General features: G+C 58.0%; 88 protein-coding genes (2 of these 88 cut by a window edge). 41 read left to right on the top strand and 47 right to left on the bottom strand.

Annotation, left to right across the window (positions count from 1 at the left end; translation table 11 throughout):
* The 6 genes from SIB58_RS15610 to SIB58_RS15635 form a co-directional block, all read right to left on the bottom strand.
* On the bottom strand, window positions 1–8706 hold the start of the coding sequence (locus tag SIB58_RS15610; RefSeq protein WP_414494681.1) for a hypothetical protein. It extends 18321 nt beyond the left edge of the window; only the first 8706 of its 27027 coding nucleotides appear in the window; the start codon lies at window positions 8704–8706; its stop codon lies off the left edge, out of view.
* Window positions 8707–8724: 18 nt separating this feature from the next.
* Complete coding sequence (locus SIB58_RS15615) at window positions 8725–9060, bottom strand: hypothetical protein (protein WP_156486808.1); 336 nt, start codon at window positions 9058–9060, stop codon at window positions 8725–8727.
* Between the two features lie 105 nt (window positions 9061–9165).
* Window positions 9166–10185, bottom strand: a complete 1020-nt coding sequence (locus SIB58_RS15620) for a helix-turn-helix domain-containing protein (protein ID WP_231884231.1) — start codon at window positions 10183–10185, stop codon at window positions 9166–9168.
* 369 nt (window positions 10186–10554) lie between these two features.
* A complete protein-coding gene (locus SIB58_RS15625) occupies window positions 10555–12126 on the bottom strand; it encodes a hypothetical protein (RefSeq protein WP_067327531.1) in 1572 nt (523 codons plus the stop codon).
* A gap of 9 nt (window positions 12127–12135) precedes the next feature.
* Window positions 12136–13629 carry a glycosyltransferase family 2 protein gene (locus tag SIB58_RS15630; protein WP_197461214.1) on the bottom strand — a complete coding sequence of 498 codons (1494 nt, stop codon included), beginning with the start codon at window positions 13627–13629 and terminating at the stop codon, window positions 12136–12138.
* Window positions 13630–13847: 218 nt separating this feature from the next.
* Window positions 13848–14711: a helix-turn-helix domain-containing protein gene (locus tag SIB58_RS15635; RefSeq protein ID WP_231857201.1), complete on the bottom strand. Its 864-nt coding sequence runs from the start codon at window positions 14709–14711 to the stop codon at window positions 13848–13850.
* 332 nt (window positions 14712–15043) lie between these two features.
* On the opposite strand from SIB58_RS15635, the gene SIB58_RS15640 reads away from it, so the two are divergent.
* A complete protein-coding gene (locus SIB58_RS15640; protein WP_197461213.1) occupies window positions 15044–15598 on the top strand; it encodes a hypothetical protein in 555 nt (184 codons plus the stop codon).
* 230 nt (window positions 15599–15828) lie between these two features.
* On the opposite strand, the gene dnaB is transcribed toward SIB58_RS15640, so the two are convergent.
* From dnaB to SIB58_RS15655, 3 genes are all read right to left on the bottom strand, one after another.
* Window positions 15829–17247, bottom strand: coding sequence for a replicative DNA helicase (dnaB, locus tag SIB58_RS15645; protein WP_066912113.1), 1419 nt, complete (start codon window positions 17245–17247; stop codon window positions 15829–15831).
* A gap of 75 nt (window positions 17248–17322) precedes the next feature.
* Entirely contained in the window at window positions 17323–17781 is a 459-nt protein-coding gene (rplI, locus tag SIB58_RS15650; RefSeq protein ID WP_066912110.1) for a 50S ribosomal protein L9, read from the bottom strand.
* Between the two features lie 42 nt (window positions 17782–17823).
* Entirely contained in the window at window positions 17824–18756 is a 933-nt protein-coding gene (locus SIB58_RS15655) for an acyl-CoA desaturase (RefSeq protein WP_066912107.1), read from the bottom strand.
* Between the two features lie 56 nt (window positions 18757–18812).
* Between SIB58_RS15655 and SIB58_RS15660 the strand changes: the two genes are divergently transcribed.
* On the top strand, window positions 18813–19538 hold the full coding sequence (locus SIB58_RS15660; protein WP_066912104.1) for a hypothetical protein: 726 nt from the start codon (window positions 18813–18815) through the stop codon (window positions 19536–19538).
* Here SIB58_RS15660 and SIB58_RS15665 read toward each other — a convergent pair.
* Window positions 19526–20389 (bottom strand): acyl-CoA desaturase, encoded by an 864-nt coding sequence (locus tag SIB58_RS15665; RefSeq protein WP_369813461.1) that lies wholly within the window; start codon window positions 20387–20389, stop codon window positions 19526–19528. The genes SIB58_RS15660 and SIB58_RS15665 overlap by 13 nt on opposite strands.
* Window positions 20390–20599: 210 nt before the next feature.
* Between SIB58_RS15665 and SIB58_RS15670 the strand changes: the two genes are divergently transcribed.
* From SIB58_RS15670 to SIB58_RS15685, 4 genes are all read left to right on the top strand, one after another.
* Window positions 20600–21877, top strand: coding sequence for an aminotransferase class I/II-fold pyridoxal phosphate-dependent enzyme (locus SIB58_RS15670; RefSeq protein WP_066912098.1), 1278 nt, complete (start codon window positions 20600–20602; stop codon window positions 21875–21877).
* Between the two features lie 19 nt (window positions 21878–21896).
* Entirely contained in the window at window positions 21897–22286 is a 390-nt protein-coding gene (gene gcvH, locus SIB58_RS15675; protein WP_066912095.1) for a glycine cleavage system protein GcvH, read from the top strand.
* 57 nt (window positions 22287–22343) lie between these two features.
* Entirely contained in the window at window positions 22344–25295 is a 2952-nt protein-coding gene (gene gcvP, locus SIB58_RS15680) for an aminomethyl-transferring glycine dehydrogenase (RefSeq protein WP_067327528.1), read from the top strand.
* A gap of 96 nt (window positions 25296–25391) precedes the next feature.
* Complete coding sequence (locus SIB58_RS15685) at window positions 25392–25652, top strand: hypothetical protein (RefSeq protein WP_066912088.1); 261 nt, start codon at window positions 25392–25394, stop codon at window positions 25650–25652.
* 4 nt (window positions 25653–25656) lie between these two features.
* Here SIB58_RS15685 and SIB58_RS15690 read toward each other — a convergent pair whose 3' ends face one another.
* The 12 genes from SIB58_RS15690 to SIB58_RS15745 all read right to left on the bottom strand — a co-directional run bounded on the left by SIB58_RS15690 (window position 25657) and on the right by SIB58_RS15745 (window position 39100).
* Window positions 25657–25863 (bottom strand): hypothetical protein, encoded by a 207-nt coding sequence (locus SIB58_RS15690; protein WP_066912085.1) that lies wholly within the window; start codon window positions 25861–25863, stop codon window positions 25657–25659.
* Window positions 25864–26043: 180 nt separating this feature from the next.
* The gene (locus SIB58_RS15695) at window positions 26044–26571 is read right to left on the bottom strand and encodes an NAD(P)H-dependent oxidoreductase (protein WP_066912082.1); all 528 of its coding nucleotides are present in this window, start codon (window positions 26569–26571) and stop codon (window positions 26044–26046) included.
* Between the two features lie 87 nt (window positions 26572–26658).
* Window positions 26659–28491 (bottom strand): diflavin flavoprotein, encoded by a 1833-nt coding sequence (locus tag SIB58_RS15700; protein WP_066912079.1) that lies wholly within the window; start codon window positions 28489–28491, stop codon window positions 26659–26661.
* Window positions 28491–30263 carry a diflavin flavoprotein gene (locus SIB58_RS15705; protein ID WP_066912077.1) on the bottom strand — a complete coding sequence of 591 codons (1773 nt, stop codon included), beginning with the start codon at window positions 30261–30263 and terminating at the stop codon, window positions 28491–28493. Before SIB58_RS15705 ends, SIB58_RS15700 begins: the two co-directional genes overlap by 1 nt.
* 38 nt (window positions 30264–30301) lie before the next feature.
* A complete protein-coding gene (locus SIB58_RS15710) occupies window positions 30302–31693 on the bottom strand; it encodes a TRAP transporter large permease (protein WP_066912074.1) in 1392 nt (463 codons plus the stop codon).
* A complete protein-coding gene (locus SIB58_RS15715) occupies window positions 31690–32262 on the bottom strand; it encodes a TRAP transporter small permease subunit (RefSeq protein WP_066912071.1) in 573 nt (190 codons plus the stop codon). Before SIB58_RS15715 ends, SIB58_RS15710 begins: the two co-directional genes overlap by 4 nt.
* Window positions 32259–33383 carry a TRAP transporter substrate-binding protein gene (locus SIB58_RS15720; RefSeq protein ID WP_066912069.1) on the bottom strand — a complete coding sequence of 375 codons (1125 nt, stop codon included), beginning with the start codon at window positions 33381–33383 and terminating at the stop codon, window positions 32259–32261. The genes SIB58_RS15715 and SIB58_RS15720 overlap by 4 nt, the downstream gene beginning before the upstream one ends.
* A gap of 153 nt (window positions 33384–33536) precedes the next feature.
* Window positions 33537–33950, bottom strand: coding sequence for an Hsp20/alpha crystallin family protein (locus tag SIB58_RS15725; protein ID WP_066912067.1), 414 nt, complete (start codon window positions 33948–33950; stop codon window positions 33537–33539).
* Between the two features lie 175 nt (window positions 33951–34125).
* The gene (locus SIB58_RS15730; protein ID WP_066912063.1) at window positions 34126–34584 is read right to left on the bottom strand and encodes an MEKHLA domain-containing protein; all 459 of its coding nucleotides are present in this window, start codon (window positions 34582–34584) and stop codon (window positions 34126–34128) included.
* Window positions 34577–35485, bottom strand: coding sequence for an SWIM zinc finger family protein (locus SIB58_RS15735; RefSeq protein ID WP_066912060.1), 909 nt, complete (start codon window positions 35483–35485; stop codon window positions 34577–34579). The genes SIB58_RS15730 and SIB58_RS15735 overlap by 8 nt, the downstream gene beginning before the upstream one ends.
* Before the next feature lie 4 nt (window positions 35486–35489).
* A complete protein-coding gene (locus SIB58_RS15740; protein ID WP_414494682.1) occupies window positions 35490–38690 on the bottom strand; it encodes a DEAD/DEAH box helicase in 3201 nt (1066 codons plus the stop codon).
* Window positions 38687–39100 (bottom strand): hypothetical protein, encoded by a 414-nt coding sequence (locus tag SIB58_RS15745; protein WP_066912266.1) that lies wholly within the window; start codon window positions 39098–39100, stop codon window positions 38687–38689. Before SIB58_RS15745 ends, SIB58_RS15740 begins: the two co-directional genes overlap by 4 nt.
* 35 nt (window positions 39101–39135) lie before the next feature.
* Here SIB58_RS15745 and alaS point away from each other — a divergent pair, with 35 nt between their 5' ends.
* Window positions 39136–41814, top strand: coding sequence for an alanine--tRNA ligase (alaS, locus tag SIB58_RS15750; protein WP_067326212.1), 2679 nt, complete (start codon window positions 39136–39138; stop codon window positions 41812–41814).
* A 24-nt stretch (window positions 41815–41838) separates the two neighbouring features.
* Here the strand turns inward: alaS and SIB58_RS15755 are convergent, their stop codons facing one another.
* Genes SIB58_RS15755 through SIB58_RS15770 form a run of 4 tightly spaced genes read right to left on the bottom strand, consistent with a single transcriptional unit; the run spans window position 41839 to window position 47949 of the window.
* On the bottom strand, window positions 41839–46608 hold the full coding sequence (locus SIB58_RS15755) for a DUF4114 domain-containing protein (protein WP_066912260.1): 4770 nt from the start codon (window positions 46606–46608) through the stop codon (window positions 41839–41841).
* Window positions 46609–46654: 46 nt separating this feature from the next.
* Window positions 46655–47251 (bottom strand): cyclic nucleotide-binding domain-containing protein, encoded by a 597-nt coding sequence (locus SIB58_RS15760; protein ID WP_231857208.1) that lies wholly within the window; start codon window positions 47249–47251, stop codon window positions 46655–46657.
* A 35-nt stretch (window positions 47252–47286) separates the two neighbouring features.
* Window positions 47287–47742 (bottom strand): Coq4 family protein, encoded by a 456-nt coding sequence (locus tag SIB58_RS15765; RefSeq protein WP_369813464.1) that lies wholly within the window; start codon window positions 47740–47742, stop codon window positions 47287–47289.
* A 30-nt stretch (window positions 47743–47772) separates the two neighbouring features.
* Entirely contained in the window at window positions 47773–47949 is a 177-nt protein-coding gene (locus SIB58_RS15770) for a hypothetical protein (RefSeq protein WP_369813463.1), read from the bottom strand.
* Between the two features lie 182 nt (window positions 47950–48131).
* Between SIB58_RS15770 and SIB58_RS15775 the strand changes: the two genes are divergently transcribed.
* A complete protein-coding gene (locus SIB58_RS15775; RefSeq protein ID WP_066912257.1) occupies window positions 48132–48812 on the top strand; it encodes a Crp/Fnr family transcriptional regulator in 681 nt (226 codons plus the stop codon).
* A gap of 17 nt (window positions 48813–48829) precedes the next feature.
* On the opposite strand, the gene SIB58_RS15780 is transcribed toward SIB58_RS15775, so the two are convergent.
* Window positions 48830–50530: a ShlB/FhaC/HecB family hemolysin secretion/activation protein gene (locus SIB58_RS15780; protein WP_066912255.1), complete on the bottom strand. Its 1701-nt coding sequence runs from the start codon at window positions 50528–50530 to the stop codon at window positions 48830–48832.
* 112 nt (window positions 50531–50642) lie between these two features.
* Between SIB58_RS15780 and SIB58_RS15785 the strand changes: the two genes are divergently transcribed.
* Window positions 50643–54731, top strand: a complete 4089-nt coding sequence (locus SIB58_RS15785) for a CHAT domain-containing protein (RefSeq protein WP_066912253.1) — start codon at window positions 50643–50645, stop codon at window positions 54729–54731.
* Window positions 54732–54856: 125 nt separating this feature from the next.
* Complete coding sequence (locus tag SIB58_RS15790; protein ID WP_066912250.1) at window positions 54857–55510, top strand: hypothetical protein; 654 nt, start codon at window positions 54857–54859, stop codon at window positions 55508–55510.
* Here the strand turns inward: SIB58_RS15790 and SIB58_RS15795 are convergent.
* From SIB58_RS15795 to speA, 3 genes are read right to left on the bottom strand one after another with little or no spacing between them, the layout of a single operon-like run.
* Entirely contained in the window at window positions 55491–57341 is a 1851-nt protein-coding gene (locus SIB58_RS15795; RefSeq protein WP_067326153.1) for a CHASE2 domain-containing protein, read from the bottom strand. The genes SIB58_RS15790 and SIB58_RS15795 overlap by 20 nt on opposite strands.
* Window positions 57338–58819 (bottom strand): mechanosensitive ion channel family protein, encoded by a 1482-nt coding sequence (locus tag SIB58_RS15800; RefSeq protein ID WP_066912245.1) that lies wholly within the window; start codon window positions 58817–58819, stop codon window positions 57338–57340. Before SIB58_RS15800 ends, SIB58_RS15795 begins: the two co-directional genes overlap by 4 nt.
* A 5-nt stretch (window positions 58820–58824) precedes the next feature.
* Entirely contained in the window at window positions 58825–60804 is a 1980-nt protein-coding gene (speA, locus tag SIB58_RS15805; protein WP_066912242.1) for a biosynthetic arginine decarboxylase, read from the bottom strand.
* 137 nt (window positions 60805–60941) lie between these two features.
* Here speA and ndk point away from each other — a divergent pair, with 137 nt between their 5' ends.
* Window positions 60942–61400, top strand: coding sequence for a nucleoside-diphosphate kinase (ndk, locus tag SIB58_RS15810; protein WP_066912269.1), 459 nt, complete (start codon window positions 60942–60944; stop codon window positions 61398–61400).
* Window positions 61401–61590: 190 nt separating this feature from the next.
* On the opposite strand, the gene SIB58_RS15815 is transcribed toward ndk, so the two are convergent.
* Both SIB58_RS15815 and SIB58_RS15820 read right to left on the bottom strand, forming a co-directional pair.
* Complete coding sequence (locus SIB58_RS15815) at window positions 61591–63990, bottom strand: hypothetical protein (protein WP_414494683.1); 2400 nt, start codon at window positions 63988–63990, stop codon at window positions 61591–61593.
* A 123-nt stretch (window positions 63991–64113) separates the two neighbouring features.
* A complete protein-coding gene (locus SIB58_RS15820; RefSeq protein ID WP_067326214.1) occupies window positions 64114–65190 on the bottom strand; it encodes an FAD-dependent oxidoreductase in 1077 nt (358 codons plus the stop codon).
* Between the two features lie 310 nt (window positions 65191–65500).
* Here SIB58_RS15820 and gatB point away from each other — a divergent pair, with 310 nt between their 5' ends.
* Complete coding sequence (gene gatB / locus SIB58_RS15825) at window positions 65501–66973, top strand: Asp-tRNA(Asn)/Glu-tRNA(Gln) amidotransferase subunit GatB (protein ID WP_066909297.1); 1473 nt, start codon at window positions 65501–65503, stop codon at window positions 66971–66973.
* Here the strand turns inward: gatB and SIB58_RS15830 are convergent.
* The 3 genes from SIB58_RS15830 to coaE form a co-directional block, all read right to left on the bottom strand.
* Window positions 66963–68837 carry an adenylate/guanylate cyclase domain-containing protein gene (locus SIB58_RS15830; RefSeq protein ID WP_066909294.1) on the bottom strand — a complete coding sequence of 625 codons (1875 nt, stop codon included), beginning with the start codon at window positions 68835–68837 and terminating at the stop codon, window positions 66963–66965. The genes gatB and SIB58_RS15830 overlap by 11 nt on opposite strands.
* 35 nt (window positions 68838–68872) lie before the next feature.
* A complete protein-coding gene (locus tag SIB58_RS15835) occupies window positions 68873–69592 on the bottom strand; it encodes a FecR domain-containing protein (protein ID WP_066909367.1) in 720 nt (239 codons plus the stop codon).
* Window positions 69593–69720: 128 nt separating this feature from the next.
* Window positions 69721–70377: a dephospho-CoA kinase gene (coaE, locus tag SIB58_RS15840; protein ID WP_067326159.1), complete on the bottom strand. Its 657-nt coding sequence runs from the start codon at window positions 70375–70377 to the stop codon at window positions 69721–69723.
* Window positions 70378–70481: 104 nt separating this feature from the next.
* Between coaE and argJ the strand changes: the two genes are divergently transcribed.
* The 4 genes from argJ to SIB58_RS15860 all read left to right on the top strand — a co-directional run bounded on the left by argJ (window position 70482) and on the right by SIB58_RS15860 (window position 74519).
* Window positions 70482–71717, top strand: a complete 1236-nt coding sequence (argJ, locus tag SIB58_RS15845; protein ID WP_066909364.1) for a bifunctional glutamate N-acetyltransferase/amino-acid acetyltransferase ArgJ — start codon at window positions 70482–70484, stop codon at window positions 71715–71717.
* Between the two features lie 88 nt (window positions 71718–71805).
* Window positions 71806–72471 (top strand): hypothetical protein, encoded by a 666-nt coding sequence (locus SIB58_RS15850; RefSeq protein ID WP_066909288.1) that lies wholly within the window; start codon window positions 71806–71808, stop codon window positions 72469–72471.
* A gap of 57 nt (window positions 72472–72528) precedes the next feature.
* Window positions 72529–72840, top strand: a complete 312-nt coding sequence (locus tag SIB58_RS15855; protein ID WP_067326161.1) for a hypothetical protein — start codon at window positions 72529–72531, stop codon at window positions 72838–72840.
* Window positions 72837–74519: an ABC1 kinase family protein gene (locus SIB58_RS15860; protein WP_066909282.1), complete on the top strand. Its 1683-nt coding sequence runs from the start codon at window positions 72837–72839 to the stop codon at window positions 74517–74519. Before SIB58_RS15855 ends, SIB58_RS15860 begins: the two co-directional genes overlap by 4 nt.
* A gap of 276 nt (window positions 74520–74795) precedes the next feature.
* Here the strand turns inward: SIB58_RS15860 and eno are convergent, their stop codons facing one another.
* The gene (gene eno / locus SIB58_RS15865) at window positions 74796–76088 is read right to left on the bottom strand and encodes a phosphopyruvate hydratase (protein ID WP_066909279.1); all 1293 of its coding nucleotides are present in this window, start codon (window positions 76086–76088) and stop codon (window positions 74796–74798) included.
* A gap of 145 nt (window positions 76089–76233) precedes the next feature.
* Here eno and gloA point away from each other — a divergent pair, with 145 nt between their 5' ends.
* The 8 genes from gloA (at window position 76234) to rplL (ending at window position 83059) form a co-directional block, all read left to right on the top strand.
* On the top strand, window positions 76234–76635 hold the full coding sequence (gene gloA, locus SIB58_RS15870) for a lactoylglutathione lyase (protein WP_066909276.1): 402 nt from the start codon (window positions 76234–76236) through the stop codon (window positions 76633–76635).
* A gap of 14 nt (window positions 76636–76649) precedes the next feature.
* Window positions 76650–79415 (top strand): ATP-dependent Clp protease ATP-binding subunit, encoded by a 2766-nt coding sequence (locus tag SIB58_RS15875; protein WP_066909361.1) that lies wholly within the window; start codon window positions 76650–76652, stop codon window positions 79413–79415.
* Window positions 79416–79512: 97 nt separating this feature from the next.
* Window positions 79513–79761: a preprotein translocase subunit SecE gene (gene secE / locus SIB58_RS15880; protein ID WP_066909273.1), complete on the top strand. Its 249-nt coding sequence runs from the start codon at window positions 79513–79515 to the stop codon at window positions 79759–79761.
* A gap of 61 nt (window positions 79762–79822) precedes the next feature.
* Window positions 79823–80491 (top strand): transcription termination/antitermination protein NusG, encoded by a 669-nt coding sequence (nusG, locus tag SIB58_RS15885; RefSeq protein WP_067326164.1) that lies wholly within the window; start codon window positions 79823–79825, stop codon window positions 80489–80491.
* 110 nt (window positions 80492–80601) lie between these two features.
* Window positions 80602–81027 carry a 50S ribosomal protein L11 gene (gene rplK / locus SIB58_RS15890; protein WP_066909267.1) on the top strand — a complete coding sequence of 142 codons (426 nt, stop codon included), beginning with the start codon at window positions 80602–80604 and terminating at the stop codon, window positions 81025–81027.
* A gap of 76 nt (window positions 81028–81103) precedes the next feature.
* Window positions 81104–81811, top strand: coding sequence for a 50S ribosomal protein L1 (rplA, locus tag SIB58_RS15895; RefSeq protein WP_066909264.1), 708 nt, complete (start codon window positions 81104–81106; stop codon window positions 81809–81811).
* Between the two features lie 280 nt (window positions 81812–82091).
* Complete coding sequence (rplJ, locus tag SIB58_RS15900; protein ID WP_066909261.1) at window positions 82092–82619, top strand: 50S ribosomal protein L10; 528 nt, start codon at window positions 82092–82094, stop codon at window positions 82617–82619.
* Between the two features lie 47 nt (window positions 82620–82666).
* Window positions 82667–83059 carry a 50S ribosomal protein L7/L12 gene (gene rplL / locus SIB58_RS15905; protein ID WP_066909258.1) on the top strand — a complete coding sequence of 131 codons (393 nt, stop codon included), beginning with the start codon at window positions 82667–82669 and terminating at the stop codon, window positions 83057–83059.
* A 291-nt stretch (window positions 83060–83350) separates the two neighbouring features.
* On the opposite strand, the gene SIB58_RS15910 is transcribed toward rplL, so the two are convergent.
* Complete coding sequence (locus SIB58_RS15910; protein ID WP_066909255.1) at window positions 83351–84055, bottom strand: DUF3747 domain-containing protein; 705 nt, start codon at window positions 84053–84055, stop codon at window positions 83351–83353.
* A 60-nt stretch (window positions 84056–84115) separates the two neighbouring features.
* On the opposite strand from SIB58_RS15910, the gene SIB58_RS15915 reads away from it, so the two are divergent.
* The 6 genes from SIB58_RS15915 to SIB58_RS15940 all read left to right on the top strand — a co-directional run bounded on the left by SIB58_RS15915 (window position 84116) and on the right by SIB58_RS15940 (window position 90783).
* A complete protein-coding gene (locus tag SIB58_RS15915) occupies window positions 84116–84883 on the top strand; it encodes a ribonuclease H family protein (protein WP_066909252.1) in 768 nt (255 codons plus the stop codon).
* 14 nt (window positions 84884–84897) lie between these two features.
* Window positions 84898–86076, top strand: a complete 1179-nt coding sequence (locus SIB58_RS15920) for a quinone-dependent dihydroorotate dehydrogenase (RefSeq protein ID WP_066909249.1) — start codon at window positions 84898–84900, stop codon at window positions 86074–86076.
* 47 nt (window positions 86077–86123) lie between these two features.
* Complete coding sequence (locus SIB58_RS15925; RefSeq protein WP_082823340.1) at window positions 86124–87014, top strand: hypothetical protein; 891 nt, start codon at window positions 86124–86126, stop codon at window positions 87012–87014.
* The gene (locus SIB58_RS15930; RefSeq protein ID WP_067326166.1) at window positions 87007–87705 is read left to right on the top strand and encodes a PilN domain-containing protein; all 699 of its coding nucleotides are present in this window, start codon (window positions 87007–87009) and stop codon (window positions 87703–87705) included. Before SIB58_RS15925 ends, SIB58_RS15930 begins: the two co-directional genes overlap by 8 nt.
* Entirely contained in the window at window positions 87702–88478 is a 777-nt protein-coding gene (locus SIB58_RS15935) for a hypothetical protein (RefSeq protein ID WP_066909243.1), read from the top strand. The genes SIB58_RS15930 and SIB58_RS15935 overlap by 4 nt, the downstream gene beginning before the upstream one ends.
* Before the next feature lie 88 nt (window positions 88479–88566).
* Window positions 88567–90783, top strand: coding sequence for a type II secretion system protein GspD (locus SIB58_RS15940; RefSeq protein WP_066909240.1), 2217 nt, complete (start codon window positions 88567–88569; stop codon window positions 90781–90783).
* Between the two features lie 56 nt (window positions 90784–90839).
* Here the strand turns inward: SIB58_RS15940 and SIB58_RS15945 are convergent, their stop codons facing one another.
* Window positions 90840–91676 carry a pentapeptide repeat-containing protein gene (locus SIB58_RS15945; RefSeq protein WP_082823341.1) on the bottom strand — a complete coding sequence of 279 codons (837 nt, stop codon included), beginning with the start codon at window positions 91674–91676 and terminating at the stop codon, window positions 90840–90842.
* Window positions 91677–91771: 95 nt separating this feature from the next.
* Between SIB58_RS15945 and SIB58_RS15950 the strand changes: the two genes are divergently transcribed.
* Entirely contained in the window at window positions 91772–92866 is a 1095-nt protein-coding gene (locus SIB58_RS15950; protein WP_066909352.1) for a pyridoxal phosphate-dependent aminotransferase, read from the top strand.
* 9 nt (window positions 92867–92875) lie between these two features.
* Here the strand turns inward: SIB58_RS15950 and SIB58_RS15955 are convergent, their stop codons facing one another.
* On the bottom strand, window positions 92876–93952 hold the full coding sequence (locus SIB58_RS15955) for a UDP-N-acetylglucosamine--N-acetylmuramyl-(pentapeptide) pyrophosphoryl-undecaprenol N-acetylglucosamine transferase (protein ID WP_066909237.1): 1077 nt from the start codon (window positions 93950–93952) through the stop codon (window positions 92876–92878).
* 54 nt (window positions 93953–94006) lie between these two features.
* Between SIB58_RS15955 and SIB58_RS15960 the strand changes: the two genes are divergently transcribed.
* On the top strand, window positions 94007–94756 hold the full coding sequence (locus tag SIB58_RS15960) for a hypothetical protein (RefSeq protein WP_066909234.1): 750 nt from the start codon (window positions 94007–94009) through the stop codon (window positions 94754–94756).
* On the opposite strand, the gene SIB58_RS15965 is transcribed toward SIB58_RS15960, so the two are convergent.
* Entirely contained in the window at window positions 94746–95663 is a 918-nt protein-coding gene (locus SIB58_RS15965) for an NAD(P)-dependent oxidoreductase (RefSeq protein ID WP_066909231.1), read from the bottom strand. The genes SIB58_RS15960 and SIB58_RS15965 overlap by 11 nt on opposite strands.
* A gap of 75 nt (window positions 95664–95738) precedes the next feature.
* On the opposite strand from SIB58_RS15965, the gene SIB58_RS15970 reads away from it, so the two are divergent.
* Window positions 95739–96134, top strand: a complete 396-nt coding sequence (locus tag SIB58_RS15970) for a hypothetical protein (protein ID WP_066909228.1) — start codon at window positions 95739–95741, stop codon at window positions 96132–96134.
* 29 nt (window positions 96135–96163) lie between these two features.
* On the opposite strand, the gene SIB58_RS15975 is transcribed toward SIB58_RS15970, so the two are convergent.
* Window positions 96164–97369 (bottom strand): phosphoglycerate kinase, encoded by a 1206-nt coding sequence (locus tag SIB58_RS15975; protein ID WP_066909225.1) that lies wholly within the window; start codon window positions 97367–97369, stop codon window positions 96164–96166.
* A 102-nt stretch (window positions 97370–97471) separates the two neighbouring features.
* Here SIB58_RS15975 and SIB58_RS15980 point away from each other — a divergent pair, with 102 nt between their 5' ends.
* The 3 genes from SIB58_RS15980 to SIB58_RS15990 are packed head-to-tail and all read left to right on the top strand — an operon-like array spanning window position 97472 to window position 99707.
* Complete coding sequence (locus tag SIB58_RS15980; RefSeq protein ID WP_066909222.1) at window positions 97472–97855, top strand: universal stress protein; 384 nt, start codon at window positions 97472–97474, stop codon at window positions 97853–97855.
* Entirely contained in the window at window positions 97852–98718 is an 867-nt protein-coding gene (gene ylqF, locus SIB58_RS15985; RefSeq protein ID WP_066909219.1) for a ribosome biogenesis GTPase YlqF, read from the top strand. Before SIB58_RS15980 ends, ylqF begins: the two co-directional genes overlap by 4 nt.
* Window positions 98715–99707 carry an RluA family pseudouridine synthase gene (locus tag SIB58_RS15990; RefSeq protein WP_066909216.1) on the top strand — a complete coding sequence of 331 codons (993 nt, stop codon included), beginning with the start codon at window positions 98715–98717 and terminating at the stop codon, window positions 99705–99707. The genes ylqF and SIB58_RS15990 overlap by 4 nt, the downstream gene beginning before the upstream one ends.
* A gap of 14 nt (window positions 99708–99721) precedes the next feature.
* Here SIB58_RS15990 and SIB58_RS15995 read toward each other — a convergent pair whose 3' ends face one another.
* The 5 genes from SIB58_RS15995 to SIB58_RS16015 form a co-directional block, all read right to left on the bottom strand.
* Complete coding sequence (locus SIB58_RS15995; RefSeq protein ID WP_067326169.1) at window positions 99722–101863, bottom strand: S8 family serine peptidase; 2142 nt, start codon at window positions 101861–101863, stop codon at window positions 99722–99724.
* Window positions 101864–102077: 214 nt separating this feature from the next.
* Entirely contained in the window at window positions 102078–103190 is a 1113-nt protein-coding gene (locus tag SIB58_RS16000) for a transporter substrate-binding domain-containing protein (protein WP_082823343.1), read from the bottom strand.
* A gap of 143 nt (window positions 103191–103333) precedes the next feature.
* A complete protein-coding gene (locus SIB58_RS16005) occupies window positions 103334–105091 on the bottom strand; it encodes a cellulose binding domain-containing protein (protein WP_067326172.1) in 1758 nt (585 codons plus the stop codon).
* 186 nt (window positions 105092–105277) lie between these two features.
* Window positions 105278–105856, bottom strand: coding sequence for a response regulator transcription factor (locus SIB58_RS16010; RefSeq protein WP_414494684.1), 579 nt, complete (start codon window positions 105854–105856; stop codon window positions 105278–105280).
* A gap of 121 nt (window positions 105857–105977) precedes the next feature.
* Window positions 105978–107582, bottom strand: a complete 1605-nt coding sequence (locus SIB58_RS16015) for an ABC transporter ATP-binding protein (RefSeq protein ID WP_066909349.1) — start codon at window positions 107580–107582, stop codon at window positions 105978–105980.
* Between the two features lie 57 nt (window positions 107583–107639).
* Here SIB58_RS16015 and SIB58_RS16020 point away from each other — a divergent pair, with 57 nt between their 5' ends.
* Window positions 107640–109973 carry a RelA/SpoT family protein gene (locus tag SIB58_RS16020; RefSeq protein WP_414494685.1) on the top strand — a complete coding sequence of 778 codons (2334 nt, stop codon included), beginning with the start codon at window positions 107640–107642 and terminating at the stop codon, window positions 109971–109973.
* Here the strand turns inward: SIB58_RS16020 and SIB58_RS16025 are convergent.
* Window positions 109929–110447, bottom strand: a complete 519-nt coding sequence (locus SIB58_RS16025) for a DUF2062 domain-containing protein (RefSeq protein ID WP_066909198.1) — start codon at window positions 110445–110447, stop codon at window positions 109929–109931. The genes SIB58_RS16020 and SIB58_RS16025 overlap by 45 nt on opposite strands.
* Before the next feature lie 76 nt (window positions 110448–110523).
* On the opposite strand from SIB58_RS16025, the gene mnmE reads away from it, so the two are divergent.
* From mnmE to SIB58_RS16045, 4 genes are all read left to right on the top strand, one after another.
* The gene (mnmE, locus tag SIB58_RS16030) at window positions 110524–111885 is read left to right on the top strand and encodes a tRNA uridine-5-carboxymethylaminomethyl(34) synthesis GTPase MnmE (protein WP_066909195.1); all 1362 of its coding nucleotides are present in this window, start codon (window positions 110524–110526) and stop codon (window positions 111883–111885) included.
* Between the two features lie 74 nt (window positions 111886–111959).
* Window positions 111960–112838 carry a carboxylating nicotinate-nucleotide diphosphorylase gene (gene nadC / locus SIB58_RS16035; protein ID WP_066909192.1) on the top strand — a complete coding sequence of 293 codons (879 nt, stop codon included), beginning with the start codon at window positions 111960–111962 and terminating at the stop codon, window positions 112836–112838.
* A gap of 30 nt (window positions 112839–112868) precedes the next feature.
* Window positions 112869–114662: an arginine--tRNA ligase gene (argS, locus tag SIB58_RS16040; RefSeq protein ID WP_067326177.1), complete on the top strand. Its 1794-nt coding sequence runs from the start codon at window positions 112869–112871 to the stop codon at window positions 114660–114662.
* On the top strand, window positions 114662–115343 hold the start of the coding sequence (locus SIB58_RS16045; protein WP_066909186.1) for a hypothetical protein. Its footprint extends 842 nt past the window's final position; 682 of the gene's 1524 nt are visible here — the first part of the coding sequence; it begins with the start codon at window positions 114662–114664; the stop codon falls past the right edge of the window. The genes argS and SIB58_RS16045 overlap by 1 nt, the downstream gene beginning before the upstream one ends.

A 115343-nucleotide genomic window follows, 5' to 3' on the forward strand; every position in this document is an offset into this window, starting at 1 on the left:
GTTGAGGACTGAGGCTGAGAGCGACGTATCGGAGAGGGTGACGGCTTCGTTATTGAGACCGGAGATGCCACTGGATGCGTAGGCGGTGTTCAGATCAGCGGCTGCACCGGTGAGGGTGGTGATGTTGCTGGCGTTGATGGTGGTGTCTGTTTTCCCGTCCAGGGTGTTGAGAGCAGTAGCAGCAACGGATGTGTCGGTGATGGTGATGCTCAAGTTGTGTCCGCTCTCATTGATTCCTGCCAATGTGGCCATATCTCCGTTGGAGATTGTGGCCGTCAGGCTTCGACTGCCATGCGAAATTAATCCTGAAAGAGTATTGGCTTCTGCAACAGTGATTGACCCGCTTGCTGTGAAGCTGCAATTGCTGCCTAAGCCGGAAATCGTTCCGGCAGTTTCGGCCGCATACGTTGAAATAATGCTTGCATAAGTTCCGGTTAGCCTCGTTATTCGTGCTGCATTGATCGTGACAGTCGTCAACGCATCAATGCTTAAAAGATCAGTGGTGGCAACGGTTCTATCACGTATGAAAATTGAGTAAGCATTGCCTGTGCCATTAAGGGTCAGGGCGTTGGAAACAAGCAGAGCGCTGGTTCCATTTGAGTCTGTCACTGTTGCAGTAACGACTCCCGACGTGTGGCCATTCAGTGTGTTTGCTTCTGAAGCGCGAATCCGGTTGTTAACGGTGATGGCTTCATTGCCAAGGCCTGTGATTGCGCCACTGCCTGCTGCTGTGTACGCAGTGTTGAGTGAGTTGTAGTCATCACTTGTCAGCGTATTGATGCTGCTGGCATCGATGGCGCCTGAGGTGTTGCCGTCGAGGTCATTGAGAACGGAAACAGCGAGGGTTGTGTCGTTGAGGGTGGCTGCCTCATTGCCGAGGCCAGAGATGCCGGAAGAGGCATAAGCGGTATTGAGGTCAGCTGCTGCACCTGTGAGGGTGGTGATGTTGCTGGCGTTGATGGCAACAGTTGTTTTGCCATCGAGTGTGTTGAGAGCAGCGGCAGCAACGGATGTGTCGGTGATGGCGATGGTGTAGGCGTTGCCGGTTTCGCTGAGCCCGGCGAGTGTGTCCATGTCGCCATCGGAGATGGTGGCGGTGACCACGGCGGAAGTGGCAGCTGAGAGAGTGTTGGCCTGGGAAGTGTCGGCAGTGCCACTGCTGACGTTGACGGTTTCGTCACCGAGGCCTGTGATGGAGCCGTTGTCGTATGCGGTGTAGGCGGTGATCAGATCAGCTGCGCTGCCGGAGAGCGAGGTGATGTTGGAGGCATCGATGGTGCCGGAAGTATTGCTATCGAGAGTGTTGAGAACGGAGACGGCGAGGGAAGTGTCGGAGAGTGTGGCTGCTTCATTGCCGAGGCCAGAGATGCCGGAAGAGGCGTAAGCGGTATTGAGATCAGCTGCGCTGCCGGAGAGTGAGGTGATGTTGGAGGCATCGATGGCGCCGGAAGTATTGCTATCGAGAGTGTTGAGAACGGAGACGGCGAGGGAAGTGTCGGAGAGTGTGGCTGCTTCATTGCCGAGGCCTGTGATGGAGCCGCCGCCGTAGGCGGAATAAGCGGTGATCAGGTCAGCTGCTGCACCTGTGAGGGTGGTGATGTTGCTGGCATTGATGGCAACAGTTGTTTTGCCATCGAGTGTGTTGAGAGCAGCGGCCGCAACACTGTTGTCGGTGATGGTGATGGTGTAGGCGTTACCGGTTTCAGTAAGTCCGGTGAGAGTATCCATGTCGCCATCGGAGATGGTGGCGGTGACTACACCGGACGTGTCGGCGGCGAGGGCATTGGCCTGTGCAGTGGAAGCACTGCCGCTGTTGACATTGATGGCTTCATTGCCCAGGCCATTGATGCCGCCAGAGTCATAAGCAGTGATTAGATCAGCTGCTGTACCTGAGAGGGAATTGATGGAGCCGGCATTGATGGTGCCTGAGGTGTTGCCGTCGAGGTCGTTGAGAACGGATACGGCGAGGGAAGTGTCGGAGAGTGTGGCTGCTTCATTGCCGAGGCCTGTGATGCTGGAGCCATTGGCGGTGTAGGCGGTGTTGAGGTCAGCGGCTGCACCGGTGAGAGTGTTGATGTTGCTGGCGTTGATGGCAACGGAGGTTTTGCCATCGAGAGTGTTGAGAGCAGCAGCAGCAACGCTGTTGTCGGTGATGGTAATGGCGTAGGCGTTACCGGTTTCGCTGAGACCGGCAAGGGTGGCCATGTCGCCATTGGAGATGGTGGCGGTGACCACGCCGGATGTATCGGCAGCGAGGGCATTGGCCTGTGAGGTGGAAGCAGTGCCGCTGTTGACGTTGACCGTTTCATTGCCTAGGCCGGTGATGCCACCGGAGTCGTAAGCGGTGATCAGATCAGCGGCGCTGCCGGTGAGTGTGTTGATGGAGTTGGCATTGATGGCACCTGAGGTGTGTCCATCGAGGGCGTTGAGAACGGAGGCGTTGAGAGAGGTGTCGTTGAGGGTGACGGCCTCGTTGCCGAGATTGCTGATACCTCTTGATGTGTAAGCGGTGTTGAGGTCTGCGGCTGCACCAGTGAGTGTGGTGATGTTGCTGGCATTGATGGCAACAGTGGTTTTGCCGTCCAGGGTGTTGAGCGCCGATACCGCGACCGATGCGTCGCTGATGGTGATCGAGTAAGCGTTGCCGGTTTCTGTGAGCCCGGCCAGTGTTGCGAGATCGCCATCGGAGAGTGTGGCGGTGACGACACCGGAAGTGGCAGCAGCGAGGTTGTTTGCCTGTGAGGTGCTGACAACTTCGGTGATGGAGACAGCTTCATTGTCAAGACCAGAGATGGAACCGTTGCTGTAAGCCGTGAAGGCGGTGGTCAGATCGGCATAGCTGCCTGAAAGGGTATTGATGGAGGAGGCATTGATGGCACCGGAGGTGCGTCCATCGAGGGTGTTGAGAACAGAAGCGGAGAGGCTGGTGTCGGAGAGAGTGACGGCTTCATTGCCGAGATTGCTGATGCCGCCTGATGTGTAAGCGGTGTTCAGATCAGCCGCTGCACCGGTGAGTGTGTTGATGGAGGAGGCATTGATGGTTCCTGAGGTGTGGCCATCAAGGATGTTGAGAACGGAGACGGCGAGGGAGGTATCGGAGAGGGTGATGGCCTCATTGCCAAGATTGCTGATGCCGCCTGATGTGTAAGCGGTGCTGAGATCTGCTGCTGCACCGCTGAGTGTGTTGATGGAACCAGCATTGATGGTGCCGGAAGTATTGCTATCGAGAGTGTTGAGAACAGAGACGGCGAGGGAGGTGTCGGAGAGCGTGACGGCCTCATTGCCGAGATTGCTGATGCTGCCGGATGTATATGCGGTATTGAGATCAGCGGCTGCACCGCTGAGTTTGTTAATGGAGGAGGCATTGATGGTTCCTGAGGTGTGGCCATCAAGGATGTTGAGGACGGAGACAGCGAGGCTGGTGTCGGAGAGGGTGATGGCTTGGTCGCCGAGATTGTTGATGCCGGAGGAGCCGTAGGCGGTATTGAGATCAGCGGCAGTACCTGAGAGTGTGTTGATGGAATTGGCATTGATGGTGCCTGAGGTGTTGCCGTCGAGGTCGTTGAGAACGGAGACGGCGAGGCTGGTGTCGGAAAGAGTGACGGCCTCATTGCCGAGATTGTTGATGCCGCCTGAGGTGTAGGCGGTGTTCAGATCTGCGGCCGCACCGGTGAGCGTGTTGATGGAGGAGGCATTGATGGTTCCTGAGGTGTGGCCATCAAGGATGTTGAGAACGGAGACGGCGAGGCTGGTATCGGAGAGGGTGACGGCCTCGTTGCCGAGATTGCTGATGCCGCCAGAGGCGTAAGCGGTGTTCAGATCAGCGGCTGCACCGCTGAGTGTGTTGATGGAGGAGGCATTGATGGCACCGGAGGTGCGTCCATCGAGGGCGTTAAGAACCGAGACGGCGAGGCTGGTATCGGAGAGGGTGACGGCCTCATTGCCGAGATTGCTGATGCCGCCTGAGGTGTAGGCGGTGTTCAGATCAGCGGCTGCACCGCTGAGTGTGTTGATGGAGGAGGCATTGATGGTTCCTGAGGTATGGCCATCGAGGAGGTTGAGGACGGAGACGGCGAGGCTGGTGTCGGAGAGGGTGACGGCCTCATTGCCGAGATTGTTGATGCCGCCAGATGTGTATGCGGTATTGAGATCAGCCGCTGCCCCGGTGAGTGTGTTGATGGAGGAGGCATTGATGGCACCGGAGGTGTGTCCGTCGAGGGTGTTGAGTACTGACGCTGCGAGGCTGGTGTCGCTGAGAGTGATGGCCTCATTGCCGAGATTGCTGATGCCGCCTGAGGTGTATGCGGTGTTCAGATCAGCGGCTACACCGGTGAGTGTGTTGATGGTGGAGGCATTGATGGCACCGGAGGTGTGTCCATCAAGGGCATTCAGAACGGAGACGGCGAGGGTCGTGTCGGAGAGGGTGACGGCCTCGTCGCCGAGATTGTTGATGCCGGATGAGCCGTAGGCGGTATTGAGGTCAGCAGCGGCACCGGTGAGCATGGTGATGTTGCTGGCATTGATGGCAACGGAGGTTTTGCCATCGAGCGTGTTGAGAGCTGATGCAGCAACGGATATGTCCGTGATGGTGATGGTGTAGGCGTTACCGGTTTCGCTCAGACCGGCGAGGTTTGCCATGTCGCCATCGGAGAGGGTGGCGCTGACGACAGCGGATGTGGCAGCAGCGAGGGTGTTGGCCTGGGAGGTGGACGCGCTGCCGCTGTTGACGTTGACCGCTTCATTGCCAAGGCCGGTGATGCCGCCTGATGCGTAGGCCGTGATCAGATCAGCAGCAGTGCCGGTGATCGTGTTGATGGAGTTGGCATTGATGCTGCCGGAGGTATTGCCATCGAGGGTATTGAGGACTGAGGCAGCGAGGGATGAGTCAGTGAGCGTGATCGCTTCGTTGTTCAGACCTGAGAGCCCCGATGAGGCGTAGGCGGTGTTGAGATCAGCGGCTGCGCCCGTGAGCGTGGTGATGTTGCTGGCATTGATGGCAACAGTGGTTTTGCCGTCCAGCGTGTTGAGAGCAGCGGCAGCAACGCTGTTATCGGTGATGGTGATGATGTAGGCATTACCGGTTTCACTGAGACCGGCGAGGGTGGCCATGTCGCCATCGGAGAGGGTGGCGGTGATGACACCGGAGGTGGCAGCCGAGAGCGTGTTGGCTTGCGCTGTGGTGACAGCTCCCGAGACGGAGATGACTTCATTGCCAAGACCAGAGATGGAACCGTTGCTGTTAGCCGTGAAGGCAGTATTGAGATCGGCGTAGCTGCCTGAGAGCGTGGTGACATTGCTGGCATTGATGGCAACGGAGGTTTTGCCATCGAGTGTGTTGAGAGCAGCGGCAGCAACATTGTTGTCGGTGATTGTGATGGTGTAAGCGTTGCCGGTTTCGGTGATGTCGGCGAGGGTGGCCATGTCGCCATCAGAGAGTGTGGCGGTGACAACGCCGGCGGTGAAAGCAGCGAGGGTGTTCGCTTGGGAGGTGGTGACAACTTCAGTGATGGAGACAGCTTCATTGCCAAGACCAGAGATGGAACCGTTGCTGTTAGCTGTGAAGGCGGTGGTCAGATCGGCATAGCTGCCTGAGAGCGTGGTGATGTTGCTGGCATTGATGGCAACGGAGGTTTTGCCATCGAGTGTGTTGAGATCCGCTGCGGCAACGCTTGTGTCGGTGATATTGATCGTGTAGGCGTTACCTGTTCCGGTGAGACCGGCAAGCGTGGCCATGTCGCCATCGGAGAGGGTGGCGGTGACCACGCCGGATGTGTCGGCGGCGAGGGCATTGGCCTGTGAGGTGGAGGCAGTGCCGCTGTTGATGTTGACCGTTTCATTGCCCAGGCCGGTGATGCCACCTGAGTCGTAAGCGGTGATCAGATCAGCGGCGCTGCCTGAGAGGGAATTGATGGAGCTGGCATTGATGGCACCTGAGGTGCGTCCATCGAGGATGTTGAGAACGGAGACTGCGAGGGATGTATCGGAGAGGGTGACGGCTTCATTGCCGAGATTGCTGATGCCGCCTGAGGTGTAGGCGGTGTTGAGGTCAGCAGCGCTACCGGTGAGCGTGTTGATGGAGGAGGCATTGATGGCACCGGAGGTGCGTCCATCGAGGATGTTGAGAACGGAAGCAGCGAGGCTGGTGTCGGAGAGAGTGACGGCTTCAGTGCCGAGATTGCTGATGCCGGCTGATGTGTAGGCGGTGTTCAGATCAGCCGCTGCCCCGCTGAGTGTGTTGATGGAGGAGGCGTTGATGGCACCGGAGGTGCGTCCATCCAGGGCGTTGAGAATGGTGACGGCGAGGCTGGTGTCGGAGAGGGTGACGGCCTCATTGCCGAGATTGCTGATGCCACTTGATGAGTAGGCGCTGTTGAGGTCAGCTGCAGCACCTGTCAGTGTGTTGATGTTGCTGGCGTTGATGGCAACAGTTGTTTTGCCATCGAGTGTGTTGAGAGCAGCGGCAGCAACGGATGTGTCGGTGATGGCGATGGTGTAAGCGTTGCCGGTTTCGCTGAGCCCGGCGAGTGTGGCCATGTCGCCATCGGAGATGGTGGCGGTGACGACTCCGGATGTGTCAGCAGCGAGGGCATTGGCCTGGGAGGTTGAAGCGCTGCCGCTGTTGACGTTGACCGCTTCATTGCCCAGGCCAGTAATGCCACCAGAGTCGTAGGCGGTGATCAGGTTTGATGCGCTGCCAGTGAGTGTGTTGATGTTGCTGGCATCGATGGCGCCTGATGTATTGCCATCAAGGGTGTTGAGGACAGCGACGGCGAGGCTGGTGTCGGAGAGGGTGGCAGCTTCATTACCGAGGCCGGCGATGCTGGAGCCATTGGCGGCGTAAACGGTGTTGATGTCAACTGCGGTGCCCGTGAGCGTGGTGATGTTGCTGGCATTGATGACAACGGAGGTTTTGCCGTCGAGGGCGTTGAGAGCAGCAGCAGCAACACTGTTGTCGGTGATGGTGATGGTGTAGGCGTTGCCGGTTTCGCTGAGCCCGGCAAGGGTGGCCATGTCGCCATCGGCGAGGGTGGCGGTGACCACACCGGAAGTGGCAGTAGCGAGGTTGTTGGCCTGGGCGGTGGATGCGCTGCCGCTGTTGACGTTGACCGCTTCATTACCAAGACCTGTGATTCCTCCTGATGCGTAGGCGGTAATCAGGTTTGCGGCGTTGCCTGAAAGCGTGTTGATGGAGCTGGCATTGATGCTGCCGGAGGTGTGGCCATCGAGGGTGTTGAGGACGGATGCGGCGAGGGTGGTGTCGGAAAGGGTGATGGCCTCGTTGGCCAGACCTGAGATCCCAGCAGAGGCGTAAGCGGTGTTGAGATCTGCTGCAGCACCAGAGAGAGTGTTGATGGAACTGGCATTGATGGTGCCGGAGGTGTTGCCATCGAGGGTGTTGAGAACGGAGACGGCGAGGCTGGTGTCGGAAAGAGTGACGGCTTCGTTGTTGAGACCAGAGATGGAGCCGTTGCCATTAGCGGTGTAGGCGGTGATCAGGTCAGCGGCTGCACCGGTGAGGGTGGTGATGTTGCTGGCGTTGAGGGCAACGGAGGTTTTGCCATCGAGAGTGTTGAGAGCAGCAGCAGCAACGGATGTGTCGGTGATGGTGATGGTGTAAGCGTTACCGGTTTCGGTGATGCCGGCGAGGGTGGCCATGTCGCCATCGGAGATGGTGGCGGTGACCACGCCGGATGTGTCGGCGGCGAGGGCATTGGCCTGTGAGGTGGAGGCAGTGCCGCTGTTGACATTGACGGCTTCATTGCCCAGGCCGTTGATGCCACCGGAGTCGTAAGCGGTGATCAGATCAGCGGCGCTGCCTGAGAGTGTGGTGATGTTGCTGGCGTTGATGGCAACGGAGGTTTTGCCATCGAGCGTGTTGAGAGCAGCGGCCGCAACGCTGTTGTCGGTGATGGTGATGGTGTAGGCGTTACCGGTTTCGCTGAGCCCGGCGAGGGTGGCCATGTCGCCATCGGAGATGGTGGCGGTGACGACCCCGGATGTGTCGGCGGCAAGGGCATTGGCTTGGGACGTGGAAGCACTGCCGCTGTTGACATTGACGGCTTCATTGCCTAAGCCAGTGATACCACCAGAGTCATAGACGGTGATCAGATCAGCGGCGCTGCCGGTGAGTGTGTTGATTGAGAAGGCATTGATGGCACCTGAGGTGCGTCCGTCGAGGGCGTTGAGAACGGAAGCAGCAAGAGAGGTGTCCGTGAGGGTGACGGCTTCATTACCGAGATTGCTGATGCCGCCTGATGTGTAAGCAGTATTGAGGTCAGCGGCAGTGCCAGAGAGCGTGTTGATGGAGCTGGCATTGATGGGGCCAGAGGTGCGTCCATCGAGTGTGTTGAGAACAGAGACAGCAAGGCTGGTGTCAGAGATGGTGACGGCCTCGTTGCCGAGATTGCTGATGCCTCCTGATGCATAGGCAGTGTTCAGGTCAGCGGTGCTACCGGTGAGCGTGTTGATGGAGCTGGCATTGATGGTGCCGGAGGTTTTGCCGTCCAGTGTGTTGAGAGACACAACGGCCAGGGATATGTCCTCAAGGATGTGTGCTTCATCGCCAAGCCCTGTCAGATTGGGCAAGTTGTAGAGGTAATTGATGTCTGCAAAACTGCCTTGAATTGTGCTAACAAAAGCTGCATCAAGGCTTCCGCCATTCAGGTTCCAGGTATTGATCAGATTGTTTGCCGTAACTAAAGACATGGCATCTATTCCCTCGCTTTATTTCTTCAACAGGCAAAGTGGCGGATTGCCTGGATTTTTTGAAAATAATGTTGCCCAGTCAGCGGGATATGGTTTGCGTGTGGTATCAACAAACGTTTTGGCTATAGAAATATTGGCGTGAATTAATTTTGACTCAAAACAGAAATTGGATTGATCTTTGGGAAGCGTCGAAATGTCTGCTCTAATAAATTTGGTTGTTGTAGTTGCGTCCGCAAAAAATCTTGATTCTTGTTCCAATGTTGATGTCTTCTGCTTGTTCGACATTGATTGGTTCGTCAATGTGATTGAGCTTTCGACGGCATCAGGTGCTTCAGAAGGCGTGGTGTCGGTCACGTCTGGAGCAACTCAGGAAAGTCTCAGCAAATTCTGGTAGAAAAACCATAATTTTTAAGGGCACCGTGGTCCCAAAAGTGCGGGATTTTTCCAATCCCTGACCGTTCAGGTGTCCGTCGCATCGCGGCTGCGGCTCAGCGTCTCCTGAGGTTGTTCCCCGTACTGCTGCTGGTATCGCCGTGCAAAGTGGCTGCGGCTGGCAAACCCCATAGCGGATGCGATGGCTCCGACTCCAGTCAGCCCCGGCTCACGGCGTCGGCTTGGATCGAGCAGTAGTTGGCGAATCCTGTCGATGCGGATCGATCGTTGCAGCTCAAGAGGGGTGCAGGCGAAGTGCTCTCTGGGTTCTTTAAACAGTGATGTCCGCGATTGATGCAGCTCGGCTGAGAGCTCATTCATGGATAGAGACTTGCTTCCGTTCTTTGCACACCAGTGCAGCAACTCAATCGCAGCTTGATGGCGATCCTCCCGTGTGGCGATGGGCATGGTTTGGCTGTTTTGCGCTTCAAAGCAGCGAATCACAGTGTCGATCAGCTGATCGGGTTCTTCGGGTTTCCATGTGTCCTGATCTCGTTCCACCAGACTGTTGAGTTGCTGCTGCAGGCAGCGTCGCAGTTCCACCTGCACTTCCAGCTGATTGGTGCTCTCCCAGCGCTTCAGCATCAGCGGTCCACCTCCATGCTGTGCATGGCGTTCCAGCAAGGCTTCTTTGCCGATCACCGAAGTTGCCAGTGTCGCCCGGGCAGGCACGCTGAGATCGAAATCACTCAGCGATCGTTTGTATCCCATCAAGCCTTGCCAAGGCATGGGAATTCCCTGGGCGCGATAAGGCTGATCCTCCATGGCGTCCGTCAATGGGATGGCTAGCGTGCAGGGCTTGGGCCGCCTCTTCCCGCTGAGAAACAGGTTCTGGTTGGTTTCGAGCACTTTGAAGCGGTAGCTCCCCAGCACAAAAACGCGTACTCGCCCATGCAGAGGACTCTGGCTGAGCTGAACGGCGACCAGATCGGGGGAGAGTGGGTGAAACAGATCTTGCAGTTCTGAACACGTCTGAAACCGTGCATCCAGCCGCTTCAACGAGTTTTTGTCGGAGTGCTTGATCACGGTTCCACCCTTAACGTGCACTCAGGCTCTGTGCTGATTGCATTGATTTCCGGCTGGAGGCTTTGAGCGTGGTGCGGAAGGTTCGTCGACTGAGGCGTCGAACTGTGTGCCGATCGCGCGGCAGCCAACGGGCTTGTCTTGTGCAATGCCTTGAGTCAAGCGGCCACATAGTTGCGTGCCACCTTGCTCATTGATTGTTTTGTAGATTTAGCCTGTTATGGCACAGACAATCTCTAGATTCAATTAATACTATGATGGCGATGCCTGATACTCTAATGCCATATTTTAAAAATTTGATTTTTCCTGACCTCCTTATTCTAGCGCTCATAATCCAATTAATAGCTTTGTTGTTTCCATGCTCAGGGCTATGTTTTCAGTGATGAGCATTTATTATTTCACATGATCACCGCCGAAAATAAATAAGGCTCTAATGCCGCCTTCAATTCCCTCCGATCCCTCAGGTGCAGCTACATAGTATTTGCGATAACCTAAATATAATTCAACTCGACTCGCATCATATTGCCCCAAGTGCTTTGTTAGCGCGCTCAGCCTAATGCCGTAAGTTAATTGTGGAAATACTTGGTTGAACCACCACCTGTCTTTGTTTGATGAATATGCACCTAGAAAACTGATTCCAGGACCATGCTCGAATGTTCCTTTTTCTCCCCAATAAAATCGTTGATTTGCATTGGTCATTATCGTAAAATCTTTTTTTCCAAAGGGACGCATTGTTATGGGATTTAAGCTTTTAGTGTAAGGTCCCTTGAATTCGTTTGCGACTTCCATCCATACACCCCATGGCATAGAACTAAATTTCAAGAAAGTATTCTCATTGCTTTCTAGGGGGTTTCTGCCTGTTTGTTTCGGCGTATATTTCGCAATAATTGCTTTGAACTGTTTTTTTTCTTGCTCACTGTTAAGGCCCCACCTAATTGGTACGTCGTTAGATGCAAGACCTTTAGGTACATCGCCAAAAAAGAAGTTTATTCCTGTAAGTTGTGGGAATTTTTTTAGGCTATTGAACAAAGATTTATACCACTCTATTCTGTCACCACATAATCCTGAGGTAGCTGTTTCTGCAATATGAATAGGTTTATTTGTATATTTTGCAATTGCTACATACGCTGGGGAAAACTCAGATGCAAACTGCTTTTCTTTTTTGTATCTTGACGCTGTTCCACAGCGGTTATAAGTTGATACGGTAATTCTATCTACAATATCGGCTATCTGAGGTAGATATTGATCTGCTTTCTTAAATACTCCATCGCATCCACTTCTGTTAAAATTAAAATCATATTTAATGTATTGAGCAGCTCCTGTAGAATTTATTAGTTTAATTGTGTGCTTTAGCGATTTGATGAGCGAATTTTGCGTATTCCCTTTCGCGCACATACCCCATTCATACCAGCCACCATTTCCTTCGTGAAACAATGACAATCTTATCTTTTTCTTTTTGCTTGCTATTATTTTGCCAATATTAATTAATTGCTGGTCATAGTATCCATCCAATATTAAAGAGTGAAATCCCTCTTCTTTGGCTTTTGCTTTGATATCTTCTGGATCTTGATTGTTTAGTTTAAGCAACAGTGTAACTGTTGTGTCAATTCCCGGGTCTATGTAGTTCTTGTATATCCAGTCAAGGGGTTGTTTCTTGTTTGCGCTTAGGTTGATATTGTAATGTAATACAGCATTTCTAATGCCTAATTCATTCATGTATTTTTTATGATAGCTTGAACTCCAATTAGATACCTTGTCTTGGGAAGCGTTATTGAATAAAACGCCTTTGTTAAGACCAAATGTATATTTTTTCTTGGTAGTAATATTTTTGTTGTTTGGTGCTATTTCATTTGCACCTACACCGGTACTCACACAAAACAATGAAATAATTAAAGTTAAAAGGCTAAATCTCTTAGGGCTCAAAGTTGCTAATTTTGCATCATTTTCTTTGACAAGAAAATTCATCGATCATATCTAAGTTGCATGTATGAGATTGATTTGATTTGTTACTTTTTTTGTTTCTGAAGATGTTGGTCTTACTCCAGTCCATTTTGATTCCAAATAGGTCATCATTCCCCATATTTGGGCCACCTGCATTAATATACCCAAGAGGCCCAGGATAGATATAAATGATATATATTTTGGTGTTGTCCAAATAACAGCGATTTGCCTAATTGACATTGTTAAAAACATGCTAAGTAAAGCCAAAGCAATACTCAGATACAACGGCTCTTGTCTTGTCCCTGTAATTAAAGACCATAATAGATATGGTCCAGTAATGTAAACAGTAGCAAACGCTAAAAATATATTGGACCAATATAAAAGTAAAGTAGGGTAAGCTTGAATTTTTCTTATCATCCAAGATGTATTTTGAATTGTGTAAATATTTGAAGATCTAGCCCATCTTGTTACCATTCCCCAAAATTTTTTAAAGCTCTTCGGAGACAATGTATAAACTCGTGCCGAGGGTTCCATTATTGTTAACTTTCCTGATTTTTGTACTTCAATGGTTATATATCTATCATCACCAGGATCTCTGATTCTTGAAAGATAGCCGAAGAAGCTTATTGTTTCTTCGCTCAATCTTTTGCCAAATTCTTGAGTAATATGGTTTGCGCGCACACAGTACCATCTCCCTGGAAGACAACCGACAGAGCCAAATAGGCTCAAGCATGCTTGAGATCCATAATTCCTTGCCATCTCAAATAACTGCATAACATGTTGCCAGAAATATTTGGGTTCTCGTACATATTGAGAAGTGGTAACACCACCAATATTTGGATCGTCAAAATGTTCGGTTAAGCGTATCACTAAATCGTCGTTTCCTGGAAAGGTATCATCATCTATAAAATGTATAAGTGTGTTGGTTTTGTTACTATTATTAATAATTTGTCGATCCCATGCTAAATCTATCATCCATTTTAAATTGGCTCGTTTTCTTTGCATATTGCCCGCTCCTACAAAAGCGCAGTGTTTTTGAGCTACGTTGATAGCATCATCTGAATTTTTATAAATTCCTGCGCCATCAATTACAGCGAAAATAAGAAAATTTGCATTTGCTTTGAGAAAGCAATCTTTTATTCTCTTCAAATTTTCATCTAATTCTTTAACACAAGGTGGGTTGAAAATTGTGATAAATACAAGATGCTGGTTTATCTGATGTACTAATGTTGGATCTGTTTTGATTTTTTTTATGTGATTGAAGTAAGGTGTCCATTCAAATAGCTTTTTTATAGTTGATCTGCTCGCCAGTGGTATAGTAGTTATTATTAATAGAATGATTGACGTTAGTAATGCGATGTGCTCTAGCAAATTTGATGTACCCTCTACTGCCCGGACTAAAAGAATTGTGATGATAGCGATACTAGAGGAGGAAAATGCCGCGTAAATATATTTATTAGTGGGTTTAACAGTAAACCCGGGCTGGTTGAAGTAATAGATGCCTGCAAAAATGCTACGAGGCAGCATGATTATCCAGGTATACAGGCTGAAAAGTAGAAATTGACTTGGAAGGCCTGTGTCGGCAAAGTCTCTTAAGTGGCGTGTTGCTTCCAGCAATGCATCTTCCTCAAAGGGAACACTTATGCAATTATGGAAAGGAATTCAGCTGTTGGTTGTTTCTGAGTGAGCCCGATCGTACGGGATTTTGAGGTCATTTGTATAGGCGTGTCGGTGTCGGATGCTTCTCAGGCCTTGTCTTGTTGGCTTCTGGTGAGCGTATCCAGTGGTTGTTCTCCGTACTGTTCCAAATAATGCTTGGCAAAGTGGCTACGGCTGGTGAAGCCCATTGATTCAGCGCTGTCGCCAACACCTGTAAGCCCTTGTGAGGCGCGAGACTCTGGTAACAGCAGAAGATGCCTGACGCGGTCAATACGAATGGAGCGCTGTAACTCCAGCGGTGTCCTTCCGAAATGTTCCTGGGACCCTTTGAACAATGTGGTTCGCGATTGGAATAGTTTATGGCTGAGCTCTTCAACGGTGAGCGTCTTCATCGGGTTCCTAGTGCACCAGTGCAGCAGTTCAATCGCAGTTTCATGCCGCGCTTCGCGCTTGGCGACGGGTCTTGTGCAGGTATTTGGCTGTTCAAAACATTGAATCAAGGTTTCTATCAGCTGGTCGTGTTCTTCGGGGTTCCATCCCTGTTGGCCCCGTTGAAATTGTTCGTTGAGTTGATCTCGCAAGGCTTTGTGGAGCTCAGGATGCAGTTGTAGTTGATTTGTCGCTTCCAAGCGTTTCATTGACAGTCGGTGCTTCCCTTTGTGAAGTAACTGTTCAACAAGTGCTTCTTTATCAATAACGATTGTGGCCAGCTTTGCTTCTGAAGGAATTTTTAGGTCAAAGTCTGTGAGGTGCAGGTTGTATCCCATTAAGGCGGGCCAAATTACCGGAATGCCCTGTGCACGATAATCCGACGTTCTTGCATCCTCAAGAGGAATAGCAATTGTGCAGTTCTCTGGACGGTGAGCTCCGCTTAAAAAAAGACTTTGATTTGTCTCTAAAAAATTGACGCGTAGCGTGCCGAACTTGATGACGCGAAGGCGGCCCTTCAAAGGTCCACGACTCAACTGCAGACCAGATATGTCTGGGGAGAGTGGTCGAAATAGTTTTCTCAGGCAGTGACAGCTGAGGAAAGGACTGTCAAAAATGTCCACATACCGCAATAAGTTGTAATGTAATTATGCCTTCCTTCGTCTGTGTTCCCGAACACAGAGTGGTCGCCCAGTGCTATCGATCCATCGGCTAGTCCCGAGCGTTCCGTTCAGATTTTCAAATTTCAGCCAGTCGTCCCCTTTCGTCACAATGACGATTGGACTGTTTTGACGCGCACGACTTTCGCTTTGTTTCTCTACCTGCTGCAGACCCCATCCTTGGTCTTGCACCAATGGGTGACCCAACACTCCTCAATTGGGATCAGCGCAATCAGGCCGGTTTGTCTGACATCAGCCCCACGGCCTTTCTCATTCCAGATATTGGCCCTGACTTCACCATCGGCCTGGGCTCGTCACTCGTGGTCCCGGTGGGTGAAGGAGCCCTTGATAACGGCAAGTTGTCCGTTGGGCCTGCGCTCCTGGCCTTCTTTCACCGCGGTCCTAGGGTCGTTGGAGCCCGCATGCGAAACGTGTGGTCTGTGTCTGGTGATTCAGATCGCGATGACGTCAACCGCATGGTGGTGCGGGGTCTTATCAGATATCAGCTCAATCCCGACTGGTGGTTGATCTCATCGCCAATCATCGCCGCGGATTGGACTCTTCCTGATGGCCAAGGTTGGATTGTTCCCTTGGGTGGTGGATTGGGTCGATTCTTCCAGCTGGCTGGTCAACCGATGCAGGTGTCTGTAGAGGCGTACTACAACGCGGTGAAGCTGCAGTTGGCTGGTGAAGAATTGCTGGGAGATTGGACCATCCGTACCCAGTGGCAAATCATTTTCCCCAATTGAAAAGCGTCAGCGACGATTCGAGCGCCTCAGGGTTGCCAGAAAAGTTCGGCGGCCAAAGCGACGGATTTTGTGCCGTCCCCGCGGCAGCCAGCTGGTTGTTTTGCGTAAGGCTGTCAACCATCTCGCCACATAATTGCGATGATCTTCAGGACTCAGAATCCACCGGGCTAAATAGGAGGAGCCAACACCCAGGAGTAAAATCCGGCCAATCCACATTGTGTATTTCTGGTTCAGGCCGCCAGGTTGCGGAAGCGAGTGAACTGTGGCTCGAACAGCAGCTTCACCGTGCCCACCGGGCCGTTGCGGTGCTTGGTCACGATCACTTCCGTGATTCCCCGATCGGGAGTTTCCGGGTTGTAGTACTCGTCGCGGTAGATCATCAGCACCAGATCGGCGTCCTGTTCAATCGAGCCCGATTCGCGCAGGTCACTCAGCATCGGTCGTTTGTTGGTGCGTGACTCCACGCCACGGCTGAGCTGGGACAAGGCGATCACCGGCACGTTCAGTTCACGGGCCATCCCCTTGAGAGCTCTTGTGATTCTTGAAATTTCCTGCACTCGGTTGTCAGGACTGGATCCTTCCATCAGCTGCAGGTAGTCGATCACGATCAGACCGAGTTCCTTGCCCTGTTCGGCCATCAGTCGCCTGCAGAGCGAACGCATCTCCAGCACGCCCGAGTTGGGCTTGTCGTCGATGTAGATCGGCAGCTGGCCCAGGGTGTTGATGCCCTGTCCAAGCAGCGGCCACTCCTCCTGTTGGAGACGGCCTGTGCGCAGCCGGCCCGCTTCGATGCCCACTTCCATTGAGAGCAGCCGATAGGTGAGTTGCTCCTTGCTCATCTCCAGTGAGAACACACACACCGGCAGGTCATGCAACTGAGCCACGTTCTTGGCCAGATTGAGCACGATCGATGTTTTGCCCATGGCCGGGCGTCCGGCCACGATGATTAGATCACTGCGCTGCAGGCCCTGGGTCATGGCGTCCAGGTCGTAGAAATTCACCGGAATGCCTGCCACCGAGGTGCCCAGCGAGCGGCTTTCGATTTCGTTGAAGGTGCTGGTGAGAATCTCGGCGGTGGGCGTCAAACCCTGCGATGGTTTTTCCTGACTGATGGCGAAGATGGTCTGCTCGGCCTTGTCGAGCACCTGCTCCATCGGCAGACCCTGATCGAAGCCCAGCTGGATCACTTCGTTGCCTGAGCGGATCAGCTGCCGGCGCAGATACTTATCCATCACCAGTCGTGCCACCTGCTCGATCGAGGCGGTGGAGGCCACGCGATCCACAAGCTCCACCAGCCTGCTGCTGCCTCCAACCTTCTCGAGTGCACCGGTGTCCGCCAGCCAGGCGGTCATTGCGGTGAGATCGGTGGGTTTGCCCTGGCTATGGAGCATCACTGCAGTGCGGAAGATCTCGCGATGGGCATTGAGATAAAACGCTTCCGGTTGCAGCACGTCGGCCACGCGACCGATGGCATCCGGGTCGAGCAGGATGCCGCCCAGAACCGCTTCTTCCGCCTCCAGGTTTTGCGGCGGGATCGAATCGGGCAGAGCCTCGAAGCTGGGCTCTTCACGCCTGCGACCTTGGCCGAAACCGCGGCGCTCCCCCTCGGTGGACTCGCCACCGGACTCTGACAAGGGAACGCTCACCATGGCGGCAGCCGCTCAGAAGGAATGATCACTCTGACGCACCTTGTCGGTGACATCAGAGTCAATTTTGATCCGTGTTCAGTAGCTGACCACTTCCAGGTTGATTTCAGCGGTCACTTCGCTGTGAAGCTTGACCTGAACCTTGTAGTTTCCTGTCCGATGGATGTCGGGCACGGTGATGTCACGGCGATCCACTTCTTTCTTGGTGGCCTCTTCGATCACCTCGGCCACATCACCATTGGTGACGGTGCCGAACAGGACGTCGTCCTCTCCCGTTTGCTTCTTCACCGTGAAGCGACCGATGGTGTCGAGTGCGGTGCGGAAGGCGACGGCTTCCTCCTTGAGAGCGGTCTGGCGCTCGGCTTCCTTGGCGCGACGATGCTCCACCTGCTTCATCACGGCAGGGGTCACAGGCACAGCTTTGCCGAAGGGCAGCAGGAAGTTGCGGGCATAGCCAGGGGCAACTTCCACCAGATCTCCGTCCCGGCCGAGGCTGAGGACGTCCTCATTCAGAACGACTTGTACGCGCTTGGCCATGGGAGAAGGATCCTGACGACGACGGATTAGCGATCGGTAACTTTACGACTTCACGGGCAGTCGCACTTTGGTGGCCAGGCCCAGAGCGCGCATCAGACGGATGTGCTCCCAGGTGAGATCGATTTGTCCGGGCTGCAGACCATGACGCGCCGAATGCGGGAAGGCGTGGTGATTGTTGTGCCAGCCCTCGCCGAAGGTGACGGCGGCCACCCATTTGTTATTGCGCGAATCGTCGCCGCTTTCAAAGGCCACGGTGCCCCAGCAGTGGGTGGCGGAATTCACCAGCCAGGTGACGTGGTAGACGAGCACCAGGCGCAGAGGAATCCCCCAGAGCACCAGGGCCCAGCCGCCTGCACCGGTCGCAGTGCCGATCCAGAACAGCAGGCCGGCCAGCGGAAGCTGCAGAACCAGGAACCAGTTGTTCAGCCAGCGGTAGTAGGGGTCCTTGGCCAGATCACCGGTCATGCGGGGCACCTCCTGCATCGCTGGAATCGCATTGAACATCCAGCCCATGTGGCTCCACCAGAAGCCCTTGTTGCTGTTGTGGTGATCCGCATCCGTATCGGAATACTTGTGGTGATGCCTGTGCAGTCCGGCCCAGTCGATTGGTCCGTGCTGGCAGCTCAGGGCGCCGCAGGTGGCAAAGAAATGCTCCAGCCAGAGCGGCACTCGGAACGAGCGGTGTGAGAGCAGCCTGTGATAGCCGATGGTGACGCCAAGGCAGGCGGTGACCCAATACAGCACCAGCAGGCTGGTGACGGCTTCCCAGCTCCAGAAGGCAGGAGCGAGTGCCAGCAGTCCCAGGACATGGATCACGATCATGAATCCGATCGTTACCCAGCTTTTTTCGCTCTTGGGAGCGATGCGCGTCTTGCTCTTGGGGCGCCGGTAGGGCTTGATTGCCAGCCTGGGACCACGATGCGAAACTGGTTTCCGGCTGGGTGGCGAAGGCGTTCTAATCGCGCTTGGTGCCATGACTTGATCCCGGTTGATCTCTGCACACTACACGCGATACGGATACGTATCAACCAATGGCTAAGGCAAGCGGTTCTGATCATGTGACCAAGGGTTATCGCCAGCGCCTTGAGGAAGGGCGCCAGGCGATGGCTCACCTCATTCATGTGTGGCATGAGCGCAACGGCTGGTCCCACAAGGTGTTGCCCGCCCTGGCCGATGCTCTTGACCTCGGTCGTGTGCACAACTCCCAGATCTCCAATCTCCGCAACGGCAAGCTCTCCTCTCCGGGGCCGGAGGTTTTTCTCGCACTCGGCCAGGCGAATGCAGTGCTGCATCAGGGCCTGGATCCGATCCGAGATCAGCTGGCGGAAGTTCACCCCGATCTGTTGCGGGTGTTGAGCGACAGTTCCGTGCCCCTGCTCGCAGCCCATGGTGAGCCCCTCGGTGCCGGTGAGCTGCTGGAAATCTTTGTCGGCTTAGGCCCCTTGCCGCCAGGTTTCGATTGGCGGATTGATCAAACGGAAGCAGCTGCCCTGAGTGCGGCGATCGCCGACAGTCTTTGCCGTGGGCAGGCCTGGCGACAGTGTCGCGATCAGGTGATGGAGGCCTATCCGGTCACCAAAAACCAACGCCGCGAGCGTTTTGCCGAAGTGATGGCAGGCCTCAGGGAATACAGCGCCGAGGAGCTCGATGGTGAGTTCCTCGATCTTCATGCCACGCATCTGGCTCTCGAAGGCAGCAAGGGGCAGAGCGCTGAGGCATTTCTGGCCGAATTGCGAACGGTTGCTCAGCCGGGGTAGCGGGCCTGACGCACGCGTCGGGTGAGTCCAAGCTTCTGCAGCATCCGGATGTGCATCCAAGTGATGTCGAACTCGAACCAGCGCAGTCCGTGGCGAGCACTACCTGGATGGGCGTGATGATTGTTGTGCCAACCCTCTCCGAAGGACAGAACGGCCACCCACCAGCAATTGCGTGAGAGATCCGGGCAGTCGAAATTGCGATAGCCGAAGGCGTGGGTGGCCGAGTTCACCAGCCATGTGACGTGATAGACGACAACCAGGCGCAAGGGAATGGCCCACAGCACCAGACCAACGCCTCCTCCATGCACCTGAGCAGCGTTGCCATACCAGTAAAGCGCCAGGCCGATCGGGATCTGCAGGACCAGGAACCAGCGATCAAGCCAGACGTAGAAGGGATCCTTCAGCAGGTCGCCACCGAATCGCTCTTTGTGTTCAAGAGCGGGGATTTCGTGCAGCATCCACTCGCTGTGGCTCCACCACAGCCCCCGACCTGCATCGTGGTGATCGTTGGGTTGATCAGAAAATTTGTGATGGTGACGGTGCAAGGCCACCCAGTCGATCGGTCCGCTCTGTGCGGCCAGGGTGCCCATGATCACAAGCACCCGTTCAAGCCAGCGGGGAACCTCAAAACTGCGGTGCGCCACAAGACGATGCAAGCCCAGTGTCACTCCGAGCACCGTGGCCCAGTAGAGAACGGCGAAGGCCACAACTCCCTGAATGCTCCAGAACCTTGGCAGCAGTGCAATGGTGGCCAGCACGTGCATCGCCACCATGAAGGAGGTGGTGCCACCTTTGAATTTGCGCTGTTTACGCGGCAGCCGTTCACGGGGCGCCATCACCGCTGCGCGCATACGCAATTCGCGGTTTGAAGTGGTGGCTGCCGGAGTGGTTGTAACCAAGAAGCTTCTCCTTGAACCAGTTCTGTCGCGGTCGGTACGGCTACAGCCGAGACCAAAACAGTTGGTTGGGAGTGTGAATGTAAAAGAAAACTGCAGGCTTTTTGCGGTTCTCCCGTGGCACAGGCTTCAAATCGCTATGCAGAGAGCACCGGTGCACAGGGGATGAATCTCAGTGATGCCAAGGACTTTGCCTGCAGGCAAGTGGCTGCTGTACGAGAGCGTCAGCAGCCTCTTGCCCGTCAGCGCACCGCTGCTGTGGCTGATCGACTGCAAAAGGTTCTGGCGGCCTTTAAGGCTGAACGGGTTGGGACTCAGCATTTCGCCTCCGTCAGCGGTTATGGGCACGGTGACCAGGGCCGGGAGGTGATCGACCGGGTCTTCGCTCGGGTGCTCGGCGCGGAAGCAGCGGCTGTGCGACTTCAGTTCGTGAGCGGTACTCACGCCATCGCTGCAGCCTTGTTCGGAGTGCTGCGGCCAGGCGATCGCTTGCTGTCCATCACCGGGCGTCCTTACGACACGCTCGAAGAGGTCATCGGTCTTCGTGGAGAGGGGCAAGGATCCCTCAAGGATTTCGGTATCGACTACGAAGAGCTGAAGCTCAACGAAGCCGGGGCTGTGGATGAGAAGGCCCTGGATCAGGCCCTGGCGCGGCCCCTTCGCCTGATCCTGATCCAGCGCAGCTGTGGTTACAGCTGGCGCCCATCGCTCAGCGTGCAGACCATTGGTCGGCTCTGTGCCCGCATCCACGAACGGCAGCCCGACTGCGTGTGCTTCGTGGACAACTGCTACGGAGAACTGGTTGAGGCCCAGGAGCCACCAGAGGTGGGTGCGGATCTGGTCGCAGGTTCATTGATCAAAAACCTGGGCGGAACGATCGCGCCCGCCGGTGGTTACGTCGCCGGACGCGCCGATCTGGTGGAACAAGCCTGCTGCCGTCTCACCGCACCAGGGATCGGCAGTGAAGGGGGGACTGGTTTTGGCCTGCATCGATTGTTACTGCAGGGTCTGTTTCTGGCTCCCCAGATGGTGGCCGAAGCCTTGATCGGCGCTGATCTGGTGGCCGGTGTGTTCGCTGATCTGGGGTTTCCCGTGCAGCCCGTTGCCGGCGCGTCGCGCAGTGACCTGATCCAGGCTGTGCAGCTGGGGAATCCTGAGGCCCTCAAGCTGATCTGCCGCGCCTTTCAGGCCTGTTCCCCGGTGGGCTCCTACCTCGATCCAGTGCCGGCATCGATGCCCGGCTATGCCAGTGATCTGGTGATGGCTGGTGGAACCTTTATCGATGGCAGCACCAGTGAGTTCTCCGCTGACGCGCCATTGCGGGAGCCGTTCAATCTCTACGTTCAGGGAGGCACCCATCACGCCCATGTCGAGCTGGCTCTGATCCAGGCGCTGCAAGCCCTGGCTGCGGCGGGACATCTGAATCTGGCGCACACTGACTGAGAGACGCTGTTGCGGCCCGATGGCCTTTGAATTCCCTGCCTCCTACCGCTACGCCGACAGCCATGAATACGCCTGGCAGGACGCTGATTTGATCCGTATTGGCCTGAGTGCCTATGCCGTGGATCAACTCGGCGACATCGTGTTTGTGGACCTCCCCGAGGTGGGTTCTGATCTCAGCCGTGGCAGCAGTTTCGGCACCGTTGAGTCGGTCAAGGCTGTTGAAGAGATGTATGCCCCCCTCAGTGGTGAGGTTCTGCAGCGCAATGAAGCTCTGCTGGCCAATCCCGAAGAACTCCAGAAGGATCCCCATGGTGAGGGTTGGTTGCTCGTGATCCGACCCAGCGATGTGACGCAGCTTGAGCAGTTGATGGATGCCACGACCTACTCCGCCAAGGTTGCCGCGACCTGATATCACATCGTCGACCGGCTCAAATTGCTTAAAGTCGGCGACCTCTGTTGCTGCACCATGACCCTGCTGGACCAGCGCATGGTGGAAACGGCTTCAGCGAGGAAGCTTCCGCCTTTCGCGCAGCGCCATATCGGCCCGGGATCCGCAGCCAATCAGCTGATGCTCGATCGGCTTGGTTTTGCCGATCTAGAGCGCTTTCTGCAGGCCGTGGTGCCACAAGACATTCTTGATTCAAGCCAGCCGCAGGGGCAGCTTCCCGAAGGTATCGGAGAGCAGCAAGCTCTCTCTGAACTGCGCCAGCTTGCCGGGCTGAACCGTGTGAATCGGTCGTTGATCGGTCTTGGTTACTACGGCACCGTCACGCCTGCTTTGATCCAGCGGCAGGTGCTGGAGAACCCTTCCTGGTACACGGCCTACACCCCTTATCAAGCGGAAATCGCCCAGGGACGTCTGGAGGCACTGCTCAATTTTCAGACGTTGATCAGCGAGCTGACCGGTCTGCCGATTGCCAATGCCTCACTTCTGGATGAAGCCACCGCGGCGGCGGAGGCCATGTCGATGAGCTTTAGCGTCTGCAAGCGAGTTGAAGCAACACGCTTTCTGGTTGATGCCGCCGTGCTGCCACAGACTCTGTCGGTTCTGCGCACCAGGGCCCAGCCGATCGGTGTGAAGCTCGACTTGGCGGAGCCTGATCAGTTCGTGTGGGGTGACGATGTGTTCGGAGTGCTGTTGCAGCTCCCTGGACGCTGCGGCCGGCTCTGGGACCCTCGATCCTGCATAGCCAGGGCCCACGAGCATGGCGCCTTGGTCACCGTGGCCACTGACCCTTTGGCGCAGGTGCTGCTGGAGCCGGTGGGTGCTCTCGGTGCCGATATCGCTGTGGGCAGTGCCCAGCGTTTCGGAGTGCCGATGGGTGGAGGCGGTCCCCACGCGGCGTTCTTTGCTACGCGCGATGCTTACCGCCGGCAGGTCCCCGGACGCATTGTTGGGCAGTCGAGAGATGCCGAAGGCAATGTCGCACTGCGCCTGGCATTGCAGACCCGTGAGCAACACATCCGCCGAGACAAAGCCACTAGCAATATTTGCACAGCCCAGGTTCTGCTGGCGGTGATGGCCTCGTTCTACGCCGTGCACCACGGGCCCGAAGGTCTTGAGGCGATTGCCCGACGTCTGCTCCAGCTGCGCTGTCAGCTCGACGAGGGATTGCGTTCGCTTGGACTTGCTCTTCCGCAGGGATCACGCTTCGACAGTGTTGATGTGATCTGCGCTCAGGCCCCGCGAGTGCATCAACTGGCAGCTCGAGCCGGCTTCAACCTGCGACTCCTGCCCGATGGTGCGGCGATCGAACAGGCCGAAGGATTCGGTATCAGCCTGGATGAGCTCAGCGACAGCAAAGAGGTGTATCGGCTGCTGGCACTGGTGGCGGAGGCCACCGGAGGCCAGCTGCCAGAACTGTCCGACACAGCCATGCACGATCAGGCCTTGGCGGGCTTGCCGCTGCGGTCCAGCCCCTGGCTGCAGCAACCGGTGTTTCACCATTACCGCAGTGAAACTGAGCTGCTTCGCTACATCCAGCGTTTGGTCAGCAAAGACCTCTCATTGGTGCACGGGATGATTCCTCTGGGCAGCTGCACCATGAAACTGAATGCTGCAGCGGAGCTGGCACCGGTGAGCTGGAGGGAGTTCGGGAGCATCCATCCCTTTGCTCCCGCTGACCAGCTGAAGGGCAATCAGCGCATGGCCCAGGACCTCGAGAGCTGGTTGGCTGAGCTCACCGGTTTCGCGGGCGTTTCCTTGCAGCCCAATGCTGGTTCTCAGGGCGAGTTCGCCGGTTTATTGGTGATTCGCGCCTGGCATCAGTCACGCGGTGAGGGCCATCGTGATGTCTGTCTGATTCCCACCAGTGCCCATGGCACCAACCCCGCCAGTGCCGTGATGGCTGGGATGCGTGTGGTGTCTGTGGTTTGTGATGAGCAGGGGAATGTCGATGTGGACGATTTGCGCAGCAAGCTCTCGGAGAACGCCGATTGCCTGGCGGCTCTGATGGTCACGTATCCCTCAACCCATGGGGTGTTCGAGACCCGAATCCGTGAAATCTGCAGCCTCGTTCATGACCATGGCGGTCAGGTGTATCTGGATGGCGCCAACCTCAATGCCCAGGTCGGTGTCTGCAGGCCAGGGGCGTTCGGGGCGGATGTCTGCCATCTCAATCTGCATAAGACGTTCTGCATTCCCCATGGCGGCGGTGGCCCGGGGGTGGGTCCCATCGCGGTGGGAGAGCATCTGCGGCCGTTTCTTCCCGGTCATCCACTGATGATCGGCGGCGGTGATCAGGCCATTTCAGCGGTGTCTGCAGCCCCCCTGGGCAGTGCTGGCATCCTGCCGATCAGCTGGATGTATCTGCGTTTGATGGGCCCAGCTGGCCTGCGGCAGGCCACAGCTGTGGCTTTGCTGTCAGCCAATTATCTGGCGCATCGGCTCGATGCGCACTACCCGGTGCTGTTCCGGGGAGAGGGAGGACTGGTGGCCCATGAATGCATTCTTGATCTGCGCGATCTGAGGCGTAGCGCTGGTCTTGAGGTGGATGACCTGGCGAAGCGTCTGATGGATTACGGCTTCCATGCTCCGACAGTCAGCTGGCCGGTGGCGGGCACTGTGATGGTTGAACCCACGGAAAGCGAAAGTCTTGAAGAGCTGGATCGCTTCTGCGACGCCATGATCGCGATCCGTGCAGAAGTGGCTGCGATTGAAAATGGTCTCAGCGATCGTGAGAACAATCCACTGCGCCGTGCTCCCCACACTCTGAGTGCTGTGACGGCCGATCACTGGGATCGCCCCTATTCCCGTGAACAGGCAGCATTTCCGTTGCAGGATCAGCGGCACAACAAGTTCTGGCCAGCTGTGGCCCGGATCGACAACGCCTATGGCGATCGCAATCTGATCTGCACCTGCCCCAGTGTTGAGGAGATGGCTGCGGCTCAGCCCTCTGGGTCTCAGCCAATGAGTTAAATTTTACCGAAATCGGAAATTAATCTTCGATTTTTAATTGTGCAAAGGAAACTTTGATCACACTGCACAGCATTCACCGTCGCAAAAAGGGAATCAATGAGTCGCGACACCAAAAATCAAAAACAATCCACTGAGCAAACCCCAGACTCGCTCCAGCTTCCCGACATCCCCGAATGCCTTCAGGCAGCCCTCGGTCGAGGACACACCTTGCCGATCGAAGGCACCAATGTGCTGAGGGTTCCTTTTGGAATTCGTCAGGCGAGACGTCAGCGCCCAGAGCGTCCTGAGCGCTGGGCAACTCTGGTGATCCCCATTCAGTCTCAGGGATCGCCCACGCCACCACCTCAGGCCGCCTGAGGGGTCAGGCGACTGAGATCAGGCTTGTGTCCTGCTCCAGTCGCCAGTCCAACAATGCTTTCACATCCGCCAGCGAGCAGGTCGGTGTGCGAAAGGGTAAAAGTCGCATCGGGCTTCGTTCCGGTCTGACCAGCCAACTGTTGTTCCCTTGTTTCAACAGAACAAAGCCGCGATAGCGAATCGCGTACTGAGGATCCCGGGTCATGCCCATTCGTGGAATGGAGATTGTGTACTGACCTCGCTATTTCAGTGCTCTAGATGTGGTGTGTGTGCGAAAACCCGATTCTCTTTCGAATTGGATTCCTCGGCTGTTGTTCATGTAGGGCTGTTCTTAATTCAAGGCTGTTCCTGATTCATAGGCTGTTCTTGATTGATGCGCTGATGAACTGTGTCAGAGCTCCAGTTGTGTCATCTGCATCAGGCGTTGCATCAGGTCGGCAATGCTTTCATCCTTCGCCGGCTTTGCGTAATTGCTGAGCAGCTGGCGCCCTACAACCTGAGCGCCGAGATGGGTGAGCTGGATGCGCAGTGCCACCAGCAGCTCCATCCCATTGCCACCGGAGAAGCTGGCCATGGCGATCGGCCGCCCATTGAAGAGGACCCGGAAGTCCTCTCCCTGAACAGATAGCCAGGCGATGGCGTTGGTCAGCACGGGGGGAATGGAACCGTTGTATTCCGGCGCGCAGATCACCCACCGCGGTGCTGCCATCAGTCGTTGCTGCAATGCCTGTATGCCATTCGGCATGCCTTGCTCCTTCACGCGCGGTGTGAACAGGGGAAGTTCGAGTGTGGTGAGGTCGAGCAGGTCGGCGGTGCTGCCCAGCGCTCGTGTCTGGTCCACAAAGCGTTGAGCCAGTTTGAGGTTCTCGCCGTTACTGGCGGTAATCACCAGCACATCAGCACTGTGCGCCTTGCTCATGATCTGCGTTCGCCTCAGAGGATGAATTGTGACGACTCTTTCAAGCTTGTGCGTGCCGAGTGGTCGTTGTCGTGTGGGCTGCTCTCTTTAATAATTAGCGCCGCTGCGTCGGTGGTGGACGGCTGTGGAGGCTTCCTGATCCAACACGCCGCCGTGATCAAGCTCGGCATAGATCAGCCAGTGGTCTCCGCATTCCATCCGCTGGCTCACTCGCCCTTCCAGCCAGGCGAGCGCATCGGGAAGCAGCGGTTGTTCATTCGGACTGGTCTCCAGTTCCAGACCGCTGAACCGGTCGGCACCTGGTTTAAACGGTTGCAGAAACTGTTTCATTGGTCCGCTTTCGCGTCCCTCGGCAAGCACGTTCAGCGCAAAGCGATCGCCTTTGTGCAGAAGAGCTTCCACGGCGCGGTCCTTGGCCACCGCCACCGTCAGTCCAGGAGGCGTGAAGCTGGCCTGGCTGACCCAGCTCGCCACCATGGCTCCGCTGAGTTCGCCTTTGCGGGTGGTGAGGATGCAGAGGGATCCCACCACGCGTCCAAGCGCCAGCACAGCCGGATCGCTGCGGCTTTCGCTCATGCTTCCGGCATTGCGGCGCTGGGCACGTTTTTCGGCCTGAAGCAGTTTGCGGGCGAAACGTGTGCCGGTTTCCTCCAGCTCCTTCACCATGGCGCGATCAGGGCTGAATTTGACCCGGATCGGGTCGAAGCCGAAACTGAAGCCGCCATCGCGCAGCTTTGTTTCCAGCAGATCGACAGCTTCGCCGCTCCAGCCAAAGCTGCCGAAGACTCCCACCGGCTTGCTGCGGTCACCCTCCGCCAGCAATGTTCCCAGGGCGGAGACCACCGGCGTGGGGGCGTGGCCGCCAAGCGTGGGTGAGCCGATCAGGATTCCATCCGCAGACTGGATGGCGGCAACCAGCTCCTCCGACGGTGTGAATTCGCAGTTGAGGCTGGTAACCCGGATGTCGGTGCGACTGACGCCCCTACCAAGGGCATCGGCAATCGCCGAGGTGTTGCCATAGGCACTGGCGAACAGCAGAACCACATTCAGGCTGGATTGCTGGTGACTTTCCCCCCAGCGGTGGTAATCGTTCAGCAGGCTGCGCCAGCTGGCATCGATGGCCGGACCATGGGCCGGCGCAATCGTGCGGATGCTCAGTTCCTCCAGGCGCTCCACAAGCAGGTCCACTTTGCGGGCCATCGGCGCCATCAGGCAGTCGTAGAAATGGCGACGCTCCTCTTCTGTGCTGCTCCGATTGGCCTCCGCCCAGGCGGTGGTGCAGAGATGGGCGCTGAAAAACTTGTCGCTCATCAACAGCCCGTATCGCTGTTCGAAGGCCATCAGTCCACCCGGCCAACGCGGCGTTGGTGCAGGCAGGAGCAGCAGGTTGCGCCCATGGCTCAGCGCCTGTGTCTCTTCCCGTCGAATCACTCTTAACGGCGGGAAATCAGGCAGTGGTGGTGGTTGGTCCTCTTCCACTCCCGGGGGCGAGGGCTTGCGCTGACTCCAGAGCTCTTCCAGCAGTTTGGCGCCAGGATTGGACGCAATCAGTTCAAGGCCTGCATAGATCCGGGCCAGTTCCTGAAGCAACGCCACACGGTTGGGGTTCACATGTCCCACCACAATCAGCAGGGGCTGATCCGTGGCTGGCAGAACGTTCAGCAGTGCTGGCAGGAAGACGCTGCTGTAGGCCATCCCCGGTGGATGCACCAGAACGGCGGGTTGCTCAACTCCTGCGGCATCAGCGCCTGCCTCGAACAGAAAACTGTTGGCCGTACTGCCGCGCTCCAGCGCATATTCCAGCTCGAAGCGCAGCCGCTGGGGGCTGAGCCCCCGCAGGCAGATAAGGCCTCGATCAACCGGCAGGGTGATGACCTGCCGGTCAGCGGACGCTGAGCTGGCAGCGACAGTTGTAACCATCAGTAGTGGTTGCCTGTCTTGCGGTGATGAACCGCTGTTTTCCCATCGATGTCAGCGACGTTTCCCTGCTCCACCAGCGCGTAGATAATCCAGTGATCCGGCCCTTCCATCCGCTGTTCCACCCGGCAGCTCAGATAGGCCAGCGCATCCGTGAGCACAGGACCACCCTCAGCGGCTCCATGCAGCACATTGACCCCTTCGAAGCGATCGGCTCCGGGGGGGAAACGCTTCAGAAAGTGCTGCATCAGAGGCTTGTAGCGCTCTTGCCGCAGCACGTTGATCACAAAGCTGTCGCCCACCTGCATCAGTGCTTCGATCGCCCGATCCTTGGCCACAGCAACACTCAGGCCTGGGGGGCGGAAACTGGCCTGGGCCACCCAGCTGGCCACCATCGCGCCACTGCGGCGCGCATCACCTTCGCCTTGGCTCGCCGTCACGATGTACAACCCTCCGGTGAGGCGGCCCAGCGCCTTGTCGAGGTTGGCGTCGATGCTGCGCAGCGCCTCGATCGACTTCTTGCGGGTCAGGATCTGACCGAGGTCGGTTCCTGATTCCTCGCAGCGTTGGTAATCACCGCCCTGGGGCAGCTGGCGGATGCGCAGCGGTTCAAAGGCCGGCTTCAGCCCCTGATTGCGCAGCTGCTCGGCCACAGCATCGATCGGTTCGTCATTGCCACCGAAAGCGTCGTAGACCCCAACAAGTTGTTTGGGCTGAAGAGCGGCCAGCAGGGTGCCGATCGATGCCTGCAGTTCACCATCCGGTTCCGCTGGCCAGGTGGGAACCACCACCGCCTTGGCTTCCCCGACCAGAGCGGTGAGTTCCTGCGGATCGGTGGCCCTCAGATCCACCAGCTGAACCTGTGCATCGGCTTTGCCGATGCCGTGGGCGATGGCCTGGCTGAGGCGGTCCGAGAAGCCGTATTGGCTCAGGTAGCAGACGGCTGCGTAGCTGTCGCCCTTGCTGCGTTGGCTGCTCCACTCTCTGTAGTCGTTCAACCAGTGGCTGAGGTGTTGGCGCAGCAGGGGGCCGTGCCCCACGGCGACGGTGTTGATCTCGGGCAGTGCATCCATGCGCTTCAGCGCCTGCAGCACGCTGCGGGCATTGGGGCCCATCAGGCAGTCGTAGTAGAAGCGGAAGTCCGGGGCGATGGCACCGGGGTCCGTATCGAACAACTCCTCGGAGCAGTAATGCAGTCCGAAGGCATCGCAGGTGTAGAGGATGCCGCTGCCGTGATCGAAGGAGAAGATCGTGTCGGGCCAGTGCAGGTTCGGGGCACTCAGGAACTCAAAACGATGCTGCACGCCTGTGTCGGGACTGGTGCCCAGATCCAGTTCATCGCCGGTTTTCACAGCTCGCGATTTGAAAGGGCGGTGCACCTGATCCTTCAGAAACTGGATCGCTACCTTGGAACCCACGATCTCGATGTCTGGATTGAGGTCGATCAGATCGCCGATCAGTCCGGAATGATCCGGTTCGGTGTGACTCACGATCAGATGATCGATCGCCATCGGATCGATCTGCTCCTTGAGCAATGGCACCCAGGTGTCGCGGAACTTGGCGTGGCTGGTGTCGATCAGGGCGTTGCGTTCGCCGCGCACCAGGAATGCGTTGTAGGTGGTGCCGTTGCGTAGCCCAAATTCAATATCGAATCGGCTGCGTTCCCAGTCGAGGGAACGGATGGTGGTGCTGTCAGCCGCGATCGGCTCGCACTGCAATGTGAGTCGGGGGGTCACAGCAGTGGAGTTCGTGCTGTTCAGGCTCGCCGTGACCATGACTGAATCGCGCGTTGTAACCAACTTTACGAAGATCTTCAGGTCATCGGACCCGGGCTGAGGGCTCCGGCGACACGAGGCAACCAGTCCACCAGACCTGGTACCGCGATGATCAAGGCCAGGACTGCAACCTGCAGGCCGACAAACGGCAGTGCGCCCCGATAGATGTCGCGCGTGCTGACTTCATCGGGTGCCACGCCGCGCAGATAGAACAGCGCAAAGCCGAACGGCGGTGTGAGGAAGGAGGTCTGCAGATTGGCGCCGATCATCACGCCAAACCACACCAGAGCTTCGGGACCCAGCAGCTGCCGGGCGGCGGGAAGCAGCAGCGGAACTGCGATGAACGCGATTTCGAAGAAATCGATGAAGAAGCCCAGCAGGAAGATGATCAGCATGCTGAACACCAGGAAACCCACTCGCCCTCCCGGCAGGTTGAGCAGCAGATCGGAAATCAGCTGATCGCCGCCCACACCGCGGAACACCAGGCTGAACGCGGTGGATCCCATCAGGATGGCCATCACCATGGCCGTGGTGCGCATGGTGCTCTCACAGACATTCGAGAGTTGCTGACGGCTGAAACCGCCATTGATGCCTGCCAGCACCATGGCGCCGACCGCGCCAATCACGCCCGCTTCCGTGGGTGTCGCAATGCCGAAGAAGATGCTGCCGAGCACCGCAACGATCAGAGCGATCGGTGGCAGCACCGATTGCACCAACTGCAGAGGATGACCGGAGCCGGTGAGCTCGGGCTTCAGTTCGGGGGCCAGTTCCGGCTTGAGCGAACTGATCACCAGCACGTAGATGGCGAACACCGTCGACATCAGCAGGCCTGGAACCAGCGCCCCGATGAAGAGATCGCCGACTGAAATACCGAGCTGATCGCCCAGCACCACCAGAACAATGCTGGGGGGGATGATCTGACCGAGGGTGCCAGAAGCCACAATCACCCCTGTGGCCAGGCTCTTGTCGTATCCCGCCCGCAGCATGGCGGGCAGGGAGATCAACCCCATGGTGGTGACGGTCGCTGCCACCACACCGGTTGTCGCTGCCAGAAGCGAACCCACCAGGACAACGGCCAGCGCCAGGCCGCCACGCAGACGCCCCAGCAGCCTGCCCATGGTTTCCAGAAGGCGTTCAGCGATGCCGGAACTCTCCAGCATCGAACCCATGAACACAAAAGCGGGGATGGCCAGCAGGGTGAAGTTGGCCATGATCCCCAGGATTCGCTGGGGGAGAGCGGTGACGAACTGTGGTTCGATCTCACCGCTGAGCATGCCCAGCAGGGCGAAGATCACCCCGATACCACCAAGACAGAACGCGACGGGAAACCCGCTCAGTAACGCCACGATCAGCGCCAGAAACATCCCTGGAGCCAGCACCGTGGAGGGGTCGAAGCTGATCACCCAGCCGAGGGCTTCGATTTCGATCACAGCGTGGTGCCTCCCTCCTGGCGCTGCTCTTCGGCAGCCTGGGCGGCCTCGGGGTGAGCGAGTGCCAGCCGCAGGCGCAGCGCTTCGGCGATTCCCTGCAGCCCGAGCAACAGAAAGCCCAGGGGAATCAACGATTTCACCCAGGTGCGTGGCAGCCCGCCCGGGTCGGGGGACATCTCGGCGATGCTCCAGGAGCGCAGCGCGGGTGCAATCGAGATCGCCATCACCCCGAAGGCGAAGGGCAGCAGCAGCAGCAGGATGCTGTTCAGCTCCTGACGGTTGCGACGGCGGGGTGACCAGCGGCTCTGCAGCACATCCACACGCACATGGCCCTGTTTCTGCAGGGTCCAGCCGAGGCCGAGCAGGAAGATCAGATCGAACAGATACCACTGGGCCTCGATCAGACCGTTGGAGCTGAGATTGATGCCGATGGCTGAACCGAGATAGCGGCCGACAACGTTCCAGATTCCGATGGCCAGCATCAGCAGCACGGACCAGCGCGCCAGCCAGGCCGCTGCGGCATTGATGCGATCCAACAGGCGCACCACACCGGAGAGAGGTTCGCTCATCCTTCACCTCCCTCGGCGCTGGTGTTGAACTTCACCAGCGGCAGTTCATTAATGCGATTCCAGTTCAGGGTTTCCTTCTGGAACAGACGCCAGCGCTCCAGTAAATCTCGGAAGCCGGCATCGCCAGCTGCAAGATCCGCGAACAGGACGCTGGTGGCTTCCTTGGCTGCTTCGAGGATGTCGTTGCCGTAGGCCTCAAGTTTGATTCCCTGTCGCCTGAGTCTCAGCAGCGCCTCACTGTTGCGCTGTTCGTATTTGCTGAGCATGCCCAGATTGGCCTGATAACAAGCCGTGCTGAACATGGCCTGATACTCCTCAGGAAGTTTGTCCCAGGCACTGCGGTTCACCAGCGCGGTCAGGCTCGGCCCAGGTTCCCACCAGCCTGGGTAGTAGTAGTACTTCGCTGCTTTGGGGAGGCCGAGCTTCTCGTCGTCGTAGGGGCCGGTGAACTCTGCGGCGTCAATGGCTCCCCGTTCCAGTGCCAGATAGATCTCGCCACCTGGCAAGACCTGAACGTTCACCCCAAGGCTGGCCATCACTTTGCCTCCCAGTCCTGGGATGCGCATCTTCAGGCCTTTCAGGGACCCGAGATTGTCGACAGGTCGTTTGAACCAGCCGCCAAGTTGACCGCCCGTATTTCCGGCAGGGAAGCTCTTGGCGCCGAAATCGGCGAACAAGGCGTCCATCGCCTCATTGCCGCCTCCCTGATAAAGCCAGGCATTCTGTTGCTGGGCGGTGAGCCCGAAAGGCACGGCGGTGCCAAAGGCGAACGCGGGATTCTTGCCCACGTAGTAGTAGCTGGCTGTATGGCCGCATTCCACGGAGCCAGCTTGAACCGCATCCAGCACTTCGAGCCCGGGAACGATTTCACCGGCGGCAAATGGTTCGATCGTGAACCCTCCGCCACTCATCGCCTTCACCTGTTCGCAGATGGTTTCGGCACCTCCGTAGATGGTGTCGAGTGAGACCGGCCAGCTTGTCGCCATCCGCCAGCGCACCTGGGGAAGGCCACTGCCGCGACCGGTTTCAGCACGACGAATCGTGCAGGCGCTCAGTGCTCCGGCTCCGGCTGCAGCGGCGAGCGCTTGCCCACTGGTCCGGAGCAGCTGCCGACGTTGCATGACGTGCTCCTGCTTTGGTCGCCGATGAGACGACGCTGATCCAGGGAAGGCTATCGATCAGTCTCTGCCTGACCCTGTTTTCGCAATCAAAAAAAGCCCCCTGCCTTGGCAGGGGGCTGAATCGTTCTCTTGATCCTGGTGCTGACTTGGGTCTCAGTTTTCCACCTTCACCGACACGGTGGTGCGGTTGTCCGTTTTGGGAGCCTCGATCGTGAGGATGCCATCGCGGTAGCTGGCCCGCAGTGCATCGCGGTCAAGGGAATGGGCGAAGCGAAAGCTGCGGCTCCAGTTGCCGTAGCGAAACTCGCTGAGCAGGGTGTTGTCTGTCGACGCTTCGGCCTCATCGGCTGCATTGGCCTGAGGATTCAGACGCTCAGCGCTGACGCTGAGACTGCGATCGCTGGCTTTCACGTCGATGCTGTCGTGAGTCACGCCAGGCAGTTCCAGGCGAATGGAGTAGTGATCTTCGGTTTCGTGAATTTCGGCGGCTGGTACACGCTCGACTTGTGAAAGCTGTTGGTCGAGACGCTCGAACAGATCAAATGGTGATTGACGCAGGGTGATCATGGGTAACTCCTGAAGAGTGATGTTGATGGGGTGTTGGCATCACCCACATCGCCAATATGTGCGGTTTGATTGACTCTTAGTAGGGGGACAACCGCCCGATTCTGTTCGGTCTAGACCACCGGGTTCGGTTGTTGCGAAAGGGCAGTCGCAACAACCGAACATCAACGCATGTCACTTACAGCCAGCGCCAACTTGAGAATGCTGCCGCTTGGCCACAGTTGCGGCCTTGGTCATCCCAGAAGGTCCAGATTCTTGCGTTGTTGATCATGAATCGTTGCCCTGTTCGTGACACTCTTACGCCGCTATAACCTTCGAAAGCGTCCTGTTGCTGCGCCCGTTGCAGGGCGGAAGCTCGTTGCTCGCGAGCTCCTTCCTCCGCCGTGCAACGGGAGGGCATGCCGATCATCTCCTGCCAAGATCGCTCCCAAAGGCGCAGAGCGGTGGCATTGGCATAAATCAGGAGGGGATCAGGGCTGTTGTCGTGAGCGAGAACGGCCATCTCGCTGCTGAACAGTTCCTTGGCTGGGTCGCCACAGGTCAGCAGTGGCCGCTTGAAGGCCCGTTGGTGAGACAGCATCAGCCTGCTGATCAGGCGCTGGGATGCCGGCGTCTGCCAGGGCGCTGATTCAGCCACCGGCTGCCATCGCTTCCAGCATGGCCCGCTGTGCCAGGGCCTGACCCTGATCGCGCAGGTGCTGAAGGAAGCGAGGTCTTGATTCTGGGAAGCGTGGCTCTTCTGCCAGGGGAAGATCACCTGCCGCATCAAGGCCTGTGTCTCCTTCCATTGCGGGGGTGATCACCACCAGATCACCGTCGAGGTTGGCCTCATAACGCCACCAGAGCGTGGGGTCCAGGACCGCTGGATGCGGCGGCTTGATGGTGTCGTCCGGGTTTGACCCGCCGCCATCCGCGGATGGCGTTGATTTGCTCGCAGCCTTTGCCTGTTCAGCCCTGGCCTGCAGGGCCTTGAGCCGATGTTCTGCGAGGTTTTCCAGCAGTTTCGTGCGCGTGCGCCCCCTCAGCTGAAACAGCACGAACGGGTCTTCACTGAAGCGTTCTCCCATGAGGAAGTACACCGCACTGATGTGCTTGCAGGGATTGGCCTTGTCCGGACAGCTGCATTCACTGCGCACCTCCTGCAGCTTGAAGGGGAAGAGCCGTCGGCCACTGGCCGCAAAGGCACGTTCGATGTCTGCCGGCATGATTCCGGCCAGAAGCTGTGCCGACCAGCGGGCTTTTTGTGTGAGTGCTTCCAGCACGAAGCCCCAGTCCTCATCGCTCAGCACATCCAGCCAGAGCTTCACTTTGTAAGGGTCTTCATCGGTTCCCTGAACACGGGCATGAACCCGTCGCCCCTCGAAGCGAATTGAAGTCACATGTCCTTCACGGGCGTAGGTCCAGGCCCGTTCCAGGCGTTTTTTGAAGCGGTAGGAGTTGATCAGCTCCATCCACTGTTCAACCCACCAAGGTTGTTGCCCGAGCCCCTCGTCACTCAGTGAGGTGTTGATGCCGCTGCTGTTAGGGGTGATGGTCATTGCGTCAGGAGGGATTGTCTTCCAGGCTCACCAACTCCTTGAGCTGGCCCATTTCGAGTCCTCCGAGCCATTCCTCGCCGGAGCCCACGATGTCTTCCGCCAGTCTGGACTTCTCGCGGATCATCCGATCAATTTTCTCTTCCACAGAACCGCTGGTGATGAACTTGTGCACCATCACGCGGTTGTTTTGTCCGATGCGATAAGCCCTGTCTGTGGCTTGGTTCTCCACCGCCGGGTTCCACCAGCGATCGATGTGGAACACATGGCTGGCACGGGTGAGATTGAGGCCCACGCCACCGGCCTTGAGTGAGAGCAGGAACAGCTGTGGTCCGCGGGGATCTTCCTGAAAACGATCGACCATGGCCTGCCGCTCAGTCTTGCTGGTGCTACCGCTGAGGAAGGGCACCTCGCTGCGCCAGCGGCGTTGCAGATATTCCCTCAGCAACGTTCCCCATTCCGCGAACTGGGTGAACAGCAGAGCGCGGTCGCCGGCCTCGATCACTTCTTCGAGAATCTGTTCGAGCCTTTGAAGCTTCGCGGAACGCTGTAAGAAATCCTCGCTTGCCTCCTTTTCCTTGAGAGCAAGGGCGGGATGGTTGCAGATCTGTTTCAGGCGGGTCAGCAGTCCCAGCACCTGTCCATGGCGTTTACCCCTCGGAGCGCGGGCGATGGCGTCGAGGGTGTCCTCGACGGTCTTGGCATAGAGCGACTTCTGTTCCTTGCTCAGACCAACCCATTCGCTCAGTTCCACCTTCTCCGGCAGATCAGAGATGATTGCCTTGTCGGTCTTCAAACGCCTCAGGATGAACGGTCCCACACGCGATTTGAGGTCACGCAAAGACGACATGTCGCCATAGCGTTCGATCGGCATTCGATAGCGCTGGCGGAAGAATTCCTCCTCGCCCAGAACCCTTGGGTTGAGGAAATCCATCAGTGCCCACAATTCACTCACCCTGTTCTCCACGGGCGTGCCGGTGAGGGCGATGCGAAAGCGGGTGCCCTTGCGGGTGCGGGCCAGATCGCGTGTGGCCTGGCTCTGCTTGGCCGAGGGGTTCTTGATGGCCTGAGCTTCATCGATCACCGTTCCCTGCCAGTCGAAGCTCTCCAGCAGATCGATGTCCCGCTGCACCAGTCCGTAACTGGTGAGCACGAGGTCGACATCCTTTAAAGCCTTTTTGAGAGCGGCCAGAGTCGTGGGCCGTCTGGGACCGTAGTGCTCATGCACGTTGAGCTCAGGCGTGAAAGCTGCGGCCTCCCGTTTCCAGTTGGTCAGCACCGATGTGGGTGCCACCAGCAGCACGGGCTTCTTCAGTTCCTGTTCCACCTTGAGGTGTTGCAGGAAGGCCAGCAGTTGGATCGTTTTGCCCAGTCCCATGTCATCGGCCAGACAGGCACCCTGGTCAAAACGGTGCAGGAAGGCGAGCCAGCCCAGCCCACGTTCCTGATACGGCCGTAATTGTCCACAGAATCCTTCGGGTGCCGGCAGTGGATCGGGTGATTTCTGCTGGTGGTACTGCTCAAGGACCGCCTGAAGCCGGGGGCCGGCATCGAAGGCGTGCACGGGTAGACGCATCAGCGTGTCGCCCTCGGTTGCAGTCAGCCGCAGGGCGTCATCCAGACTGAGCTCGGGATTGGCGCTGCAGAAGCGTTCAGCGTTCTTGAGGTCATTGGGGCGCAGTTCAATCCAGGCTCCCTTGTGACGCACCAGCGGGCTGCGTTTGCCACTCAGGCGTTCCAGTTCGCGCAGGGTGAGCGTGACGCCACCGATCATCAGCTCCCAGCTCCAGTCGAGGCTCTCACCCAGGGTGAAGCCTCGGGAACGCTCGGGCAGTTCCGCCTTGATCGCCAGTCCCAGTCGGCTAGCCAGTCCGCCTGAAAGGCTGGGTGGTAGATCGACGCCAACACCCACATCGCGAAGCTGGCGTGCTGCAGTGCGCACGAGCACGAAGGCTTCGGCAGGGGTGAGCTGCATCGCTTCCGGTGTTGCGCTCTCGAGGCCTCGCTCGATCGGTGCGAACACCGTTAAGGCCCGGCCCATGCCTTCCAGGAGCACTTCGCTCGGATGCTCCACGGGAATCTCTCCCAGCTGAAGACCCCGGGGGCCTGCAGCCCAGGCGGCACTCGCCGGCAGCTTCAGTGTGGGATCCGACTCGGCCTGCAGGAAGAAGCGCAAGGGCCAGAGATCTTCACCCTCCGCCGGCGTGGCCAGTTCGAGGCAAGCTCGTGCTGGAGCGACATTGCCTGCCACACCCTCTCGCCAGTGGTGGCTGGCGGTGGCCAGACGCTCGGCGTCTTCATCATTGAGATTGATGACGCCGGTTTCAGAACTGAGAGCGTCTTCCCAGGCGCAGAGCAGTGGGTCAAGGCCTTCCTGAGCAGGGTCGAAGCCTTTGCGCAGTTGCGCATCCAGCAGATCCTCCAGCAGGGTGGCCACGCGCAGCCGGCCGCTGCGGGGTCGACAGCAGGCCACGGGATTGGCGGCTCGCATCGCTTCAGGTCGCAGCCTGGTCATGCGGTTGCTGCGTCGGCCTGTCGGTTCGCGCCAGGGCAGGGCGCAGGTGGCAACCAGGGGGAGTCCCGCCGCCAGGTCCTCGAGCCGGCGCCGGTCTTCCTCGCGATTAAGCAGCGGCACCCAGCGAGCTCGGTGGGGGTAGCCCTCGCCCTTGCTCAGCTCCACCTGGGGTAGCCAGCGGCCTCGCGCCACCAGGCTCAGGGCCCAGCGCTGCATGTGGCTCCACCAGCGCAGCTCATCCGCCAGATCCGGATGACGACCTGAAAGAGGCAGCTTGGCCAGCCATTCAGTGGCGGCCATGGGTTCGATGGCCAACCCCTGCACCTGCCAGGGCCACCATTCGGTGGTTTTGGGAATGGGTTCCCCGGCCTGCAGTGGCAGACCGCACCACGGTGGGTCGTCCTCGGAGGATGCCTCTGCCGTCGCTGAGCGCTTGCGTTTCGGTTTAACGCTGCGACTGGGCAGGGTGAGGCAGGCCGTTGCATCGATGATTCCGCCGGGCAGCATGTCGCGTTCCGTGAGCCAGGCGCGCAGATCCTCGGTGCTGAGGGTGAAGGGGTGAATCGCGGGGGTCGCGCCCGGTCCCATCGGCTCGGCCACACGCCAGGTGTCAGCCCACACGAGCAGAGCAGCTCGACCGGAGCTGCTGGGGGTACGAATGGCCGGAAGCCAGGTGGCGTGCAGCAGGCTCATGGCCGCGACGCAGACAACATGCGTTGGGTTCCGTGAAGCAGGAGCGAGCAGCCGATCAACGGCAACCACCCCATAACGAGATCCTGCATTAATGATGCCAGGGAATCAGCATCTGCCCAAGGGGGTGGCAGGCACATTCCCAAACTGCGTATTCCGCAGACGGCTCCCACCAGTCCAGCCTGCAGGTGGGAGTCCTCCGGATCCACACGCTCAAGGTGGAAGGCCAGTAGTCCGTAAAACAGGCCGCAGCCTGTGGATCGCACCGCCTGATCAACCCCGAAGGGCAGGCTGAGCAGCCCCGCCGCCAATCCGGCGACCAGGGCCCAGCTCAGGGAGCGCAGCCTCAACACTGCGCGACTCTGCTCGGAGGTGCTGTCGGCCAACGTCGGTGGCAGCTCAAAGGCGATCATGGCTGCAGGACCTGCTGTTCAAGCCCGAACCCGCCATGGCTGTTGCACGATCGTCGCGAAACGAGGCAGCTGCTCCCCGCACCGGTGCGGAGATCCGCGAAGCGTTCCTGGCTTTCTATGAGCAGCGTGGTCACAGGCGTATGGCCAGTGCCTCACTCGTGCCTGAGGATCCCACGGTTCTGCTCACAATCGCGGGAATGTTGCCGTTCAAGCCGATCTTTCTCGGTCAGCAGCAACGGCCTGCCCCCTGTGCGACCAGCAGTCAGAAGTGCATTCGCACCAACGACATCGAGAACGTGGGTCGCACTGCCCGGCACCACACCTTCTTCGAAATGCTGGGCAACTTCTCTTTTGGGGATTACTTCAAGCAGCAGGCGATTGAGTGGGCCTGGGAGTTGAGCACCGTCATCTACGGCTTGGATCCCAAGAATCTGGTGGTGAGCGTCTTCCGGGAAGACGATGAAGCCGAGCAGATCTGGCGTGATGTTGTCGGCGTCAATCCGAAGCGCATCATCCGCATGGATGAAGCCGATAACTTCTGGGCCTCAGGCCCAACAGGACCCTGTGGTCCTTGCTCGGAGATTTATTACGACTTCAAGCCCGAACTCGGCGATGAAGGAATCGACCTTGAAGACGACGACCGTTTCATCGAGTTTTACAACCTGGTGTTCATGCAGTCGAATCGTGATGCGGAGGGCACACTCACACCGCTGGCGAATCGCAACATCGATACGGGGATGGGGCTTGAGCGTATGGCTCAGATCCTGCAGAAGGTTCCCAATAACTACGAAACCGATCTGATTTTTCCGCTGATTGAATCGGCAGCCGATCTGGCTGGTGTCGACTACCACCAGCTCGACGACAAGGGCAAGACTTCGCTCAAGGTGATCGGCGACCACAGCCGCGCTGTGACGCAGTTGATCAGCGATGGCGTCACGGCCAGCAATCTGGGCCGCGGCTACATCCTGCGCCGGTTGCTGCGTCGCGTGGTCCGCCATGGCCGTCTGCTGGGGATCGACAAGCCGTTTCTCAAGACCATGGGTGAGGCGGCCATTGCGCTGATGCAGGCGGTGCATCCTCAGTTGGTGGAGCGCAAGGAAGTGATCCTGGCGGAGCTGCAACGTGAGGAAGCCCGATTCCTGGAGACCTTGGAACGGGGAGAGAAACTGCTGGCGGATGTGCTGGCCGCTCAGCCGAAGCAGATCAGCGGTGCCCAGGCCTTCGAGCTCTATGACACCTATGGATTTCCGCTGGAGCTCACGCAGGAAATTGCCGAAGAGCATGGTCTCACCGTTGATCTGGCCGGTTTTGAAGTGGCGATGGAGCAACAGCGTCAGCGTGCCAAAGCTGCTGCCGTGAGCATCGACCTCACACTCCAGGACGCCATTGATCAGGTGGCCTCAGGGATCGATGGAACCGATTTTCGTGGTTACGAGCAGCTGGAGCACAGCAGCAGTGTGCAGGCTCTTGTGGTGAATGGGGACCCCGCCCAACAAGCCGTTGCCGGTGATTCCGTGCAGGTGGTGCTTGATACCACTCCCTTCTATGGCGAGGGGGGCGGCCAGGTGGGGGATCGCGGCACGCTGGCAGGTGAAGGTCATGACGGCGATGGCCTGATTGTCAGCGTGGAATCCGTGAGTCGAAACCGCAGCGTTTTCGTGCACAGCGGCAGGGTTGAGCGGGGAATACTGGCGGTCGGCGATGTGGTGCAGGGTCGTGTGGATCGCAGCTGCCGACGCCGTGCCCAGGCCAATCACACCGCCACCCATCTGTTGCAATCGGCGTTGAAACAGGTGGTGGATTCAGGCATCGGTCAGGCCGGATCACTGGTGAACTTCGATCGCTTGCGTTTCGACTTTCATTGCCCGAGGGCTGTGAGCTCGGATGAACTGGAGCGTATTGAGGTTCTGATCAACAGCTGGATCGCTGATGCCCATGAGCTTCAGGTTCAGGAAATGGCGATTGATCAGGCCAAGGCAGCCGGAGCGGTGGCCATGTTCGGTGAGAAATATGCCGATGTGGTGCGTGTTGTCGACGTGCCTGGTGTGTCGATGGAACTTTGCGGTGGTACCCATGTGGCCAACACCGCTGAGATCGGTCTGTTCAAGATTGTCAGCGAAAGTGGAGTGGCGGCTGGCATCCGTCGCATCGAAGCTGTAGCGGGCCCAGCCGTGCTCGCTTACCTCAACGAACGCGACGCTGTGGTGAAGCAGCTGGGAGAGCGCTTCAAGGCACAGCCCGGCGAGATTGTGGAGCGCGTGAGTGCACTCCAGGACGAGCTGAAGACCACGAGTAAAGCTCTTCAATCTGTTCAGGCGGAGTTGGCGGTGGCCAAATCAGCGGCTCTGGCTTCCAAGGCGGTTGCTGTTGGTGAGTTTCAGCTGCTGGTTGAGCGTCTTGATGGTGTGGATGGCAGCGGTCTGCAAGGTGCTGCCCAGAACCTCAGCGATCAACTGGGTGAGGGTGCAGCAGTGGTGATCGGTGGCCTGCCGGACCCTGCCGATCAGGGCAAGGTGATTCTGGTGGCAGCCTTCGGCAAAGCTGTGGTGGCCAACGGACAGCAGGCGGGCAAGTTCATCGGCGCGATTGCCAAGCGCTGCGGCGGCGGCGGCGGTGGTCGTCCGAATCTGGCTCAGGCCGGTGGAAGGGATGGAGCCGCTCTGGATGGAGCCCTGGATGAGGCTCGCGAGCAGCTCAGTGCAGCCCTGGGCTGAGTTTCTGTTCTGACCGAGATGTTGTCAGGCCTGATTGTTAAGGCTGAAATTCAATTTCACGATTAGATCGTTGAAGTCTGGGTTGTTGTTATCCAGTCCTTCGAAGCCGATCAGATTGCTGCCCAGCATCCGGATGTGATTGGTGCCGTTGGGATTGGCATCCGCGAATGCGAAATAGTCAATCACTCCCGCAAGCTGATGATTTGTTAGTCGTAAGACCGGTGCGAGCAGTGATTGTTCCTGAACAATGGCTTCGCTTGTGCTGGTGATGCCATTCTCAGTCGTGAGATCTTTGAGTGCTGTCACGGTATTCGCCTCATGAAGAGCGGCAGCTTGGTAGCCGTCGTCTCCTGGTTGCAGGATCTGGCCGCTGAGCGGGTCATGAACGGCGCCGTTTGTGTCGAGCACGCGATAGAAGCTCACCTGTGAGGAAAAAGCTGCCTCCCTGCTCACTTCAATTGATGCATCAACGATCATGTCTCGGCTCAAGCCAGTGAAATCCAGCAAGGGAGCGATGGTTTGCTGCTGGCCGATCAATGCATCCAGGTCACCAGTGCTGTGGCTGAGCTCCAGGTCGACGATGAGTCCACTGCTGGATTGAATTCTTGCTGTGCTGTCATCCAAGAGCTTCGGCTCAAGAAGATTCAGGCGTGGGTCATCCAGATCGTTCAATTCGCTGAGATCGGCTCCCTCGACTTCAAAGAACCGCACTTGCTGGTAGTCGACCATTGAGAGCTGTTGCTTGAAATCATCGTCTTTCAACAGGGTTTGATCGCCCTGCAGGAGATTGGAGAACAGGATCTGGGAGCGTTGTTGCAGCTCCTCGAGATCACTGAGAGATGCAAGATCGGTTGGCTCACCATCGTTGAAGATCACCATCCCGAAGCTGTTGACGTTGTTCGCCTGGCTTTGGAGTGAAGCGCTCAATTGCAGGGGGATGTCCGTGTTTTGCAGAACCCCATCGCGGCGAGCTCTGGTCGTGACCTGTACGGCCTCCTTCTTGTCGCCGGCACTGAATATTGGGGTTAAATCGATGTCTCCAAGGCCCTGTCCTGCAAAGATTTTGGACATGTCTGCAGCGATGGCCTGCTCAAGACGGATGCTGCTGGATGCGGGGTCGGCATCGGTGGTCTGGTTGTCGCGCATGGCGAGATAGACCCAGTCGGCACGGCCATCGTGATCGAGGTCGTAGAGCCGTGCTCCTTCGCGACTCAGGGGGTCGTAATTGAGGTCGTACCACTCCCAGGAATCGAGCTGGTCTTCGTCGAGAATCGTCAGGATTTCTTGTGGGTCTCCCGGAGCGGGTTGATCGCGTAATACATCGAGTTCGAAGCCGATGCCGATGCTTGGCAAGGCAGTGTTCTGCAACCTGAGATCCATCTGCAGGCCACGGCTGGGCATGCCTGACAGCTCGATGTTGCTGTTGCGACTGAGGACTCCGGCAGTTGTATTGTCGAGAAAATATGCCCCGTGCATAGTCAGCGGGCTGATTAACTTTAGGTCAGAATCTATCAAGGTGTAATCACTGTTTTCACTGAGTTTGTTGGCGAGATTGCTGTTGTCTTTGAGTAGCTGGTTGATATCAATCTCAGGCCAGAATCCAGAGCCTCCGTTGAGACTGATGGTGTTGATGCTGGCTGCTGATCCGTCAGCTAACTCGATGCTGTAGCGTAAACTTGTATCAGGTTGAAGATTGAGATAATCGTTGGCAGTGATTGTAAGGATTTGCTGTGAGACATCTTTGGGCAGTGCGAGCGGAATTAAGATGCTGTCTGGATTGATATCGTCTATATCTGATTGATAGATACCAGATAAGAGGTTTGTGATTTGCTCCAATTGCCAGGATGCTGGAGAAAGGTTGTTGAAGCGCGCTGATGCCTCCTGGGAGAGGTCATTCTCGAATATCCGCATCTCTGCCTCATAGTCGCTGAGTCGCTTGAGATAACGTCGCCATTGGCTGACATCATGTAGAGTGAGTTCAAGGTCGACAGAATTGTCGATACTGTTGATTAGATTTCTATCGATCTGAAAAACTAGGGAGTCGTTTTTCAGATTTCCTCTTTTGTCGTATGCTGCATCGTCGAGAAGTTGAAGTCCTACCTCGCTCGTCGTCAGTTTGGTTTTAGAGTCTGCTGGTTTGCCCAGATGATCAGAAAAGCTGTAGATCCAGCTCCCCTTCCCCATTGTTCCTGCGATAAGAAGATCGTCTTCCGGAATGTATTTAGTCATACTCACGTGTGCACCAGGGCTGTTCAAGCTGCTGTTGTTGGCCTCGCTTTTGTTCAGCTGCCATGGCATGGCTTGAAACGTTCCTGGGCTGCCGCTTGTGGGATCCAGCTCCGTGATCCATTGCCCTTGAAGTCCTCCGAGCACAAGCTGGTCTGGTCGTTGCTGATTTCCTGGAATGAAAACAACGGATTGCAGGCCATAGGTGTCTTGCTGAGATCCTGCGATGCCGAGATCGCTCAGGCTGATACGGCTGGGTATTCCGCTTGGCCCTGTTTTCCAGCAAAGAAATTGTTGAATGTTGGTTATGGGTTGTTTGCGTTGAAAGCGAACTGATGTTCCTCCCTCGATCCAGTAAACGGTATCGTCTGATTCCTTATTGCCAGCCGGTTTGTGGGCAATATCGGTGATGATTTCTGCATCAACAGAATAAAACTCTTTGAGCTCATATTCGTCTGCATCGTTGCTACGCGTGCGTCCTAAAATTTGTGTTGAACCAACGCGCTCTTTTGTGATCTGGTCAATTTTGTGGGTGGCAATGTACAAGCTGTCGACGTGATGCTCTCCTGGAGAACCTTGATTATCAATGGCTGTTGGCAGCCATTCAATTTCATCACTCAGGTCAAGATCAGAAATGAGTTTTTTGAAAGTCCATGTGTTGTTTCCTATATCGACTGTCTCGTAAATGTTCTGGCTTCCCGTCATTACGATGCTGTCAGAATTATAAGGATTGGCTTCAAAGGGAAGAATAAAATTGTCGGCTTCATGATAAACCGGCTCGCCACTTTCTGACCATGGTTTTGGTCTTTGCGTTTTGTCTGTTGTTTCAAGTTGAAAGAATGTGGGATTGTATTTGACGATGTCTCCGCTGTCATTAAGGCTGAATTTTGTCAAGAATCCTGCATCGCTGGCATAGTACCTTTGAGAAGACAGGAAAATATCTTGTAGGGCTGTTTGAGGATTGCTTCGTGCAATCGCGATCTCTCCATCGCCGGACCAGTAATTTGTAAATGTCTTGTCGCCATATTGTCCGAAGGAAGCGGCGTTGTCCTGAAAGGAAGAGATCACGGTGTTACTCACCGGATCCCAGTCGCTCATCATTACCTCGAAGCTGTTGAGCCCTGTAGTTGATAAACTGCGCCACCAGAAATCTGGATCAAGTTGTGCCTCTTTTGATTTGGACAATTGAAGCGCCCAGATGCCACCGTCATCAGTCTGGATCGCAAATTGTTTGCCATCTTGGTCAATGAAGACCACGCTGCGGCTGTCGGCGTGGGGCTGCCCTCTATCGACAACGAACTGGGCGTTGGCAGCATCGTCCTGCAGGTCCTCAAGGCGTGGTCCGTAAAGTGGTGTCCAGTTTTGTTGGTTGGATTCGGTACCAAAGTCGACCTGTAAGAGGCCGCCTGCGAAGTTCAGTGATGGAGCAAAGCTTGAATTTGCAAAATGGTTGCCGCCGGAGACGACGCTTGTTCCGACAGGATTGAAAGGATTTGATTGTAGTGAAAAGTTTTTTGTTGCTTGGCTGGTTCCAATTTCCTTGCCGTTGAATTCCTCGTAACGATAGTCTAATAGTTGAAAGGTATTTGGGTCGATCTCTAAGCGATCAATCCGGCTGATTTGTCCTGATTTTGAAGAGCCCAAAAATGCAACAACATTTCCGTTTACTGGATTCGGGTGGATGGCTAGACGTTGAATTTGGTGAAATCCTTTTTGATCCCTGTTTTCTAGAAGATCGGCTACGAGCGCTTCGTCACCTTGAAGATTGATCCACTCAATGCCGTTGTGACTGAGTTGGAGTTCCGCGCCCTGGTCGGGAGAGAAGTTAGTGCCTTCCTCTTTGAAACCCCAGGATCGACTGCGCATGAAAAGTTCATCACCATCCAGCTCAACAGCGCCCAAGCGAAAATCACTGGGTGTTCTTTGATCATTTTGTAGGTGGAACGAGTTGTGTATTTCTTGCTGGAGATCATCGCCCTCCAAAAATGTTGAGTTAATGCTCAGGCTGGCGTTAAAGGGTCCTTTTCGACTAGTGGGGTCGCTTTTGAAGCTTGTAATCAGGTTGTGGCCGCTCCACTGCAAACCACTGACCAGCTTCTGATCAAGTCTGTTCAGCAAGTCTGTATCCATCGGGATCCAGCGAATGTCCCCACCTGGCAGGATTTCACCCACCTGGAGACCTACGCCAGGCGTGTTGATGCCGCCGTAGTTGGAGGTGTCGCCGCGTCCAACGGCGAGATAACGCCCATCAGCGGAGATCGCGAGGTGGCCAATGGATTGCGAGCCTACGTAGCCGCTGCCTGGCATCGAAACCCATCGCCAGGTGGTGTCCGATTCCAGGGGGTTACCACTGAGGTCGACTTCACGGACATACACACCGCCGTTCACACTTCCGGCGTAAATCAGCGTGTTTCCGCTTTGCGGGTCTGGCAGTACGGCCAGGCCATTGGTTGCTCCGGCTGCCAGCGTTTGCCCTGTTTTGTATGAAACCCCAAGACGCCCCTGGTAGCCGTCACGCGTGACGTCCAGTCCTACAGGAAGCCAAACGTTCGGGGTGATCGACGTCATTGGGTTGTTTTGACTGAGCCTCGTTTAGGACTGATCAGTCGCTCTGTCAGTTCTTCAGCTGTTGATGGATGTACTGCAATTGTCGACTGGCCTTGGCAATGCAGAATTTGACACCACCCAACTCTGTTGTGGTTTGTTTGAGGTGGTCCTGTGCATCGTCGTGTACGGCTTCGATCCCGTTCAGCAGCATGGCGATGACCTGATTGCCGCGGCGGCAGCGTTCACTGACAAGTGACAGCATCTCCACGACGAGGTCAGTATCAAACAACATGGCCTGTAGCAGTGCTTGGCCCGGAATGGCCAGCAGTTCTGCAGGTCCTCCCACCACACGGAAATCGGCGTAGTGCTTGCCATTGGCGAAGAATCCAACTTCGCCAAGTAATTCCACGGCCTCCACTTCGGCCAGAGTGTGGATCTGATCGCCGTGATGGACATCAACCGCGACATGGCCCTGGGTCAGCAACATTAATGTCTCCACGGAGTCGCCTTGATGGAACAGCACGTCTCCTTCATTTGCGATCAGCTTCTCAGGGTTGAGCTCCTGTTGGTGCGCGACTAGCAGGAGCCTCAGTCGTTCTCTGAAGGCCTGTAGTTGAGGTTCATCTCCCCACATGGCTTCACGGTTGTTCTTTCCGTGATACATCCAATCGCGGGAGAATGCCTGCGTAGATGGAAGGATCAGCCGGTGATGGCTTCGGGAAGCCTCAATTCGTTGCGCCACTCATTGAGGGGACGATCCCAGCCCTCCTCCAGTTTGCGGGCGATCACAAGCTCGGCATCCAGTCCCATCTGGAAGCCCTTCGCCAGTGCGCGCAGCATCGGAGCCAGAGGTTCATCCTTCTGCAGTGCCTTGAGCATGCCTCCGAAGATCAGCATCACCGCCAGAGGGGATCGGTTCTGGGCGAGATTGAATCCCTGCAGGCCCAGTTCACTGACGCCATCGATTCCAAATCCGGTCAGCACATGTGCGATGTCGTGGGTTTCCTTGAGGCGGTGCAAGATGTAATCACGCTCATTGTTGATGGGTGAAGGGTCGAGCAGCGTGTCAGGAGTGATGCCGAGGCTGATCAGTTGATCGGCGTAACAACGCCCGAGTGTGCCCTCCGGAAGGCTCTGCAGTGCCGATAAGTCGATCGGCTGCGGACGCCAACCATCCTTGACTAATTATGCGAAGTCGGGATTCTCCAGCAGATGGCGGGCCATCTGCTCGGCCATCGGACTGTCTTTGACGTTCGCTCCGATGGCAAGGACGCTGTCTAGGGAGCCCGGATTTTTGAGCAAGGCGGCCAAGCCGGCTAGCAGCTTCAGGCTTTGTAGTCGTTCTCCGAGTTTGATTTGCATTGATGCTGGGCAGGTCCGCATAGTTTGCGGCCTTTGCGATGTTCAGTCATGGTCTGAAGATTGGGTGGATATCCACTGCGTTCGTTAACCCAGACCTTCGACGTGCTATGGATTCAGAGTCTTTTCCATGGCGATCATGCTGCCCTGGATCGAGACTCACGTTCAGTTTGACCTCGCTGCCGATGATCAGTCGCGACGATCTGCGGGCTATCGCTCTTTTCGAGAGTCTTGACGATGAATTGCTTGACAAGATTCTTGACCGACAGCGTGAGCTGGTGCATGAAGCGGATCAGGTCATTGTGATGGAGCAGGACTGGGGGGAGTCCCTGTTTTTGCTTTGCGATGGTTTGGCCAAAGTGCGCACCTACACCACCGATGGTGATGAGGTCGTGATGTCGCTGTTGGGAGCTGGTGATGTCTTTGGAGAGATGGCGGTTTTCGACGGAGACACCCGGTCTGCTGATGTGGTTGCTCTGACCAATCTGCGTCTGGTGAAGCTACGGATTCCACCCTTTGCGGCACTGTTGAATCAACAGGCTGGCTTTGCGCTCGCCCTCGCCCAGCTGGAGGCGAACCGCCTGCGTGACCTTAATCGCCGTTTTGCACTTCAGACTGCGGATGCGACGACCAGGCTTCTCGGTGCCCTTGCCTATCTAGCCCGTAAGAGCTCGGCCGACGACGATCTCCAGGCTCAGATACCACCTCTCGCCCAGCTGGAAATTGCCTTGATAGCAGGTCTTGCCAGGGAAACTGCCTCGCGCACACTGAGCAAGTTGCGTCAACGCGGCACGGTGATTGAGGACAACGGTCGCTTGTCTCTTGTTGATCTCAAGCCCTTGGAGAAGCGTGGTCTGCTGTCCTAAGCAGCCTTGCTGAGTGGTCAGAACCGATATCGCAGCTTGCCGTAGACACCGCTGCCGAGCAGCCAGTCGTTCCAGAGCCCGATGTTGTTGTCATCGTTGAACTGGTCCGTCCAGCCCAGTGAGATTGACCAATGGCGTCCATGCAACCAGCGCAGCAGGACTCCGCCGGTGCCAATCGTGTCGTTGAAGCTCAAGGAGTCGCGGTTGGTTTGAATCCCGCCCATGCCGAAGAAAGGCACCAGTTGGAGAGTGTTGTTTTGGTTTTGCCAGAAGGACCAGTTCAATTCAGCGCTGCTCAACCAGCCAGTGTCTCCGCTGATCAGGGTTCCTGGCAGTCCTCTCAGCCCCACATCGCTTCCCAGTGAGAAACCCATGTCGTTGGTGAGTTCGTTGAACGCCACTTGCCCGGCTGCACGCCAGTTGAGTTGAAGGTTGGGCGCCAAGCGCCAACCCAGGGAGGTGATGCCACCTAGGGCTCGCGATTGGTCGGGGTTGATGCCGAAGTAAGCCAGATCCTTCAGTTGCTCTGCGCTGCTGAAGCCTGAAAGTCCTTGCAGCCAGTACATCTGCCCTGACCATCCGAGGTTGTCGTTGCTTCCCGCATGTCCGATAGCAAGTCGGAGGTAGCCGGTGTTCAGCTGCCCGTCCGGGCCGCCACCGATGATCAGCGGAACCGAGCGACCATCCAGATAGCTGTCGCTGCGGTTGGCGCTCAGGCCAGCCTGTGCGAACCAGAGCTGACGATCTGAATCTTTGAGGTTCCATTGCAGCTGCGCCAGCCCCTGGTACTGACGGAAGCTGAGGCCATGGGCCGGACCTCGGGCTTCAACCAGATTGCGGCGACTGGCGCCAAAGGATCCGGTGATGTTCACCGATTCCCCCAAGGGCAGTGTATAGCTGATGGAGCCAAGCGATGCTCCCAGTTCTGGATCACCATCAGCATTCAGTTCGCCGTAGATCTGAAGGAAGTCTTCGTCGATCAGAGCTTTTGGTTTCTGCAGCACAGTGAGCGCTCGCCATTCACCGCTGCCTGCATTGCCGTCGTTGCGAACACTCAGATCACCTCTCCAGGGATGGCTGGCGGCGGTGACCGTGAGAGTTAGAACGGCTTGAGTTGGATCACTTCCCAGTTTCCCAAGGCTTCCTGAGACGCTGCCGACGACAGACTGCTGCTTGAGTCGTTGCAGCTGTTGTTGAAGACTGGGCAGGTGAAGGGTCTGATTTAAGAGGCTTGCGAGGCGCTTGCGCACCTTCTGCTGCAATTGCTGATCGTCACTGTTGACGTGCAGCTCCACCAGCCGGCCCATCACGACAGTGAGATGGGCTGGTGCGGGCTCTTCATCAATGAAAACCCGCGAATTCACATAGCCGTCCTGCTGCAATTGTCCGCTGAGGGTTTCAGCGCAGCGTTTCAGACGTGTCTGTGCACTTTTGTCGGCTTGGCAACGGCGCAACAGTTTCCGGAGTTCTGATGTGCTGTAAGGCGTTGTGCCCTTGATTTCAACGGAGATATCACCGTTGTCTTCTGAAGCTGGTTCGGACGGCGAGACTCCTGGCTCTGTGAATGAATCGTTGTTGGGAGCCAGCTGTCGGTCGTCGACGTCCGGTTTGGTCTGGGGAGATTCCGGCTCAAGTTGCTGAACCGGTGCCGGGTCGGGCACACGAGCGGGGCCTGGTTGAAGGGGAGGAGATACCAGTTGCGCCAGCAGAAGCAGCATTGATCTGGCAACTGTGAGATCAGGCGAACTTTAAAGTTGAACAAACAAAATTGGCCTAACCTCGTCTCCAGGCACCAAATTCGTTGCAAGTTTTCCCTGGAGGCAGCACGTCATGCGAGGTCTGGTGCTGTGTCCACTCGTTGCGCTGATCGTTGTTTCTCCTGTTCAGGCGGATGTCGCAAGTCGTTCAGCTGATGGACTTGGGACTCTGGTCAACGGTTCAGCGAACGGTCGCTGCAACAGTGGTCTCTGTCGGATCGATGGTGGAATCGACAGCGGCAGCAATCGCTTTCATCGGCTGAGTGAATTCGATACCCGCGGTGCGATTCAGGGTGTGTCGATCAATAGTGATGGCGTTCGCAATCTGGTGCTGGGAGTCACAGCACCAGACGGCAGCTTCATCAACAAAAGCGTTTCACTGACATCTCCATCGCATCTGTTCCTGCTTTCTCCAGGGGGGATTCAGTTGATGCCTGGGGCTTCTTTTCAGCAGATCCCTCAGCTGACGCTGAGTACAGCAGCCCAACTGCGCTTCGCTGGTGGTGTGTTCGATGTGTTCAACACTCCGCACCATGCCATTTCAGCCTTGCAAGCTGATCCTCTGCCTGGAGCTCTGGGCTTGCTGCCAGGGGAATTGGGAGACAAAAGGCCCTGGATCCGCATGGATGGAATCTCCATCGATGTCGACGAGGCTCTGCTCGTGGATGCTCCTGGTGGGCGCATTGATGTTGATCAGAGTCGTCTTTCAGTCAGCAACCCCACTGGAGATGGCGGCACGCTCACGCTTGCTGCAGATCTGATTCGCGTTGGAGATGGAGCTGAATTGCTGGCGACTGGCTCCGGGAACGGAGGGGTTGTCCAGGTCGGTGGCAGTTGGCAGAACAGCGATCCCGCTGTGCGCCAGGCAACTCAAACCTGGATGCAACGTGGCTCTCTGGTGGATGCTTCATCGACGAATGCCGGTTCCGGCGGAACGGTGGTGATCTGGAGTGATCTCAATCATCCTTCCGGAGGAACGGTTGCGGAGGGAGCGCTTCTGGCCCGTGGTGGGGCCGCTGTTGGGGATGGAGGGCGGATTGAAACATCAGGTTCCTATTTGCGTGCTCAACCCGAAGTCATAGATGTCTCGGCGATGAAGGGATCAGCAGGTGAATGGCTGCTTGATCCTTACAACATCACGATTGGCAATTCAGCTGGAACGATCACTGAACAAACGGATCCTTCAGGCGGAGGAAGGTTGTTTGAATCCAGTGCGTCCGCTTCACGTGTGGATGTTGCTGACATCAAGACCGCACTCGGCACCGCAACAGATGTGCGGATTCTCACCGGATCAGCGGATCCTTCCGAGGGAGGAAACATCACCTGGGAATCAGATGCACCACTGAATTATTCAGACAGCTCAGGAAATCTCGCCCTTGATGCCGCTGGATATATCCAGCTCAATTCCAATATCACGACGGGATCAGGTGGTCTTTCTCTCCAGGCTGGTGTGGGGTTCGTGGAGGCTGCATCTGGGGTCACCCTGGATCTGCAAGGACCGTTGAATATTTCGACCGGTGATACCACCATCGGTACCCCAAGTTTCTCCGCACCTGAGCTAGCCGCAACGCTCACCGGCTCCGGTGATTTCACGAAAACTGGTAAAGGCCGACTGATCCTTTCGGGCAGCAGCAGCACCTGGTCGGGCCGCACTGATGTGCAAAACGGCACGCTGAGGGTGAGTGGTTCCAATGCATTGGGTGCTGGCGGTCTCACCAAGGTCCAGAACGGCGCCACCTTGGAGCTGGATGGTGGCATCAGTCTCGCGGCGAATATCGAGCTCGAGGGAGGCACCCTGACGAACTGGTCCGGGGACAACACACTCACCAGTCCCGTGCTGCTGAAAAGCAGTGCCTTTGTTGATGCACGAAAGAACAGTCTCACGCTTGATCCCAGTTCTGGCAACGCGGTTGCCGTTGATGTCGCGACGCCGGCTGACAACTCTGATCTCACGCTGACAGGTGCTGGTGACCTTGTTGTGGAGGGCAAGATCAACCTCAAGGACGGTGAGGGCGACTTCCGCCAGATCGGATCAGGTGTTGCCCTTTTCAAGAACGACTTGCTGGTGGAGCGGCTGGAGTCCACTGGAGGCGGGACGCTCTGGATGGATCAGCCGGCTGGAGCACCAGCAGTAATACCGCCTGGCTCATCACTCTTCTTGGACAATGGTTCGTTGCTGCGCCGTGACAAGACCGAAACGGTGACTGGCACCAGCCTTGAATTAGGCGCTGGTGGTGGTGGCATCAGCGTTGGGACGAGCTCCACGCTGGTCTGGGATGCCCCCATTAGCGGGACAGGGACGTTCACCAAGGCTGGCGATGGGACGCTTCGCTTCCCCGCTTCGGCGGACATCACCTACACAGGTGCCACCTTCGTGAAGGGCGGCTCCCTTGACGTGTTGTCTAATTTGCCCACCTCAGCTACATGCAGCGGTACGGGTTCCTCAAGCCTCTGTGCCGGAGGTGGCGGTGGAGGAGGAGGAGGTGTTGATCCCACCCCTGAACCGGAACCGGCACCTACCCCTGAACCGGAACCGGCACCGGCACCTACCCCTGAACCGGAACCAGACCCCACGCCTGAACCGGAACCGGACCCCAACCCGGAATCGGAGTCGACCAATGCGCAGCCTGAGTCCGATGCGGGCATCGTCTCTGATGAGTTGCAGAATGCGGTAGCCGATGTTCCTGTCTTTCTTCCTGCTGAGCAACGGTCCACTGTCGATGCTGATTCGCAGACCTCCGTCAGCGGCCAGGCAGATCTGATCGCGGCCCAGCCGCAAAGCCTTGATGCAGGTCTGCAGGTTGATTTTGGCATTGGAAGCGATTCCTCGACCACTGCAACAGCAGTTGTGCCTCAGACCACGGTGATGGCTCAGAGCACCCAGACCATGGCTCCCGAACAGGCGGTCGCGCAGTTGCAACAGTCTGACCAGGCCGCCGCAAGCCGTACGGCATCGTTGCTTGGTTTGGACCAAGCTCTTCAGAGTGCCCTCCCCCCTACACCCACTGTTGAGGATTTGCAGGGCGTGCTGGATCAGGTCGAGCGTCAAGGCTTCGGCACCAGTCCTGCGGTGCTTCAGGTCCGCTTCACCTCGACTCCGTCTGACAGCGCCCAGGACAGTTTTCTTGATCTGACCCTGATTAGTTCCAAGGCCTCAGTTCAGGCTCGACGTTTAACGGTGGATCGCGAGCGCTTCGCTGGCTTGCTCAAGGCCTTGTATCGCCAGCTGTCACGCCAGGAGCCCTTGGCTGTTGATGATCCAGCCTCGCCGAGTCGTCAGCTGCATGCCTTGCTGGTGGAGCCGATCCAGGATGCGCTCCAGGGCCAGGGCATCAAGACGCTGCTGATTGCTGCTGATCAGGGCTTACAGGCTGTCCCCTTCGCAGCACTCAACGATGGAACCTCGTTCTTCGGTCTGAACTACGCCTTCGGACTCACGCCATCTCTGGCCCTCACGCCGCTGACTCCAGCCCAGTCGACGTCTACAGGCCAGCTCGCCCTTGGCGCTTCTGAATTTGATGGTATGGCACCCCTACCGCTCGTGCCCCAGGAGCTCGAGCAGCTGGATGCCTCAATTGGTGCCGATCGTTATCTCAACCAGGAGTTTTCACCTCAGGCCCTGTTGAACAGAGCAGCCGACCAGCGCTATTCCCGTGTGCATGTGGCCACCCATGCCGACTTTCGACCTGGGGGGCCAGCCCAATCGGTGCTGCACACCGGCACTGGGCCAATGTCGATGTCCCAATTTGCCCAGTTGCGCCGCAAGCGCGGTGAGACCCCTTTGGATTTGGTGGTGCTCAGTGCCTGCCGCACACTTCTTGGCGATCAAGAGAGTGAACTCGGTTTTGCCGGGTTGGCGTTGCAGGCTGGGGCCCGCAGTGCGGTGGGCACTCTCTGGTATGTCGATGACGTGGTGACTTCGGCATTCTTTGTGCAGTTCTATCGCTTGCTCGATCAGGGCCTGCCCAAGGCGGAAGCTCTGCAACGTACCCGTCAACTGTTTGTCTCTGGCCTGATTCGCCTCGAGGGTGATGAAGTGATCGGTCCCAATGAGTCACCGCTGCTCACGGATCTCACTCCTGCGCAGCGTCGCCGGATCTCCGCTGGAGTGCAGAACCCGTTCTTCTGGGCCGGCATTGAGCTGATTGGTTCACCCTGGTAACGGCTGAATTGCACAGATTGCTGTGATTGAGATCACAGCAATCTGTGATCGGCCACAACCCCTTTCCCCTCAGGTAGGCGTCAATCTGGAGCAGTCAGCACCTCCGTGCCGCCGCACGCCCTTCGATGGTTCGCTTTCAATTCTTCTCTGCCGTTAGCGCTTCCCTGCTGAGTGCATTGCTGGTGAGTGTGTTCTCCAGCCCTGTCCTTGAGGCGGCTCCCCGCAATGTTTTTCCTGGCCGCAGGATTGGCGGGGGTACAAGGGGCGAGTGCGCGGCGCGCCCTGTTGTACATCTGGTCCCCGCTTCCAATGTGTTCAGCCCAGGGGCACGAAAGCTGATTGCTGTACTGGAGGGCCCATCTGCGAATCCTCAACCTTTAGACGTCACCCTGCAATCGGCGTCTGCGGACGGGATCGCTGACCCTGGTGCCGGCCCGCTGATGCAGAAGCAGATTCCGGCTGCGGTGAATCGCCTGGTGCTGTTGAGCATTCCTGCAGCGCCTGTGCCCATGCTCTGGGAGTCGTCTTACCGATGTGGTACCGATGGCGGAGCCGATGAATTCGGCTTCATCACATCCTCAGCTCCACCGGCCCGTAGTCTTTTGCTTCCGGATGGCAGCCCAGAGGCTCAGAACCAGCGTGTGGAGATGGAGTTGGCTTCCCTTAAAGCTGCTTGCGGCACCTCGATGCCCCTGGCGCATCTGAAGACGGTTTTTCAGTTCGATGATGAAGTCATCAATGACTCCTGGCCGGAGCAGGTCACGGTGCAGTGCTTCTGAGTTCGATCACCTCCAGCGGTTCTAAACGTCCTTTGATCAGGACCGTTCCCCATGGTTCGCTGGTCACATGATCTGGCAAGGCTTCAAGAAGGCACTGGGTTTCACCCGATACCAGGATCCTCACCATGCCTTCATGGCGATCCTTCTCCAGGCCTTCCAGTCGAGACGCGCAGTTCACGGTGTCGCCAATCACGGCGTATTCCAACCGCTTGCTGCTGCCCAGAGATCCAGTGAGAACGGGTCCGGAATGGATCCCGATCCGCATGCGCAACGCTGGCTGCCCTTCTTTGGTGAGAGCTTCATTCAGCCTTGAGATCTGTTCCTGAATCGCCAAGGCAGCTGTCACGGCGTGGAATGCATCCATTGCCGGCCCCTTGGAGACAGGTGCACCGAAGACGGCGAGCATGCCGTCACCGGTGAATTTATTGACGATTCCGCCGCGACTGGTGACGGCATCAACGCCGATGCACATGCCACGGTTCAGCCACTGCATCAATTCAGAAGCAGTCAGCTGTTCGCTCACACTCGTGAAGCTGCAGGTGTCACTGAACAGCACCGTGACCTGCTGTTCTCTGCCCGTGAAACGCCCGTCCTTGATCAGATCTTCGCGTTGATCCCAGAGTTGCTGGGCAACAGCAGGTGAGCTGGTCTGGCCAAGCAGGCGACGCATGTCTTGTTGGTGTCTTTGGCTCTGGACCCCGCGCCTCAGGATGCCGCTACCACTGAACAGCACCAGGCCGGAGAGGGGCATGGTCAGGCCGACCCAGACTCCACTCAGCGTCAGCCCGAACACTGAGCTGATCAGGAGGATGACCGCGGCAGAGAGCAGCACCAAACTGCGGCGGATTCTTGCCGGACGTTCGGCGATCAGCACACCGAACAGCACCACCATCAACAGCAGCAGCCAGCGTTGCCAACCATGCAGGGTGATGATTTCCGGTGCACGGTTCTGCAACAGACGCTGCAGAGCTTCAAGGCGCTGAGCATGCAGTTCCACCCCAGAAACTTCAAAAAACCGAGAGTTGCTGACAAATCGGCTATGAGGAGTTTCAAACAGATCACGCAGAGAGGGTGCCACGTTGCCGACCAACACCACTCGGCCAATGATCATCTCCTGAGAGACCTCGCCACTCAGGAGAGTTGCTAAGTCCAGAGATGGGTAGCGTCCTGGTGGATAAACAGGGAGCATGGCCTGATAACCGGCTGCATCGAGGTCCTGATAACCGCCAGATTGTTCATTCAGCCAGTGACGCTCGTTGAGCTGTTCGAGCTGTCTGTCCAGGTCTCTGGTTTGGCTGGCCGTTTCCAGTAGTCGCAGTGGCAATGCTCGCACTGCCTCCTCCTGCCCGCCGACGTGAATGAGATCACGTCTCACGACGCGGTCAGCATCCATGACCAGGTCATTGAAGGCCTGTTGCCTGGCTGGTGCTCCAGGGATCGCTGTGATGCCAAGGTGTTCATTGCGTATCGAGATCAGGCGTGGATTGCGCTGAATCTCGTCATGAAGGCAGGGCTTGGCCTGATCGCGGTACAGGTCAAGGCCGATGGCACTGGCTCCGAGGGTATCGAGCTGTTTCAGAGCTCTGCAGAGAAGGGTGTCGTCGAGGGGCCAGCGGTAGCGCTCGATGTCGGCTTCGTTAATCCCGATCACCGTGATCGGCCAGTTCAGGTCTTCGGCTTGACCATCAATGGCTCGGTTGCGCAGGTTGATGGCCAGGTCATAGACGAGCAGGTTGGCGGTCTCAACCAAGGGCGAATGCTGCAGGCCCACCAGCAGCCCTACAGCTATGGCGTAGGGAATGGCCTGGTGAATCGGGCGTGGCCAGTTCATTGCTCCTGACTGGAAGGACTGAACAGTCTTTTCATGCGAGCGATCAATGCGCGACGACGGGATTCAGCACGTTGCTGTTGGTTCGCGTTGAGTTGCTGTCGTCGTGCGGCCATGATCGAGCCCATGGTTTCGAGAATGTCTGGTTGTTCCTCGAGCAGTGGCAGAAGGTGTTTGCGCTCGATCTCGATCAAGACGCATTCGCTCTTGCAGATCACAGTCGCTGCACGTGCTTCACCTGTGCAGAGTGCCATTTCTCCGAAGGCATCACTGGTCTGAAGATCGGCGACGTGCCGACCTGGATGTCCGGTGGAGCTGTTGGTGTTCGCTTGAAACACTTCCAGAGTTCCGTGGACCACGAGATACAGACTGTCTCCACGCTCTCCCTGCCTGACGACCGATTCACCAGGTGCGAAGGTCTGGCAGCTTGCAAGACCCGCCAGCATTTCATGCTGATGATCATTGAGGTGAGCGAAGATTTCCGTCGAGGCCAGGAGCTTTTGCTTGTGCTCCGTTGAGATGTTGCTGGATGGCAACTTGGCTTGGCTGGGCTTGGTGCGAACGTCTCGGACCGGGTAGGGAATCGACTGGTCAATGCGATGGAGTGCATACCAGATCTGCTCAAGTACCGAGCTTCTCAACTGGCGCAATTCCAGTGCGGTGGTTTGCCAGGTGAGCAGGCTGTAGGTGATGGAACTGTCGGCGAAGGACGACACCCACACCTTGGGAGTGGGCTGACGCAGCACCCTGCGGTTGTGTTGAAGAATGCGTTGCAGCAGCTGAATGGCCTGGCGCGGAGGCAAGCTGTAATCCAATCCCAGCTCGATCATCTGACCCACGGGTTCTTCAGGCTTGAAGCGGCGCAGGCCTTCCACGGCGATGCGGCTGTTCGGAACCACAGTGATTGAGCCATCCAGTCCACGTACTCGGGTTGTCATCAAACGGAGGGATGTGACGACTCCGGTGGTTGTGCCCAGATCAATCCAGTCACCCTCTTCAAAAGGAGAGTCCACTTGCAGGGAGATTCCCGCGAACAGATTCTTCAGCGTCTCCTGAGCGGCAAGACCGATGACGGCGGTGACGACGGCTGACGTGGCTGCCAGTCCGACGAGATTGACGCGGAATTCCCTGTGAATCACCACCATCACCACGGCTGTGATCACCGCAAGGGTGAGCAGGTCCCGCAGGATCTTGGCGGTCGGTTTCCACCAGCCCAACTCTGCAGGAATCTGCAGGATTCCCCAGGTCAGGATGCGGATCAGGCTCAGAGCCCACAGCAGGGTGATGGCTGCTTCCAGTGAGTTTTGCAGCAGTGTCGCCCCGGCGTCGCTGACGATTTCAGCCAGTTGGTTCAGCAGCGGGATGCCGATCGCAGCAATCAGAGGCAGTCGCAAGGGCGGTGGGCTGAGTTTCTGGCGTTTGCAAACCCGATGGATCGTCAGCAGTGCCACGATGACCAGAAGGCTCACAGTCAGAGTCATGGCGCTCAGTTCTGCAGGTAGGTGCTCTGACGCAGACTGATCTCCAGATGGTCCATGAGTCGTCGTGCTTCGGCGATCTTGAGCTGATTCCCTCGGATGGACCGCTCACTGGCGATACGCAGTCGTTCCAACAGAGATTCCGGGTTGTGTTCCATCGCCATCAGCACCTCGGCGTTGGTGTCGCCACGAACCACGTGATCCACCTGGTATGCACCGCCGGGTGCCAGACGAATGTGCACCGCGTCGGTGGTGCCGAACAGGTTGTGCAGGTTGCCCATCACTTCCTGATAGGCCCCACCCAGAAACATTCCGATCAGATAAGGCTCTTCCGAACGCAGGGAATGCAGCTCCAGCAGTTGCTTGCTGCGCCCATCGGCAATGAAGCGGTTGAGGCGACCATCGGAATCGCAGGTGAGATCAGCAAAATGGCCAAGCTCAGTCGGTTTTTCCCCCAGGCGGTGGATTGGCATCAAAGGGAAGAGCTGCTGAATCGCCCAGGTGTCGGGGGCAGAGCGGAAGATTGAGAGGTTCGCGTAGTAGGTGAGCGCCAGGACAGCCGGCAAGGCCTGAAGTTCTTCAGGGAGCACAGCCTGCTCAGGGAGCCTGTCCACAAGGGCTTTTGCGCAGGCCCAGGTGAGCTGCTCCGCCTGGCTGCGTTCGGTGAGGCTGAGATAGCCGAGTCTGAATGCGGCTAATGCATCATCTTTGAATTTGAGGGCATCATTCCAGGCTTCCTGCAGTCGGGATACATCCGCACTGCCGTCATTCGGAAGCGTCTTGATCCCGTCCAACGTGTCGTGCAGGTTGCGCACGATCAGAGAGTCTTGCTCGGAGCGCGACGGTGTGGAGTGCGGAAGTCCGCCGCTGCCGAGAACGTTGAAGACCAGCACCGAGAAATGGCTGGCAATGGCTCGGCCGCTCTCGCTCACCAGAGTCGGGACGGCTACATCGTGGGGTTCACAGCCTTCTTTGACTGTGGCGACCACGTCGTTGGCATAGTTCTGAAGCGAGTAATTGGTCGAGGCGGCTGTTGCTGTGCGACTGCCGTCGTAATCAATACCCAGTCCTCCTCCCACATCCAGATACCCCATCGGGGCGCCGAGTTTGTGCAGTTCCACATAGATGCGTGATGCCTCCTGCAGAGCATCTTTCACAACACCGATGTCGTTGATCTGGCTGCCGACATGGAAGTGGAGTAATCGCAGCTCTGCAAGCAGGCCTGCCTCGCGCAGGGCTTCCACGGTGGCGAGGATCTCGGGGACCGGCAGCCCGAACTTGGCCTTGTCACCAACCGAGCTGCCCCAGCGGCCGGTGCTTCGGCTGGACAGCCGAGCGCGGATCCCGATCAGAGGCGCAGCCCCGAGTTCCCGGCTGGCATCAATGATCCGTTGCACCTCATCGGCTTGCTCGATCACGACCACGGGCCGTCGGCCCAGGCGCCTGGCCAGAATCGCCGTTTCGATGTAGCGCTGATCCTTGTAGCCATTGCAGATCAGCAAGGCTTCGGGATCGTCAATCAGCGAGAGGGCAATAAGCAGTTCTGCCTTGCTGCCAGCTTCGAGACCGAAGTGCCAGCGCTTGCCGCAGCTCACCAGCTCCTCCACAACATGGCATTGCTGGTTGCATTTCACAGGGAACACGCCCTGGTAACGACCGCTGTAGTCGTATTGAGTGATCGCTCGTTCGAAGGCGGCATGGAGGCTTTCCAGCCGATCTTCGAGGATGTCATCAAATCTGATCAGTAGTGGCAGGTTGAGATTGCGGCCCTGCAGGCCTTGCACCAGCTCCACCAGATCGAGACTGCCGCCGCGCTCTCCACGTGGCTGCACGCTCATATGGCCGCGCAGATTGATGGAGAAGTAAGGATCCCCCCAACGTTGGAGTCCATAGAGATCTGAACTGTCCTGAATAGTCCAGGAAGTGGTCGCCGCTGATCGTCCGTCTGTCTCCTCACGTCCTGGTTGGTTGGCGTCGGCGAGCACCATGCGTGGGAAAGCGCAGTAATTAATAGAGCAAATCTAAGGAGCCCGCTTCAGAGCAGCAGAAACCGGCAGGTGCCTGTCTTGCTTGCCAAGCGGGCCGCTGAGCACAGAAGATGGCAGGCTTCTTGCTTGTGATCTTCATGGCCACCGAACGCACGTTCATCGCCATCAAGCCCGATGGTGTCCAACGCGGACTGGTGGGTGAAATTCTCGGTCGCTTCGAGCGCAAGGGTTTCAAGTTGGTTGGCCTGAAGCAGATCACCCCCAGCCGTGATCTGGCTGAACAGCACTACGGAGTGCATAAGGAACGTCCCTTCTTTTCTGGGCTGGTTGATTTCATCACTTCAGGTCCTGTGGTGGCCATGGTCTGGGAAGGCGATGGCGTCATCGCCAGCGCTCGCAAGCTCATCGGTGCCACAAAGCCCCTAGAGGCCGAGCCAGGCACCATCCGTGGGGACCTTGCAGTGAACATCGGCAGAAATGTGATTCATGGTTCCGATGCAGCTGAAACGGCTCAATTTGAAATCGGTCTCTGGTTCCAGCCCTCTGAGCTCAATGACTGGTCCCCCTCCGACCAGAGTTGGCGTGTTGAGGCTTGATAGGCAAGCGATCGATTCGGATCACACAAGCCCCGGGACGAGATCCCGGGGCTTTTTGTTTCTAAATTGCTCTGTGAATGTAATCCTGTTGATTTCATGATTCGGGAAACGAGCGAGGTAATCGAAGCCGCAAAAAAACCGCTTTGCCAACGCAAAGCGGTCCGTTGTTGAAAGCGAATTAAACGGATTGTCAGATCAACTGAGTGGAAGGTTGAAGATCCGTGTTGCTCAGAATGGGATTAGTTTCTGATCCAGGAATGGCTGAATTGGTCGTAAATGGGTTGAGCTGGTAACTGGCTGGCTGAAGATTGCTGCTCATCAGGATTGGATCAGTCTCTAATCCTGTAATCAAAGGCTTGATCTCAGCTTGATTGAACCCTTCGCTTTTGGTGAATGTCTCAGTAGCCAGGTTGGATTGTGGGTACTGGTTTTGCTGATTTTCCTGGCTAAGCAGGAAATCATTTTTGTTGATAATTCTCGAGCTCAGATTGTGTTGGCTGAAGTCGGCGGCCTGTACATCTTTGAAGATGACCAAGGCAACTTTGTCGTTGTCTTGTTGCTTGAATCCATCGGAATCAAAGTACAGGGTGCTGTCGTTTCCTTCTTGCGCGAAGCTTAAAAAGCCATCTTCAAAAATCGATTGTCGATTGAGGCCAATCCCATGGCCGATCAGGATGTCATCGCAGTCGACGCTGTCACCATTTTCACCGGTGATGAAGTCCACAAACATCAATGGGTCGCCTGGGTTCGTCTGCGGACGAGATCCTTCAGATGAGTGCTGGCTGTTCAGCTTTGGCTCTTGATCCATGCTTGTGCTGTTGTCAGCCAGGGCTGGTTTGAACTGGTTGGTTTCTGCTTTGGGGCCCGTCTCAGCAACTGGGCTGTTGAGGTCCTGAACCATCGGTTCCTCAATGGGACCCACCTGCTCTTGAGATTCTTTCGCTTGGAGCAGGCTTGTGAAGTAGTTGCGGGTTAGTCGCAGCTTGTCGGAGCCAGCACCGGAGATGTAAGTGATTCCAGTGCCGCCGTCGACGGTCAATACATCATCTTGAGCACCAGTGTCCACAAGCAATTGCTTGGTCTGAAGGCCAGTGATTCTGACGTTGTCGAAGCCTTCGCCAGTTCGCACCGTGCTGTTGAGCGCATTGCCCCTGATCTCGACGCTGTCTTCACCAGGACCAACATCCAGCATGCTGTTGCGCATGGCCCAGACATTGCTGTTCTGGCCACGGGCGTGGGCATGGATGCGCACGACATCGTCACCGGTTTCGGTTTCGAGCACTGAATGGTCGAGACCGATGGCTTCGGCGTAACCACGGCGATTGCTGGCGGAGGCTTTGATGTGCACCTTGTCGTTATCGGCGCCGGTGTTGATCTGGGAGTTCAGAGCGCCGTAGGCGGCGATGGTGTCAGTGGTGTTGCCGCGAGCGATGGCATTGATGCGCAGTTTGTCTCTGCCTTGGCCGGAGGTAAAGGAGCTGTTGTCCATGCCGTAGGCGGGATCAAAGGCGCCTGCGCGGGTCACAGCACGGAGATCAACTTTGTCGTTACCAGGACCAACATCCAGGGTGCTGTTGCGCATGGCCCAGGCATTGGTGCTCATGCCACAGGCATGGGCATGAATGCGCACGACATCGTCACCGGTTTCGGTTTCGAGCACTGAATGGTCGAGACCGATGGCTTCGGCGTAACCACGGCGATTGCTGGCGGTGGCTCTGATGTGCACCTTGTCGTTATCGGCGCCGGTGTTGATCTGGGAGTTCAGAGCGCCGTAGGCGGCGATGGTGTCAGTGGTGTTGCCGCGAGCGATGGCATTGATGCGCAGTTTGTCTCTGCCTTGGCCGGAGGTAAAGGAGCTGTTGTCCATGCCGTAGGCGGGATCAAAGGCGCCTGCACGGGTCACAGCACGGAGATCAACTTTGTCGTTACCAGGACCAACATCCAGGGTGCTGTTGCGCATGGCCCAGGCATTGGTGCTCATGCCGCGGGCATGGGCATGAATGCGCACGACATCGTCACCGGTTTCGGTTTCGAGCACTGAATGGTCGAGACCGATGGCTTCGGCGTAACCACGGCGATTGCTGGCGGAGGCTTTGATGTGCACCTTGTCGTTATCGGCGCCGGTGTTGATCTGGGAGTTCAGAGCGCCGTAGGCGGCGATGGTGTCAGTGGTGTTGCCGCGAGCGATGGCATTGATGCGCAGTTTGTCTCTGCCTTGGCCGGAGGTAAAGGAGCTGTTGTCCATGCCGTAGGCGGGATCAAAGGCGCCTGCGCGGGTCACAGCACGGAGATCAACTTTGTCGTTACCAGGACCAACATCCAGGGTGCTGTTGCGCATGGCCCAGGCATTGGTGCTCATGCCGCGGGCATGGGCATGAATGCGCACGGAATCATTGCCTGCTGCGGTTGCAACGGTGGAATTGTTGAGTCCGGTCGCTTCGGCGTAGCCACCTCGATTGATGGCACCAGCGCGAATGTCAATGCGATCGTTGTTGTTTCCAGAGGCAATCGTCCGTCCGTCCACAGTGGTGACGGAAACGGAAGCTCGGGGGCCGCGGTTGCGTTGGAAAGCACGTGCGATGAAGTTCATGACTAAAGATGTGAGTGGAGCCTTTGCTCTCGAACTGACTCACCTTCAGCGCAAAGTTCTTCCGATCCTGTGATGCCAATCAGGCCTGATTCACGGCTTGCTCAATGATTGTTGTGACCTGGATCACGGCTTGAATGTCTGGTCCTGAAAGCGCCTCCAGCTAAAGGCTCTCAGCAGTTCTTCGTCCAACTTGGATGGTGTCTTCTTGAGGATTGCTCCGGTTAACAGGTCGGCGCTGACGGCGGCCAGCAACACTCCATTGCGATGGTGGCCGCAGGCCAGCCATAGACCCGCCATCGGGCTCTCTCCAAGCAATGGCCCCTCGTCTGGTGTGCAGGGCCTGAATCCCCACCATCGCTCCATGGGGGGCCAGTCAATCGAATCGGGGAGCAGGGAGGCCATGCCTTGTTTCAGTTTCTTCTGGCCTTGAGGCGTGAGTCCCTCGCTGAAACCGGCGTCAGGTTCTGAGGTGGCGCCGACAACCACGAGACCGTCATCTCTTGGCACCAGATAGGTTCCGGGGCCGAAAATCACCCGTTTCAGTGCGCCTCTTGGGGTTTGCAATGAAAGCATTTGTCCCTTGACGGGAAACACAGGCAGTTCCGGCATGAGTTCGGCGCTCCATGCGCCGCTGCAAAGCACTGCCGTTTCGGCTGAAACGGTTAACTCTGTGCCTTCGGAGTCGCGGATGCGGGCACCTTTGAGCTGGTTGTTGTCATGCAGGAGCTTCAACACTTCAACTCCTTCCTGGAAGTGCACCCCGCGATCAACACATGCACTCTCCAAGGCCCTCATCAACTGACGTCGGTTGTCGATCTGGCCGTCCTGGCTGAACAGAAGTCCAGAGCGCCACTGCTGATGAATGCCGGGAATTTCCTGAGCTAATGCATGGCGATTCAGCGGTTCTCCGAAGGTTGCCGTTGGATAATGGTGTCGGTCCTCCTCGCTTTGAAAAGGCACCACGATGCCCGTGAAGCGAAGGCCACACGAGAGGCCGCTGTCAGCCTCGATCTGAGCCACCCAGCTCGGAACACGCTTCAGACTGGTCTGTCCCAATCTGAGCAAATCTCTACTGAGTCCTTCGGCATGTGGCGCGAGCATGCCAGCGGCAACAAAGCCTGCTGCTTCACTTCGTCGTCGGCTCAGAACGGTCACGGCAGTCCCTTGGCGGGACAGTTGATGGGCGATGGAAAGACCCATCAGGCCTCCACCAAAAATCAGGATTCTTTCTGCTCTCGTCAAGCTTGCTGACGCTTCAGGACCCATCGTCATCAGCCTGGTTGCTTCGTCTTGAAATCTTGGCAATCCTCCCTAAGCGGTGAGCTCGGATGCCAGTTCCGATCCATGTGGTGTTCCGGCCGCTGTTGATGGAGAGGACGAGCAAGAGTTCAGCAATGTCGATCCAAGGTCTCAACGACATTTTCTCGAGCGAAGCACGCCATCGCTCGGGGGTACGGGATCTGTTTCAAGTGTCGCTTCCATAGGATCAGCGGACTCATGGAGAAGGTGCATGTCTGCTGAGGGTGCTTGGGAAGCCGTGATCGGCTTGGAGACCCATGTGCAGCTGGGGACTGACAGCAAAATTTTTACGGCTGCTTCCACCACCTTCGGGGATGACCCCAACACGCATATCGATCCAGTGGTCTGCGGTTTGCCAGGAACCCTGCCGGTTTTGAACCAGAAGGTGCTCGAATATGCAGTGAAGGCTTCGATGGGCCTGAATCTGAACGTTGCCGAGCACTGCAAGTTCGATCGCAAGCAGTATTTCTATCCCGATCTGCCGAAGAACTACCAAATCACGCAATACGACGAGCCGATCGCGGAAGACGGTTGGATCGAGGTGGAGGTGGCTGAAAAGGGCAAGGACACTTACCTCAAAAAGATCGGCATCGAGCGTCTTCACATGGAGGAAGATGCGGGCAAACTTGTGCACGCGGGCAGTGATCGTCTGGCTGGATCCACCCATTCGCTTGTGGATTACAACCGTGCTGGAGTGGCGCTCGCAGAAATCGTTAGTAAGCCCGATCTGCGCACGGGCCGGGAAGCGGCTGAATATGCGTCGGAGATTCGCCGGATTATCCGTTACATCGGAGTTGGTGACGGCAACATGCAGGAAGGCTCGTTGCGTTGCGACGTGAACATCTCCGTCCGCCGTGGGCCGGATGCCCCCTTCGGCACCAAAGTGGAGATCAAGAACATGAACTCCTTCTCCGCAATTCAGAAGGCCTGCGAATACGAGATCCAGCGCCAGATCAAGGCTTATGAGAGCGGTGAACCGATCGTTCAGGAGACCCGCCTCTGGGATGAGGGAAAGCAGCTCACCAAGAGCATGCGCAGCAAAGAAGGGGCCAGCGATTACCGCTATTTCCCCGATCCTGATCTTGGCCCGGTCGAGGTGAGCGTTGAACAGCGAGAGGCCTGGAGAGCAGAGCTCCCCGAGTTGCCAGCCGCCAAGCGTCACCGCTACGCCGATGATTTGGGTCTGTCCCAGTACGACGCCCGCGTTCTCACCGATGAGCGTCCGATGGCGGACTACTTCGAAGCCGTTGTCGGTGCGGGAGCCGACCCCAAATTGGCCGCCAACTGGATCACGGGTGATATCGCTGCCCATGTGAACAGCAATCGTCTGAGCTACGCAGAACTTCCTTTCCGTCCTGATCAGCTGGCGGAGATGGTGAAGCTGATCGACGGCGGCAAGATCAGCGGCAAGATCGCCAAGGAAATTCTCCCTGAACTGCTGGAAAAGGGCGGTTCACCCAAGGCGATCGTGGAGGAACGCGGTCTGGGGATGATCAGCGACCCTGCGGCGATCACGGCAATTGTTGAGGAGCTTCTCTCCGCTCATCCCGATGAAGTGGAGGCGTTCCGTGGTGGCAAGACCAAGCTTCAGGGCTTTTTTGTCGGCCAGCTGATGAAAAAGACCGGTGGCAAGGCTGATCCCAAGCTCGCCAACCAGATCCTCAGTCAGAAACTCAAGGGCTGAGCCTGGGTCGATAGACCTGGCATCGATCCATTCCCTTGATCGCCTGTTCGCCGAGATTGTCCGTGGCGATCTTAGTTCCAGCAAGCAGTGCGGTTTGTTCGTCCATCAGGATTGGCGTCCTGAGCTTTCTGGTCAGTGATTCCAGGCGGCTGGCCAGATTGACCGTGTCACCGATCACGGTGAAGTCCATGCGTTGTGGACTGCCGATTTGACCAACCACCGCTTCCCCGCTGGCCAGACCGATTCCACAGCTGAGCGGATCAAGGCCCCTCACTGTCCAACTTTGATTCAGTTCTTCCAGGGCTTCGCGCATTGCCGCGGCACACCGAACGGCCTGCCTGGCTTCCATCTCAGTCCCCCGACTAACGGGTGAGCCAAAGACGGCCATGACGCAATCGCCGATGAACTTGTCGACCGTGCCCCCATGCACGGTGATCACCTCCACCATCCGGCCCAGGTAGAGATTCAGTTGGTGGATCAGTTCTTCGCTGCGACCTTGCTGGGAACGTTCCCGTGTCAGGGCCGTGAAACCCTCAAGGTCACTGAAGAGGACTGTCACGTTGAGGGTCTTGCCCCTGAGAATGCCTTCGGCGCTGTCGCGGTCTTTGAGGATTTCCTGGACCACGCTCGGGGATACATAGCGCTCAAAGGTCTGGCGGAGCCGTCGGCGCTCCTGCTCCTCACGCCAGAACGTGCTGATGGCGAGTGCCGCAGCCAGGCCAACAACCCCGGCGCTTGGTGCCAGTAAAGGCAGAACGGTCTGGCGTTGCACCAGCGTGATGATGCTGATCAGAAGGAGTCCGATCAGGCCGAGTGAGCAGCTGACCAGCCGCCAGCGCAGGGTCAGTCGCCGCGTGGCCAGATAGGCAATCAGCCAACTGCAGGCAGCGCTCAACAGAGCTTTCTGCCAGGGATGCTGAGGCCATTGCCGCAGGCCGCTGCCATCGAGGTCGTTGGCGGTTGCTGTTGCCAGTAGTTCGACTCCCGACAGGGTGCCAAAGGGAGTGGACTGGCCGCTCTGGTTGTCTTCCAGGGTTGGACCGATCAGCACCAGGCTGTCTTGGAGCCTGGGCCGGAGCGGGTGATTGCGCCAGCGGAGCGGGTCCAGCACCTCCCAGGCTGATAGTCGGGTGATGGTTCCCTCCGGTCCATACAGCCGCAGTGAACGATCCGCCTGATCGGGGGGTGGTTGGAGCCCGGCGATCTTCAGCAGAGCAGAGGGGAGGGATTGCTGCAGCTGGAAGCCGTAGGGCCGCAGCACTCGTTGTCCATAGGCTTCAGGATGTGGCCCGATGCTGCCGTCTTCGGCATTGAGCATGTTGGTGAGGCCCAGATGGGGTAGGCCGCCAAGGGCATTCAGCAAGGTTGATGCGGGGGGCTCGAGGGAAAGCCCGCCAGCCCCCTGGCGATCAACCGGTTCCATCATTTCGGCGGCCAGAGCCACCGCTGAACCATGTCGTTTCAGCGTTTGCGCAAAGCGGGCATCATCTTCGGGGCCATACATGCTTGGCCCGGCAAACAGCACATTGATCGCCACACCGCGACTGCCAGCGGCGATGACGCGTTCAATCAACTGTCCGTAGGTCACTCTTGGCCATGGCCAGCGGTCGAGCCCTTCGCTCCAGGGGGCGGGGTCCGGATCTTCTAGAACCCAGCGTGCCTGCTGCAGGGAAGCATCATCCACGGCGATGACCACCACCTCTGCCGGAGGACCGCTGGGCCCTGCCCAGAGTGTGATCTGATCGGTGATGTCTTTGGACCAGCTGCGCCACAGAGCGGGTGGCCAGCCGCTGAGGCCACCACAGAACAGGCCGAACAGCGTGATCGCGATGCCTCTTCTGGCTGTGCCGGAGGTGGTTTTCATCCGTGCTGCTGCTTGGGGTTGGGATGCTCAGGTCATCAGAAGAAACGAACCGGGCTGGGCACGCTCGGCAGGTTGGGAGTGATTCGGATCTGGCTTCCCGGCACGCTGGGGATGCGTAGACCTGGCACATTCAGATTCAGATAACGCCTGAGATTGGCTAATCCCGGCAATGGGGCTGTGTAGCCGATGAAAAGGGGACCATCAAGAATCCTCTGGTAGTCGCCGGCCGCCAGTTGCAGCAGTCCGATCACCACACCCGTAGGGCTGAGTCGAAGGCGTTGGCCTGCTTCAACGGTGACGGCCTCCTGTTTCCCGCTGTTATCCGTGACTTCAACGGAGCCTTCCAGGACAGCCAGATCTGTACTGCCGTCATCACTGACTTTCAAAACGTAATTGGTGCCGCGAACGCTCAATCGACTGGAGGCTGTACAACCGTCCTGACGGCCTGAAATCAGAATCTGGCCTTTGTTCAGAAGAAAACAACTGCTCCCGAGTTTGACCAGGGACTGGCGATTGATTCGACCAACAGCACCTCCGCTGAAGGCAATCTGGCCGCGGCTGACTCCAGTGCTGATGACCTGCGGTGACTGGGCTGTTTCTTCGACTTTGGCCTTTTGATCATCGATGAACAGTTCGTCTCCATCCAGGATCTCTTCAATCGTGGCTTTCTCGGAATTGGCAACAACCGGAGCAGCTCCAACCAGTGAGACTGTCAGGCAGGCACTGAAGGCGATGGTCTGGCGGCAGAAGCTCATCGGTTCGATCGATCTGATCAGCCAAATCCTGCCATCGTTCGCCGTCACTGACTCAGAGCCCGCTGCAATCCCTTGCATGAATGGTGTCGCCTGAACGGAATCTGTTCAGAGCTCAAAGCTCAAGGCATTCAGCGCCGTCCGGGTTTGATCAGTGCGAGCCTTGCCTTGATCTGTCTTTCCCAGCAGATCGATGCTGAGCGGTTATCGAGCACCAGATCGGCCTTTGCGCATTTCTGGCTCAACGGCCATTGGGCTGCAATTCTTGCTTTCGCTTCGGCCGCACTCAGACCGTCTCGCTGCTTCAGCCGCTCAAGCTGCTGTGTCGGCAGACAGTGAACCAACCAGACCTCGGAGACGAGCTCGGTGAGATCAGCTTCAAACAAAAGCGGAATCATCAACACGATGGGTGCGGTCTCTGGATGCTTCCCCAATTCAAGCTCGAAGCGCGCGCGGACAATGGGATGGATCAGCTGCTCGAGCCATCGCCTTTCTTCCAGGTTGTTGAAGACGATCCTGCCCAGTTCACGGCGATTGATTGTGCGTTGACCTGCGCTCGGCTCGATGTCGCATTCCGGTTCAGCTTCCACCCGCGAGCCGTAGCGTTTCAGCACCATTTGCGAGGCCAGAGTTTCCGGTTGGAGCGCCTCGTGGCAATAGGTGTCTGCATCGAGAACCACAATCCCAAGCTCTTTCAGGTAGCGGGCGACAGTGCTTTTGCCGCTGGCAATCCCACCGGTCAGACCGATGCGGTTCTGCGCTCCTTGCCAGCGGGATGTTGCACTCAAGCGCCGGTGCTCGATGACTAACTCCACTCTGTAACTCCCGCCTGGTTCGGTGCGGGGTATGGGCGTTTTGAATAAGTCGTATGGATCGCTTGCTCAGGCCATCGATGGCGCAATCTTCCAGCTGGACCCCGACAAAAGGCGGGGTTACTGCTTCCTGTGGCTTTCAGGCCGCAGGTATTACGGCTGGTCTCAAGGAATCCGGAAAGCCGGATCTGGCTCTGCTGCTGGCTCCGCAGGGTTCCATCTGTGCCGGCACCTTCACAACCTCTGTGGTGCGTGCGGCCTGCGTGGATCTCTGTGCTGAGCGCTTGCAAACCAGGGGCGGTCAGTGCAGAGCTGTCTTGATCAATTCCGGACAGGCCAATGCCTGCACGGGTGATCGGGGCCTGATCGACAGCCAGCGCGCCACTCAGGTGCTGGCTGACCGACTGGGGCTGTCGTGTGATCAGGTTCTGATCTGCTCCACCGGTGTGATCGGCGTGCCAATCCCGATGCAGGTGTTGTTGGCGGGTCTGGATCCGCTCGTGGAGGCCTTGGCCGTTGATGGCGGTTCGGCAGCTGCAAGCGCCATCCTCACCACGGATCTGGTGGACAAGCAGATCGCTGTTGAGGCGCAGATTGCAGGCCGCACCGTGCGTATCGGCGGGATGGCCAAGGGTTCGGGAATGATTCACCCGGATATGGCCACCATGCTCGGGTTTCTCACCTGTGATGCCGGAGTGCCAGCAGAGGTTTGGCAGGCCATGGTTCGTCGCGCTGTTCAGCGCTCTTTCAATGCCATCACCGTGGACGGCGACACCAGCACCAATGACACGTTTCTGGCCTTTGCCGCAGGGAAACCTCTCCCAGCGGATCAGTTTGAACTGGTTGAGGAGGGGGTGACCCTGGTCGCTCAACACCTGGCGCGTTCCATTGCTCGTGATGGTGAAGGTGCGACTTGCCTGATTGAGGTGCAGGTGGAAGGAGCTGCATCAGAAACAGACGCCTTGCAGATGGCCCGCACCGTGTGTGGCTCGTCGTTGGTGAAAACGGCAGTGCACGGCCGTGATCCCAACTGGGGCAGGATTGTGGCGGCGGCTGGGCGCTCGGGAGCGACCTTTGATGCGCAGGCGGTTTCGCTCTGGATCGGAGAGCATCAATTGATGGAGAACGGTCAGCCGCTCGGCTTTGATCGGTCGGCAGCGTCGACTTACCTGTGCGAGCGGGCTTCCGGCCGTTCACTACACGATGACGCTGTGGTGATCCGTTTGCTGATCGGTTCAGGCCCGGGCCAAGGTCGTGCCTGGGGGTGTGATCTTTCCGATCAATACGTGCGCATCAATGCCGACTACACGACTTGATCAATCCAGGCAGGTGATGCAGCACCGGCGATCAGACGCGAAGATGGTTTGCACCGACTGTTCGGTGTTGTCCGTATCTGCCATAGCGATGACCACGACCACCTCTGATCAGAAGCGGTCCCGGCGACCTCGTTACTGGGTTGGCCCTTTAGTGGCGGGCGCTTGCTTTGCCCTTGGCTATGGAATCACTCAGCGGGTGGTGCTGATGCGGCAGGCCTGGGAAAAGCCTCAGCAGGCGACGTTTCGCCAGAACAGTTTTCCTGGAGAGAGCCTGGATGGTTTGAGGAGACGCTATGGCGCTGACCAACCGTTGATGGGGGATGTTGCCGCGAAGGAGGTTCTTGATGCGGAGCAGCGCAAGGCCAATGAACAGGCCGAGGCCATCGCTAAGAAAGCGAAGCAGCGTGAGCAGGCGCAGCAGGCTGCAGTGCCAGAGCCTTGGGCGGTTCGGGAGGCTCCAGTATCCACGGCTGCACCAGTGGCGATACCTGCTCCAGACGTCGGCGATCAGGAGGGTCCCGATGGGTCTCAGCCTGCTGCCGTCTTGACTCCCAACTCTGAGCCGGTTGTCCCGGAGCCTGCGCCTGGCGCAGACCCTGCCATCGAGCCTTCGCTTCAAGCTGCGCCGGAACCAAGACCTGCCGCTGTTGCCACTCCAGAGCCTGCGGTGACTCCAACCCGACCAGCCATCGATGAGTCGCTCATCTTCAAAGCACCACCAGCCACTCCACCGGCTGCTCCACCAGCTCCTTGAGGGAGGTCGCAACCCTGTCGGCGTATCTGCCACAGTTTCTGCACTGCTAGTCAGGCCATGACTCCCCCGGACGCCCTGTTGAGAGCAGCGATGAATCGTCTGATCGCCCGAGTGGGTGAAGGCGTCGCCGATGCAGCTGCCGGAGTCGCGGTCGCTGTTCAGGATGCGCCCGAGCGTATTCGGCAGGAATGGGATCTTTTTCAGGAAGAAGTGAAGGCGGAAGCCGAACGTTTGCAACAGGAGGACCAGCCCTCCTCTGCATCCGCAGCCGACCGCAGCGGCACAGAGCATGAGCCACTGCAGCAGCGCATCGATCGGCTGCGGGCGAAGGTTGCTGAGTTGGGCACGCGGCTGGAGGAACGGTCTTGAGCCGTTGGCGTGCGCGACCTCTTCCTTGGCGCAGGGGTCTCAGGGCACTGCGCATCTGGCGCACTGTTCTGGCTCTGTTGTTTCTGCTCTGGTGGGATAGCTGTGGCTGGACCTATCCGGGCGGGGTTTCGCCCGAGCGTCGCCAAACCCGTCAGCAGCAGCGTGCCCGCTGGCTAACCAGGGAATTGCTCCAGCTCGGGTCGGCGTTCATCAAGCTCGGTCAGCTGCTGTCGGCGCGTCCTGATGTGCTGCCTGCGGGCTGGGTCGCTGAACTGGCCGATCTGCAGGACAAAGTTCCGGCTTTCCCATTTGATCAGGCCCAGGCCCTGTTGGAAGCAGAGCTGGGTGCTCGCTGTGCGGAGATCATTGATCTCGATGAGAACCCGCTTGCGGCTGCATCGTTGGCCCAGGTGCATCGAGCCAGCTTGCGCAGTGGTCGTCAGGTGGTTCTCAAGATTCAACGCCCCGGCCTGGAGTCGCTGTTCCGGCTTGACCTGGAGGTGATGCAGCAGGTGGCCTCTGTGCTGCAGCGTCATCCTCAATGGGGCCGCGGTCGTGACTGGGTGGCCATTGCTCAGGAATGCCGGCGAGTGTTGTTGCGTGAGCTGGATTTTCGGCTGGAAGCGCAGCACGCGGCCCGTTTTCGTCAACAGTTTCTTGATGATCCCCGCATCCGTGTACCTGGTGTGATCTGGGAACTGAGTACTCGTCAGGTGCTCTGCCTTGATTACCTGCCGGGCATCAAGATCAACAACCGTCCCGAATTGCTTGCGGCCGGGATTGATCCGGGTGAGGTCGCTGAGATCGGTGCTGCCAGCTACTTGCAGCAGCTGGTGCGTTTTGGCTTTTTCCACGCTGATCCCCATCCCGGAAATCTGGCGGTTGCCAGTGATGGAGCCCTGATTTACTACGACTTCGGAATGATGGGGCAGCTTTCTGAGCGGTTGAGACGACGCCTGGGTTCCATGGTTCGGGCAGCTGCGTCCCGCGATGCATCGGCTCTGGTGGAGGAGATGCAGGTGGCTGGTGTCATCGCTGCAGATGTGGATCTCGGGCCTGTGCGACGTCTGGTTCGCCTGATGCTGCGGGATGCACTTACCCCTCCCTTCAGTGCTTCGGTGATCGACAAATTGTCGGGAGATCTCTATGAGTTGGTTTACGGCCAACCGTTTCGGCTGCCAGTCGAGCTGATCTTCGTGATGCGGGCTTTGTCGACCTTTGAGGGCGTGGGCCGCAGCCTCGATCCCGGCTTTAGCCTGGTGGGGATTGCCAAGCCTTATCTGCTGCCGCTCATGACTTCCAGTGGATCCGGTTCCAATGATCTGTTCAATGAACTTGGCCGTCAGGTGGGTGCCCTGAGTTCCCGGGCCGTGGGGATTCCCCGGCGATTGGATGAAAGTCTTGAGCGCCTGGAACAGGGGGATCTGCAGTTGCAGATCCGCATGGGTGAATCGGATCGTCAGTTCCGCCGCATGGTCACCGCTCAGCATTCCGTCGGTCAGTCGGTGCTTCTGGGAGGCCTGGCTTTGGCAGCGGCTGTCTTGGGTGCCAGCGTACGTCCACTCTGGGCCCTGCTGCCTCTCGGTGCAGCTGTGCCGGTCGGGATGGGTTGGCTCAAACTCCAGGTCAAGTTACGCAAGGATGCCCGCATGGAATCCCTGTCTTCATCAAAAGGCTAAATCGCCTTGTTGGCAGAGTTGTTGTTCCCCAGGAGTTTGAGCCAACAGGTTTGTGTTTGAACGAATCAGGCCTAGTTATTCCTCCTGGTAATCATCCACTTTCGGTGAATTCTCATAGATCAGTATCTTCATTCGTTGTCTTGATTCTTTGAGTGGACTCTGCTCTCAGTCTTGATTCTCTGTGGTCAGAGCATTGGCTTTCAACAACATCAAAATGCCATTCAGTGCGGGTAATCCCTGGCTGGATGGCATTTTTTTTGAGCTCTGATCGTTGGATCAGGCTTTGCCGCGGGGGCCCTGGCCGACGGCACCGGCGTAAACAGCCTGGCTGCCCAGTTCGTCCTCGATGCGCAGCAGCTGGTTGTACTTGGCAACGCGCTCACTTCGGCTCAGAGAGCCGGTTTTGATCTGACCAGCCCGGGTTGCGACGGACAGATCGGCGATGGTGGTGTCCTCCGTTTCACCACTTCGGTGACTGATCACGCTGGTATACCCAGAACGGCCAGCAAGATCGATGGCCTGAAGCGTTTCGGTGAGAGAGCCGATCTGATTCACCTTGATCAGGATCGAGTTGGCCGTGCCGCTGTCGATTCCCTGTTGCAGGCGTTTGGTGTTGGTCACGAACAGGTCGTCACCCACCAGTTGCACCTTGCCGCCGAGACGCTCGGTCAGCAGTTTCCATCCCTCCCAGTCGTCTTCGGCAAGACCGTCCTCGATCGAGACAATCGGGAACCTCTCCACCAACTGTTCGAGTTGGCCGACCATCTCAGCGCTGTCGTAGCTGCCTCCATCAAAGGCGTAGCGACCATTGTCGAAGAACTCTGTGCTGGCAACATCCAGTGCCAGTGAAATCTGCTCACCGGCCTGGTATCCCGCCTTGGTGATCGCTTCCACCAGAATCTCGCCGGCCTCCACGTTGCCAAGATCAGGGGCGAAGCCTCCTTCATCCCCCACGGAGGTGCTCATGCCTTTGTCCTTGAGCAGTCCCTTCAGGGTGTGGAACACCTCGGTGCCCATGCGCAGCGCCTCACGGAAGCTTGGGGCGCCATGGGGAACCAACATGAATTCCTGGAAATCCAGGCTGTTGGCGGCGTGTGCTCCACCGTTGATCACGTTCATCAGCGGTACGGGCAACAGGGTGGCCATCGGCCCGCCCAGGTAGCGGTAGAGGGGAATGCCCAGACCATTGGCGGCTGCACGGGCATTGGCCATGCTCACCGCCAGGATGGCGTTGGCGCCGAGGCTGGATTTGTTGTCACTGCCGTCAAGTTCCAGCATCGCTGCATCGACTGCTGCCTGATCCAGTGCGGAGAGTCCACAGAGGGCGGGGGCAATGCGTTCCTCGATGTGATTCACGGCCTGGCTGACGCCTTTGCCCATGTAGCGATCGCCGCCGTCGCGCAGCTCGTGGGCTTCGTGGGCACCGGTGCTGGCGCCACTGGGCACGATGGCTCGTCCACTGGCACCACCCTCCAGCAAGACCTCAGCCTCCACCGTTGGATTTCCGCGGGAGTCAAGCACCTCACGGGCCACGATGGTGTCGATGACGAGGTCGAGGGAATCGAACACGTGAAGCGGATCAAAGACCTGGCGATCCTATGGGTCCCCCTGCATCGCTGATTTTCCACCCCTGCCAACAGGCCACGACCCCTGCGGGGCCGCTTCCGCTGATCTTGGGGATGCACCATGCTGGTATCAGCGATTAACCCGGATCATGCGCATGTTGCACACCATGCTTCGGGTTGGTGATCTCGAGAGATCCCTCGCTTTTTATACCGATGTCCTCGGCATGCAGCTGCTGCGTCGCAAGGACTATGCCTCCGGTCGTTTCACCCTGGCCTTCCTCGGCTATGGCGACGAAAAGGACCACACCGTGCTTGAGCTCACTCACAACTGGGATACAGAGCATTACGACCTGGGTGATGGATACGGCCACATCGCCCTCGGGGTGCAGGACATCCAAGCCACCTGTTCGGGGATCGCTGAGCGAGGCGGAAGACTCGTGCGTGCACCGGGCCCGATGAAACACGGCAGCACGGTGATCGCTTTTCTGGAAGATCCCGATGGCTACAAGGTGGAGCTGATTGAGCTCCCCTCTCGATCGACGACCGCCTAGTGGATTCGCCCGCGATGACATCCGATTTCGGCGTCACACCTCAACCTCCAGCCAGTCTCACGGTGGAGCCAGACCGTTTCAGCGACGACGCCTGGGAGCTGTTGCTCTCCGCTCAGGATGGAGCCCGTCGCTGGCGACACGGCGATCTGGATGTGGAGCATCTGCTTCAGGCTCTGTTCAGTGATCCACGCTTCGAGGCCGACGTAGGCGCATTGCCGCTGCCTCAGGACCAGTTGCTTGATCAGCTCGAGAGCTTTCTGGAGGAGCAGCCCATGGCCCGGGGTGATGAGCTGTATGTCGGTGAAGATCTGGAGACCTTGCTCGAGGCGGCCGACAGGGTGCGTGGTCTCTGGGGATCCAGGTTGATCGAGGTGTCGCATCTGCTGATCGCCATCGGCCGGGACCCACGCATCGGCGCTGATCTGTTGTCCCGTTTTGGGTTGCCTGCCGATCGCCTCGAGGCAGAGCTGCGGCGACCGACCGCATCCGCTGCCTCTGCTTCGCCCAGTCCTCCTGCACCCGTCATTCGTTCAGCAGCGCCCACCGCTGCTGTTCCAATCGTTCAGCCCATAACCGAGCCTGTTCAGTCCGGGCTTGGGTCGTCGGAATCTGTCGCTGATCCGGTGCCTGATCCTGCCAAGGAGCCTGAGCCGAGGGCCCTGGATCGTTATGCCCGCGACCTCACTGCCGCCGCGGCGCAGGGGCTCCTGGATCCGGTGGTCGGCCGTGATGGCGAGATCCGCAGCTTGATCAAGGTGCTCTCGCGGCGGGGCAAAAACAATCCGGTTCTGATCGGAGCGCCTGGTGTGGGTAAGACGGCCATCGCCGAGCTGCTGGCCCAGCGCATCGTTGCCGGTGAAGTCCCGGAATCGCTTCAGGGATTGCGACTTGTGGCCATGGATGTGGGTGCCCTGATCGCCGGCGCCAAGTTTCGGGGGCAGTTTGAGGAACGCCTGCGAGAGGTGTTGCAGGAGGTGAGTGATCCAGAGGCAGGAGTTGTGCTGTTCATCGATGAGCTGCATACCGTGGTCAATAGCGACCGCTCCAGCGCCGACGCAGGCAGTCTGCTTAAGCCGGCTCTTGCCAGGGGGGATCTGCGTTGTATTGCTGCAACCACGCCAGAGGACTACCGCCGCACGGTTGAGAAGGATCCAGCTCTGAACCGTCGCTTCCAGCAGGTGCAGATCTCTGAGCCATCGATCGACCACAGCGTTGAGATCCTGCGGGGAGTGAAGGAGCGCTATGAGCTTCATCACGGCGTAACGATCACCGACGCTGCGGTGACGGCTGCAGCACGCCTTGCCGACCGCTACATCAGTGATCGATGCCTGCCGGACAAGGCCATCGATCTGATCGATGAAGCGGCGGCACAACTCAAGATGGATGTCACGTCAAAGCCTCAGGTGGTGGAGGACGCTGAAATGGATCTCCGTCGAGTGGAACTGGCGGTGCTCGCGGCAGAGCAGGCTCCTGAGTCGGAGCGTGTTCAGCTTCAGCGTCAGCGACTGGAGGCCTCGTCCCAGCTCACTCAACTGCGTGAGCGCTGGCAGGCAGAGCGGGAACAGCTGCAGGAACTGCGCCAGCTGTTGCAGGAAGATGAGGATCTCCGCCATGCCATTGCTGAAGCAGAGCGACAGGGCGATCTTGAGGAGGCTGCGCGGCTTCAGTACGACCAGCTGCATCGTCTTCAGCAGCGCCGCAGTGACCTGGAGGAGGCTCTCAACAAGGCGCAGCGAGACGGAACGGCACTGCTACGAGAGCAGGTGGAGGCCGAGGACATTGCCGATGTGGTGGCGCGATGGACAGGCATTCCGATCCAGCGCCTGTTGGCGGGTGAACGTCAGAAGCTGCTGGAGCTTGATCAGCGCCTCGCGGATCGGGTGATCGGTCAGTCCGATGCCGTGGCAGCTGTGGCCGCGGCGATCCGCAGGGCCCGAGCCGGCATGAAGGATCCGCGACGCCCCGTGGGGTCATTTCTGTTTCTGGGGCCGACAGGTGTCGGCAAAACAGAACTGGCCAAGGCTCTGGCAGGACAGCTGTTCGATGAGGAGGAGTCGATGGTGCGCCTCGACATGAGTGAGTTCATGGAGCGCAATGCGGTGGCGCGCTTGCTCGGTGCCCCGCCCGGGTATGTCGGTTATGAGGAGGGAGGGCAGCTGACCGAAGCGGTACGTCGTCGTCCGTATGCGTTGCTGCTCCTGGATGAGGTGGAGAAGGCTCACCCGGATGTGTTCAATGTGCTCCTGCAGGTGCTGGATGACGGACGCCTCAGCGATTCACAGGGGCGCACGGTTGATTTCCGTCACACGGTGGTCGTGATGACCAGCAATCTGGCCAGCCGCGCCATTCTCGAATCAGCCCGCCAGGACGTGGAAGCGGGAACAACGATTGATCAATCCGCCCTGAATGCTGCTGTGGATGAGGCTTTGGGACATCATTTTCGACCTGAATTCCTGAACCGCATCGATGAAGTGATCCGGTTTCAGCCTCTCGGACTCGATGATCTCAGCAAGATTGTGCGCCTGCAGCTGGCTGATCTGGCCGCGTTGCTGAGAGAACAGGGGCTGGAGCTGCGCGTTGAGGAAGGCGTGATTGAAGCGATCGTGAGCCTCGGTTATGAGCCGGAATATGGAGCAAGGCCGTTGAGAAGGGTGCTGCGTCGTCGCCTGGAGAATCCCCTGGCGACTGAACTGCTGGAGGACCGTTTCAGCGGGGCTCAGGCGGTTCGTGTGCGGGCTGGATCGACACCAAACGATCCCTTCCTGTTTGAACCGGAATAACGTCTTATTGAGGCGTCCGGTACGATATCCAATTGCTGTCACGTGCCCTCAGAGCCGGCGTCAGCACCGGCCCAGACGCCTTTTTGACCCGTCATCAGTGACCAGCCCCACTTCCGAGGACACCACCGCCGCGACGACGCCCCCCTCATCAGGCCCTGAACAGCCTGAAAAAAAGGGTGGTTTCTTGCAGGCCACCTTCGAGGAGTTGAAGCTTGTGGTCTGGCCCAGCCGACAACAACTGTTCAGCGAATCCATCGCGGTGATCCTGATGGTGAGCCTCTCGGCTGCGGCCATTGCCGCTCTGAGTCGGTTCTACGGCTGGGCTGCGTCCCAGGTGTTCCGTTGACTCCTGCTCCGGTCTGATCCGGTGCAATTTCCCAGTTCACCCTTTTTTCCTGCCCTGCCTCGTGTCTGATCTCGATCCAAGCCAGTCGGACTCCAATGAGGTGCTTGATCTTCCGGCGCCGAATGACGGAGAAGAGGGCACCCTCGAAAGTCCTCCAATCCGCACGGGTGTCGCCCGCTGGTATGCGGTGCAGGTGGCATCAAGTTGCGAGAAAAAGGTGAAGGCCACGCTGGAGCAGCGGGCTGTGACTCTCGGTGTGAGTAATCGCATTCTTGAGATCGAAATTCCTGAAACGCCTGCGGTGAAAATCAAGAAGGATGGCAGTCGCCAGTCCACGGAGGAGAAGGTGTTTCCCGGTTATGTGCTTGTGCGCATGGTGCTGGATGAAGACACGATGATGGCCGTGCGCAGCACTCCCAACGTCATCAACTTTGTCGGTGCGGAAGACCGCCGAGCCACCGGTAAAGCACGGGGTCACATCAAGCCACGTCCTCTGAGCCGCCAGGAAGTGGACCGCATCTTCAAGAGGGCTGCCGAGAAGAAAGCCGTTGTGAAGGTTGATCTCACCGAGGGTGATCAGATTTTGGTCACTGCTGGTCCTTTCAAGGATTTCCAGGGTGAGGTCATCGAGGTGTCGGGTGAGCGCAGCAAGCTCAAGGCTCTCCTCTCCATTTTTGGCCGTGAGACACCGGTCGAACTCGAGTTTGCTCAGGTGAGCAAGCAGAACTGATATCAGCGGCGGCCGTCTCCCTGCGGAGGGCGGCCTAAGGGGTGGTTGCTCACCCCGCCGCACCTGCCCCGAGGGCCAGGTGATCCGCAGATGTTCAACTCCGTCCGCCGATGGCCAAGAAAGTCGTAGCTGTGATCAAGCTGGCCCTTCAGGCCGGCAAAGCCAACCCTGCACCGCCCGTGGGTCCTGCCCTCGGTCAGCATGGGGTCAATATCATGGCGTTCTGCAAGGAGTACAACGCTCGCACCCAAGACAAAGCCGGGTTCGTGATTCCGGTAGAGATCTCGGTCTTCGAAGACCGCAGTTTCACCTTCATCACCAAGACGCCTCCAGCGTCCGTGCTGATCACCAAGGCTGCTGGAATCCCTAAAGGTTCCGGAGAGTCCGCCAAGGGAAGCGTTGGCTCCATCAAGCGATCCCAGCTTGAGGAGATCGCCAAGACCAAGCTGCCCGACCTCAACTGCACCAGCGTTGAATCGGCCATGCGCATCATCGAAGGCACTGCCCGCAACATGGGCGTTGCTATCAGCGACTGACGCTTCTGCGCCGGTCATTCTCACTTCAATTTCTTCAGGGGGAGACCTTGTGGTCGTCTGAACCCCGTCTAAAGCCATGCCAAAACTTTCCAAACGCCTGGCCAGCCTCGTCACCAAGGTTGAAGAGCGCGCTTACGAGCCGCTTGAAGCCATCCAGCTGGTCAAGGACAACGCCAACGCCAAGTTCGACGAGACCATGGAGGCGCATGTGCGTCTCGGGATCGATCCCAAGTACACCGATCAGCAGCTCCGCACCACCGTGGCACTGCCTCACGGCACCGGTCAGACCGTGCGCATTGCTGTGGTGACCAGTGGTGAGAAGGTTGCAGCAGCCAAAGCAGCTGGCGCTGAACTCGCTGGCGACGAGGATCTGGTCAACACCATCAGCAAAGGGGAGATGGATTTCGACCTGCTGATCGCCACGCCGGACATGATGCCCAAGGTGGCCAAGCTGGGCCGCGTCCTCGGCCCTCGGGGCCTGATGCCCAACCCCAAAGCCGGCACCGTCACCACTGATCTGGCAGCCGCCATCAAGGAGTTCAAGGCTGGCAAGCTCGAGTTCCGAGCTGACCGCACCGGCATTGTGCATGTGCGTTTCGGCAAGGCCAGCTTTGACGCTGCCAACCTGCTCGATAACTTGAAGATGCTTCAGGAGACGATTGACCGCAACAAGCCCAGCGGTGCAAAGGGTCGTTACTGGAAGAGCCTGTATGTGACCTCCACCATGGGCCCTTCAGTGGAAGTGGATATCTCAGCTCTTCAGGACATCAACAAAGAGGGCTGATCGAGCCTATCTAGGCCTGATTGCAGCCAGCCTCCGCCCCGGTGGGGGCTTTGTTGTAGGTTTGTCTGCTGGCGAAAGCCAGACAACGGGCACGCGCCCGGCCAAAGACAGCAGGTTGCTTCAAGCGGTTGTTTCAACCGTTTCTGATGCCTAAGTCCTGCCGAGGCAGACGCGACGATTTTGCTCCCGTATGGGATTGGATCGATACGCGGCCTCGTCTCCTTCGGGAGCACTGAACGGCCGTGTGTCCAGCTTGTTCCCCCGATCCGATCCAAATCCTATGGGCCGCACTCTGGAGAGCAAGCAACAGATCGTCGAAGAGCTCAAGCAGCTCCTCGGTGAGGCCGAAATGGCATTGGTCCTGGATTACCAGGGTCTCTCCATCAAGGAAATGTCTGATCTGAGGACTCGTCTTCGGGCCAGCAACGGCGTTTGCAAGGTGACTAAAAACTCCTTGATGCGTCATGCCATTGATGGTGATAGTGCCTGGTCCAACCTCGATCCCCTTCTGAGCGGCACCAACGCTTTCGTCCTGGTCAAGGGCGATGTCGGTGGTGCAGTCAAGGCTCTTCAGTCTTTTCAGAAGGACACCAAGAAGTCCGAAACCAAGGGCGGCCTTTTCGAAGGCAAGCTCCTGTCTCAGGACGAGATCAAGGCCATCGGTGACCTTCCCTCCAAGGAAGTGCTCATGGCCCAGATCGCTGGTTCCATCAATGCCCTTGCCACCAAGGTGGCTGTGGGCATCAACGAGGTTCCCTCCGGTCTTGCTCGGGCGCTCAAGCAGCACGCCGAATCCGGCGAAAGCTGAACGTCTTCGACCCGACTGTTTTTTTGATCTGTTGCTGAATCCCAACCATGTCTGCAAAAACCGACGAAATCCTCGAATCGCTGAAGTCTCTTTCGCTGCTTGAAGCTTCCGAGCTTGTCAAGCAGATCGAAGAAGCCTTCGGCGTCTCCGCGGCCGCATCAGCGGGTGTGGTGATGGCTGCCCCCGGCGCTGCCGCTGGTGGTGGTGGCGAGGCCGCTGAAGAAAAGACCGAGTTTGATGTTGTGCTGGAAAGCTTCGATGCTTCCGCCAAGATCAAGGTCCTCAAGGCTGTGCGCGAAGCCACCGGCCTTGGCCTGGGCGATGCCAAGGCCATGGTCGAAGCTGCTCCGAAGACCATCAAGGAAGGTGTCTCCAAGGATGACGCCGAGGCCCTCAAGAAGGCCATTGAAGAGGTGGGCGGAAAGGTCACACTCAAGTGATTTTGTTGGATCGGCGGCTTGTGCTTGCCGATCCCTCCTCTTTGAGAACACCGACCTTCGGGTCGGTTTTTTCATTTTTGGCCGATCCCAGACAATCTGGCTTCAGCACTCAAAAAAAAAGCCCTGCCTTTGGCAGGGCTCAGAAGTGAAACGCATTGCTGGAGTCTGTCCTTGTTTCGACCCAGAAGAGGCGCTTTCCACTCCTCACACATCGTCAAAGTAAAAAATTGCCCTCTGGAATGCGCGTCGTGCTGGGGCGCTCTTTCAACTGTCCTTCAGTTAGGAGGCGGTTCAGGGTCGGAAGGGAATCACTTTCAGACGGATCGGCCCCCTTTGCTGATTCAGTCGTTGTCCGGCTGGCTGTGAAGGGGGTTTGGGCAGGCTTGCGGTGAAGGTCAGACTTCGATCCACGGGTTTCGCCTTGTTCGCTGCCATCAGGGTGTTCATCGACTTCGAATGGGCGAAGTAAACGTGGCTCAGCCTGCGACCCTTGTAATTGCGGCGTTCGAGCGACCAGCCCGGCTCCAGTGTCAGTTTCACAAAGGCATTTTTGTCCCTGCGCACTTTGCTGGCTCTCGCCAATGTGATGCCGCCACCGTGAACGGAGTCCATTGCCTGTAACGCCAGCCCACTTTTGCTCTGGTTCAGTCGCAGGCGATAGCGCTTGTCCACATCTCTGCCGGACGTGCGCAATGAGTAGCCGTTGCTGTCGAGATAGCGGCTGCAGATTCCTGTGAAATCGAAGTTGTTCAGAGAGGGGTTCATCAGCCCGTCCTGCCGCTCCTCCCAGCAGAGCGGTCTGGCTTTGATCTGTTCCAGCACGAGCAGCTTCCAGCGATCTGGTCCCACCGCCTGAGCCAGGATCGCGAAACGTTCTTCTTGCAGCGGACTGCTGTCGAACAGGGCCCGGGCCAATCCCGGCAGGCTTCCAGCGATGGCCGCTAGTCCCACCGCGCCGGCACTCAGCGCAGCTCTGCGGAAGTAGGTTCGGCCCATGGCCCAGTCCTCCTGGGTGTTTAAGAACCGTGTTGTACCGAAGAAGACGAGGGGTGACCAATGGCTGAGGCTGATCAGAGAGGCCGAGTTGTGGCCGCTGCCACCGACGGAGCCTGCAGCGGGAATCCCGGGCCAGGCGGCTGGGGGGCTTTGATCCGTTTTGAGGATGGCAGTGTGGAGGAGTTCGGCGGTGCCGACCCTGCCACCACCAACAACCGCATGGAGCTGCAGGCAGCGCTGGCGATGCTTGAAAGGCTGGCGGAGTTGCCTCTTCATCCTGATCTCACCCTGCGGACCGACAGCAAATATCTGATCGATGGCCTGGGCTCCTGGATGGCTGGCTGGAAACGCAAGGGCTGGAAAACCGCAGCGGGCAAACCTGTGCTCAATCAGGATCTCTGGCAGGCCCTCGACGCTGCACGGCTGTTGGATGTGCCGCTGAGCTACGTGAAAGGACACAGCGGTGACCCTGATAACGACCGGGTCGATCAGATCGCTGTGGCGTTTTCCAAGGGGACGCCGCCACGGCTGGATCGAGCCTCCCAATCAGCCCCCTCCAGGGCGAGGCCCTCCGCTGCTAAGCCACAGGTCCAGGCAGATGATGCAGCGCCCGAATCGTTGCAAAATCTGCTGACTCGGCTTGAGCTGGCTGACCGTCTCGCTGCTGGTGGATATGCCCTGTCGTTGGTGGAGCTGGCTCAGTTGGTGGAGCAACCGCTGACGCGTCTGGCTGAACGCCAACAGGCATGGAGCTGGCGCAATTGGCTGGTGGAACCGGTGGAGGGCAACTGCTGGCGGCTGCGCCGCGCCGAGGCAGGATCGAGATAGATCGAGGAACCCAGATGACCCAGCCGTCATCGTCCGGGGTGATGTCCACCGCAGGTTTCTATCGGCGCTGGCTGGGACCTGTGCTGGCCAAAGATGAAGGTGTGGATGCTGAACAGCTCAGCCGAGCAGCTCTTCAGGCCCTTGGTCAGCTCAGTCTTCGCCGTCAGTGGCCGGGCCTCTCGGGTGTGCTTGATGGTCTTGCGTCTGAGCTGACACGCCGGGACCTGCGCTTGGAGCAGGTGTTGTTTGGATGCCGTTTCAGTAATCCCCTGGGGCTGGCGGCTGGTTTCGACAAAAACGGAGTCGCCGCAGGGGTCTGGGATCGTTTTGGTTTCGGGTTTGCCGAAGTCGGCACCGTCACCTGGCATGGTCAGCCCGGCAATCCCCGGCCGCGCCTGTTTCGCCTGGCCCAGGAGCGAGCAGCACTGAACCGCATGGGTTTCAACAACAAAGGGGCGGATGAGCTGCGTCGCACTCTTGAGCGGCAGGCCCTTCCGCCTCGCGGACAGCGGCCTGCCGTGCTGGGTATCAATCTGGGCAAATCGAAGGTGACGCCATTGGAGCTGGCGGCGGATGACTACGCCTCTTCGCTGGAAATGCTGGCGCCACTGGCCGACTATGCGGTGATCAATGTCAGTTCGCCGAACACGCCTGGTCTTCGCGATCTGCAGGACGCCACTCAGCTGCGCCGACTGGTGGAACGCTTGCGCAGGTTGCCTGGCTGTCCGCCACTGCTGGTGAAGATCGCACCGGATCTCGAAGATGATGCCATCGACGGAATCGCCCGTCTGGCTTATGAGGAGGGGCTCGCCGGTGTGATCGCGGTCAACACCAGTCTCGATCGTCTCGGGCTGGGTCAGCGGCTGCTCAGCCAGACCGGTCGCAGCCTTGACCAGGAAGCCGGGGGCCTCAGCGGGGATCCTTTGCGTCAACGGGCTTTGGAGGTGCTGCGCCGGTTGCGAGCCACGGCCGGTCCTGCCCTGCCGCTGGTGGGGGTCGGCGGCATCAGTACGCCCGAGGCCGCCTGGGAGCGGATCGTCGCAGGCGCATCTCTGGTTCAGCTGTATACCGGTTGGATCTTTGAAGGTCCGGATCTGGTTCCCCGGGTGCTTGAAGGGCTGATCGAGCAGCTAGACCGACATGGCATCCGTCATATCAGTGAAGCGGTGGGTAGCGGCGCTCCCTGGCAGTAGCCGATACCCTGCCACCAGAGTCGCGGCACCCAGTTGTTCGGAGTTGCATGGCGGGGCTGACTGAACTGCGTGATCGCTTCCCAGCACTGGATGGCTGGTGGATGCAGGCGCAGGGTCTGCTGGATCCTCGCAGGGTGCTTCTGGCTCCTGATGATCAAGCGCTCCATCTGGCTTGGTGGTCGCAGGATGACTGGGTGTTATCGAATGTTGTGCTTCCGCCTGATTTATGCAGCTCCGGTCAGCCGCTGAATTCCGATGTTCTTGGGGAAACGATTGCTGATCTGCTGCTTGAACAGGGGCTGAGCCCACCCCAGGTTGAGATTGAGCTGTTGTTGCCTGTGGCCAGTTGTCAGTGGCGTTTGCTTGAGGGGCCTGCCGCGAGTGGGTTGACCTGTGGTGCTGACCTGCGAGTGCTGCAGCCTGAGCTGGGCTGGTCGCTGGCCTTACAGGACAGTTATCTGGATGTGATCCCTCAGACGCGAGACGATCTCGCTCTCGTCGTGGGGACGGATCGTTTGTTGTTGCAGGCCTGGGTGAGCACCCTGGAGGCGGCGGATCTTTGCTTGCGGAGGGTTGAATGGCTGCTTTCGGCCGCCTGGCGTGGCCTTTGTGATGCCCAGGCTGGTGCTGACGAGCCACTGGTCTGGTTGGTGGAGCACGGGGGCCACTGGCGACTGTTGTTGTCGAGTCATGGCTGTCCGGAGATTGATCTCAGCCTGCAGGCTTCGGAGTATCCGGCGCTCAGAGAGGAGGTGATGGAGCTGGTTGAAGCCTGGGATCCAGCCGGTATGCCGGGGTGGTGGGTCACCGCCGGGTCTCAGTGGCAGGGCCGTTGGGCAGCAGAGCATGATTCGTGTCAAGGACCTCTACGTTCCGATGCCGAGATGTCATTGCTTGAGTTGGCTTTGACGGCGTCACGGAGGAATCGCGATGACTGAGCGGTCCACCCAGCAGAGATTGCCTGATCTCCTGGGGGAGCGTCGGCTCGAACTGGGTTTGCCCGAGCCTGCCGGGTCATGGCAACCCATGCGACCGCTGCTGTTGCGCGGGTCATTGATCGGTGGGGCGGCGTTGCTTGTTTCCCTTGGTTCGATCGTTGTGATCGGGCGGATTGAAAGCGAGCAGCAGCAGCAGTTGCAGCTGCTTTCGCCTTTTGAGCAGCGGGTGAGATCGGTTGAAGGCCGCTTGCGCACTGCCAAGCAAGAACTGGTCACTGTGCGTCAGGACAATCAGCAAATCACCGAACAGTTGTTGGCTGTCCCGGCCGGCTCACCTCTGTTGGAGCAGTTGCGCCGTGTCACGCCGGTGGGTATCCAGTTGGAGGATGTGTCGGTGCAGAACGACCAGATCAAAGTGTCTGGGAGGGTTGGTCTTGGCAGCACACCAGGTCCGCTCGAGCGGATCAATGCCCTCGTTCTCACGTTGGAGCGTTTGCCGATCACCCGCCCCAACGGCGTCAAGGTGCTGCAGGTCAACCGTGATGACGGCGAGGAGACATCGGTGAGCTTCAGCCTCGACTGGTTTCTCGATCCCAAGGCCCAACCCTCCATTCAGCGGCTTCAGCAGCTCGGTGCGACTGGCCTGGTGCAGCGCTATCGCTTGCTGGAACAGCAGGGGGTCGCTCTTTGACCAATCTCAGCCCAGATCGCCCTGCCTGGCAGCATCAAATCACCAGGGAACGCCTGTTGGTTGCCGTTCCTGGTCTGCTGGGTCTGGTTCTTGCTGGTGGTGTGTTCGTCGCGTTTGGCTTGCCAGTACTGGACCGGCTTGATCAGCAACGCCAGCGGATGGCGGAGCTCGAAAGCAAGCGAGACACTCTTCCTCTTCTGCAGGCTCAGCTCAAGCAGAGCGACAAAACCCTGGGTGAGGTGAGGCAGCAGCAGGCTCTGCTGGTGGACCTGGTGGCAGGCCGTGGTCAGATTCAGACCTTTCTGGCGCAGCTGAGCCGCATTTCCGCCGCCAGCGGAGTGTTGATCAATCGGTATGAACCTGTTCCTGTGAGTTCAGTGGAGGCTTCGAACTCCAGTGGCAACCAGGATCAACAGAGCAAGGGTGGTGACAGTGCCGCAGCGGGCAATGATCCCATGCAGGCTCTTGGATACGAGAAAAGCGTGGTGCTGCTGCAGGTGGAGGGGCCTTATCAGGGATTGCTGCAGTTCCTGAGGCGGATGGAGTTGCTTGAGCTTCTAGTGCAGCCGAGTGATCTCGAGCTCACCGCTCTCGAAGCCCCTGACAAAGGTGAGGATCAGCCAGTGATCAGCGGTCCACCTCGCACTCGATTGAAGTTGAGGCTGACCTTCTTTGATCAGTCCCCCAAGACTGTCAATGGTGCTGGCGGCCCCAGTGAGGACTCGGGGAAGCCTGAGGGGAATCCCCCGCCCCCTTCCCAAGCTCCTTCTTGAATTGAGCCAGTCACTTTGAGATCAGGGCTGGCCCCGGCTGGTTCCGATCGATACCATCCGCCCATGTCTGTGGCGTCCAGGCCAGGGTATGACTTTCACCCCTTCTCGCCTGAGCGCACTGTTGCTGGTCGCTGGCCTCAGCCTTGTCGATCTGGGCCTGTTGGAACCACCGATGGGATCCGGGTCCCGCGCGGCACTGGCTCAGGGGGCCATGTCCTTGCGTGTTCAGAGTGGAGAGGGGGGCGTGGAGGTGGTGATCCAAGGGGTAGGACCGCAGCCGTTGCTGAAGCAACGGCTCAACGGCCGGGTTTGGCAGGGCAGTTTGCAGACCAAGGGGACACCTGGAATTCTCAATGGCCGTCAACAGCTCTCTGATTCAGTCGCAGGCCTGCAGCGGGTGGCCATCAGTGGATCTGGCAGTGCCTACCGCTTGGAGGTGGTCCCCGAACCAGGACAGACCCTGCAGGAGCCGGTTGTCAGCGCTGATGGGCGCAACCTCATTCTCATGTTTCCGGGGTTGAGGGTGGCCCCGTCTCTGCAGACAGGTCTCCTGGATCTCAATACGCCAGGGTCGGTGCCCCAGGCGAGCTATGCACCCCCATTACGACCTCGGGCCGTGGCACCACCGCTGGGGGATATGGCAGTGGGGACCATGGTGTTGCAGAACCGCAGCTACGTGAATGTCAGTGGCCCACCCGTGACACTCACACTGAACAATGCGCCGGCCAAGGATGCACTGATGGCATTGGCTCGATTAGGGGGGTACGGCTTTGTTTTCGTTGGAGATGATGATGCTGTCGATCAAGACAGCGACAATTCCGGAGCTGACTCAGCGAACCCCAGTGGCCGTGATGTGTCCATGGCCTTTGTGAATGAATCCTATTCAAGAGCGTTGAATGGGATCTTGCTGGCTTCGGGCCTTCAAGGCAAGCTCGACGGACGAATGTTGCTTGTGGGAACATCAGTTTCATCGAAGACATTTGGCCCTCAAGTGTCAAAAGTGATTCGGCTGAATCAGGTCAGAGCGAATGCAGGAGCTGAATATCTGGGGAACCTTGGGGCAACAGTCAATTTCACGAACACGATTAAGGTGACGACTGGAGAGCCGGCTTCGCAAGGCACGTCTGAAATCAGCAATACAACCTCTCAAGAGAAGTCCGAATTGAAGGCTACTGAGTCGTTTGGTGCTTCTGTTGGGCCTTTGCGCGGGCTTGTGGTCACAACCGATTCAAGGTTGCAGACGCTGACGCTTGTGGGTGATTCAGGCCTGATTCAAGTGGCTGAAAATTATCTGAAGCAAATTGATCTTCGCCAGAGGCAGGTGGCTCTGTCAGTGAAGATTTTGGATATTAATCTCGATAATGAGACCTCTATTTCTAATAGTTTTGCGTTCAGAAATGGGTATAATTTTATTGTCAGTGATCGCGGAGAGTTGCTCGGAGCGTTTGGTTCAAAGCTTCCGCCGAACTCAGAAAACTTCAATATCATTGCGGGCGAAGCTGAAAGTGCAAAGCCACAATATTCTGACGAAGAGCAACAGGTGGTGGAGCCTCTCGCGCCAGCGCGAGTCAACCCTGGCTTGTCTTTTCCGGATTCAGATCAAGCCAAATTCACCGATGGATTTTTAGACTTCCTGAGGGCCAAGATTCAGTCCAATAGTGCAAAAACACTTGCTTCTCCCACTCTGCTTCTTTCTGAATCTCCAGAGGAGTTGCAGGGAGGGTCATCTGCCAGTGTCTCTGATCCAGAATCGGCATTGTCTAGCGGCACGATTGGCCGCGAGCGGGCCAATGAGTCGTTTGTGACTGTCGGAACGCAAGAAATTGTGGATTACAACGTACAAGCTGGTCAAAATGGTGCTGCTAATACATGTCAGCCAGAATTTCAAACAGCAGGACTGACCTTCGGGGCAAGAGTTTCGAAAATTGATGACAATGGTTTTGTGAGCTTTACCCTTTCTCCTTCGTTATCTGCGGTAACGCGCTCTCAAAATGTTGAAGGCTGTGGCCCTATTAGCGTTCTCAGTGTTCGGAGATTAGATACTGGATCTCTGAGGGTGAGGGATGGTCAAACATTGATATTGACAGGCGTTATTTCAGATGCTGACTCAAGGGTTGTGAGTAAATGGCCCATCCTTGGTGATATTCCCTTGATCGGCCAGTTTTTCAGGTCAACCACCGGGGACAGGGCCAAGAGTGAGTTGGTGATCCTCGTGACCCCACGGATTGTTGATGATGAGCAAGGTGGTGATTATGGATATGGATATCGGCCTGATCTTCCGGCTGCTCGACGCATGATGAATTGAATTTGGCTGTTATTTAGTTTTTTGCTTTTTAGGCCTAAGGGTTTTGGGTTTTGAATTTAAAACCCTAGTCCCATTGGAATGAGTGCTTTTGCTGCGATTGGCGCGAGCATTCGTAAGCCTGCAATCGTGTTGCTCAGCAGCTGAATTCCAAGACCGTTGCCTTCATTTGGTGATTGCTCCTTCAAGCGCCGACCTTGGATTGATTCGGCTGCTTTGCGCAGCTGCATCGCCCAGGTGGCTTGACCTTCTTTCTCATAAATCACTGCGGCATAGCGGAAATCGGCCGCAGCAACATCATCTTTGGCTTGTTCGCCACGGCAGATGCCCCGGGCCACCCAGCTCAGAGGTTGCCCAGGTTGCCTGCTGATCGCATCACTGAACAGCTGCTCTGCCGCTGACCAGCGGCCCGCCTGGAAAGCCTCCACGCCTGCGTTGTGCAGAGCTGCATGGCTGCGGATGCCAGCAGAGATGCCACTGGCCCCCTGCCAGTGAGCCTCATCCAGGGCATTGGGGTTCAGCTGAGCACCGGTGAGGTCCGCGTCGCGCAGATCCGTTCCGTACAGAAGAGTTCCTGTGAGGTTGGCCCCTCGCAGCGAGGCGCCGCGCAGGCTGGTGAAGCTGAGATCGGCACCGCTGAGGTCGGCTCCATCCAGCTGTGCCTGGCCCAGATTGGCTCGCATCAGCTTGGCGTCGCTCAGGTCAGCGTCACGAAGGTCAGCGTGGACTAGATCGGCATCAGCCAGTCGGCAGCCCCTGCAGCTGCGTTCCTGCAGAACCTGAATCAGCTCATCACTGGCCTTGGCTTGCGTGCCGGCCATGCTCAGCAGAGCGATCAGCGTCATCACTCCAGAGAGCTGTTGGATCCTGATCAGGCTGCATTCGGAGTCGTTCATGGGTGGCGGCTCTGAACCGTCTGGTTGTATCGGTCTCTGATGCCGACGTCGAGAGTGACTGGGCAGGATGATGTTGCGTGTCGCCTGCGGTGATCTTGAGCAGCGGCCTTCCACCGCATGGAGGCAATCTTGCCCAGGAGGCCCTTCGCCTCGGCTTGAAGCCGTCGCAGCTTCTGGATGCCAGTGCTTCGCTGGTGCCCTTCCGGCCACCAAGGGTTCTGCGGCGTGCCCTGAAGCGAGCGATCAGTGGCAGTGCACTGCGCAACTATCCCGACCGCGAGCAGCAAGAACTTCGCGAGGTGATTGCGAGTTGGCATGGTCTCGAGCCTGAGGCCGTGCTGCCCGGTAATGGTGCGGCCGAACTGTTCACCTGGGCGGCACGGGATGCGGCCGTATGTGGTGTGAGTGGCCTTCCGGAACCTGGCTTTGCGGACTATCGCCGAGCGTTGGCTTGCTGGGATGGAGCTGCGCGCAGCATGCCTCTCAGCCTGAGCTGGTTGGCAAACCGGCCACAGCCATGGCCCTCTCAGCCAGCACCTGATCCGAGCTGCCAGGTGCTTTGGATTACCAATCCCCACAACCCCACGGGTCAGCTCTGGAGTCGCGAGTCGCTGGAGCCGCTGCTGCAGCACTACGCATTGGTGATCTGTGATGAAGCCTTCCTGCCTCTGGTGCCATCAGGAGAAGCGCAATCTCTGCTGCCTCTGGTGGAGACCCATCCCAATCTCGTGGTCATTCGCAGTCTCACCAAGTTGTTGGCGATTGCAGGCCTGCGCCTGGGTTATGCCGTGGCCTCACCAGAACGCCTGAAACGGTGGCAGCAATGGCGTGATCCCTGGCCTGTGAACGGTCTGGCGCTCGCTGCCGGTCGGTCTGTGATGGCTGATCAATCCGGCCTGGAGCGTTGGTTGCGGCGAGTGCAGGTTTGGGTGGCGCAGGAGGGGGCCTGGTTTCACCACCAGCTGACCCATCTGCCTGCTGTGTTGCCAATGCCGTCAAGCGCCAACTATTTACTGCTTCATAGCGTCGACTCCCTGCTGGGAGTGCGCGAGCGTGTGGCACAACGAGGTGTGCTTCTGCGCGACTGCCGCTCATTCACTGGCCTGGGGGAAGACTGGCTGAGAATTGGTTTGCAGGATCGCCGCGGCAACCTGCGGATCCTCAGAGCCCTGAAGCAGGAACTGCGCTGACGCGTTCCATCAAGGCACCAGTGATTGCAACAGCGTCGCGAGTTGCTGATCGGCATCGCGCACGGCCAGCTGCTGCATGGCTTGTTTCATCGTCAGCAGGGGGGGCTCAGTCGGTCCATTGCCTTGAAGCCTGGGGCCCAGCAGACGCCAGAGCGTTTCGCGCAGGGCAGGATGGTTCGGGTCGTGCTGGTGAACGATCACAGCGGCGCCAAGGGCTGCGGCACAGGCTGCATTCGCGTCCTGATGCTGATCTGCTGCCTGTGGGAACGGCACCAGCACGGAGGGGGTCCCGCATACGGCCAGTTCGCTGAGGCTGCCTGCTCCTGCCCTGCTGATCGCCAGATCAGCGTGTTGCAGCAGTCCGGGGATGTCGTCGCTGAAGGGTCGCTCCACCAGGGCGGCGTGCTCAATGCTGTTCACATCCGGGTCGTTGCTGCCGGTCAGATGCACCACCCGGCAGCCGTGGCTGAGCAGCTCCGGAAGCAGCACCCGCACCATCCGGTTGAGGCCCAGAGCCCCCTGGCTGCCTCCCATCACCACGAGCAAGGGGCCTTCACCTCTCGGGACCCAGGTCGGCAGTGGCTGGGGTTGCAGAAATGTCTCCCTCACCGGTGTGCCTGTAACCACGGCCAGACATCCTGGGATGCGACTTGCTGCTGCATCAAGACCGATGGCCACGCGGGTGCAGAAGCGCCCCAGCAGCCTGGTGACCCGACCTGGAATGGCGTTGGATTCGTGCAGCACAACTGGAACACCGCACCACCGGGCTCCAAGGATTGCCGGTGCAGCGATGTAACCACCTGTGGTGAACACCGCATCGATCCGTTCCCTGCGGATCAGTCGGCGCACATCGCGGCTGGCCCCCAGAAGCCTTAACAACTGCATGAGTTTGCGCAGGCCTCGAGCCTGCAGCCCACCGGCTTTCACCGTCACCAGGTCGTACTGCGCAGGCACCAGTGTCGTTTCCAGGCGATCTGGAACGCCAAGCCAGCGCACGCCCCAGTCCGGAGGGAGCGCTTCGGCAACCGACAGCGCCGGAAACAGATGGCCACCTGTGCCACTGGCGGCGATGAGAAGCCGGGACATGGGAGCGGACCACGAAAACGCGGCTTAACTTAGTTCGACTGTTGAGGCTGATTCATGGTTCCGCTCTTGCGAGCCTCTTTGGCGACTGTGCTCTCGAGTGCGGCGCTGATCAGCACGATGCCGGCACTGGCGGTCAGCGGGGTTGCAGCTGATCTCAGTGCCCGGTTGCAGCTTGCCCTCAATGCAGAGGATCGTGTTCAGGCCCTGTCCGCCTTGATGGCGCCCGACCAGGCAACGACCCTGATTGAGCGCTTTCGTCGCTTCAGCACGCGTTTTCCTGAAACCCGCTGGTCCGTCAGGCCAGGCCAGCCTCTCGACGATGGCCGATCCACCGTGAAGCTGGCTGTAAGCGGCACCCGTCAGCAGGATGGTCTCAGTTACTCCTTCAAAGCCAACCAGCGGGTTGCCTTTTCTACGGATGGAGGATTGATCACAGCTCAGGAGGTTCTCAGCGATCAATCGGTGCTCACCAGTGCCCGCAAGGCGTTGCCGATCTCGCTGCTGATCCCCGACAAAGTGCTCACCGGCAGTCGTTACGACGTGGATGTGGTGGTGGATCAACCGCTGGGCAAAGCAATGCTGGCCGGAGGGCTCATCGCGGTGACCCCTCAGCAAGTGATGGCGCAACAGAGCCCGGATGTTCAGTTGGAACCGCTGGGCGGTGGCGGGTTGTTCAAGTCGGTGCAGGCTCCCTTTCAGCCAGGGATTCAGACCTGGGCGGCCCTGTTGGTGCACCCCGATGGGGTGATCACGGTGAGCAAGCGTGTGCAGGTGGTTGACGATCAGACCAAGCTCAATCCCTGATCTGCTGAGATCGGTAGGGGTTCGCAGGAAGACTTCGGCGCAGAGCAGATACATCGACATTCCCGAGCCCAGCGTCCATCAGGGCCTGCTCCTGGTTGTGCACGGCCTCGGTGATCGGCAGCTTCAGGCCCGTCTGTAACGCCGCATCGATTGCAATCCCGAGATCCTTGTGGTGCAGGGCCAGCTTGAAGCCGAGTGGGTAATCGTCATTGAGCATGGTCTGCGACCGATGTTGCAGGGCCCAGGAGCCGGCAGCCCCCTGGCACAGCGCATCCACCACCTGCTCCATCGGCAGCTGCAGGTGCTCTCCGAGGGCGATGGCCTCCGCCACTGCGGCATAACTACCGGCCACCAGCACCTGGTTGATTGCTTTGACCTGCTGTCCACTGCCCACGTCACCGAAATGGTGGATTGAGCCGCCGATCACCTCCAGCACTGGTCGTGCTCTCTCCACTGCTGAAGTTTCTCCACCGCAGAGCACTGTCAGGGTGCCGGCCTTTGCGCCCTCGGTGCCGCCGGTCACGGGAGCATCAATGTAGGCAATGTCTCGTTCTGCGAGACGTTGAGCCATGGCCCTGGAGGTGGAGGGACTGATGGTGGAGCAGTCGATCACGAGGCTGCCCGGCTCAAGTGCAGGCCCTGCGCCCTGATCTCCCCAGAGCACGGTCTGCACAGCTGCATCGTCGCTGACGCAAAGCAGCAGACCCCGGCAGCGACGCACCACTTCGACAGGACTTTCTGCGGCAAAGGCTCCGTTCAGGCCAGGGTCGGACTCCGCCAGGCGACTGCGGGTGTGAACCTGCAGTGGGTAGCCAGCTGCCTGGAGATTCACCGCCATCGGTAAACCCAGAGCCCCGAGGCCAATACAAGCCAGTCGGGTTTGTGGCGTGAGATCACATCCAGTCATGGTTCGAGGCCATCTGAGTCAGATCCTGGCCCGGCACTCCCAGCAACCTGGGCCTGTTCACTGTTGATGGTCTTCATGGCGCTCACCCATCGCTGGCGACGAGCATTGCTGATCCCCTGCGTTGCACTCACAGCCGCTGCTCTGCAGCACACCGGCGGAGTCGCGGAAGCGGCTCCAGGCCGAAGGATGACGGAATCCAAGCTCACGGAAAGTCAGAAGATGCAGCTGTTCCAGGCCCGCCGCAACTGGGGACTGCGCAGCTATGACCAACGGCTTGCGCTGCTCAAGTCGGGCAAGAGCTGCCTTGAGCGTGCGCAAACTCCTGAGGCGGGCAAGACCTGCATGAAGCAACAGAAGCAGGCTCGCAGGCGCCTGATGGAGCAGGGACGCCAGGTTGTGAATGCCGAGCGTCGCCGCTTGGGCCTCACACCTTTGCCCGATTTCCGGAGGCAAGGCCGAGGGAGGAGCTGACGCTCCTCCCCTTGACCGAATCTTGTTACTCAGGCGGCGTCGAGGGCGGAAACGCCTGGAAGCACCTTGCCTTCCAGCAGTTCGAGGCTGGCACCACCGCCCGTGGAGATGTGCGACATCTTCTCGGCAAGACCGGCTTTCTCCACGGCAGCAACCGAGTCGCCGCCGCCGATGATCGTGCAGCAGCCCTTGCCGCTCAGCTCGGCCAGGGTGGTGGCGATGGCATTGGTGCCGGCGGCGAACTTGTCGAACTCGAACACGCCCATGGGGCCGTTCCAGATCACGGTCTTGCAGTCGGCGAGTGCGTCCTGGAACACCTTGATGGAGTCAGGGCCGATGTCCAGCCCCATCCAGCCGTCAGGGATGGCGTTGATATCAGCGATCTGGCTGTTGGCATCGGGAGCGAAGTTATCGGCCAGCACCACATCGGTGGGCAGCAGCAACTGAACACCCTTAGCCTTCGCTTTGGCCTCCAGCTCTTTAGCGAGCTCGAGCTTGTCTTCTTCCACCAGGCTCTTGCCCACTGAGAGACCGCGCGCCTTGTAGAAGGTGAAGATCATGCCGCCTCCGATCAGCACCTTGTCGCACTTGTCGATCAGGGCTTCGAGCACGCCGATCTTGGAGCTCACCTTGGAGCCACCCACGATCGCAGCGAGGGGGCGTTTGGGATCGTCAACGGCACCCTGCAGGTATTGCAGCTCCTTCTCCATCAGGAAGCCGGCAACAGATGGCTTGAGGAATTTGGTCACGCCTTCGGTGGAGGCATGAGCGCGGTGGGCGGCACCGAAGGCGTCGTTCACATACACCTCAGCAAGTCCAGCAAGCTTTTCGGCGAAACCGGCTTCATTCTTTTCCTCTTCCGCGAAGAAACGCACGTTCTCCAGCAGCACCACATCGCCATCGGCCATGGCATTGACCTTGGCTTCGGCGTCAGGTCCGATGCAGCTTTCGGTCTTGGAGACAGGCTTGCCCAGCAATTCGCTCAGACGGGCGGCAACGGGGGTGAGACGCATGGAGTCATTCACCTGCCCCTTGGGCCGTCCGAAGTGGGCGGAAAGAATCACTTTGGCGCCCTTGTCGATCAGGTCCTTGACGGTGGGCAGCGCAGCACGGATGCGGGTGTCATCGGTGATGGCCCCGGCATCATTGAGGGGCACATTGAAATCGACCCGCACGAGAACACGTTTTCCGCTGAGGTCGGCGCCGGAGAGGCTGGCCAGGGAACGCTTCGCCATGAGGGTTGTGTGGTGCGGTAAGAAAACGGGGAGAGGTTAACCCGAGTTCTGCAGGCCCAGCGCTAGGACTGGCTTAAAGGGCATTGGCCGGAGGTCGTGTGAATGTTCAAGACCGTCCTCTTCCCGATCGATCAGAGCGATGAGGCCCTGGAGACAGTGGACAAGGCTCTGGAGCTCGCGCGCCGTTACGGCAGTCGATTGGTGCTTCTGTCGGTGCTGCAGTCAGAACGTTCTCAGAAGCATGACCATGAAGCGGTTGCAGGGAGGCTTGACCAGACCCGCGAACGCTTTGAACAGGCTGGTTTCAGCTGCCAGAAGATTGAGCGCAGTGGCCAAACGGCCTCTGTGATTTCTGATGTGGCTGATGAGTTGAATGTGGATGTGATCGTGATGGGAACAAGGGGTGTGAACTTGGAATCCGACAGCGGCTGCACGGCTGCACGGGTGCTTCAGCTGGTGTCCTGTCCTGTGTTGGTGGTGCCGTGAGTTCACCACCGATTCAGTGGTACCCCGGCCACATCGCCAAGGCGGAGCAACAACTCCGGCGCAATCTCGACAAGGTGGATCTGGTGATCGAGGTCCGTGACGCACGCATCCCTCTGGCCACCGGCCATCCCCACCTCAGCCGTTGGATCAAGGGCAAGCAACACCTGCTGGTGATCAACCGTCGCGACATGGTCACGGCTGAAGCGCGAAGTTCCTGGGAGGCATGGTTCAAAGGCCGGGGTCAGCGCACGCTGTGGTGTGACGCCAAGGCGGGCACCGGGGTGAAGCAGGTGCAGCAGGCTGCCATTCGCGCCGGCGACCAGCTGAACGAACGGCGGCGTAACAGGGGCATGCGCCCCAGGCCTGTGCGGGCGCTCACTCTGGGTTTTCCCAACGTGGGCAAATCAGCGCTGATCAACAGGCTGGTGAAGCAGAAGGTGGTGGCGAGTGCTCGCCGGGCTGGCGTCACCCGCACCCTGCGCTGGGTGCGCCTCGGCCAGGACATCGACCTGCTGGATGCACCGGGAGTGCTGCCACCCAGGCTTGATGATCAGCAGGCCGCGTTGCATCTGGCCCTCTGTGATGACATCGGCCAGGCGGCCTATGACGGTGAACTCGTCGCTCAGGCGTTTTTGCGGCTGCTGATGGGTCTGCAGCAGCAGCAGTCTTCCGGTGTGGCGCTTGCTGTGTTGCAAGGGCGGTATGGAACACCTCTTGCGGGTGAGACCGAAGACCCAGCCCTCTGGCTTCAGGCCGTGGCACTGCGCCACACCTCCGGTGACACGGCGCGAATGGCTCAGAGGTTGCTGGATGACTTTCGTAAGTCGGCGCTGGGCAGCATCGCTTTGGAGTTGCCGGCATGAATCGTGTCTGGAGTCGCCCTCCGCTGCCGGAAGAAACGTTCACCGACGGGTTCGGCGAGGGCGAGGGTGAGCTGCTGTCGCTCACCTATCCCAAACCGCTGCCGATGCGGCTTGACCGTTGGCTGGTGAGTCAGCGCACTGAGCAGAGTCGCGCCCGCATTCAGAAGTTCATTGATGCCGGTTATGTGCGTGTGAACGGCAAGACCGGCAAGGCCAAGACACCCCTGCGCCAGGGCGATGAGGTGAAGCTTTGGATGCCACCGCCGGAGCCGCTGCCCTATCTGAAGCCGCAGCCGATGGATCTCGATGTGATTTATGAGGATGAGCACCTGATCGTGATCAACAAACCGGCTGGTCTCACCGTGCATCCAGCACCCGGCAACAAAGACGGCACGCTGGTGAATGGTTTGCTGCACCACTGCCCCGATTTGCCTGGGATCAGCGGCAAGTTGCGACCCGGCATCGTCCATCGTCTCGACAAGGACACCACCGGTTGCATCGTGATTGCCAAGAGCCAGGAGGCTCTGGTGCGCCTCCAGAGTCAGATTCAGAAGCGCATCGCTTCACGTGAGTACCTTGCGGTGGTGCATGGTGTGCCCACAGGTGACAGCGGCACGATCGTGGGGGCGATCGGTCGTCATCCCGTCGATCGCAAAAAATATGCGGTGGTGAGTGGTGAGACTGGACGTCATGCCTGCACGCACTGGAACCTGGAGGAGCGGCTCGGCGATTATTCGCTGTTGCGCTTCAAGCTCGACACCGGCCGCACCCACCAGATCCGGGTGCATTGCGCGCACATCAATCACCCGGTGGTGGGCGATCCCACCTACAGCCGCTGCCGCAAATTGCCGATTGAACTGCCGGGCCAGGCCCTGCATGCCTTTCAGCTGGGCTTGGACCACCCCATCACCCGGAAGCGGATGCTGTTTGAGGCACCGATCCCGCCGGTGCTGGAAAAATTACTGACGGTGCTCCGCCGGCGTCAGTGATGGCTCGATTCGTTTCATTGCAGATCAGAGAATGTGAACTGGATCAGGAGGTCGTCAAAGCTTCCGTCACCACCGCTTAATTGATTTTCGAAGACAAACCCGTTCAATCCATCTGAGCGGATGTGAGTCATGCCATCGAAATTGGCTTCATCAAAGGCAAAGAAAATCTGGTCGCCGGCAATGATGTAGGGGGTCAAATAGTCTGTTTCGTGCAAAGTTGTCTTGGTGGTGGTTGTCTCATCGTTTGCGGTCATAACTCCGCTTATTGGATCCACGATGTTTGTCGAAGTAAGCGCGAGCTGTTGATACCCTTCGTCGCCGGGTCTTACAGATATTCCATAGGGATTGAGCAGTGTTCCTTCTGAATCTAAAACTCGAAATAAACCAATCTCCAGTGGTGAATTCCCTCCATGCTTCGTGGACATCTTGACCTGCATTCTGTGGGCGTTGGTGAATGCATTGAAATCAAGAACTGGAGAACTTGGAAGCTGATGCCCAATGAAATTCGTCAGGCCATCCCAGGCCATTGCTTCACTGACTGCACCGTCGAGATTCAGGGAGCGGTTGCCGTCAACCATGTTGTTCATCTCTGGATAAACAAAAGCGCTGCGTCTTAAGATCGCGAGGGTTTCCGTTGCTGAGATATTCCTGTTTGCTGCTCGAATGAGTGCAGCAGCCCCTGCAATCATGGGAGATGCCATTGACGTGCCTTGGGAAAAATCGTAATCCTTGTCGAAGTTTTTTCCTGTTCCTGTTGGTACGGTGCTTAATATCGATCTCGGGATTAGCTCGTATTTTGTCGGTGTTCCCTCGTTGTCGAATTCGGTGGCTATTCTCACGCCTGCATCTCCACCTGGCGCTGCAATGCTGGCATTGATGCCTCCATTGGAGTAGGAAGCCAATGCGCCGCGGGCGTTGGTGGCGCTGACAGTTGCAATATTGCCGAATGAGCGACTGAAAAGGGTTGGTATGGTGCTCGTGAAGTCAACATTGCCGATGTCATTCCACTTATTGGTTGAAAAAATATCTGTACCTGAATTGCCAGCCGCTATAGCAATAAAAACATCGTTATCAAGCGCATTTTGAAATGCTTTTTTTAGGCTATTGAGTGTGCTAGATGAGAGCATGTTTGCAGGCAGGTCTTTGTGTTGCCAGCCGAGCGAAAGATTGATGACATCTGCTCCATTATTGACTGCATAATCGATTGAGTCTGCGATTATTTTAATACCTTCGTCAATAGACTCTCCTTCTCGACTTTGCTTGCCTGGCAGCGCTTTGATTGGCATCAACTGAGTGTCCCAGGCAATGCCGCTGATGCCGATCTGGTTGTTGCCTTCCGCTCCAATAGTTCCAGCTACATGTGTCCCATGGGAAGCGTCATCCTCTGGGTTGTTGTCGTTGTTCCAGAAATCCCAGCCGTAGTAGTCGTCCTTGTATCCGTTGCCATCGTCATCAATTCCATTGATTGGATCGTTACGGTTTATCCAGATATTATTGATCAGATCGGGATGATTGTAGTCGACACCCGTGTCAATCACGGCAACAGCGATGTCTGAGGCATTATTGATTTTGGACCACGCTTCCGGTGCTGCAATGTCAACATTGAGTTTAGACACCGCCTGGCGCTGCAATGCTTGGCCCAGTTCTACATCGCTGTTGTTGAAGAGATACCATTGCCGATCAAGATAATGATCATTGGGAAAGATTGTGGTCTTTGCGAATGTTTCGGTGTCGAGCTCCAGCGTGAAGGTTTTGGAGCCTTCGCTGTTTTCTGCATAGTTATCGGCAATGCGCAGGATGTATTCAACCGGCTCTCCATTGTCAGAGAAGCTTTTAGAGAGTTTGTTGAAGAGCTGGTCGTCTGCGACTCCCCGCTGTGTTGAGCTCGCTAAATGGGTGTGAATACCGGCCTGGCCGTTTGAGACGGGCCATTGGAAAAGTAGATCTGCCGTAGTGAGATAGAGGTCAAGGTCATAATTGAGATTGCTGAGAGTTGTGTAAAGGTCAATCGTAGGGCTTCCCAGCCTGAACTTGAAAAAACGTTCTTTGCTGCCTTGCAAGTCAGTAGTGAGTGTCCTCATGGTATTCGGGCCGATCACGCCCAGGTCAGTGGCTTCTCTTAAAACCTGTGCAGTCATCACCGCGTGCGATGTCATGGGGAATCGGTCTCTGGCTTCGCTTTAGCCATGAAATGCTCTGGTGAGAAAATATTTTTATAAATGTCTTGTGCCATTCTCTGAAGATCGGTAACTCAGCTGCCAGACCTCAGCGATCAGGCAGCATGGGCTGACAAATCACGTCTTCTTGGTTGCATCGATCAACGGCATCGACTCGTCTTTGGAAAGAGGTGTGCTACGAAGCAGACTGCGTTCAGGGCTTTAGCCAGATGCGACTCAACCTGGCGTGGCTGCCGTCGTAATAGCTGCGGGCAATGCCGTCGTTGATTTCACGGGATCGCGGATCCTTGCCGAATTGGTCGGAGATGGCGAAGGCCATGAACAAGGTCATCAGCTTCTCCGATGCCGGTGTCACCTTTGGTTCCGGAGGCATGGTTTTCAAGGCTGAACGCATCGTCAGCATGTCGTCGAGAATGGCATCGGCCTTTCCTGACTGCAGCAGGCCAATGCAGGTTTCTGCAACGTCGCAATCCACTGTTTTGGTGCCGCTGCTTTTCAGGATTGACGTTTGGATATATCCAGGGATGGCGGCAAATGTGCTGTTCTTCAGGATTTCGAAGTTGAGGTCTTCCATCTGATTGCCGCTGTTCGCGTTCGTTTCGCTGGTGGCAACTTTCAGGATGAACGACGTGAAATAGGCCGTGAGTAGAACTCTTGCGAACAGGGAGCCGATGGAGATCAAGCGGGTACGTGTATGGCGTGTGTGATCAGTTGAGAGCAGCAGGGTCTTTTGAAGGATGAAGACTAGTTGGTGCCGCTTGCGCTTATCCGCAAGATCAGGCCTTTTCCGCTCCACGAACCAAACCGGCAGCGCGAAGATGCAGGCGATTAGCGCTAGTCCAAGGAAGATCAACAGCACCTGCCTGGAGAGCAAAATGCGAAGCATTTTGATGGCGGTGGGTTCCTGGTTGTCCAGGGTGTAGATCTTCAGGTCACTGCTGGCAGTTGGAAATGAAAACCGAAATTGTTTACTGCGATTTTCATTGATCAGAACACCGGAAATGGCCAGATCAGCTTGGTTGGTTTGGATGGCTTCCAGCAAGTCTTCAAAGCTGTCCGCTTTGCGAATGCGATAAGGAATCTGGCGTGTTTCGGCGATCATGCGCCAAAGATCGATCTCAAACCCTGTGGGAACGCCTTTACGGTTAACGGCATAGGGAGGATTGGGAAACCAGATCACGTCCACAGGATCCTGAGCATCCTTGATCTCATTGTTGGCATGGGAAGGCTGATGAAGACCGCCCATCGCACAAACCCAGAGAGTGCCCAGGCTCAGGATTAGGACGGTTCCAAGTCGTCTCGACATCACAGGCCACTTCGCAGTGTTGACTAGTCAAATCCACGATGTGTTTTCTGCTGAGGTTCCCTTGGTCCAGGGGCCTGAGTCATCCTTTTGGTATCGCCAAGGATGATTCAGGCATCTGACTCTTTGCGGCTTGATCGTCGTGCTCAGAGCGGTGTGATTTCGCTCCCTGAAGCCAGCAGCATGTCTTCTGTTAGCACTCCATCTCTGCCAAGATCCGTAGTCGAAAGGGCATTGAACCCCACCGTCAGCGACTGGCCAGCACCAATGGATGAGCCCCAGTCCGCTCCGGAGAGTTCGTAGCGATAGAGCTCTCCATCCAATTGTTCAGTGGTCACGTCTATTCCCCAGGATTCGCCATAAAATCTGTGGTTGCTGTTGAAACTCAGCGACCAGTTATCAAGTTGCTGTTCGCTCTGGTTGTTCACTGTGAGGGAGGCTGTCAAGCCGCCCCACCAAAGATCGCCGCTGACCTCTACATCAAGTGGTTTGCCTGTTAGCTGATCAGTCTCTTCAGGCTGTGAATCGGGGAGGATGGGTTCTGGAGAAGGAACGGGTTGTTGCTCCTGCTTGATGGTTCCAGGGTTGGACAACGCTTCGAGATTCTGCCCCAGCGGATCACCCAGAGACACAATCCCCTGGTAGTAGTTGATCACCGTGGAATCAGAAACATCCAGTGCCGGCCATTGCGGCCAGTCAAAGGTGTCATTCATGAAGGGTTGGTCCTGATCCCATCCCAGAACCGTGAGGTGATTGATGTCGTGAGCAATCGCGACATCTTCGATGTTCAAAAATCCATGGGTGCGGCCATGCATCCAGCCTCCGTAATGGGGCTCCATTTTCAAGGTGTTGATGAAGGTCTCCCGCAATCCAGATTGCTCGATGTAGTCGGCGAATCCCTCATGGCCAAACTCACGGACCAATCCCATCACGTCGTCCTGGGATCCCAGTCGTGCCGTTCGTTGGATGTCAGCGAGGATCTGAGGGTCATAGGCCTGATCAGCAATCCAACCCACCTTCGCTCCCTGCATGGCGTACCAAAGGCCGACCCCCTTGGTGTCATCGCCCCATGCCTGCGAATTGTTGGTCAGACCGTTGGCAAAAGCCCATTCACCGACAGTCTCAATGCCAACAGCTTCAAGACCTGAGAAAGCACGCAGGCCGTTGTAGGCCTCCAAGGCTTCGGTGGTAATCGCTGTGCGGCCTCCGACCAGTTCGTTGTGCTCGGAATTGTGATTGGAGCCGTGGAAGCTTCCCCAGCTGTTGATATCCGTGTATGCCCCCTCTGCGGCAGCGTGCTGATGCATGGCGTGATCGTGGCCGGCATGCCCGCCCATTCCTGCAGCGTCCATGTCGGCAGCGTTAGAGCTGGAAGCTGCCATGGATGCTTCGCCCATAGGCATTTCGCCTATGAATGTTTCGCTGATCGATGTCTCACCGTTGGCCATCCCACCGTTGGATGTCTCAGCAGTGGATGTCTCAGTAGTTGATGTCTCAGCAGTTGATGCCTCGTCCATGCTCATGCTGGAGCCGGAATCTGCGTTGGAGCTGTCGCTGAAGGCAAGGCCTGTCGCTGAGAACAACATCCCCTCGGTGAGGTTGCCATCGCGTCCAAGGTCAGTGCCCTGCGCTCCGTTGAAGCCAACATTGATGGTTTCGCCAGCTGGGATGCGACTGCCCCAACCCGTTCCTGAGAGGGTGTAGCGCGTCAGTCCGTTGTCCAATTGTTCGCTTTCGAGGGCGACTCCCCAGGCATTGGGATCCAGTTGATGGGGACTGGTGAAGCTGATGCTCCAGCTTTCAAGCGCCTGATCGCTGATATTGGTGACGGCCAGTGCGGCAGTGAAGCCGCCCCACCAGATGTCCCCGCCGATGGAGACCTGCAGTGACTCAGATGACGTCATGGCATGAATGAGAGGTACAGATTCAGTGCAGCGACGGGATGTGATTCAGATCTGTCTCGCGAAAGTCGGGATGTGTCCGAATCATTTCGTGTTGAGGGAAGCAAGGTCGCTGCCTTGGTTGTTCCATTCACGGCTGAAACCGTTTGAACGCCAATCCTGCAAATGGGGGGTTTCCTGGAGCGCGGGTCAGGGAATCAGCCCGAGCCTCAAGGCTGCGGAAACGGCACTGGCTCTGTTGCTGACACCCAGGCGCGTGAGGATCTCACTGAGGTGATCGCGAGCAGTGTTGACGGAGATATTGAGCTGATCAGCAATTTGACGATTGCTCAGTCCCTCGGCGACCAAGGCGAGGATTTCAAGCTGGCGTTCTGAAAGCACCTTTGCATTCTCCCGGCCAACAATTCTTTCCCCCTCAAGGAGACTTGGATCCTCAAAGTGTTGGCCTTGTTTCATGGAAGTCAGAGCATTGATCAATGCTCCGGAGCGTTGCTCCAAACTCACTTCATTCAGGACTGCATCCACGTTCAGTCCTCGGGCAATGCGCAAGTTGCTTTTGCCTGGACGGTTGATCAGGAGCAGGGTGCGATGGCTGCTAAGGAAGCGTTTGCTTTCACGCAGCAAGTCCAGTCCGCTTCCGTCACTGAGTTGCTCGGATACGAGGAGCCAGTGAGGGGACTTGACGTTCTTCAGATAGATCATCGCTTCAGTTTTGGAGTCATAAAAGCGTCTGATTCTTTTGCTTCGCATCCCTGAAAGTCGCAGCATTTGCTTCACTGCAAACAGATGTGGGTAGAGGCAGATGAGTAAATCCTGATCGTGGATCAATGAACGAATCCTGCGTGCTTTTTCAAGATCGCTCGTTTTACTTCGGCTTCGGGCCATGACCTCAACTTGGCAAGCGAGGACAGGCTTCGACCAGTGTTCGCGTGATCTCGGCCTCCGGATGATGCAGCAGCCGGTCTCCGGGTCCCTCCTCCACGACGTGTCCTTTGTTGAGCACGATCAGTCGATGGCAGAAGCCACCGGCCACTGAAAGGTCATGGGTGATGAAAATCATGGCCAGTCCAAGCTCCTGCTGCAGCTGCCGAAGCAGTGCCAGAACCTCCGCCTGGATTTCGGCATCGAGCATGCTCACGCTTTCATCACAGATCAGCACCTTCGGTTTCAGCGCCAGAGCGCGGGCGATGGCCACCCGTTGCTGCTGGCCACCGGAAAGCTGGCGGGGAAGCCGATTCTGGTAACGATCGGCTGGTCCTAGACCCACGCGTTCCAGCAGCTGGCGGCCTTGTTCCCGAGCTGCCGCCGGTGACGCCAGATTGTGGATCCGCAGTGGATCGACGATGGCATCCAGCACCGACATGGCTGGATTCAGACAGGCCAGGGGGTCCTGGAACACCATCTGAATGGTTCGCCGCGCCTGGCGCGCTTCACGTCCCCGCAGCCTGAGCAGATCCTGACCGAGTAACTGCACCCAGCCACCACGAATCGGCGTCAGTCCCATCAGGGCACGGCAGAGGGTGCTTTTGCCGCAGCCGGATCCTCCCACCACTCCAAGGGTTTCGCCGGCTTGCAACTGGAAGCTGATGCCGTCCACCGCTTTCAGCCAGGTTGGATTCCAGGGTGGACCGCCCAGGTTGTGCCAGCAGCGCAGTTCCTGCACAGCCAGCACCGTTTCGGCCTCGGGTGCTTCAGGGGTGCTTCCTCCCTCTCGTGCTCGGGCAGCGGCAAGCAGCCGTTGTCCCACCCTGGAGCTGGGATAGGTCAGGACCACGTCGCTTCGGTTGATCTCCACGACCCGTCCACCGTCCAGTACAGCCATGCGTTCGCACCAGCGATTGGCCATGGCCAGATCGTGAGTGATCAGCAACAGAGCGCTGCCCAGTTCCTGGCATAGCGCTCTTAGAGCAGCCATCACCTGACCAGCCACGGCTACATCCAGGCTGGTGGTGGGTTCGTCCGCGATCACCAGAGGGGGGCTCAGGGCGATGGCCAGGGCAATGGCCAGGCGCTGACGCATGCCGCCGCTGAACTCATGGGGGTAGGCGCGGAAGCGAGCAGCGCCGATGCCCACCTGCTCCAGCAGCTCCTCGGCCCGCTTGAGACGTTCTGTCTCGTGCATGGTCGGCCTGTGGGCACGCAGGGTGTCAATCAGATGACCGCCCACGGTCATCAGTGGATTCAGGCGTGTCATCGGATCCTGAAACACCAGTCCCACCGACTCGCCGCGCAATCTCCTCAGATCGGTCAAGTTGAGGCTGCGGGGATCGTGACCGTTCAGGCTTAGTTCTCCCTCGCAACTGCTGCCTGGGGGCAGCAGTTGCAGCGCTGCCCTGGCCACTGTGCTCTTGCCGCAGCCGGAGGGGCCAACCAGGGCCAGGCGTTCGCCGGGATGCAGGCGCAGGTCAAGTCCATCGAGAGTCCAGGCCTGGCTTCCCGGGTAACGGAGCCTGAATTGTTCGAGCTCCAGGACAGTCGCTGGCGCGGTTGTCATGGCAATCGAAGCGCAGGTGCTCATGGCTACATACCATGGATTCACCTGTCGGTTCGGATGCTCAACGCCACCTCCGAGACGGTCGCAGTGCAGATCCGGAATGGATCCGCTGCACCGGCTTGCGGTCTGGTGGCTCTGAGGGACAGGCCCATCCGTTCGGCTGACGACTACGGCATCGACCTCCCTGCCTGGTTGCGTGAGTGCATCGACCACGTGCCGCCAGGGATCGGTCACAGCTGCCCCACCGATTCAGAGGCTCTGCTTGCAGCGGCCTTTGATTTTGCTTTTCAGCTGCACGAGGGCCAGTTTCGCGCCAGCGGCGACCCCTACATCGTTCATCCGGTGGCAGTGGCTGATCTGCTGAGGGATATCGGTGCCAGCGCCAGCGTGATCGCTGCAGGCTTTCTGCACGACGTGGTGGAGGACACCGATGTCACTCCGGAGCAGCTCGAGAGTCATTTCGGACCGGAGGTCCGGCAGCTGGTGGAGGGGGTCACCAAGCTTGGGGGGCTGCATTTCACCAATCGCACTGAGGCTCAGGCCGAAAACCTGCGCAAGATGTTCCTGGCGATGGCCAGCGACATCCGCGTGGTGCTTGTGAAGCTCGCCGACCGACTGCACAACATGCGCACGCTGGGGGCGCTGCGTGAGGAAAAGCGCCAGCGCATTGCCCGGGAAACCCGGGAGATTTATGCACCTCTGGCCAACCGTCTTGGCATCGGTCGCTTCAAGTGGGAGCTGGAGGATCTGTCCTTCAAATTGCTTGAGCCGGATGCCTTCAGGGAGATTCAGCAGGAAGTCGCGACCAAGCGCAGCGAGCGGGAGGAACGTCTGGGGGTCACCGTTCAGTTGCTCAGCGATCGCCTGGCGGCTGTCGGGCTTGAGAACTGTGAGGTGAGCGGTCGGCCCAAGCACCTCTTCGGTATCTGGACCAAGATGCAGCGTCAGCAAAAAGCCTTCCACGAGATTTACGACGTGGCGGCCCTGCGGATCCTTACCCCCAGCGTTGAAGCCTGCTATCGGGCTCTTGCGGTTGTTCACGACACCTTCCGTCCCATTCCCGGGCGCTTCAAGGACTACATCGGTCTGCCCAAGCCCAATGGTTATCAGTCGTTGCATACGGCTGTCATCGGACGTCACCGTCCGATCGAAGTACAGATCCGAATGCTGGATATGCACCGGGTAGCGGAGTTCGGAATTGCCGCGCACTGGAAATACAAAGAGGGCGGTTCACCCGCTGCCGGCGGAGACACTGAACGCTTCAACTGGTTGCGGCAACTGGTTGACTGGCAGCAGGAGGGGGGAGCTGATGATCACAATGACTACCTCGCTTCGATCAAGGAAGATCTCTTCGATGAAGAGGTTTTCGTGTTCACGCCCAAAGGCGACGTTCTGGGTTTGCGCAAAGGGTCGACGGCTGTGGATTTTGCCTATCGCATCCACTCGGAAGTGGGTAATCACTGCCATGGCGTGCGCATCAACGATCGACTGTCTCCCCTGTCGACGCCGCTCCAGAACGGTGATTTTGTGAATGTGCTCACGAGCAAGACGGCACACCCCAGTCTTGATTGGCTCAATTTCGTGGCGACGCCCACGGCGCGTAATCGCATCCGCCAGTGGTACAAACGCAGTCATCGGGATGAAACGGTTGAGCGGGGCAAGGATCTGCTCGAACGGGAGCTGGGACGCAGCGGTTTTGATGCTCTGCTCAGCAGTGATGCCATGACGCGTGTGGCCGAGCGCTGCAACCTGCTCAGCACCGAGGATCTGCTTGCGGCCCTCGGCTTCGGAGCCGTCACCCTGCATCAGGTGCTCAACCGTCTGCGAGAGGAGATCCGCCTGCAGGCCACCATCGAGGAGCCACCGCTCAGTAACGAAGACGTCGCCCGCCAGCTTGTGCAGCAGGCTGAAACCGGCACCCCCCGCTCCAGTCCTGATCAGCAGGATCCCATCCTTGGTGTGGAGGGTCTCGACTACCGCCTCGGTGGTTGTTGCAGCCCTCTTCCCGGCGAGGCGATTCTGGGCACGGTAGCCCTCGGCAACCATGGCATCACCGTGCATCGCCAGGACTGCTCCAATGTGGAGGCGATTCCGAGCGAACGGCGATTGCCTGTGCGCTGGAATCCCGCTTTGGCGGCAAGAAGCCAACGTTTTCCCGCGCAGCTGCGGATTGAGGTGATCGACCGTGTCGGGATTCTCAAGGACATCCTTATGCGCCTCTCTGATGGACGCATCAACGTCAGTGATGCCCGCGTGAAGACCAGCTATGGAAAGCCAGCACGCATTGAACTGCGTCTGGAGCTGGCCAGTGCCGAGCAGCTGCAGCGCACCATGCACCAGATCCGTTCAATGGCGGATGTGATTGATATCGCCCGCAGCAGCGGGACCTGACTGCGAGCGCGACTGCCCACAGCGTTTGCGTTGTTGCTGTAGGAGCCAATTCAGGCTTAGCCACCAGCCCAGTGCCGAGCAGATGGCACCAGTGATGCTGGAGCCCAGCAGCAAGCGGCTGATCACGCTCCAGCCCAGTTGGTTGAAGCCCTCCTGGTGCAGGGCATCGAAGCCTGGCCATTCGCGGCCGGGGCCGAGCAGCAGAGCCCCGATCCGGTAGTTGAACCAGTACAGCGGCAGGTAGGTGAAGGGATTGCTGATCCAGGTGCCGGCGGCCGCCAACAGATGGTTCCCACGCACCACACTGGCCAGAGCGATTCCCACCAGTGTCTGCAAACCGAAGATCGGAAAGCAGCCGCAGAAGATGCCGGCGGCAAGCCCACGGGCCCGCTGTCCTGGAGTGCCTTCCTGTTGCCAGATCCATTGCAGCCCTTTCTGCAGGCGTTGATGTGCCTTTCTCAGCATCCGGCCCATCGGAGTGTCGGCGGTTCTCGCATGGCATTGAGGATGTGATCGTAGGGAGTGGGCTCGGGGCTGTTGCAGCACTGCGATGCAGGAGATCAACCTGGAGAGGCAAACGATTGCTGCAGTGGCCACGGCAGTGGCCCCCGGGCAGGGCGGCATCGCAGTGATTCGACTGTCCGGCCCTGACGCTCAACGGGCGGTGAGCGAGATCACCTGCTTCCCGGGTACACAGCTGTGGGAGAGCCATCGGGTGCTTTACGGCCACGTGATGGCAGCCGATGGAATGGAGCGACTCGATGAGGTGTTGGTGCTTGTGATGAAGGCGCCACGCAGTTTCACCGCTGAAGACGTGGTGGAAATCCATTGCCATGGCGGAGTGATGGCTGTGCAGCGGGTCATGGCCCGTGTGCTCGAACAGCCTGGGATTCGCCGAGCATTGCCCGGTGAATTCAGTCAGAGAGCTGTCCTGAACGGGCGCCTCGATCTCACGCGTGCTGAGGCGATCGGTGATCTGGTGGCCGCACGCAGCCAGCGAGCTGCGCAGCTGGCGATGGCAGGCGTGGATGGCGGCATTCAGCGTCGAATCCAGATGTTGCGCGAACGTCTGCTGGATCAGCTCAGTGAGTTGGAGGCCAGAGTTGATTTTGAGGAGGATCTGCCTGCTCTCGATGGCCCGGCCTTACTGAAGGTCTTGCAGTCAGTGCGCGACGAGTTGCTGCAACTTGTGGCGGATGGGGAGCGTAGTGTCGCCTTGCGTCAGGGGCTGCGGGTGGCGCTCGTCGGCAGACCGAACGTGGGCAAGAGCTCACTTCTGAATCTGCTGAGTCGGCGCGAGCGAGCCATCGTCACCGATCTGCCTGGAACCACAAGAGACCTGCTGGAAAGCGAAATCGTGCTGGAGGGCGTTCCGATCACGCTGCTCGATACCGCCGGCATCCGCAGCACCAATGATGCCGTTGAGCAGTTGGGCATCGCCCGAAGCCACGACGCTTTGGCCAGTGCCGACCTGGTCGTGCTTCTGTTTGATCTCGCTGACGGCTGGACCGCTGAGGATCAGGTTCTGCGTGAACAGATCCCTGCGGATGTGCCCCATCTGCTGGTGGGAAACAAGGCTGATCTCAGCGATGCTGAGGTTCCCGCCGATGTCCATCTGTCCGCTGTGACAGGGGTCGGGGAAGCGCAGCTGGTGCAGGCGCTTCTGGAGCGTTGTGGCGCACTCAGCGACGGCTCTCTGTTGCTTGCGCTCAACCAACGACAGGTTGACCTGGCAAGTGTGGCGGCCGCTGCCCTTGATCGCAGTGAGCAGGTTGCCGCGGATGGATTGCCCTGGGATTTCTGGACGATTGATCTGCGTGAGGCCATTCACAGCCTCGGCGAGATCACGGGGGAAGAGCTCACCGAATCAGTGCTGGATCGTATTTTTTCCCGCTTTTGCATCGGCAAATGAAGCGCTGCGGGACTGGTCCAAACACTCGTGCCCGCATGATGGATCCAGTCGGTTGAGCGGGCGATTCCGGAGTGATGAACGTTGAGCAGCCCCTAACGACCCCCCGTCTTCAGGCGCAACTCCAGGACTGGCTGGCTGAGGACCTTGGCCGCGGTGATCTCACCGCGCCGGCCCTGAGTGGACGGCGGGCTCAGGCGAGCTGGATCGCCAAGCAGGAGGGAGTGTTCTGCGGTGGCAGCCTTGCTCTGCGCTTGTTTCGCCTGTTGGATCCCAAGCTTGAGGTGGAGTGTCTGGTTGCCGAGGGTGCTGCGGTGCAGTCGGGTGACACGCTGATCCGTTTCGACGGCCAGGCCTCTGCTCTGGTGGGTGCTGAACGGACGGCGCTGAATTTGGCGATGCGTCTCTCTGGCATCGCCACGGCCACAGCGGCACTGGTGAGAGAACTGAAGGGAACCGGTGTGCGCCTGGCTGATACCCGCAAGACCACGCCTGGACTGCGCGAACTTGAGAAGTACGCCGTGCGCATGGGCGGGGGTGTCAATCATCGACTCGGTCTGGACGATGCAGCCATGCTCAAGGAAAACCATCTGGCCTGGGCGGGTGGCATTGAAGCTGCGATTGCAGCAGTGCGGGCTTCAGCTCCATGGCCGGCGAGGGTGATTGTGGAAGCGGAAAGCGAGCAAGAAGCCTCGGAGGCCGTGATTGCCGGAGCCGATGGTGTGCTGTTGGATGAGTTCACGCCTGAGCAGCTGAGCAGCCTGGTGCCCAGGTTGCGCCAGCTGGCCGTTGAACGAACTGCCTCCAGGGCTGTGATTCTTGAAGCCTCTGGAATTCAGCCCGGGGATTTGCGCGCCTATGCCGCCACAGGCATCGATCTGATCTCCACCAGTGCGCCGGTCACGCGTGGTCGCTGGTTGGATCTGAGTATGCGTTTCGCACCTGCCGGGGGATGATCAGGGCTTGCCAAGCCCATTGATCCGTTCATGCTGCGCATCGCCCATTCCCTGGATCAACAGTTGCGTGCAGCCATGGACCGGGCTTTCCCGGAGGCCGCTGCGGAGGCTCAGCAGGCCGGGCGCGCGTTGGATCCCCAGCTTGTTCCTGCGAGCAAGCCCGAATTCGGAGATTTTCAGGCCAATGGAGCCCTGGCCCTGGCCAAACCGCTTAAGCAGGCCCCGCGTCAGATCGCTGCAGCGATTGTGGAGCAGCTAAAGAACGACGCTGCTTTCACCGACCTTTGTCTTGAACCTCAGATCGCCGGTCCAGGCTTCATCAACCTCACCATCCGGCCCGAGTGTCTTGCTGCTGAGGTGGCCTCCCGGCTAGGTGATGCGCGGTTGGGCGTTCCATCGGTGAAGGATGCAGCGCCGGTGGTGGTCGACTTCTCCAGTCCCAACATCGCCAAGGAGATGCACGTGGGCCATCTGCGCTCCACGATCATCGGCGACTCACTGGCGCGTGTTCTCGAGTTTCGCGGTCATCGGGTGCTCCGCCTCAACCATGTGGGTGATTGGGGGACCCAGTTCGGGATGCTGATCACCCATCTGAAGCAGGTTGCACCTGAGGCTCTGGAGACAGCTGATGCAGTGGATCTGGGTGATCTGGTGGCGTTTTATCGCGAAGCCAAGAAGCGTTTTGATGATGACGAGGACTTCCAGATCACATCCCGGGAGGAGGTGGTCAAGCTCCAGGGAGGCGATCCTCTTTCGCTCAAGGCCTGGGGTCTGCTCTGTGACCAGTCGCGGCGCGAGTTCCAGAAGATCTATGACCGGCTTGATATTCGCCTGAGTGAGCGGGGAGAGTCGTTTTACAACCCCTTTCTGCCGGGGGTGATCGATGGGCTGAAGCAAGTCGGTCTGCTGGTCACCGACGATGGGGCGGAGTGCGTCTTCCTGGAAGGGGTCAGCGGTAAGGACGGCAAACCGCTGCCGGTGATCGTGCAGAAAAGCGATGGCGGTTTTAATTACGCCACCACCGATCTGGCGGCGATTCGCTACCGGTTCGCGGCCGCTCCCGATGGGGATTCGGCTCGTCGGGTGATCTATGTGACGGATGCCGGCCAGGCCAACCACTTTGCTGGGGTTTTTCAGGTGGCGCAACGGGCGGGCTGGATTCCCGACGGTGCCCGCCTGGAGCATGTGCCCTTCGGATTGGTGCAGGGAGAAGATGGCAAGAAGCTCAAGACTCGGGCCGGTGACACCGTGCGACTCCGCGATCTGCTGGATGAAGCGGTGGAGCGCGCTGAAGCGGATCTGCGTTCGCGTCTCAAGGAGGAGGAGCGCCAGGAACCCGAAGACTTCATCAACCATGTAGCCGTCACCGTCGGCCTTGCGGCGGTGAAATACGCCGACCTCAGTCAGAACCGGATCACCAACTACCAGTTTTCGTTTGATCGGATGCTGGCCCTGCAGGGAAACACGGCTCCCTATCTGCTCTATGCGCTGGTGCGCATCGCCGGTATCGCCCGCAAGGGAGGCGACCTGGATCGATCGACTACTCAGCTGCAGTTCAGTGAGCCTCAGGAGTGGGCTCTTGTGCGTGAACTTCTCAAGTTCGATGCAGTGGTTGCCGAGGTGGAGGAGGAGTTGCTCCCCAATCGGCTCTGCAGCTATCTGTTTGAGCTCAGCCAGATGTTCAATCGCTTCTACGACCAGGTGCCGGTGCTTAAGGCCGGGCCTGAGGCGTTGCCGTCACGGCTGGCCCTCTGTCGCCTCACTGCCGACACGCTCAAAACCGGACTCGGTCTGCTCGGCATCAACACCTTGGAGCGGATGTGATGGGTCTCCGGTTTTGGGAACCGCTGGGTCGCTATTGGCCGTTTTTGTGCACACTGCTGTTGTCATTTGCGCTGTTTCTATCGGAACCAACCATTGTCGATTTCTTCCACACAGGTCACTCCAACTGGGTTTCGCTTCACTCCTTGGCGATTGCGAAGCACAGCCGTCTCGCGGTCGGTGGGGTGGGATTCTCTTGTACGTGGTTCGATCCTCAGGGCCATCTCTGGCATGACTACTTCAATCGCTATCCCCTTCCTTTCGCAGTTCTGAGCCGCTGGATCCTGAAGAGATGGTCAGGCGATGCCGTCTCCTGGATGTATGCGGCCCGCCAGTGGATGAACCTGATCTTCGTGGCCACGGGGGTGGCTCTTTGGTTTTGGCTGCGCGCTCTGCGGTTTTCCCGTCCGGTAGCCATGACAGCTCTGGTCTTGACGGGGGCTGCACCGGTCGTTCTTCAGTACCGCAGCATGTTCCATTTCGATCAGCCAGCTCTGTTGGCTTATGCGCTGCTTCTGCTGGTAGTAGTGCGCAAGCTCCTGATCGATCGGCCTGATTTGCGCTGGTATCTGGGAATGCTGCTGGTGGCATCTCTCGCGGGTCGTTCCGCTGTTGTCCTGATCTTTTCGCTGGTGTTGCCTTCAGTGCTGACGCTGTTTCGGTCCTCCAGCGCTTCCCGCTGGT

The organism is Synechococcus sp. MIT S9504 (assembly GCF_047497135.1).
Taxonomy (GTDB): domain Bacteria; phylum Cyanobacteriota; class Cyanobacteriia; order PCC-6307; family Cyanobiaceae; genus Synechococcus_C.

Bases quoted from the DNA above. Each gene is read 5' to 3' on its own strand.
- SIB58_RS15625 (WP_067327531.1), bottom strand. From the start codon at position 12,126: ATGAATTTTCTTGTCAAAGAAAATGATGCAAAATTAGCAACTTTGAGC.
- SIB58_RS15630 (WP_197461214.1), bottom strand. From the start codon at position 13,629: ATGCTGCCTCGTAGCATTTTTGCAGGCATCTATTACTTCAACCAGCCC.
- SIB58_RS15640 (WP_197461213.1), top strand. From the start codon at position 15,044: ATGGGTGACCCAACACTCCTCAATTGGGATCAGCGCAATCAGGCCGGT.
- dnaB (WP_066912113.1), bottom strand. From the start codon at position 17,247: ATGGTGAGCGTTCCCTTGTCAGAGTCCGGTGGCGAGTCCACCGAGGGG.
- rplI (WP_066912110.1), bottom strand. From the start codon at position 17,781: ATGGCCAAGCGCGTACAAGTCGTTCTGAATGAGGACGTCCTCAGCCTC.
- SIB58_RS15655 (WP_066912107.1), bottom strand. From the start codon at position 18,756: ATGGCACCAAGCGCGATTAGAACGCCTTCGCCACCCAGCCGGAAACCA.
- SIB58_RS15660 (WP_066912104.1), top strand. From the start codon at position 18,813: ATGGCTAAGGCAAGCGGTTCTGATCATGTGACCAAGGGTTATCGCCAG.
- SIB58_RS15665 (WP_369813461.1), bottom strand. From the start codon at position 20,389: ATGCGCGCAGCGGTGATGGCGCCCCGTGAACGGCTGCCGCGTAAACAG.
- SIB58_RS15670 (WP_066912098.1), top strand. From the start codon at position 20,600: ATGAATCTCAGTGATGCCAAGGACTTTGCCTGCAGGCAAGTGGCTGCT.
- gcvH (WP_066912095.1), top strand. From the start codon at position 21,897: ATGGCCTTTGAATTCCCTGCCTCCTACCGCTACGCCGACAGCCATGAA.
- gcvP (WP_067327528.1), top strand. From the start codon at position 22,344: ATGACCCTGCTGGACCAGCGCATGGTGGAAACGGCTTCAGCGAGGAAG.
- SIB58_RS15685 (WP_066912088.1), top strand. From the start codon at position 25,392: ATGAGTCGCGACACCAAAAATCAAAAACAATCCACTGAGCAAACCCCA.
- SIB58_RS15690 (WP_066912085.1), bottom strand. From the start codon at position 25,863: ATGGGCATGACCCGGGATCCTCAGTACGCGATTCGCTATCGCGGCTTT.
- SIB58_RS15695 (WP_066912082.1), bottom strand. From the start codon at position 26,571: ATGAGCAAGGCGCACAGTGCTGATGTGCTGGTGATTACCGCCAGTAAC.
- SIB58_RS15700 (WP_066912079.1), bottom strand. From the start codon at position 28,491: ATGGTTACAACTGTCGCTGCCAGCTCAGCGTCCGCTGACCGGCAGGTC.
- SIB58_RS15705 (WP_066912077.1), bottom strand. From the start codon at position 30,263: ATGGTCACGGCGAGCCTGAACAGCACGAACTCCACTGCTGTGACCCCC.
- SIB58_RS15715 (WP_066912071.1), bottom strand. From the start codon at position 32,262: ATGAGCGAACCTCTCTCCGGTGTGGTGCGCCTGTTGGATCGCATCAAT.
- SIB58_RS15720 (WP_066912069.1), bottom strand. From the start codon at position 33,383: ATGCAACGTCGGCAGCTGCTCCGGACCAGTGGGCAAGCGCTCGCCGCT.
- SIB58_RS15725 (WP_066912067.1), bottom strand. From the start codon at position 33,950: ATGATCACCCTGCGTCAATCACCATTTGATCTGTTCGAGCGTCTCGAC.
- SIB58_RS15735 (WP_066912060.1), bottom strand. From the start codon at position 35,485: ATGACCATCACCCCTAACAGCAGCGGCATCAACACCTCACTGAGTGAC.
- SIB58_RS15740 (WP_414494682.1), bottom strand. From the start codon at position 38,690: ATGAGCCTGCTGCACGCCACCTGGCTTCCGGCCATTCGTACCCCCAGC.
- SIB58_RS15745 (WP_066912266.1), bottom strand. From the start codon at position 39,100: ATGATCGCCTTTGAGCTGCCACCGACGTTGGCCGACAGCACCTCCGAG.
- alaS (WP_067326212.1), top strand. From the start codon at position 39,136: ATGGCTGTTGCACGATCGTCGCGAAACGAGGCAGCTGCTCCCCGCACC.
- SIB58_RS15755 (WP_066912260.1), bottom strand. From the start codon at position 46,608: ATGACGTCGATCACCCCGAACGTTTGGCTTCCTGTAGGACTGGACGTC.
- SIB58_RS15760 (WP_231857208.1), bottom strand. From the start codon at position 47,251: ATGTATCACGGAAAGAACAACCGTGAAGCCATGTGGGGAGATGAACCT.
- SIB58_RS15770 (WP_369813463.1), bottom strand. From the start codon at position 47,949: ATGCAAATCAAACTCGGAGAACGACTACAAAGCCTGAAGCTGCTAGCC.
- SIB58_RS15775 (WP_066912257.1), top strand. From the start codon at position 48,132: ATGATCAGTCGCGACGATCTGCGGGCTATCGCTCTTTTCGAGAGTCTT.
- SIB58_RS15780 (WP_066912255.1), bottom strand. From the start codon at position 50,530: ATGCTGCTTCTGCTGGCGCAACTGGTATCTCCTCCCCTTCAACCAGGC.
- SIB58_RS15785 (WP_066912253.1), top strand. From the start codon at position 50,643: ATGCGAGGTCTGGTGCTGTGTCCACTCGTTGCGCTGATCGTTGTTTCT.
- SIB58_RS15790 (WP_066912250.1), top strand. From the start codon at position 54,857: ATGGTTCGCTTTCAATTCTTCTCTGCCGTTAGCGCTTCCCTGCTGAGT.
- SIB58_RS15795 (WP_067326153.1), bottom strand. From the start codon at position 57,341: ATGAACTGGCCACGCCCGATTCACCAGGCCATTCCCTACGCCATAGCT.
- SIB58_RS15800 (WP_066912245.1), bottom strand. From the start codon at position 58,819: ATGACTCTGACTGTGAGCCTTCTGGTCATCGTGGCACTGCTGACGATC.
- speA (WP_066912242.1), bottom strand. From the start codon at position 60,804: ATGGTGCTCGCCGACGCCAACCAACCAGGACGTGAGGAGACAGACGGA.
- ndk (WP_066912269.1), top strand. From the start codon at position 60,942: ATGGCCACCGAACGCACGTTCATCGCCATCAAGCCCGATGGTGTCCAA.
- SIB58_RS15815 (WP_414494683.1), bottom strand. From the start codon at position 63,990: ATGAACTTCATCGCACGTGCTTTCCAACGCAACCGCGGCCCCCGAGCT.
- SIB58_RS15820 (WP_067326214.1), bottom strand. From the start codon at position 65,190: ATGGGTCTTTCCATCGCCCATCAACTGTCCCGCCAAGGGACTGCCGTG.
- gatB (WP_066909297.1), top strand. From the start codon at position 65,501: ATGTCTGCTGAGGGTGCTTGGGAAGCCGTGATCGGCTTGGAGACCCAT.
- SIB58_RS15830 (WP_066909294.1), bottom strand. From the start codon at position 68,837: ATGAAAACCACCTCCGGCACAGCCAGAAGAGGCATCGCGATCACGCTG.
- SIB58_RS15835 (WP_066909367.1), bottom strand. From the start codon at position 69,592: ATGAGCTTCTGCCGCCAGACCATCGCCTTCAGTGCCTGCCTGACAGTC.
- argJ (WP_066909364.1), top strand. From the start codon at position 70,482: ATGGCGCAATCTTCCAGCTGGACCCCGACAAAAGGCGGGGTTACTGCT.
- SIB58_RS15850 (WP_066909288.1), top strand. From the start codon at position 71,806: ATGACCACGACCACCTCTGATCAGAAGCGGTCCCGGCGACCTCGTTAC.
- SIB58_RS15855 (WP_067326161.1), top strand. From the start codon at position 72,529: ATGACTCCCCCGGACGCCCTGTTGAGAGCAGCGATGAATCGTCTGATC.
- gloA (WP_066909276.1), top strand. From the start codon at position 76,234: ATGCGCATGTTGCACACCATGCTTCGGGTTGGTGATCTCGAGAGATCC.
- SIB58_RS15875 (WP_066909361.1), top strand. From the start codon at position 76,650: ATGACATCCGATTTCGGCGTCACACCTCAACCTCCAGCCAGTCTCACG.
- rplK (WP_066909267.1), top strand. From the start codon at position 80,602: ATGGCCAAGAAAGTCGTAGCTGTGATCAAGCTGGCCCTTCAGGCCGGC.
- rplA (WP_066909264.1), top strand. From the start codon at position 81,104: ATGCCAAAACTTTCCAAACGCCTGGCCAGCCTCGTCACCAAGGTTGAA.
- rplJ (WP_066909261.1), top strand. From the start codon at position 82,092: ATGGGCCGCACTCTGGAGAGCAAGCAACAGATCGTCGAAGAGCTCAAG.
- rplL (WP_066909258.1), top strand. From the start codon at position 82,667: ATGTCTGCAAAAACCGACGAAATCCTCGAATCGCTGAAGTCTCTTTCG.
- SIB58_RS15910 (WP_066909255.1), bottom strand. From the start codon at position 84,055: ATGGGCCGAACCTACTTCCGCAGAGCTGCGCTGAGTGCCGGCGCGGTG.
- SIB58_RS15915 (WP_066909252.1), top strand. From the start codon at position 84,116: ATGGCTGAGGCTGATCAGAGAGGCCGAGTTGTGGCCGCTGCCACCGAC.
- SIB58_RS15920 (WP_066909249.1), top strand. From the start codon at position 84,898: ATGACCCAGCCGTCATCGTCCGGGGTGATGTCCACCGCAGGTTTCTAT.
- SIB58_RS15925 (WP_082823340.1), top strand. From the start codon at position 86,124: ATGGCGGGGCTGACTGAACTGCGTGATCGCTTCCCAGCACTGGATGGC.
- SIB58_RS15930 (WP_067326166.1), top strand. From the start codon at position 87,007: ATGACTGAGCGGTCCACCCAGCAGAGATTGCCTGATCTCCTGGGGGAG.
- SIB58_RS15940 (WP_066909240.1), top strand. From the start codon at position 88,567: ATGACTTTCACCCCTTCTCGCCTGAGCGCACTGTTGCTGGTCGCTGGC.
- SIB58_RS15945 (WP_082823341.1), bottom strand. From the start codon at position 91,676: ATGAACGACTCCGAATGCAGCCTGATCAGGATCCAACAGCTCTCTGGA.
- SIB58_RS15955 (WP_066909237.1), bottom strand. From the start codon at position 93,952: ATGTCCCGGCTTCTCATCGCCGCCAGTGGCACAGGTGGCCATCTGTTT.
- SIB58_RS15960 (WP_066909234.1), top strand. From the start codon at position 94,007: ATGGTTCCGCTCTTGCGAGCCTCTTTGGCGACTGTGCTCTCGAGTGCG.
- SIB58_RS15965 (WP_066909231.1), bottom strand. From the start codon at position 95,663: ATGACTGGATGTGATCTCACGCCACAAACCCGACTGGCTTGTATTGGC.
- SIB58_RS15970 (WP_066909228.1), top strand. From the start codon at position 95,739: ATGGCGCTCACCCATCGCTGGCGACGAGCATTGCTGATCCCCTGCGTT.
- SIB58_RS15975 (WP_066909225.1), bottom strand. From the start codon at position 97,369: ATGGCGAAGCGTTCCCTGGCCAGCCTCTCCGGCGCCGACCTCAGCGGA.
- SIB58_RS15980 (WP_066909222.1), top strand. From the start codon at position 97,472: ATGTTCAAGACCGTCCTCTTCCCGATCGATCAGAGCGATGAGGCCCTG.
- SIB58_RS15990 (WP_066909216.1), top strand. From the start codon at position 98,715: ATGAATCGTGTCTGGAGTCGCCCTCCGCTGCCGGAAGAAACGTTCACC.
- SIB58_RS15995 (WP_067326169.1), bottom strand. From the start codon at position 101,863: ATGACATCGCACGCGGTGATGACTGCACAGGTTTTAAGAGAAGCCACT.
- SIB58_RS16000 (WP_082823343.1), bottom strand. From the start codon at position 103,190: ATGTCGAGACGACTTGGAACCGTCCTAATCCTGAGCCTGGGCACTCTC.
- SIB58_RS16005 (WP_067326172.1), bottom strand. From the start codon at position 105,091: ATGACGTCATCTGAGTCACTGCAGGTCTCCATCGGCGGGGACATCTGG.
- SIB58_RS16010 (WP_414494684.1), bottom strand. From the start codon at position 105,856: ATGCTGCGACTTTCAGGGATGCGAAGCAAAAGAATCAGACGCTTTTAT.
- SIB58_RS16015 (WP_066909349.1), bottom strand. From the start codon at position 107,582: ATGACAACCGCGCCAGCGACTGTCCTGGAGCTCGAACAATTCAGGCTC.
- SIB58_RS16020 (WP_414494685.1), top strand. From the start codon at position 107,640: ATGCTCAACGCCACCTCCGAGACGGTCGCAGTGCAGATCCGGAATGGA.
- SIB58_RS16025 (WP_066909198.1), bottom strand. From the start codon at position 110,447: ATGGGCCGGATGCTGAGAAAGGCACATCAACGCCTGCAGAAAGGGCTG.
- mnmE (WP_066909195.1), top strand. From the start codon at position 110,524: ATGCAGGAGATCAACCTGGAGAGGCAAACGATTGCTGCAGTGGCCACG.
- nadC (WP_066909192.1), top strand. From the start codon at position 111,960: ATGAACGTTGAGCAGCCCCTAACGACCCCCCGTCTTCAGGCGCAACTC.
- argS (WP_067326177.1), top strand. From the start codon at position 112,869: ATGCTGCGCATCGCCCATTCCCTGGATCAACAGTTGCGTGCAGCCATG.